The following is an 84,610-nucleotide window of genomic DNA, read 5'->3' on the forward strand; positions in this document are numbered from 1 at the left end:
GTTTTCTCTCTGATTAGAAAGAAAACCGAATTGACGTCAGGCTATTTTGTTTAGTTTTCAAGGTTCAAATATTAATTATATGGTGGGCCTGAGTGGACTTGAACCACCGACCTCACGCTTATCAGGCGTGCGCTCTAACCGACTGAGCTACAGGCCCATATATGGAGCGGGTGATGGGAATCGAACCCACAACATCAGCTTGGAAGGCTGAGGTTTTGCCATTAAACTACACCCGCATATTCATTAACTATTAATTCAAACATAAACTAATAATAAATTAATTGTTTTTATTAGCAATGGCGCGCCCGAGAGGAGTCGAACCCCTAACCTTTTGATCCGTAGTCAAACGCTCTATCCAGTTGAGCTACGGGCGCCAATGCGACAAAATCTATAATAACAAATTTTAAAGGTTAATGCAAGTACTTTTTTAATTTTGGTGCGGCCGAGAGGATTTGAACCTCCACGGGGTAAACCCCACTAGGCCCTCAACCTAGCGCGTCTGCCGTTCCGCCACGACCGCAATTGATGAGCCAAAGAGAATTCATTAGAACCTCCGGCGACGTTTAGCCTTTTAACATCTACTATTTAAAGGCATAAAAAAAGACTATATTAGTATTATTTTATTGTCATAAAATAAATGGCTGGGCCACCAGGATTCGAACCTGGGAATCACGAGACCAAAACCCGTTGCCTTACCGCTTGGCTATGGCCCAATTTGAATTATAATGGCGGTCCGGACGGGACTCGAACCCGCGACCTCCTGCGTGACAGGCAGGCATTCTAACCAACTGAACTACCGGACCTATTTAATTAAGTGACCCGTACGGGATTCGAACCCGTGTTACCGCCGTGAAAGGGCGGTGTCTTAACCACTTGACCAACGGGCCATGTTTAAATGGCGGAGAAGGAGGGATTTGAACCCTCGCGCCGCTTACGCGACCTACACCCTTAGCAGGGGCGCCCCTTCAGCCACTTGGGTACTTCTCCATGGCTCCAGCGGCAGGATTCGAACCTGCGACCAATTGGTTAACAGCCAACTGCTCTACCACTGAGCTACGCTGGAATGTAATAACAAAACTTCAAGTATCAGTACCTTGTTATTGACTAATTGTTTCAATAAAATTAATCAGTAATTTGTTGCGACATAAAGTATAATATAACAACTTTTTTTTAATGTCAATTAGTAATTTTAAAGTTTTTATTTTGTTATTAATGTAAATGATGTGCTGTTTTTGTCAGCTTATATAATTTAACACGGCTCTAAGAATGAGTCAATACCTTGTTTAAACTTTTTCACCATAATTAACTCGTTACTAACCTCAATTTGCCCTGGCACTTTCCACAGCGATATTTCCGTAAGTCCACCTTTCGTTTTCTTCTATATTCACTGCCACATTGTTGGCATTGTATTTTGTATTTTTGCTTTTCCCTCTCTGATGGTAAAGGTGTACAAAACCTGGGTGAGTTTGTTGCTTTTAATAAAGCCCTAAATTCTTTACTGCGATGATCATACGGTTTACCTTCTATATGTAAATGGTAGTGACACAGCTCGTGTTTGATGATCCCAATTAATACATCGATTCCCAATTCTCCATAATATTTAGGATTAATCTCTATTGTTCTCTTAGATGGTATATATCGGCCACCTGTTGTTCTCAACCTTTTATTAAAAATAACTTGGTCATTAAACGGTTTGTTGAAATACTTTTGAGACAATTCTTTAGTGATCCTTTCTAATTCAAACGGTTCCATTACTTTTCCCCTCTTATTTTAAAGGCTCTGTTAAAGTTTAATGTTGCTGGTATAAAAAAAAGAGTACTTAGTTGTTGTATGGTGAAAGGAGAAGGTGGCGACTCCAGGTCGGTGAAAACCCCACGTCCTATGGCCAACATCGACATTTGACCGTCCAGGTCTTAAGAAAGCATCCACCGAAAGCGAAGCACCATAACAACAACGGACTTTAACAGAGCGATTTTCTAAAAAGCCCCTAAACAATTTATCTTTGTTAGATGCTTTTTTATGGTTGTCTATGAAGCAAATTAAGCAACTCTTGCATATTATATAGTAACAAATAACCTAATTCAAAAGGTGATTAATATGCCGAGTTGGTTACAAAATCAACTTTTAAGAGCTTACGCTTCAAAAGATATTCAACAAATTAAAACGTTAAATCAGTGTTGGTTCTTTTACTATAAGAATATTCTTGATGATTAACTGGTCACTGGAATCATAGTCAATGCAATTCTTTGTCTTTTAACATCTACTTCATCAACCCAAACAGTCACGATATCTCCCACAGCAACAACATCTAATGGATTTTTAACAAATCGATTAGATAACTTTGATATGTGGACGAGGCCATCTTGTTTTACGCCAATGTCAACAAAGGCACCAAAGTCAACTACATTACGTATGGTTCCTTGTAACTCCATACCTTGCTCTAGATCTTCCATCGATAACACATTTGTCTTCAACAATGGTTTAGGTAATTCATCTCTTGGGTCTCTGTTCGGTTTCTTTAAATCATTAATAATATCTTGTAAGGTTAATTCCCCGACATTTAGACCTCGTTGAAGCTTCTTAATCGAACTATGATTAATCTGTTCATTAATCCTATCTGATCCAATATCAGATATGGATAAATCTAAACGTTCTAACAACTGCTCGGTCACACCATAACTTTCTGGGTGAATGGAGGTGCGATCGAGTGGGTTATCTCCATCCAATATACGCAAGAAACCGATAGCTTGTTCATATGTTTTTGCTCCCAAGCGTGGAACTTTTTTGATCTGTTTTCGATTAGTGAACTTACCATTTTCTTCACGGTATTTAACGATATTATTGGCTACTGTTTTATTAAGGCCAGAAATATACTGTAATAACGAAGAAGAAGCTGTATTTACATTAACCCCTACTTGGTTAACTGCTGTCTCCACAACAAAGGATAGGGATTCACTCAGTTTCTTCTGACTAACATCATGTTGATATTGTCCTACCCCTATGGATTTCGGATCAATTTTGACTAACTCACTTAATGGGTCTTGCACTCGTCTTGCGATCGACACAGCACTTCTTTCTTCCACTTGTAAATCAGGGAACTCTTCTCGAGCAAGTTTTGAAGCAGAATACACACTTGCTCCCGCTTCATTAACAATTAAATATGCCACATCTAAATGCTGCTTTTGAATAAGGTCTGCGATAAATTGTTCTGTTTCGCGTGATGCCGTCCCATTACCAATAGCAATTAATTCAATTGGGTAGTGCTTCATCAGCTCCATTACTTTCTTCTCAGCACCTGCAATATCCTTTTTCGGCTCAGTCGGATAGATCACCCCTACTGTTTCCATTTGCCCGGTTTCATCTACGACCGCAAGCTTACATCCAGTGCGGTAGGCTGGGTCCACTCCCAGGATTGTTTTCCCCTTTAATGGTGGTTGTAGCAGTAAGCTACGTAGGTTCTTAGCAAAGATTTCAATCGCCTGCTCTTCAGCCGTTTCGGTTAGCGATGTGCGAATGTCACGTTCAATTGAAGGTTCAATTAATCGTTTGTAGCTATCTTCAATGGCAGTCTCTAAAAATGACTTTTCGGCAGTGTACTGATTTTTAATAACTGACTGCTTAATATAATGAAGAATGGTCTCAACGGGTGATTCAATCGAAATCTTAAGTACCTTTTCCTTCTCACCACGGTTCATGGCTAAGACACGGTGTGAAGCAACACTTCTAATTGGCTCTTGATAGTCGTAGTACATTTGAAATATTTCTTTTTCATCTTCGGCATTTTTCTTTATTTCTGTTATAATCGATCCTTTATTGAAGGTTAATGAACGAATTTCTTCTCGATAAGCAGGTTCATCTGAAATCCATTCTGCAATGATGTCATTTGCTCCTTGGAGTACTGAGTCAACATCCGTAAGTTCATGCTCTTCAGATAAATACTTTTCCGCTTCAGCACGCAATTCAATTCCTTGCTGCTTCCAAATAAGCTCTGCTAACGGCTCAAGCCCTTTTTCTTTAGCAATTGTTGCACGTGTCCGGCGTTTTTGCTTATAAGGTCGATACAAATCTTCTACTCTTTGAAGTTTAGTCGCCTCCATAATTTCTTGCATTAATTGATCTGATAATTTTCCTTGTTCATCAATTAAACGAATAACTTCCTCTTTACGCGTATGTAATTGTAACTGATAATCGTAGGTTTCTTTAATCGACTGGATCTGAGTTTCATCTAAGCCTTTCGTTTGTTCTTTTCGATAACGAGCAATAAATGGAACGGTATTTCCGTCTTCAATCATCTCAACAACTTTTGAAACGATGGTTGATTGTATATTGATTTGCTTTGATACAGCTTGAATTAGGTTTGTATTTGATTCTTGCAAATTGTTTCCTCCTCAAAAAAAATCACGCTCTTATTGTAACAGAGTATTTAAAAAAGCTCTAACATCCTTGATGCTAGAGCGAACATATGATGTATAAATTATGCGTGGTATTTCATCGCAATTAAGGTCGTGTCGTCATGACTGTTCTTTTGTTGTTGCAATGTGAACCAATTAATGGTGGATTGCATCGACTTTTGGCTATAAAACTCCTTTGTTAACTGACGTTCATTCACGCCATCTGAAAACATAAAAAAGACTGCCCCATCTTCAAGAGCACCCCGGTGAATGTTAACATCACGTTTTATTCCTGATAGATAACCAGGATTTGGGATGTTACGCTTTTTCGAGCCATCTTCATTGACGACAACAACACCAATATTCCCTATAGAAGCATAGGAGTAGCGGCAATGTTGATAATCAATTCTTAATATGCTTAATACACACCCACGCATATTCTTCCCAGATAAAGCCTCGTTACAAAGGTCGATTAACGAATCTAGTGGTTCATCAATCTTCTTTTGGACCACTTGAATAACCGTTTCTGATGAAGCTTTTGCTAACTCACCACTACCTAACCCATCTGCTAAAGCACATATAAAGCCGTCGTCTGTCTCTATATAGAAGTAGGAATCGCCTGAGCAATCGTTACCATGCTTCGCTGTTTGATAAACGGCTACTTCCATATGGTTTTCACTCAAAATAAAACCTCCATGTCTTCCTCACTCATGGAATCTCTTAACTTTCTTAAGGCTCGACGTTGCAATCTTGAAACATGCATTTGGGAAAGTCCGAGTCGCTCTCCAGCTTCCTTTTGACTCAGGTTTTCAAAATAAGTATATTTTAAAACCTTTTGCTCCCGTTCACTTAAAAGTGGCATCATCGTCTCAATAATTAACTTATAATTAGTTTGTTCATACCCTTGTTCTTGGCTGCCAACTAAGTCTAAAATGGTTACGGTACTGCCATCAGAATCTGCTTCTATTTTACGATCAGTTGAAAGAGCATTATAACTCTTACTCATCTCCATTGTCTCCAAGACTTCTTCTTCGGAAACCTCTAAATAATTCGCTATATCAGCCACTGAGGGAGAACCTTGTAAGTCAGTCGTCAACTCTTCAACAGCTTTTCTAATTTTAGGGCCTAATTCCTTAATCCGCCTTGGAACGTGGATACTCCAAGTTTTATCCCTAATATAACGCTTAATTTCCCCGATAATAGTAGGGATAGCAAACGATTCAAATGATTTACCATGTGAATCGTCATACCTCCTAATTGCTGCCATTAATCCAAGCATCCCCACTTGTACTAAATCCTCATGAACTTCGCTATTATGTGAATATTTCCTCGCCAATGAATGGACCAAGTTTTCGTATTTGTAGATGATTTTTTCCTGAGTGGGTTCATCATCAGGAAATTCATGTAGATACCTGATCAGTTCATAAACATCCTCTTCATTATTGTGGTGTTGAGATTTGGTCGTCACTTTGCCCCACCTCATTTTCGTACAAAAACTTGGTCATAAGTACTATGACACCGTGGTTACTATTAATCTCTACCTTATCCATCAGGGCATCAATTAAGAAAAGACCAAACCCTCCTTCACGCATGTTCTCAACTGGAACACCATCATGGTATGGACCAATTTGTTCTTTAACCTTTTGTAAGTCAAAACTACCACCTCGATCAGCAACCATAACTTCTAAACGATCTTCGTACATTCCAAAACCTACAGTGACTTCACCGGAATCTTCTTCATAGTAGGCGTGATCCACAGCATTGGTAATTGCCTCGGAGATAGCTACTTTTAAATCTTCAATTTCCTCATAAGAAAAACCCATACGATTGGCAATTCCAGATACCGTTAATCTTAACACCCCAACAAATTCTGACTTAGCAGGCAATTTCATCTCTAAGAACTCAAACTCTTCATTCATGACAACTCACCTCTTACCGTATTTTCGATATCAATGACATCGTTGAGTCCTGTGATATTAAAGAGGCGATATACGTTTTCTTGTAAGTTGATTAATTTAAGCGCATGTTCTTTCTCTTTAGAAGTCTTTAATGCGCTTATAAACACACCTAAACCAGTACTGTCCATGTAACTTACTCTAGCTAGGTCAACATGTACTGTAGGATTTTCCTCAACCAACGCCAACAATTTTTCCTTTAACTGTGGCGCCGTATATGCATCAATTTCACCTGACAATTTTAAAACCGTTACATCTCCTTCTTGATGATCATCGATATGTAGATTCATCATCGTTTCCCCCATTCGATACTAATATTTAAGTTCCCTCATTGAACTAAGTATAAACTCATTATTCATTTCTTTTTATAACTATAATAGTAATATCATCTCTTAAATCAAAATCCTGCAAGCGTTCAAAATGTTTAAATACATTCTCTGCAATATCACTTGAAGGTAAATCGGCATACAATTTAATGACATCTAACACTTCTTGCTGTTTGAGAAACCTATCACCCATACGACATTCCGTCACTCCATCGGTAAGGAGAACAATGTAATCACCTTTTGTAATCGTTGTTTGGCGTTGCTCATAAATAACGTCATTTTCAACGCCTAATAGTAACCCCTTTGCATCAATCTTTTCAAATTCATCAGAATCTGAACGATAGACAAAACAAGGCTCATGGCCAGCAGACGAATAGTAAAACTGATGAGTATAAATGTCATATAAACCATAAAACATGGTAACAAACATACCTTCTTCAAGATTCCTAAAAACGACTCGATTTAGTGAATCTAGAACCCACTCAGGATAGATTTGATTATCTGAAAAACTTTCTAAGGCAAATTTAATCATCGACATACAAAACGCTGCAGGTATTCCTTTTCCAATAACATCAGCTACAGCAACTCCCAGATTCCCTTGTGTATCTCTTATAAAATGATGATAATCACCATTCATCTCTTTAGCTGGGACTGATTTCACACCAATATCAATCGTAGTATAATCTGGAATCTGTGTTTTCAGCAATGTTTCCTGCATATTTGCCGCAACCCCTATTTCGGATCTTAGCTCGATTTGCTTCTCACGCAAAACCTGATGCTCTTGATAAGCTAGACCATAAGAGATCATTGTTTCAATTAAAAATTGGAATGAATCTTTAACCGTTTCATCCATATTCGGTATCAGTTCTTGTAAAGCTTGATAATGCTCATTAACGATCTCATCTGGTGAAATATTTTGTTGGATCGTTTGTTTACTAAATTGCTCTGCTTGGTACAAGACTGCTTCATCTCTTGATTCAAGGTATTGAGATAATAACTCTTTATAATTACTAATATCTGATTTTAAAGAGCTCACCTCCACCCCACCTCCTATTGCCGTGCCCATTTAATAACGGTCACTTTTGTACCATGGTCATCGGATTGTATATCAAATTCATCCATTAGCCTTTTTACACCTGGTAAGCCAGCTCCTAAACCACCGGATGTGGAATAACCATCTTTCATTACTGAACTAATTTCCCTAATCCCTGGTCCACGATCTGAAGCAATAATTTTAATGCCCACTTTCCTTACACCATATACCTTTTCGAAAGTGATCTCACCATGTTTTGCGTATAAATATATATTACGGGCTAATTCAGATATTGCGGTCGTTATTCGGGCTTGGTCAACAGAACCAAATCCTAAATCAATAGCAATCTTACGACCAGCCTGTCTTGCTCCAACAATATCCCACTCTTTTTTAATAATTACAGAGGATAGAGTTTTTTCCATCACTTCTCCTCCAATTCTTGTCTTAACTTAACGATTCCTTGTTCTAAATCTAGTGCTGTTGGAACCTCCTTCAAATAAATACCAAGTTCAATTAAAGTCATAGATACTGCCGGTTGGATGCCAGTAAATACAACTTTCGCTCCCATTAAACTAGCCATCGACACGACATCACCAAAAACCTTTGCTATAAATGAGTCAATCACTTCCACAGATGTTAAATCAATAACCACTCCAGTTGCACCTGTTTCATGAATTTTATTTAAAAGATCCTCTTGAAATTGAATGGCAGTTTGGTCGTCCAAGTCAATTTGTATAGAAACTAATAGATAGTTATGTAACTTTAAAATAGGGATACGCAAATCGATCACTCCTTCTCAATTGCTCCTATTATAGCTTCGATATCCTCTTGCTCCTGATTGTCTGAGTGAATACTCTTTCCTGTTATTTGTAGGGCAGTCTGAAATCCTTTCTGTAACGAACTCTTTGTTTGGAACTGGCTTAAATCAATTCCTAAGTTAACAATGGTCTGTGCAATTTCTGGCCTAATGCCTACCAGTATACAAGTAGCTCCCAATAATCGTACTGCTTCTGCTGCTTGAATAATGTGATGAGCAACCATCGTATCAACGACTGGGACACCAGTAATGTCAATTAACACTACATCTGTTCGCTGTTTAACTACACCATTTAATAAATTTTCCATGATCATTTTGGCCCGATCTGTATCAATCATCCCAACCAGTGGCATGATCGTAATCTCATCCATAACTGGAATTAACGGAGCTGATAACTCCTCTAAGGCCATCTTCTGAAGTGAAATAATATTATTCCAATTGCTAGAATACTCGTTTAGTAAGCGAACTTTAAGTGGATCGATCCACTTGTTAACCCCATCCATTACCTCAATAAAAAAAGACTTACTCTCTTTGTTTGTTTTCTCTAAAATAAATCGAATACTAATCGAACGGAATTGCTGGAGACCTTCTGTGATATATCCGAATGGCCATCCTAAGTTAACAATCTTTTCAGCAAACTCATCTAATTCTTTAAGATTCTTAGCATCGGATTTTAAGCTTAATATAATTAAATCAGCAAACTCACGATTAATTTGTTCAATCATTTCATGAGAAATAGTTGAGCTATATTCGTTTAAAGCACCATTATCCAACTGATTTAGCCAACGTTCTACCACTGTATCACTATGTTCTAAAACGATCTCTTTAAATTCCATAACTCAAAAACCTCCTAAGTGAAACTCTTCCATATTATCAATTTATCACTATATCACTTATTTTTCTACATTTTTCAGAAAACGAAAACAGCTCAAACAAAGGAAAGGACAAATTACCTAGACCCACCCTCAACCTTAATAATATATTCATCAGAAATTCTATAAAGTCCTACATCTATAGAAAATTGACTTCACAAATAAAAAACGCCTTTTATAAATATGTCGTACTAACATACTCATAAAAGGCGTTCTGTCCTATTTTTACAAATCTAATAATCCTAAGCTGATTTGTAAGGCATCATCGACTTGACCCATTAAATATTCATCAAGTGTCGTAATTTTGTCTGTTAATCGCTGCTTATCAATCGTACGGATTTGCTCTAAAAGAATAACGGAATCACGTTCAAAGTCATATTTATCTGCATCTATTTCCACGTGTGTTGGTAATTTAGCTTTTTGAATTTGTGCTGTAATAGCTGCAACGATTACAGTTGGACTAAATCGATTACCTATATTATTTTGAATAATAAGCACTGGGCGAACACCGCCTTGCTCAGAGCCTACCACGGGGGTCAGGTCTGCGTAGTAGACGTCGCCTCGTTTAACATACAAATTAATTACACCCCACTCACTAAGCGCTCTAGAGTGGTTTCAGCCTCCTCTTCAGCTTGGAAAGCTTCCGATGCGATATCTAAGTTGATATTTTTCATTTCTACATAACCACGGCGCATCATTTCTTTAATTTTACGTTTCTTTTCTTGTTTCACATAGTTGTTAACAGCTTGCAGAATAAGCTGATGACGATCAACCATGTCCTCTTGATTATCAACTAATTCATCACATTCATCAAGTAAAGATATCGGTAGATGGACAACTACCTCTTTCGAAGATTCAGACATCCTTACACCCCCAACGTTTATACGAACAACAAATCTAAAAACATCATAACATTATTCGCTAACTTTCGTAAAGGAAAATCTAACTCTTTCCTTGTTTAGCATTAATGATTTATAAATACCCTCGGTACCCGTTGATTAATCATACAAGGAATTTCGTAATTGATCGTATCTAAATAGTCTGCCACTTCATCCATCGTAACCATTTCACCCTGGTTGACTCCGATCAATGTAACTTTCGTATCAACGGGATAGGGTTGATTCAATTTAACCATGCATTGATCCATACAAATTCGCCCAACTAGCCGAAACTTCTTTCCATCTACCATAATAGAAAAGTTTTGTAGTTTGCGAGTCCACCCGTCACCATAGCCTATTGGAATGGTACCAATCCATTCGTTCTCTGTAGCTGTATAGGTAGCTCCATAACTAACTGATTCACCTGGTTCAATCTCTTTTACGTGCGTCAGCCGACTATGTAATGAGAATGCAGGCTTAAGAACTATATCAGATTCATTTCTAACTGTGTCTGATGGGTACAGTCCATACATTCCTATGCCAAATCGTACGGCATCATACATAGATTCTGGGTATCTCATTGCAGCAGCAGAATTACCTACATGAACTTCAACCGTTTCCGTAAATTCACCTTTAAGCTCCTGAAGATATTTTTGAAATTGCACCAGCTGACTTTGTAAATAACTTTGATCTTCTTCATCGGCAGTAGCAAAATGTGTATAAATTCCTGTTATTTCTATTTTAGAAGAACAAACCTCATTTAATACATCATACGCTTCTAAAAACGTCCTTATACCTATACGGTTCATTCCTGTGTCAATTTTTAAATGAATACTAAGCACATCATTTAAATGCTTCTTCGCTTCTTGAACCCACTCTTTCTGAAACACAGTAACAGTGATCTTATATTTAGCAGCAATTGGCGCGTCTTCTGGTCGAATTCTTCCAAGCACTAAAATAGGGATGTCTTGATAGTGTTGGCGTAATTTAATGGCCTCATCTAATAATGCAACAGCCAATCGATTAGCTCCTGCTTCAATTGCAGCTTTGGCCACTTCTACATCCCCATGACCATACGCATTTGCCTTCACAACGGCATAGATATTTTTTTGATCTTGATATAGCTTGCTGATTTCCCTGATATTGTGTTTGATCGCGATTAAGTCAACTTCTGCCCATGTGTCACGGTAAAAGTTATTTTCTTTCATAAAGAATGACCTTCTTTTTTAGTCACATTATCCATCTCAAGTCCTTAAATTGTCAACACGTAGCCTAAATTGTTAAACCCATAAGAAAAATGCCCAATGATAATGTTGGGCATTTTCTAGTTTAGCTTTCTGCATATATAAATGAATAGTGAATCATACAAGTTAAATCACATACCTTACTTAACCGCTTGGACCTCAACAGACTGCGCAACTTCAATCATTTCATTTTCAGTTAAAGACTCACTAGCAATAACAAATCTCATACCATCCTTCTCCCACTCTAGTGAGTTGTTAGTCATATGACCAACCGTGAATCCAAGGTCAACCATGTCACCACCAGCATGTACAGGGATCATTAAGCTTGTTGGATAAGTGTCATATTTCTCTTGAATAAGTGTGAAAGGTTTTTCCCCTTCATAAGAAAGAATGACACGTTCGCCATCTTCAAACTCAACAATTTCTTCGCTAGCAGGGGATGTTTCTTCTGGAACAAAGCTTGGGAAATACACTTCCATATCTTGCTCTTCCAACTCTGCCATCGTTGGGACACTAACTGCACCTTCAGAGAGGTTTTGTTCAGTATCAAACTCAGAATCGTCAATGTCTACATTAAATTCAAAAGAAGAGAAGTCTACTTCTACAATCGTATCTCCATTATGGTCTTGCACTCTCACTAAGGCAGGCTCATATGTGTCTTTATGGAAGTAAATTTCTTGGAATGGTAACTGTTGATTACCCTGGTAATTTGTTTTCACTTTAAATACGTAATAATTCTCTGTCATCTGAAATTCTCTTTCACTATCATTAACTATGTCTTTAACTAATGAAGTGTACAGATAGGGTTGGCTGTGATGTTCAGGCCAATCATTTTGGAACTTGTAACTCTTATTGATCGAAGGAGTTAGTACAAATACACCTTCATCATTACGTAAAATGACCTGATTACCTTTTTCATCCGTTTGATTATTCATCACAACCTTGTAGTAATCTTCCTTCTTGTGCCACACGTCGATTTGGTATTGTTGTGCTTCCTCTCCTGTGTTCATTGTCATTTCTGCAGTCGCCGTGAAACTCGACATGTCATCAACTTGGTTTTCAAGTGATTGTAGAACATCCTCCACCGTCTCTTCGCCGCATGCTGTTAAAAAGATAGTTGTTAACATCATGGAAATGAAGAGCATTAGTTTTCTTTTCATTTGGACAACTCCTTCGCCTCATTTTTCATTGCTTGTTTAATTGACAAGCGATCTATTCAGTTGCGGTGACAATGTGCACATTGGATCCCTTTTTGTTACCCGCACTACACTATATGAGACAAGGTATTTGAATATGCAGACTAGCTATTTAAACTTGTTCAATTATCACTTGAGCAACGACATAATGGCGACTATGAGAAATGGAAACAAATACAGATGGGTCCTGTTCACCGTTAACCCAAATACAAGGTTGTCCACTTTGATTAGATATAACTTCTAGTGACTGAAAAGAAATATCTTTACCGATTCCGGTCCCGGTTGCTTTACTATAAGCCTCTTTTGCTGCAAATCTACCAGCTAGAAATTCGATCTTTCTTCTATCATTTCTATAAGATTTGAAAGTTTCTTGTTCTTTTAGTGACAATACTCTTCGGTAAAATCTTGGTTGTCTTTTATGGAGCCGTTTAATACGATCTAATTCGGTCAGATCAATTCCTATTCCTTTAATCATGAAAACCCTTCTTTCTAATTGCATGATTAGATAATCATTAGTATTCTAAATGTATTGATATATGTAAAAAGAGAGGTGTTACTTGTGTTTTTTGTCCGTACCGAAAGCTTCCAGCAATTCCTGCGTTACTATCCTGTCATTTCCGCGATAATCGCCATTCACATCATTTTATTTTTAGGCGTCAATGTATCTGAGGAGCTTAGGTTACTGCTACGTGGAGTAAATGTTTATATTACAGAGGCTGGTGAATATTGGCGTTTAATCACACCCATTTTTGTACATATTGGATTAATGCATTTTATCTTCAATTCGTTTAGTTTAATTTTATTCGGACCAGCTCTTGAAGTTATGTTAGGTAAAACTAAATTCATTTTAGCATATTTAACAACAGGGATACTTGCTAATGTCGCCACTTTATTCTTAGCTGGGCCATGGTATGCTCACGTTGGCGCTTCCGGAGCAATCTTCGGGTTATTTGGTATTTACCTCTATCTATTATTTATGCGCCCAGAATTACTTGATGCTAACAGTAGGCAAATCATTGTTCTAATCGTAATATTTGCTTTACTGATGACTTTTTTACGAACAGGTATTAACATTTATGCCCATATTTTTGGATTACTTGCAGGGTTAGCTATGGGGCCGTTACTGTTTACTCATTTTAAACGTTAATACAATCATTGAAAGCTTAACAGGAGATGAACTTATGGAAAAGAACCAATACACTCCATATATTGCCATTGTAATCGGAGTTATTGCCGTGTCCACCTCGGCAATCTTTGTAAGGTTAGCAGATGCGCCGTCATCGATTATTGCGAATTACCGTTTATTATTAGCTGTATTAATCATGCTTCCTTATATTTTGTGGAAGCACCTTGGTGACTTTAAACATATCTCTAAACGCGATTGGTATTTATCAGTCGCAGCAGGCGTCTTCTTGGCCCTCCATTTTATTTTATGGTTTGAATCACTCAACCATACGTCAGTTGCAAGCTCTGTCGTTTTAGTAACTACACAGCCAATCTTCGCTTTTATTGGTACATATCTATTTTTCAAGGAACGCTTCTCTAGTGGGGCCGTCTTAAGCATGATCATCGCTTTTACAGGTAGTGTGATTATCAGCTGGGGGGATTTCCAAATTAGTGGCATGGCACTATTTGGAAACTTCCTAGCTTTGATGGGAGCTATCGCGGTCACAGGTTACTTCCTATTCGGACAAAATGTACGAAAAAGAGTCTCTTTAATGACCTACACATTTGTCGTATATGGAATTAGTTCTATTACTTTAATTCTATATAACTTAGTTTTAAACCAGCCCTTTACGGGGTATAGTGGCGAAACATGGATGTATTTTTTAGCACTAGCTATCGTCCCTACGTTCTTTGGTCATACATTATTTAATTGGGCTATTAAATGGGTGAGTGCATCAACCATCACCATGGGAATCTTATTCGAACCAGTTGGTGCTTCGATTATGGCTTATTTTATACTAGATGAATTAATTACTTGGTCACAATTTTTAGGTGGATCAATTGTCATCTCAGGGTTAATGTTGTTTATCATCAGTACATCAAAGAAACGAAAGGTCAAAGTGATTAATGATCAACGAACATCAAGTCCAAATTAATTATAAAAATTTTAAATGAAGAGGTGATCTGAATGACCATTCAATTTATGGTTGATGGTGGAGCAGACCTGCCAAAAGGTTTTGCCGAAAAATTTAATATTAAAACCATCCCACTAAACATCCATTTTAAAGACCAAGTTTATAAGGCTGGAGAGGAACTTACGATAGAAGAATATTACCAAAAGCTAAGTACAATTGAAGACCTTCCTAAGACTTCAGCCCCTAGTCCAAATGATTTTTATGAAGCGTTCAAGGCTATTGATCCATCAACTCCTATCTTGACGCTGTCGCTCTCAAAAAAATTAAGTGCTACCTATCAAAATGCGGTAATAGGTAGAGATATGCTATTAGATGAGGAACCTGATAGGAAAATTGAAGTCATCAATACTAAAACAGCTTCTTGTGGAATGACTTTGTTATTGAACGAGGCTATTAAAATGAAAGTAAAAAGTGTTGATTTTCATGAGATTGTGAATCAGACGAAAAAGAATGTAGAGAAAACCATCACCCTTTTCTCACTCATAACAGTCGAGAACCTAATTAAAGGTGGACGACTAGATAAAGTTAGAGGTGCTATTGCCAAAACCCTAAATATAAAGCTGCTAATGAAAGCATCTGATGAAGGCGAGATTGAGGTTACGGAAAAGGTACGAGGTGAGAAAAAGGCACTTAGAAGACTGGTTGAACAAATTAGTGATTATACTAAATCACTAGACGGGAATACAATTGCAATGACCCACAGTAACTGTGAAGATAAGGCTAAGCAAATCTTAAATCAAATTCGTGAAAAATATCATCAACAAGAGGAACATTTAGCTGAAATGGGTCCTCTTATAGCTAACTATGCCGGTGAAGGTGGATTAGTCATTTCATTTTTAGCCGACGAGTCATAAAAACAGGCGTGACCAACGAATCACGCCTGTTTTATTTATGATTCTTTCTTTTCAGGTGCTGGTGAAGTAAATGCGAATATAGCTGCTAGTAATGGTAAAATCAAGGTTAGTAGCAATATTTCTGAATAGCCACCTTGCCAATCATAAAAGATTCCAAATGGCAGTGGACCTAATGCCGAACCGATGACCATCACACTCTGAGCAATACTCTTAATACTACCAAGGTGCTGTCTTCCAAAATAGTTTGGCCAAACAATATTTAAAGTGATCCTCTCAAAACCATGAGCCATTCCCCAAATAACTCCATAGATGATAAATCCTACAGCACTTTGAGTTTGCCATAACCAAAGAATGGCTAAAATATGAATCATAAATGTTGCTGCTAAAACGACATTTACTTTGAAGCGATCTACTAAATAACCAGTAACAAATGTTACAGGAAAGCCGATAATCGCCATCAAGGATAATACAATAGCAGCAACTTCCGGTGTTAACCCTTTTCCTTCAGAAATCGATACTAAGTGGAACGTAATACCTGTATTCGTTAAGGCAGGAACACTAACACAAAATAAGACCATCCAAAAAGCGCGAGTTTTCATCGCTTCTTTTAAAGTCCAACTTACCTCATTATCTTCAGTCTCTTCTTGTTCGTCTTGCTTTTCACCGTGATCACTAGTCGATGTTTTTTTCATATAACGGTTTTTAATTAACATCATGACACCAATGAGTGAAGCAGCAAATAATAATATCCTCCAAAAAGTAGCTGGGAACCAAGGGAATAAACCTTGGAGATAGTCATCAATCGGTGGAATGACTGTCAGTAATATTAAAGCTGAGAGACTAACCATAAAGAACAGTGGAAGGCGCGACGGACCTTTTGACTGAATTGTTTTTCGCCTACCATCAATCACTTCTCCTATGTCTTCAGGCTTATTTCGGACAAAAAATAACGCTAAAGGAACAAAGATTACTGCTAGCGATACACTCCATATTCCCCAAGCCATTCGCCAACCAAATATATCTATTAAAAAGGCATTTAGAGGTGGAATTAACGCAGCTCCTGCAAATCCACCAATAGCCATCACACTAAGAGCTCTTCCTCTTTTTCTCATAAACCATTGAGGGACGAGCGTATTAGGAAGTAATGTCATTGACCCTTGACCAAATAAGCGTAGCATGAAAAAGCCCAAAAACATCATAATGGGTCCAACAATCAACGCGTTCCATAAGGTCGCAAAAGCTAGAGCAAGCCCAATGATTACCATCATCACACGCTGCCCATATAAATCAGCTAGTTTACCGATCGTAAATAGTAGAAAACCGGCACACAATGTAGCTGTTGAGTACAACCCAGAAACTAATGAACGGGAATAATCAAAATCTTCTATGTAATATTCGATAAACATGGAGATAGCAAAAGTCTGTCCTGGCCCAGAGAAAAATACACTCAAAGCTGAAACCAATACAATTACCCAGCCATAATAAAAAGGTGTGTTTGGAACTTGATTATTTGGTAGCATGTCTTAACCTTCTTTCAAATAATTACCTCATTACTCTAACATTTGTACATTCTACCATAACTAGAAGGTTAAAATGAATAGTTTAAGAGTTTGTCCATTTCGAAGCTGGTACATCATCTAAATTAGTTTACGAAAAAAGCCTCTCCCATAGGAAAGGCTAACTCTCACTATCACTTCTCACCATTGAATTCAACCCTTTAATCACTGGAGAAATTTGTTGGGTAATCTGAACGACTTGCCCTAACGTCTTAAATACCTTATCTAAATCGATCTCGCCATCTTCACCTTGAAAATATTGCATAAGCGCTTGTTTTTGCGATGGTGTCATGGGTTGTTGGTCACCAGGTTGAAAAGCACCATATTCAGAGAACGGTTGGTAACCTTCATTCCACCCTGAGCCTAAATCAAACTGTGAGTTGGTTAATGGTTGATATTCAGGGTTGAAAAAAGCCTGTGATTGATATTGTGGTTGATACTGAAAATAATCTAACGGTTGATCAGACGGATTCGTTGAATAACCATACAGTGACGGATCGTACAGATGCTCTAAATGATAGCCAGCTCCTGATTGACCATATGGATTTTGGGAATAGGGATAGTATGGATACTGCATCCATGGGTAACTACCGTAGTGATTTGGATACATCCTCTCTCCTACCTTTCTATTGACATTTAAGGGGCTAACACCTATATAAATTAGTTTATGAGAATGAAGTGAAGTGTGTGTTTATCACGGTATCATAAAACAGTTTGAACTTATTGTAGTTTTTGGCATAATGAAATAAGAATTAGGAGGGAATAACATGATTGAAGATACTGGGGAACGCGTCATTCCAAAAATGATGGACCCAATGAATCCACTACTATTAGAACATATAGCCAGATACCAATTCGCTTTACCGTACCTCCATGGAAGAGTACTCGATCTATCCTGTGGGGCGGGATATGGCAGTCACATGATTGCTAAGCGTCGTAAAAAGGAAGTTGAAGAAGTAATAGGTGTTGACCTTGATCCTGATATTATTAAATATGCCAAAGGTGAATACTATCACCCTAAAACACAGTTTATGGTTGCCAATGCTATTGACGAGTCATTGGTGGACCAAATCGGAACGTTTGATGCGATTGTTAGCTTCGAGACCATTGAACACATTGTAGAAGAGGAAGCGTTATTAAATAACTACCATCGTTTATTAAAACCGGGTGGTACTTTGATTGTCTCTACCCCCTTTGGACAAGGGCGTGGTAAACCATGTGGCTCTCCGTTTCACGTCCACCAACTCACACCAGAAGAGTTTAAAGACTTATTTACCAATTATGCTGAAGCTCAATTTTACTATCAAAACGGGGTGTTAATCGAACCCAAACGTGAAGATGTTCGATACCCATTAGGAATAGCTGTTTGTAAAAAGTAATAAAGGCAGGGACCTTATCTTAAGTCCCTGCCTAATGATTTATGTTTTTGGTAGTTTTCGCTCTAACTTCACCCAACTCATCAAGCGATAAAATGGATAGATTAAACAAAGAATGTAAGCAAGAGCCGGTACTTCTAAGAATACTAAAAAGAAGACAATCATTAATAGAAAGATTGCTGTCATCACATTAGCGTAACGGCCATTAAACGGCATGGCATCGAAAAACATTGACGCACGTTCCTTCTTTTCCTCAAGGTGCTTTTTAAAACATTTTTCATGAAATGGCTTAACCGTCATCTTAATATTGGCTACAACTAAATCTGAACGGTCTGTAATTTCCTTTTCACAGCGATAACATGTCATTTTTTTCTTCCCCATCTTGCTCCTCCATCTCTATATTCATAGGCATATCTATTGAATTTTTAGCGTAAATCTAAAACAATTATAATCATCATAACTTATTTATAGAAAGGTGTCGAATATGACTTTACAACTAAGTGTGTTAGACCAATCCCCGTTACTATATAATCAAACACCTAAAGATGCCTTATCACAAACTATTCAATTAGCCAAACATGTTGACCGATTAGGATATAAACGTTTTTGGATGAGTGAACACCATAGTACTCGAAGCTTAGCAGGTTCTGCTCCTGAGATCTTAGTTTCTTCTGTTGCCGCACAGACCAATCGAATTCGGGTGGGAACAGGTGGGATACTTCTCCCTCATTATAGCCCATTTAAAGTGGCAGAAGCTTTTAGAGTCTTAGAAGGCTTGTACCCAGGTCGAATCGATTTAGGGATTGGCCGCGCACCAGGTGGAATGCCGGGCGTTAATTATGCACTTAACCGTGGCCAATATCCTGATGTCCAAAATTATCCACAACAAGCGGCTAACTTAATTGATTATATTTTAGGTAATGACCCTGAAGGCTATCAAGTTCAAGCGACACCGATGACAGATACAACTCCTCCTGTTTGGATGCTAGGGTCTAGTGGAGCAAGTGCTAATGTGGCCGGCGAACTCGGTACATCTTATACATTCGCACAGTTTATTAATGGAAATGGTGGACCTGCTGCTATTGATCGCTACTATGACAGCTTTATCCCTTCACCATTACAAAGTGAACCAGAAGCAAGTATGGCTGTCTTTGTCGTTGTCGGTAAAACGGAAGAAGAAGCTGAATATTATGCATCTAGCTTAGACCTTGCTTTATTAATGATTGAACAAGGGCAAATTCGCGAATACTTCCCTAGTCCTGAAGAGGCTAGTCAGATGACTTTCAACCATTTTGAGCAAAAACATATCATGGAAAATCGCAAACGAATGATCGTTGGTGATGTGAGTAGTGTTAAGCAACAGCTAGAACATATGGCCCAAGAGTTTAACGTCAATGAAGTGATTATTAACACCATTGTATCACCATTTGAAAAACGTCTTGAATCTTATGATCTATTAGCGAAAGCTTTTAAATTATCTTAAAAGGAGGATTTTGAGATGATTGCATTTGATCATTTAGTCATTTATTCAAGCGACCCAGAGCAACACCAGAGTATATTTTCTTCCTTTCACAATCAAGTTGGTGTAGAAGGTGGACACCATGAAAATTGGGGGACGTTTAACTACCTAGCTTTCATGAAAAACAACAGCTACATCGAGTGGATTGGTGTTGACGACGATCAGAAAGCAAGTGAGTCAGATAACCCACTCATTCAACACACCTACTACGCTAAAGAACGGCAATTAGAAGGGCCAATTCAATTCGCCTTAAGAGTAGAAAACCTTCAAGAGAGAATCGATTACTTTAACCAAGAAGGGATTGAATATGAAGGACCATTTCCAGGCAGCCGTAAAAAACCAGACGGGACGACTTTGGCGTGGAAAATGTTATTTCCGAAATACGACGTCACCGGAACTCCACTGCCATTTTTACTCGAGTGGAGTGGTGACGGGAATGTGCCAACAGATGAGAATCTAATTAACCCAGTTAATTTTTCAATGCTGGAACTAGGTGTACCTAACCCAGAAGAATACATTAAACAAATAGAAAGAATATATCAATTATCACTGGGTGAAAATCTATCATTTCAACTTGAAAATGGTACTATTAAGATTACACATGGAAATCACTTAAAAGCTTCATTTGAACATATTACGTTTAAATCAAAGTAGGGATTGTATGAAATTTAATTTACGCTTTACCGTAATCATCGCACTAATCACGATGGCAGCTTGTACTGAAGTTAATGAGGATAGGACCTTCAGTTCAAAACAGCATGACCACTTCCATTCACCCATAGCTAAACACTCCATCACTTTAGATGAGATTCATCAACAAATTCTCCACGAGATCAATCCTACTCATTACCCTGCAACTAGTCAGGAGTGGGGTGAATTTGTAACAGGTGTTAAAACACAACTAGATACGGACGAACAAGTGATTGCACTTACTTTCGATGCTTGTGGTGGTCCTTATGGTCGAGAGGTTGATGATCAATTAGTCGATTACTTAATTGAACATGACATTGCTGCTACTTTCTTTATTAATAAGGACTGGATCGAACATAACGAGTCATTATTTCTAGAGCTAACAGACAACCCTCTTTTCCAAATTGAAAATCACGGAACTGAACATCTGCCCTTATCGATTGAGGGGCAGTCGGCATGGGGAATTGAAGGAACACAAAGTCGTAATGAAGTCATTAAAGAAGTGGTGACCAATCATCAATATATTGATCAACTCACTGGTCAAGAACCTACCTTATTCCGATCAGGAACAGCTCACTACGATGAAGTAGCTGTTCAGATGGTTCAAGATATGGGTTTAGAAGCGGTAAACTATGATGTTTTAGGGGATGCAGGAGGCACTTTTTCTAAAGACCAAGTCGTTCATTCTCTACTTCAGGCAAAACCGGGTTCGATCGCCTTACTCCATATGAACCAACCAACTAGTGATACAGCAGAAGGGGTGATTGAAGCTATTCCTGAATTACTTGATGATGGCTTTGAGTTTGTGCAGTTACAAGATTATGAATTAAGATGAAAGCTTACACATAGGTACAGTGTAAGCTTTTTTAATTAACCGTATTTTGTAGATTTTAACCGTAAATTTCTTGAATTAACTGTATTTTATCCAAATTAACCGTATTTCTGAAATTTTAACTGAAAACCTCAAAAATTAACCATAAAACTTATTTCACCAATCGAAATATTCTTTATCCGAAGTAATAAATGTGCTATACTATCGTATATATTATTATGAAAATTTTGAAATAATTTTAGGAGGATTTTAAATGACAAAAACAAGCTATCCAATTGTTTGGGATCTCGATGTCTTCTTTAAAGGTGGAAGTGAATCAGAAGAATTGCGTCGTCACCTTGATGAAACGAAAGAACGTCTAGCTACATATGCCGATAAGCTTCAACAGTTTACCACTCCTACTTCTAGTGGACAAGCCGATGAAGTCGCTAACTTAATTGAAGAAGGATCTGACATTTCATTTCACATTCGTCAAGCTGGTGCGTTCGTCAGTTGCCTTGAAGCACAAGACATGAGTGATGCGAAAGCAAGTGCTTTACGTAGTGAAATCACAGAGCTATCTGCTTCTTACGGTTCTGCTTTTAACGCATTCAAGCAAAAGCTTTCAAAAGCAGAAGAAAATGTATGGGAAGCGATCGTAAACCATGAGAAGTTAAGCGAACTTTCATTTGTTTTAAATGAGTGGCGTGACTCTGCAAAAGAACAGCTGTCAGAAGATGAAGAAGCACTCATTTCCGCTTTATCTGTTGATGGTTATCATGCTTGGGGACAAATGTATAACACGATTGTTGGTGGCATGACCGTTAACGTAACAGTTGATGGTGAGGAAAAAGAATTATCTGTCGGACAAGCTAATAACCTCCTATCCCATGAGAACCCTGAAGTGCGTAAAGACGTTTACGAAAAACTAGAAGCCGCTTGGAAAGAAAAAGAGTCTCTTTTCGCTAATACACTAAACCATTTAGCTGGTTTCAGACTTAACACTTATAAAAAACGTGGTTGGGACAATGTGCTAAAAGAGCCACTTGATATTAACCGTATGGAGCAAGATACTCTAGATGCGATGTGGGGTGCGATTACGAAGCATAAACAGCCGTTTGTTGACTTCTTATATCGTAAAGCTGAGTTACTTGGTAAGGACAAATTAGAATGGTATGACTTAGGCGCACCGACACAGAAAAATAACCAGAAACTTTCTTATGACGAAGGAGCTAGCTTTATCCTAAAGCATTTTGAACAGTTTAGTCCAAAAATGGCTGAGTTCTCAAAAACAGCTTTTGAGGATGCTTGGATCGAAGCAGAAGATCGCCCTGGTAAGCGCCCTGGTGGTTTCTGTACAAGCTTTCCATTAAGTGAACAGTCTCGTATTTTTATGACATATAGTGGTTCAATGTCGAACGTGGCAACACTTGCACATGAGTTAGGGCACGCTTTTCACTCCTATGCGTTAAAGCCAGTCCACCCACTTAACCGTCGTTACGCGATGAACGTGGCGGAAACAGCTTCAACCTTTGCTGAGATGATTGTTGCGGATGCATCAGTTAAAGAAGCAGAAACAGAAGAAGATAAGATTGCGCTTTTAGAAGATAAACTACAGCGTAGCGTGGCATTCTTTATGAACATCCACTCACGCTTTTTATTCGAAACTCGCTTCTATGAAGAGCGTAAAAATGGCTTTGTTCCAGCAAGTCGCTTAAATGAGTTAACCGACGAAGCGCAGCGTGAAGCTTACTGTGACGCCGTTAATTCAACGAGCCCAAGCTATTGGTCTAATAAATTACACTTCCATATTACAGGGGTTCCGTTTTACAACTTCCCGTACACATTTGGTTACTTGTTCTCACTAAGCATTTATGCCAAAGCGTTAGAGGAAGGTACTAGCTATGAGGATAAATACATCGCCCTTCTTCAAGATACTGCAAGAATGTCTGTTGAAGACCTGGCGAAGAAACACTTAGATGAAGACATTACCAAAGAGTCCTTCTGGGAAAAAGGAATCGAGCTTTGCAAAAAAGATGTTGAAGAATACCTACAATTAACTAGCAAATAAATTTCTAGGAGGCCAACGCGCAGAAGCCTTCTAAAAGAAAAATAAGACCAGTCAGGATTGATTGCACCTGACTGGTCTTTTGTATTTTGTTGATTTAGATTTAATTGATAGTCGTGTTCTCTTGGTTAACCGGTTTGCAGATGAATGTTGGAAAAGAAATTGACCTCTGTTATCAATCACCCTATTCATGAGTTGGATTCGGGAATAGAGACCCGTTATCTGTTCCAATTAAGTTGGTTGAGACCGAAATCTGGGAAGAGAATGCCCTTCTCTTTTCCCGGTTCACACGATTGGTAGCACCATCTGGGAATAGACTGTCGCTCTCTTTTACCACCTCAACCGATCACCAGCCCCATCCGGGAATAGACTGTCGCTCTCTTTTACCACCTCAACCGATCAGCAGCGTCATCCGGGAAAAGACTCCTCCTCTCTTTTCCCAGTTCAACCGATCATCAACTCCTTCTGGGAAAAGACCTACCTTTTTCTCTTCCCGCCTCAACCAATGACCAACGTCACCCTGGAAGAGAGACCACCCACCTCTTACCTCCCAGTTCAACTGAATCAACCACATTTTCTATGAATGGCTCATAACTTTCTTCTCATAATAATAAAAAGGCTGTTTAAAATCGCCATGTCTCTGTTTGTCGACCAAGGTGTACTCACCTTTTTCAAAAAGTCTAAGTGCAGCGGTATTTTCACCATTGGTATCTGTTCGAATATAGGAAACGCCTCGTTCAGCAGCAAGTTCCTCTGCAAATTGATAAAATGCTAAACCAATCCCCTGCATGCGGACATTTGGATCGACGGCTAAGCGTTTAATACATAAATAATCCGCTTCCTCTGACCAGTTAATTTCATCATATTCATGATGGCCGTGGTCACTAATACAGGCAACGCCGACGACCTCCCCCTCATATTCATATACATATAGTTCATCCTGATTAAGATCCTCTTCATAATGCCTTTTCGTGGGATAGCTTTCTCCCCACTGGGTCATTCCAGCATTAGCCATTATGTCTTTTGCTTGATTGACCAATGCCTCTATCTGGTTCAAATCTGTATATGTAGCTTTTCTTATCAAGTTGATCACCTCTTCTTTAAAGCATTTTAAATAAATACATACCAAGAATCAATCAATTGACATTCAAATATATCTTTGAATAAAATATATTCAAACGAACTTTTGAATGAGAAAGTAGGTGTGAATGGTGAAACTACCAAATTGTACGTCTGAAATCAGTGAAGAACGACTTCAATCTATATATACATCGGTTGAAAGTAAACCCACCCTAGAAATCGCCAAACTTTTTAAAGTTTTGGGCGACCCAACACGGGTGAAAATCGCACAGGCACTCCATCTAGAATCCGAATTATGCGTTTGTGATGTTGCGGCAATTACTGAAACATCCGTCGCGTCTGCATCACATCATTTAAGAACTTTAAAAAAACATGGATTAACCAAAGTTAGAAAAGACGGGAAAAATGTCTATTACTCGTTAGATGACCATCATGTGCATAGCTTAATTACCATCGCCACGCTGCACCAGCAAGAACTGGAGGAGTCCCAATGAGTCAGGAGACGTATTATGTTAAAGGAATGTCATGTACATCATGTGCGCAAACCTTTGAAAAGAACGTCAAAGATCTCCCAACTGTAGAAGATGCTGAAGTTAACTTTGGTGCCTCTAAAATAACGGTTTATGGGGGAGCATCTGTTGAACAAATCGAAAAGGCTGGCGCATTTGAGAACCTAACAGTTACTAAAGAGTATGAAGCTCATGCAACTAAAAGTAAATGGTCGTTGATCCAAGCGAATTGGCACATCCTTTTATCTTTTGTGTTATTAAGTGTTGGCATCTATTTATTACTAACGCTAGGAGATAGTCATCCACTCACGATTAGCATTTTTATCATTTCCATTGCTGTCGGTGGATATCACCTGATTCAGACTGGTTTAAAAAATTTAATTAAGTTCCGGTTTGACATGAAAACGTTAATGACGATTGCCGTCATTGGTGCTGCATTAATTGGCGAATGGGTCGAAGGTGCTGTAGTCGTGATTTTATTCGCCATTAGTGAAGCGCTTGAACGTTTTTCGATTGATCGTGCGCGTGCGTCCATTAAGTCGTTAATGGAGATTGCGCCAAATACTGCTAGAGTCATCAGACAAGGCGAGCACAAAGAAATTGACGTTTCTGATATTCATCTCAATGATACAGTCATCATTAAACCTGGGGAGAAAATCCCTGTTGACGGAACCGTTTTAAAAGGCTCTTCTGCCATTAACCAAGCGGCAATTACTGGCGAATCCGTCCCGGTTTTTAAAACGGATGGTGACGATGTATTTGCTGGAACGTTAAACGAAGAAGGCTACTTGGAGGTCAACGTAACTAAGTTGGCTGAAGAATCCACGCTAGCAAAAATAATTCACCTAGTTGAAGAAGCACAAAATGAAAAAGCACCAGCACAGCAATTCGTTGATCGCTTCGCCGCTTACTACACGCCACTTATTATGTTAATAGCATTAGGAGTAGCGACTGTTCCACCTATCTTTTTTGGATTAAGTTTTGAAACTTGGATTTATCAAGGATTAGCTGTTCTCGTTGTAGGTTGCCCCTGTGCGTTAGTAATCTCAACCCCTGTTGCCATTGTAACAGCCATCGGTAATGCAGCCAGAAATGGTGTATTAATTAAAGGCGGTGCTTATTTAGAAACACTAGGTGATATTAAAGCAATTGCGTTTGATAAGACCGGAACAATTACTCAAGGAACCCCTGTTGTCACAAGCTATCAACTATTCGATACGAATACTGAGCCTGAAGAACTTTTCCAAAAAGCAAAGGCTTTAGAGGAAATGTCACAGCACCCACTAGCTAAAGCGATTATTCAATATGCCGATCAGCATTTTAAGCAACCAGCAGCACTAGACGTTCAACATTTTCGTTCAATTACAGGGAAAGGAATCACCGGAACGATTGATGGGTCTACTTATCAGATTGGTAATCCATCTATGTATGAACAGCTAACTAGCAACATTGAATCTGCAGTTATACAATTACAACAAGCAGGTCAAACCGTGGTATTGGTAAGTCGGGATCATGAAATCATCGGCTTGATCGCTATTGCTGATGTCATCCGTCCAATGGCCAAAGAAATGATCGAGCAACTCAACCAACTCAACATGAAGCAGACGGTATTGCTAACTGGTGACCACGAGCAAACGGCTCAATCAATTAGCGAACAAGTCGGGATTAAACATTACCTAGCTCAATTATTACCAGAAGATAAACAACAACAAGTTAAAGGGTTAAAAAATCAATACGGCCAAATTGCCATGGTTGGTGATGGAGTTAATGACGCACCAGCCTTAGCATCATCTGACGTTGGAATTGCGATGGGAAGTGCAGGAACTGATACAGCCTTAGAAACAGCTGACATTGCACTAATGGGAGACGATTTAGCCAAACTTCCATTTACTGTCCGATTAAGTAGGCGCACATTAAATATTATTAAACAAAACATCGTCTTTGCACTCGGAACAAAGCTATTTGCACTACTACTTGTGATTCCAGGTTGGTTAACTTTATGGATTGCCATCCTAGCCGATATGGGTGCGACCTTATTAGTGACACTCAATGCCTTACGATTGTTAAAAGTTAAAGAATAAATAACAGAAAAGTATCGCCAACATTCAACATGGCGATACTTTTTTATTTAGTTTGGCTCTGTTAAAGTTTAGTGTTGATGATGAAAAGATTACTCTTAGTTGTTGTATGGTGAGAGCGAATCACCATAACAACAACGGACTTTAACAGAGCGTTTAGTTTAACAACTTTTTCACTTGCTCGATTAATTGCTCCATCTCTTCATCCGTACCAATTGAAATTCTGACAAAGCGATCTAACTCTGGACGATTAAAGAACCTAATAAAAATACCAGCTTCCTTCAAGGCTTCATACAACTGTTTAGCTGAAATCCCTTTAGGCTCAACCAAGATAAAATTAGCCTTGGAATTTAACACGTCAAAACCGATATCAGCTAACGCTTCACTTACCCACTTGCGAGTTTTTATGACCTGATTCAAAGTCTGTTCATAATACGCTTCATCTTTAAGAGCCACTTCAGCCCCTACTAATGACACGCGATTAATCGTGTATGAATTAAAGGAATTCTTGATTCGCTCAAGCCCCTCGATCAAATGTGATTGACCAATAGCATAACCAACACGAATTCCAGCTAGCGCATGTGATTTAGATAACGTTTTCGTCACTAACAAGTTAGGGTACTTCTCGACTAATGCGACTGCTGAATCCGCGCCAAACTCAACATAAGCTTCATCAATAATAACGACACAGTTGGGATTTCCTTTTAAGATCTCTTCAACTTGTGATAAGTTCATTGCTAAACCTGTTGGGGCATTAGGATTAGGGAAGATTACGCCTCCGATTGCTTGCTTCATTCCTTCAACATCAATTGAAAAGTCCTCTAACAATGGAACCTGTTGATAAGGAATATCATACAGTTTTGCGTATACAGGATAAAAACTATAGGTGATTTCCGGAAACTTGATCGCTTCATTAGGATCAAAAAATGCCTGAAACGAAAAAGCTAACACTTCATCTGAACCATTACCGACAAACACTTGATTACCATCCACACCTTCACGATTAGCGATCAGCGTTTTTAAGGAATCAACTGTTGGACTTGGATATTTTCTAAGATCGTGGTCCACTGACTCTTTCATGGCTGTTAAGGCTTGTTGAGAAGGTGAGTACGGATTTTCATTCGTATTTAATTTAATCACATCTGGTTGTGCTGGCTGCTCTCCTGGGACATAAGGGCTCGTCTTTTTTACCGTACGGCTCCAGAACTTACTCATCTGAATCACCCTTCATTCGATTAGTCAAAACTTCCTTCACATCCTCAATCGATAAGCCTTGTTCTACCATTAACACAAGCACATGGTAAGTTAAATCAGCTATTTCCATCGCCAAGTTTTCATGATCATTATTTTTAGCACCAATAATCACTTCTCCAGACTCTTCGCTTATTTTCTTGAGAATTTTATCGACACCTTCATCAAATAAATAATTCGTATAGGAGCCTGGTTTTGGGTTTTCCTTTCGATCTGTAATCGACTTAAAGACATCGTGAACGATATCTCGTTTATAGGTCGGCTCGCCCTCTACAGGAATGTCCCGATAAAAACAACTTCTCTCACCTGTATGACAAGCAGGTCCCACTTGTTCAACCTGCACTAATAATGCATCTTGGTCACAATCATAACTAATCCCTTTAACATGTTGGACATGACCTGAAGTCGCTCCTTTGTTCCATAACTCTTGTCGACTTCTACTAAAAAACCATGTCTGCTTAGTCTCGATCGTCTTCTCTAATGAGTCTTTATTCATATAAGCAAGCATCAACACTTCTCCTGACTGTTGATCTTGCACAATAGCTGGTATTAACCCTTGTTCATCAAATTTGATATTAACGTCAACCATTTGTATTCACCCTAACCTTATTGGAAGTTCGTGATCATATAAATATTGTTTTAAATCAGGTAAATTGATCTCTCCAAAGTGGAATACCGATGCCGCTAATGCTGCATCTGCCTTACCTTCTGTCAGTACTTCTAAAAAGTGTTCTGATTGACCTGCACCACCTGAAGCAACGACAGGAATATTTAACATCTCTGATAACTCTGCCATCACTCGGCATTCATACCCTTGTTTAACACCATCTGTATCCATGACATTGAGCACAACTTCACCAGCGCCTCGCTCTTCACCTTCTCGTGCCCATTCAAATAATCGTCTTCCCGTATTTTCACGACCACCTTTAACAAAGACAAACCATTCACCATCTACCTGTTTAGCATCAATCGAAAGCACCACACATTGATTGCCAAATCGTTTAGCAGCTTGATCAATAATCGATGGGTCGGCAACAGCGGCACTATTAACCGAAACTTTATCAGCACCGGCTTTTAACACTTGTCTAAAATCTTCGACTGAACGAATGCCACCACCTACAGTAAACGGTATATGTACCTCTTCAGATACACGCTCAACGACATCTAAGAAGATCCCACGCTTTTCAAAAGAAGCCGTAATATCATAAAACACGAGTTCATCAGCACCTTGTTCACTGTACTTCTTCCCTAACTCAACTGGGTCGGCAACATCACGAATATTGGCAAACTTAGTCCCTTTAACCACTCGACCATCTCTAACATCTAAGCATGGGATAACTCGCTTCGCTAACATGTTGTTGGCTCCTTCATGACATCAACTAGATTAATGGTTTCTTCATAAAGAGCTTTACCAATAATCGCTCCATAAATTTCCGAGTCACTTAGCTTACGAACATCCTCCATGGAAGACATCCCACCTGAAGCAATGACTTGTAAATGGGTTTGGTGATTCATTTCATTTAATGCTTCTATATTTGGCCCTTCAAGCATGCCATCCCTTGAAATATCGGTATAAACAATTGTCTTTACTCCCACAGAATCTAAGCGTTTAGCAAAGTCAATCGCTTGAACTTCTGATGTTTCCAACCATCCATCAGTCGCTACTAAACCATCCCTCGCATCAATTGACACAACAATCGCTTCGCCATACATTTCGACGGCTTGCTTCACTAATTCAGGATTCTTTACAGCTGCTGTCCCTAAAATCACTCGCTCAACGCCTAAATCTAACAATTGAGTAACCCTTTCAAGTGAACGAATACCACCACCAACCTGTACAGGAACCGGAACTTCACGAATAATCGATTGAATGATCGATAAATTATTAGATGGATCACCTTTAGCTGCGTCTAAATCAACTAAGTGTAAATAATTGGCACCTTGTTCAACCCAGCGCTTAGCCATTTCAATTGGGTCCCCATAAGTCGTTTGTTCATTATAATTACCTTGCCTTAATCTGACGCACTGTCTATTACGTATATCAATTGCAGGGAAAATCCTCATGTCACCAACTCCCCAAAGTTTTTTAAAATTTGCATACCTACTCGCGCACTCTTTTCAGGGTGATACTGCATCCCCATTACATTGTCCCTTTGGACGGCTGAGGTAAACGTCATTCCATACTCCGTCTCATGTAAAATATCTTCTCGGTGTTTCGGTCTAGCAAAATAGGAATGAACAAAATAAACATAGTCCTGATCACCAACCTGTGAGTTGATCGCAAAGTCTTTTTTCGCCCCATTAAGCTTTAACTGATTCCAACCCATATGTGGAACTTTCACATCATCTTGAAATCGGACAATATCACCTTTAATTAACCCTAATCCTTGGTGCTCTCCGTATTCAAAGCTTCTATCAAATAGTAACTGCATCCCTAAACAAATCCCAAGAAGTGGCTGGCCTCTTTCTGCCTGGCTTTTAATCTCATTAACAAATCCTGCCTTCTCAAGACGATTCATCGCCTCACCAAAAGCGCCAACCCCAGGAAGAACTATCCCAGATGACTCTTTTAAATCACTTGGATTTGCGGTAATCCTTGCATCAATCTTGAGCGTCGATAAAGCATGTTTAACGTTTTTTAAGTTTCCTGCGCCGTAATCAATAATTGCAATCATAGAAGTAAGCTCCAATCCTTACAAAGTCCCTTTAGTTGAAGGTATGTCGCCATTCGTATCTTGAATGGTCATCGCCTCTTTTAATACTCGACCAAGTCCTTTAAAAATTGACTCAATAATATGGTGGTTATTCTTACCATGAATCAATTTAACGTGTAAAGTAAGTCCTGCTTGATTAATAAAAGCACGAAGAAATTCTTCAACCAATTCCGTATCAAATTGACCGACCTTCTCTCCTAACCCCTCGACATCAAAAACTAAGTATGGACGGTTTGATACATCTACTGATACTAAGCTTAAGGACTCATCCATTGGTGTGAAATCCGAAGCATAACGTTTAATCCCACGCTTATCTCCCAATGCCTCTTTTACAGCTTGCCCTAAGACAATTCCAACATCTTCAACGGTATGGTGATCATCTACATCTAGATCCCCATCAGCTTGAATCGATAGATTAAAAGACCCGTGTGCAGTTAGGAGAGTCAACATATGATCAAAAAAACCAATACCTGTTTGTATGTCGACACTCTTCTCACCATCTAATTGCAATGTTAAATTTATAGCTGTTTCGCTCGTTTCCCGGTTAATCGTTGACTGTCGCATTTTCTCACCTCATTTGAATCGAATTCGAATAGATTCGGCATGGGCATCTAGCCCTTCTTCCTTAGCGAAGTACTCAATTTGCTGACTAGCCTCAGCAAGTGCTGTTTGATCATAATAAATCACACTAGATTTTTTCATAAAATCATAGACTCCAAGTGGTGATGAAAATTTAGCAGTACCGTCTGTTGGTAATGTGTGATTCGGACCTGCAAAATAATCACCTAGAGGCTCTGGTGAATATTCGCCTAAAAAGATAGCCCCTGCATTCTCTACCTTAGACAATTTTTGAAAAGGGTCATTAACGTGTAACTCTAAATGCTCCGGTGCTAATTGATTGACCAAATCAAAAGCAAGATCAAGACTTTTCATCAGATAAATAACCCCTTGATTAGAGATAGATTGTTTCAAAATATCTTGCCTATTTAATGTCTGCAATTGCCGCTCAACTTCATCTTGGATTTGTCTTGCCATTGTTGGACAATCCGTTACAACTATAGATGAAGCTAATTCATCATGTTCTGCTTGTGCTAATAAATCCGCTGCAACAAAACGAGGATTCGCATCAGCATCCACAACTATACAGACTTCACTTGGACCGGCAATCATGTCTATACCAACATCACCAAAAACATATTTTTTCGCTCGAGCAACATAGGCGTTACCTGGTCCGACAATTTTATCAACAGCTTGAACGGTTTCTGTACCATAAGCCAGGGTAGCAATGCCATGCGCTCCACCGATTTTAAGAACTTCATCTGCTCCTGCTATTTTAGCCGCAACTAATGTATTAGGGTTAACCTTCCCATCTGGTTGTACAGGCGTCGTGACAACAACTTGTTTGACCCCTGCTACTTTGGCTGGAAGGACATTCATTAACACAGTTGATGGATATGCTGCTTTTCCACCCGGCACATAAACACCGACCCGTTTCATTGGCCTAATTTGCTGACCTAACCAAATCCCCTCTTGGTCATTGGTGAACCACGACTGTTCCTTCTGAAGAGCATGATATCGACTTATATTGCCTTTGGCTTCTTGTAAAACAGAAATAAACTGTTCACTTACCTTTTCAAAGGCTTGCTCAAACTCAAGTTCAGAGACTCTAAAGTCGGTTAACTCTACTCCATCTAATTGGTTAATATATTGATAAACAGCGTCGTTACCTTCACGCCTAATCGTATGAACAATCTCATGGACACGTTCGTCTACCTGATCATAATTGGTTTGATCACGATTAGAACGCTCATAAGCAACTTGTTCTAATTCATCTTGTTCAACCTTTTCAATTCTCATGATCTAACACTTCCCTTCGTATCCACATATGCTTGCACTTGTTCAACGACTGGACGAATTCGTGAATCTTTCGTTTTAAAACTTGCTTTATTTACAATTAATCTAGCACTAATATCCATCATCTCTTCTAACTCAACGAGATGATTTTCCTTTAAAGTGGTCCCTGTTTCCACAATATCCACAATGACATCACTTAAACCAACTAGTGGTGCAAGTTCCACAGAACCATTTAGTTTAATGGTTTCCACTTGCTTTCCCTGCTGGTTAAAGTAGTCTTTAGTGATCTTAGGATACTTGGTGCCAACAGTGAGTTGATGACTTTGATTTAGATCATAATCAGGTCTACCAGCAACGGCGAACTTACACTGACCAAACCCTAAATCGACTAACTCAAACACATCACTTCCTGCTTCTAATAATGTATCCTTACCAGCAACTCCTATATCAGCAGCACCATTTTCCACATAAGTACCAACATCAGTTGCTTTCACTAAAATTAACTGAAATTGCGAATCATCACTTAAAAACATTAATTTACGAGACTTCTTGTGATAGGACGTAAAAATGATTCCAATCTGTTCCAATAATTCAATCGTTAAATCTGCTAATCTACCTTTAGCTAAAGCAATTTTAATTGGTTGCATAGTCTTCTAACCCTACCTTCTTCTGTAAATCAATTACAGAATTAAACGAACCTTGATTTGTACCACAATTTAAACGATAGCTCTTACTGGTAAAATCAATTAAATCACCACTTATCTCGGCATTTAACGGAGCATATACCATGTTTACAACAACCCCTTTGGCCCTAAGGCTCATGGCCAAATCCATCGCTTCTTTTAGTTCTTTCTCGCTAGTCGATATAGTTATGGACTGGTTCGCTTCAATATCTGCTCGGTTTTGTTGTTTTAAAATTGTCATTAAGTCATCTACATAAAGTCCAAACCCGATCGCACTCGTCTTTAAATCGAAGTACTTAGTCAGTTCATCATAGCGGCCACCCTGAATGATCGGTTTACCATAGCCTTCTACATAAGCTTGAAACATCACACCCGTATAATAATTGAGGTGATTAATTAACCCTAGATCAAGGGAAACGTACTGCTCATACCCGAGCCTATGTAGTTGCTTCACCAGGGAATCTAATTTCTCAACTGCTTGCCTCATCTCGTCGTTTAATACCAGTCTCTTAGCTTCTGTTAAAACCGTTTTAGGTGAACCAAATAAATTAGGAATGGCAAGCAACACTTGATAAATATCCTCATCAATTTCCAGAGTATTCAAATAGGCTTTTAATTCGTAACCATTTTTAGCTTCGACCTTTTTTTGAATTTCCTGCTCTTCAGATGGTGGTAATTGAGCGCTCTTTAATAGTGACTTAAAGAAGCTCGCTTGACCGATCTCTAACTGAATCCGTTCTATTCCTGACTGTTTTAACATCTCAATAGCTAATGAAATCATTTCCACATCATGAAGTGGGTGTGCATGATCAAACCATTCTACCCCAACTTGTGAGAATGATCGTGACGTTCGGTCAGACTCACTACTTTCCATTCGAAAAATATTAGTCACATAGCAAAACTTTTTCACATCTAGTTGTGATTGAGAAACCATGCGTGCAATTGGAACAGTTGCATCTGGTCGTAATACTAATACTTTTCCATCAGGATCAATCAATTTAATCATTTGATCAGCATCCATGGTTCCAGGTACATTCATAAACAAATCGTAAAATTCAAAAGTTGGTGTTTGAATTGGGTTATAACCATAAGTATTAAGTAAACGTTTATAATTGTTAATCAAAGATTCTTTTAAATGATAATCGTCTGTATATAAATCGGATACGCCTCTAGGAAGCTGTTGACCACTCATCTAAAAACACCTTTCTTTATCTCTCTATTTATTTATCACTTTATCAGATTAAAGATATAGTTTATAATTTTAGACAGTGTACAAGAATCTGTCAACCATTTAAAATGAGATTTATAGAATGAAAGGATGAAAAATATGTTTGATAATCATATGCACTCTAACTTTTCCGCAGATTGTGAAGCCCCTATGGAAGAAATGATTAATGCAGCCATTCATAAACGTATTAAAGAAATTTCGTTTACTGAACACATTGATTATGATTATCCTGATCTAACTATCACATTTGATGTTGATCTTAACAGGTATACAAAACAAGTTCATGACATGCAATCAAAATATTCATCAATGATAAACATTCGTAAAGGAATTGAAATTGGTATTCAGCCACATCTACCTGAGCGATATCACACATTACTTACAGAAGAGGAATTTGATTTTATTATTTGTTCCATGCACACTACGGACCGAAAAGATTTGCACTCAGGAAGGTTGTTTGAAGGGCAATCGTTAAATGATGCCTATGAAAAATATTATACAGAGCTTTATGAATGTGTGAAAAACTTCGATCAATTTAGTATTCTTGGCCACCTTGATTTAGTTACTCGTTATAAATATGAAGAAGGTGTGTATCATTTTCTCGATATTATTGAGGAGATTTTTAAGATAATTATTCCACGTGGACAGGGAATCGAAATTAACACTTCTGGCTATAAATATGGGATGAATCGTTTACTTCCAAGTAGGGATATTCTACAACTTTACTATGATATGGGTGGTGAAATTATTACCGTTGGATCAGATGCCCACCGTCCTGATCGCGTTGGTGATCGTATTGGTGAAGCGTATCAATTATTGCAGGAAATTGGATTTAACTATGTATCTACTTTTGAAAACCGCAATCCAACTTTCCATAAGTTACCTCAGTTGATTGGGTAATGGTGAGAATGATATGAAGAAAGAATGGTTCTATTTCAAATAATAACACCATCCACTTAATCACCCTTTATTAATATATAGGGTTAGAACAAAATCAAAAAGGGCTGTCTCTAAGGTCAATATTTAAACCTTAGGGACAGCCCTTTTTTCTCTCTTAATGCTCCAACTTACCTAATAGATAGGCGGCATATAAGCCTGTAAAAATCAATAATACACTTACTACATTAAGTAAAACACTTTGATTGAAACCAGGGTAGATCACAAACAGTGAACCAAACACTAAGCCAATTATTAATGCATAAGTTTGGTGAAAATAACGCTCTAGGAAATACTTAATGATTTTACTCATGATTAACAAACCAAAAACAATTCCTAGCCCAAGTGGAATCAATGCCGCGATAACCAAATTATGAATAACGTAAACAAACGTTGGGTACATACCGACAATTAGCAACAACATAGAGCCACTAATACCCGGTAAAATCATAGCTGAGCTCGCCAGCCAACCTGATAAAAACAATAAAACAAAGGTTGTCCCATTATCAAAAGACGTTATCGTTTCAGCTACTCCCTCTTGAAATAGAGCCATTGACCCAACTAAAAGAGCAGCTAGGATAAACAATACATAATGCTGTACACCAAACCGCGCCCGATAATCCGACTTCTTCAATAACATCGGGATAATACCGACAATGAGTCCCATAAATAAAAATTGGATTTGATTGGGATAATGGTCAAATAACCATTCGATAACTCCACTCAAAGACCATAAGGCTAATAACACACCTAATAATAATGGCACCAGGAATGCTAAATGCCTTTTCCACTCCCTGGTGAAAAGCCCATTGATTCCTTCTATTAAACGTTGATAGATGCCTAATACAACCGCTATAGTCCCTCCGCTTACGCCTGGGATAATATCACTTGTCCCCATTAAGACGCCACGGTAAAGATTTCGCCACTCAATCATATCGGATCCCCATTTCTACTCCATCTTGTACATTCTTATTATACTAGAAGTTCGATATATGACCATAATTTTTTTAGGATCCACTGAATAAGCATACTTACTCACAATAAGATCTGTGGAATGTTTAATTTGGGATGACGAACAATTTCAGGAGATGCATGATAGACTTCTTTTAGCATCTGAGCAGAAATTACCTCTTCGCTCGTTCCTCTTTTTACAATTGAACCTTCATCCATCAAAATCAGCTCATCACAATATTGAGCAGCCAAATTTAAATCATGTAACACCATTAATACCGTTAAACTCTCACGCTCTTGCCAATCTTTAACTAAATTAAGAACATTCATCTGATAACCAATATCTAAATAAGTAGTCGGTTCATCTAACAATAATAATTCTGGCTCTTGAACCATTGCTTTAGCAATCGCTACACGTTGCCTTTCACCACCACTTAAAGTATCTAACATTTGATCACGAAAATCAGCTAAACCGGTAAATTCTAGAACTTCCTCAACTCGTTGAATATCTCTTTTCCCTTCTCTTTGGAAGAAGCTTAAATGAGGGTATCGCCCCATTAATACAGCATCAAATACAGAGATTGGATAAGGAGATAGACCATCTTGCGTCAAAACAGAGACCTTTTGCGCTAGTTTTTTGACTGACCACTGACGAATATCTTTCCCCATGATTTTAATCGTTCCACCTGATGGCTCTTCTAATCCAGAAATCAATTTTACTAAAGTGGACTTACCTGCACCATTAGGACCAATTAAACCGACACATCGACCATTACCTACGTTAAAAGACACTTCATTAAGTAATTGTTTTCTCTCTAAATGCTTATATACATTAGATATCGTCAGCATGGTGTACCCCCTAAAAGTATTCTCGTTTAGCTCTTCTTAATAAATACGCAAAGAATGGAGCTCCTAAAAAGGCTGTAACAACTCCTAAAGGAATCTCTCGTGGCGCTAAAATTGTCCTTGCAAATGTATCAGCTCCAACTAAGAAGATCGCTCCACCAATAATTGACAGAGGCAAAATCAATCGATAATCGGCTCCAACAATTAATCGAACGATATGAGGAACTACTAACCCCACAAAGCCGATTGCACCAGAAACAGATACGGCTGCCCCAGTCATAACAGATGCTAATATTAATAAATAAAAACGCGTACGACTAACAGAAACCCCTGAGTGGTGAGCGATTTCCTCACCTAGACTTAACATATTTAATTCCCTAGCGAAAAATAAAGAGATGATTGCGATGATCGCAATGATTGGGAAAACAACATAATTATAACTCCATTCGGTAAGTGATAGGCTTCCCATCATCCAAAAAACAATCGTCTGAAGTTGTTCATTAGCTAATGCCATCACAAGTGATAAGCAAGCTCCGATAAATGCCTGCACCACTACGCCAGCTAGTATAATTGTTTCCATGCGAACCTTGTTACCGACACGTGCTAAGAAATAAACCAGCATCAGAGATCCAAAACCGAATAAAAACGCCACAACTGGTAGCGTAAATTGACCAAGCCACATGATTTGCCAACCTAAAGCAAAAACTAAAGCTGCACCAAATGAGGCTCCTGATGAGACCCCTAAAATAAAAGGGTCAGCCAAAGGGTTCCTTAAAACCCCCTGATAAATAGCCCCTGCTAAAGCTAAAGCCGACCCAACAATTGCCCCCTGGATGACTCGTGGCATGCGTAGATCCCAAACGATTGTCTCAGTTGTATCAGCCCAATCTGGCTCTACCCACTGATTAATAACCGTAATTTTAGAGAAGATAACTCTCCAAACTGTTTGCCAATCAACAGATGCAGATCCCAAAGTAATGGATAAGCTCATGACGACTAGTAAAGTAGCAATTAGTAATGGTAGTGATATGATTAAAATCGACCGGTTACGCATCTTCTAACATCCCATCATATTTATTCATCTCGAAGTTAACATTTCGAATGGTAACCTATTCAAATCGATCAGGGTAAAGGATAGATGCAACTTCCTTAAGCCCTTCTGTTAGTCTAGGTCCAGGCCGTGAGACAATATCACCATGTAAGTCATATACTTCTTCATTTTCTACCGCTGTGACACTTTGCCAGTTATCTCTTTCTAGGACTTGTTCTGCAGCGTCTTCCATGTAATATCCATAAGTGGTGATAATAACATCGGGGTTACGTTCTAAAATAACTTCCTCGCTAACCTGTGGCCAACCTTCTTGATCACCAATGATGTTTTCTCCACCTGCTAAAGTCATAATCTCATGCATAAAAGAACCTTGCCCACCTGAATAAAGCTCCGTATCTACTTCCATCCAAACACTTCTTCTTTCCTCTTCAGGAATATCACTAACCACCTCTTGAACCTCAGTAACATCTGCCTTCATTTCTTCAATTACATTTTCAGCATTTTGTACTTGACCAGTTGCTTTACCAGCTATTTCAAGATCCTTATAAACTTCTTCTAAACTTTGAGCACCTAAAACAACAACATCTAAATCAACATTTCGTAATGCATCAATACTCTCGCCGTTATTAACATCTGCAATAACGACGTCTGGCTCAAGTTCAACAATCTTCTCAATATTTAAGTTCATATCACCAACTGTCTCTATATCAAATACTTCTTCTGGGTAATTAGCCCACTCTGAAACACCAACGACTTTATCGCCTGCACCTATAGCAAAAACGGTTTCAGTCGCACTTGGAATGACAGAGACAATTCTCTCGGGGCGTTCTTCAATCGTGACCTCCTCGCCACTCTTATCTGTAAGCGTTACAGGGAACGGTGATTCCGACTCCTCTTCCTCTTCTCCCTCTTCTTCCTCTTCTTCATTTTCTTGTTGTTCTTGTTCTACGTCATCATTAGGGTCATTACTGGCTTCCTCTTCATCTTCTATACCTTGACATGCTGTTAACCCGACAGCCAGTGCTAATAATAGGGTTAAAAATAACTTTGACCAAACTTGCTTATTAAACATATTCTCCTCTTCCTTTCTCAAAAAAATGATCCCATTTCCTTCAGAAGTAAGGAAATGGGACCATACTAGTATCCACACTATATATAATCAGTAGCTGACTTTATATAGCCTTTCCTTTAAACCCGAAGGAAACGAGCTAAAACAACTAGGCAGGTCTCCTGGCTGAGGTTCATCGCTCCTTATCCCTTCCCGTCAGTAACTGACAGTGGTTAAATAAGTTGCTCCCCATTACAGTGGCGGGACCGCGTCGGACTTTCACCGAACTTCCCTTTTAAGTAAACAAACAAGAATTTGTTTACACCTAATCGTTCTTATGTATTTTGTTATTAATTTTATCATACTCCTATCCGTTATTTTCGTCAATTTTTATTAATCTTCTACTTTCCAAGATAGTCATTTCAACCTATAATAGATCATGTTGCTTTTCTATTTTTTAGTAGCTTTATTGATACAAAGGAATGATATTACTTCGGAGGTGCATCTATGAAATACGCAAAAAGGATTATGTTTAGCTTATTTTGTCTAACCCTGGTGATGGGTTGTTCTAGTGAAGGGAGTCAGTCAACTAACGATTCCATTAGTGCGGGACTATTAGTAACTGAAAGTGGTCTAGGTGATAATGCCTTTAGTGATCTAGCTTTCCAAGGTCTAGCACAAGCTCGTGATGAACTAGACATTACGTTTGATTATCGCGAGCCCTTTGATGAAGACTATGAAAAACACATTGAGGATTTAATAGAACAAGATCATGATGTGATTTTTGGATTGAGCTTTTCAACTGCTCCATCCATAGAGGCTATGGCAGAAAAATATCCAGATCAACAATTCGTCATTATCGATGAAATCATCGACCTTCCAAATGTCACTTCAATTACTTTTAAGGAGGACGAAGGTAGTTATTTAATCGGTTTAATTGCCGGTATGAAAACGGAAACTGATGTTGTTGGTTTTATCGGTGGAGTAGATAGTGACGTCATCCGTAAGTTTGAAGATGGCTTTTCAAAAGGAGTTAAGGACGCAAATCCAAATGCTGAGATTCTCTCAAAAGACGCAGGGACATTTGATGATGATCAATTAGGAGCTGAGATTGCCCGTGAAATGATTGAAGAAGATGCAGACTTCCTCTTCCCTTCTGCAGGTTTTACAGGAACCGGATCCTTACAGGAGGCTGAGGAGCATGGTATTTTCGCATTTGGGGTGGATTCAGATCAATATTTTGTTGCTGAGGATGCAGTTGTTTCTTCAATGGTCAAAAACGTAAATGTTGCGATTTATGACATCATGGATCAAATTAATAACGAGGAGTCACTCCATGGAGAACACATCGAACTTGGAATAAATGAAAATGGTGTTGGCTTAGCACCTATTAGAGTCTTAGAACTAACAAGCCAAGAACAACAAACGGTTGATGAAGCTAAAATGCCGTAAATAGGAGGCTAACATCTATGAAAATTAAGAACAGACTATATATAATGACCCTAATTCCACTATTATTTAGTTTAGGTCTTGTCGGTTATATTTCAATACAAATGATTGATCTACAAAACTCTTCTCAAAGCAATGTGGAAGTCATCTTAGAATCAAAAGACTTACATAGTCAACTTGTATCTTCAGAACAATCGTTAACGACTTTTTTCTATAATCCGTCTGAAGCCACTAGTCATAGTGCTATAACGGAAATCGAACAGCTTGAAGACACAATTAATAACTTATCAAACTTAATCGAAACTGAAGAACAAGAGTCATGGCTATCCCAAGCACAAGACAAATATAATGATTGGAAGGAACTGGCCATTTCAGCTGTAGAGACTGAAAGTATGAATGAAGTAAACCGTCAAGCTTTAAGAACAGCTGGCCTAGTCAATGATGCCTATATGCTTGAGCAAGTTTCGACTGATTGGTATAACGATAATTTAGCTGCACAAAAAGCAACTATTGATAATTTAATCATTTTTATCATTGTAGCTAGTACCATTTTAGTCATTGTATCCATTTTATCAACTGTTAGAATCTCTAAGAGGATTGCTGATCCACTACAATCTTTAGCGAGACAGGCAAAAGAAGCAGCAGATGGAAAACTATCTGTTTCAATTGAAACCAGCGAACATAAGAAAGATGAAATTAATCTGCTAAAGAAATCTTTCCAACAAATGATGGTGAACTTAAAAGATACAGTAGAATCCATCCATGAAATCGGGGAGAACGTTAGTAATTTCAGTACAAAACTCAACAAGGAAATGATGATTTTAACAGAGGGTAGTCAACAGGTTGCTAGTTCCACAGACGAATTAGCCCAAGGAAGTCAGTCTATTTCCAGCGATGTTCAAGACGCAGTTGATTTAATTGATAATATGCAACATTCTTTTGTACACAACACATCACAGACTCAGGAGGCTTCTTTAGCCGGAGAAAATGCTTTTAAATCAGTAAAAGACGGCCAAGAAGCTATGCAAAATCAACGGCATATAACAGAAGATAGCCGCTTGGCAATTGACAAAGTAAAGTCGGCCGTTGATCAATTCACACAATTTACTAGTCAAATAGAAAATGCTGTGGAGTTAGTGAATGATATTGCGGAGCAAACAAACTTATTAGCACTTAATGCTACTATTGAAGCAGCTCGTGCCGGTGAGCATGGTAAAGGATTTGCAGTTGTAGCTGATGAAGTTAGGAAACTAGCTGAGCAGTCAACATCAGCAACAGATAACATCGGTGAAATGGTCTACCAAATAAAACAAGGTGTTCAAACGATCAATTCGGAAACAGATCAATCCACCAAATTGAGTGAACAACAACTGGCAGCTGTTGATCAATCGGAACAATCTTTCAAAAAAATATATCAAAATGTAGCTAATATTGATGAAAGGCTTGACCAATTAGTTGAAGGCATGAATCAATCTAAGCAGAAAAGTGAGCAAATCTCTGCATCAATGGAAAGTATTAGTTCTGTAATAGAAGAAACGGCAGCAGGAACAGAAGAAATTTCAGCTTCTGCAACAGAACAGCAACATGCTTTCACAGATTTGTTAAATGAATCAAAGAAATTAGAAGATATGATTCATGAGTTAAACCGAAAAATTTCACATTTTAATTAACGACAACTGAAAGTCCTACTTTAACTTATCTCAATACGATAAACCAGTCGAAGAACTTACAATCTTCTCGACTGGTTTTTTATTAGCTAAATTAAAGGGCTCTGTTAAAGTTTAAGGAATTTTGTAGATGGCTCCTTTTACTTTTACCTTCATTTAGTATAAAATGGAAATTAAATCGATAAAAAGTAGGTGTTCGTGTTGAACTTAGGCACTTTAATCCAATATTACCGAACCAAAAAGGGCGTTACTCAAAAGGAATTAGCCAATGGAATCTGTTCGATTTCCTATCTGAGTAAAATAGAAAATGGGTCCATCGAACCACGAGATGATGTCATTAAAGAACTGTGCGAACGTCTTGATGTTCCGTTTGAGCGACTAACCTCGATTAATCATGAAATTGATGATGAAATATTAAACGTCTATAAACTCCTGACGAAAAAAAATTATCAAGCAGCACAACGCCTCTTAAATGAGTTAAAGCAAATCATAACGCCGTTTCACAGTGCCAAGACACAAAATTTCTTTAAATTGATAGAGTTTTATTACCTGATTGAATACCGACAAACTGAAGAATTAGATCAACGAGTGGACGATTTGCTGTCATTGGAGGAACAATTTCATGAAGAACACTTATATTTCTTTTATAAGATTATCGGGATGTACTATAACTTCAAAGCTAGCCCTAATCAAGCAATCAACTATTTAAGAAGTGCCGAGAACTTACTAGAACAATTGAGTGTTAAAGATCCTACAATTTATTACTTATTAGCTGTTACCTACACGAGTATGGATCGACCTGCTTACTCAAACCATTACTGCCAACTTGCAAAAGAATTATTTATTTCTGAGTTTCTATACCCAAAAGTTACTGATTGTTACATACTGTTCGGAATTAATTATACATTGTTAAAAGTCTATGACTTAGCCGAGAGTTTCTTTAGACAAGTATTAAACTCTAAACCGATGATGGATGCTGACCTTGTAAACGGATGGGTCAAACACAATCTCGGTTTTCTTTACAGCGAAAAAGGAGACTGGCACTTAGCTTTACAAACTTTAAAAGAAGCATTAGATGAGGAAAGTCACCTTAATGATCAACTCACTACGACTTATTTAATCGCTAAAGTTTACTATTATATGCAGGAAAACGAGATGGCATCAGAGTATATTAATAAAGGAGAGAGGTTAAGCCTGCAACTTAACAACACTAAATTAACCTATAAATTAGAAATGTTACGCTATCTAGTTAATGATACTTATACAGAAACTGAATTCCGAGAGAAGGCTTTTAATCTATGGATTCCATACTTTAAAAGGACTGGTGATTTTAGAAGTTTAAAAGAAACCTTAAAGTATATTGCCAAGTCATTTGAAAAATCTGGCGATTACAAACAAGCTAACCAATACTTTAAAAAAATCTTACATGAATAAGAGGTGCTATGATGTCAACGACTGTTCAAGTTCATTATGATCAAGAAGTAGCTACAATCACTCTAAATCGTCCTGAGAAAATGAATGCCCTTAATGAGGAATTGTTACAGACACTTAGAGATAAGATGGTTGAAGTTGAGCATAGCTCTGCCAAGATCGTCATTTTAACCGGCGAAGGCCACGCTTTTTCTGCTGGTGGGGATCTAAATATGATTTTACAAGCAAGTGAAGCGAGTGAATTTAAAAACATTATGGCTACCATTAAAGAGATAGTAATGACCTTTTACCAAATGCCCAAATTAACCATTTCAGCTATAAATGGAGCAGCTGCAGGCTTAGGATTAAGTTTGGCTTTAGCTGCTGATTATGTGATTGCCAAAAAAGACGCAAAAATTGCCATGAACTTTATTGGAATCGGGTTAATTCCAGATGGTGGTGGTCACTTCTTTATGGAACAACGGTTGGGCCTTGCTAAGGCAAAGCATGTAATCTGGAAAGGCGAGAAGATGACAGCTGAGAAAGCGCTACAAAGTGGGATCATCGATTCAATTGCAGAACACAATTTACAGCAAACTCTAAACGCTTATATAAACTACCTTCAAAACACTCCTATTCTAGCCATGATTGAGTCCAAAAAAGTATTACACGAACAACAAATACCCAAATTAAAGGCTATTTTAGATGCAGAAACCAAAGGACAATTAGCGATGCGACAAACTCAAGATCACCAAGAAGGTATTCAAGCCTTCCTCGATAAACGCAAACCCAATTTCACAGCACAATAGATAAATTAAAAATATAACCTCCCCTACTTAAGTATCTTCCACACCTAAGTAGGGGAGTTTTTGTGGTTAACCTTTCAAGTGGTCGCCGTCAAGAATATCTTGGCTCATATCGACATAATGGCGAAAGACACGAACTAATTCATATATTCGCTGTTTAGCATCCTCATCAATTAATTCGTTCATGTAAGAAAAGTGCGAATCATGAGTATAGACATAATTGGGCGTAACCAGGCACTTGAAATAATCTAGAATAGGTTTCAACTGATTCTCAATCACTAAATGATGTTGGTGAGTACCTCCATTAGCAACCACTGCGACTGGTTTATACCGCATAGCCTTAGGAGAGAGTAGATCGAAAAGATTTTTTAAAACACCTGGGATCGAACCTTGAAATATCGGGGTTGCAATCACATATGCATCTGCTTTTTCTACTATGTTAATCAACTCTTTTGTATCCTCATTATACTCTTCTTTGGACCGGGCATCTGCAAATTGTATATCATAATCCTCCAGATATAATTGCTCAACCTTTGTATCCACTAGTGAATGATTTAAATGATTAGAGATTTCACTTAACAACGTTTTTGTTTTAGAGCCTATAATCGTTCCATTGATCAATAAAACATTCACAATATTTGCTCCTCTCATTTTTAATGCTAATTCATATTTATGAGTCATACACTAGCGTATTATAAGTAGGATAATCTGTCACTTACAAAGCTCTTAAAGTCTGGTGTTAACCTATTCTTCCCTGTTTAATCATGTCCCTACCCCATATTATTCCCTTGATTAACAATTTAGACATTTTACAAACTCTGTTATAAAAATGTTATTACTCTGTATAGATAATGAGATTGACCTGTGATGTCCACCTGTTATACTACGCCAAGGAATTAGATGAACAAGCTTTTTCCTAAACGGAATATTTACCTATGGAGGTTATCATATGAAAAGAGCAATAGTAGCCATAATCGGGGTTATATTAGTGTCTACCCTTCTGCTATTCGCATTTAATAACGATATAAAAGAAGCAAACACGCATAAGCCGTTAGTAACTGACGAAGCTCATTTAGATGGACAATCTTCTACTCTACCAACTATCTCATCGAATCTAGTTGCAAAAGATGAGATTAAGTTAATCGAGCCTGAACCCGAGGTAACACAAACGGCTGAGCAATCTCCGTCTTCACAAGAAGCTGAAGTCCAACAGGTTAGCAATCAGGAGCCGGTAAAAGAGACGATGTATGTAACAGCCACAGCATATACGGCTAATTGTGACGGTTGCAGCGGGACAACTTATACTGGAATCGACCTTAACAAAAATCCTGATCAAAAAGTGATCGCCGTTGACCCTGATGTCATCCCACTTGGTTCAACTGTATGGGTAGAAGGATATGGAACAGCTGTTGCCGGAGATATCGGAGGAGCCATCCAAGGAGATCGAATTGATGTCTTCATCCCTTCAGAAGAAGAAGCTAAACGCTATGGGGTTAAACAAGTTAAAATTGAAATATTAGATTAGAGTTTTATCGGTATGTAAATAGCAAAAGAGCTGTCTCGTTTGGGACAGCTCTTTTTTACAACTTAATCTTAATTTACTTTGGCCTCTAACTGTACATCAATATTATTTCGTGTTGCTTTTGAATACGGACACACTTGGTGAGCTTCATTCATTAACTCATCAGCCTCTTGTTTAGATACACCACTAATTTCTGAGATCAACTTTACCGCTATTTTAAAGCCACCATCCGAATCATCCTTCATAAAACTGACTTCACCGTGGGTCGTTGAATCAATATCCTTACCATTGTTTTTAGCGACTAAATTTAACGCACCATCGTAGCAAGCGGCATAACCTGCAGCAAATAGTTGCTCTGGGTTTGTACCTGTCTCACCAGTATTCTCCGTAGGCATCACCACATTTAAGTCTATCACACCATCTTCAGATTTGACGTGGCCTCCACGTCCACCTTGTGCCGTCGCTTTTGCTGTAAATAAATGACTCATTAAGGCAACACTCCTTGTTTTTATCAATATTTACCTCTGTATATTACCTACCCTAATACATTTGATTTCATGCATCAATTCATAAGCTTGTTTAATTTCTAGAGCAGAACTCTAAAGTAATATATTATGAAAACTTTAATTCATAAATTTGAGTATCCAAGAATATCCATAATTATGACTTTTATTACAGAAGAGGTGAAGCACCATGAGATCAACGGCTCCTCAAGATTACACCTTATCTACCTTTCGAGCTTTAGCTAATACCCTGATTCCTCCCCCAACCAATCAAGATGAACTTGAATCCACACCAGGCGCTTCTGACATGTGTATATATGAGTATATCGTTTACGCTTTAGACCATTATATCCCTATACAAACTTATGTTTACCAAGGGAATATACCACTAGCACTCCCAACAGCGTTAATGATAAATGAAGCAGCACGGCAATATGCTTATACCAACCGACCACCTTTTTCCTACCAACAAGCGACACAGTCCAACCACCACTTCTTCTCCAGCCTGTCTAGACAAGATCGAATTCAAACATTGGCTCACTTAGAAGACCTTAATCTCGACCTCTATACACTACCCACCCCATTCCAGAACAATGCCGGGTTAATTAAACATGTAACTGACGCACTTAACCGTTTAACTTTATTTGGCTATTACTCAGAATGGTCTTCATATGGGTCAACTAGATTAAATCCACCTGATGAACGTTACCAAGAATTTTTCCCTTTGAGTTGGTACCACGTTGGTTATCCTGGCGTTTCGTTAGGATATCGTGATTTCAGAGGATTTTTATTAAGAATTAGACGAAATGAGGGTGGTCGATGAGTCGGAATCCTGATGTTATTGTGATTGGTTCTGGTGGTGGAGGCGCTGTTATTGCAAAAGAGCTTGGCGAAATAGGACTTAGTGTATGGGTCCTCGATGCTGGTCCGTGGTATGGAAACTGTAAATGGCCAAACCCTAACCAGCACCGAGGTGCAGAATCGAGTGACGATCCTAAAGATCTAGACGGGAACCTTTACAGAGAACAAATTACTAGACGTGAAGGCGATATGAACGATATAGTTACCGGAAAGTTTCGTTGGGGACCAGCCGATAGAAGACGGGGACCATGGTTTCGTAACATTCCTGACCAGGCGATCTTATGGCAAAATGCTGGTATAGGTGGCACGACTCTTCATTACTATAGTAATTCACCACGACCCTACCCGCATTCAATCAACCATCAGTGGCCCATTACATATGAAGAACTTATCCCGTATTTTGAAAAAGTAGAAGAAACACTACCCGTGGAATTCGCACCAACGACATCTAAAGAAGCCGTCTTTTATTATGGTGCAGAGCGATCCGGCTTTTCTCTTAATGACTCTTTAGACGTCTCAACAGTCGGATATCGCCCACAGCCAAACGCCATTCTTCCTCCTAACGAACATCTCATGGATCCGAATTATTCTCTAGAAGAACTAAGTCATATGGAAGGGTGTACACTAGCAGGCCACTGTGGTCAAGGTTGTCCATACGGCCCTTCCTTAGAAAAAATGGCTAAGCGATCAACGAATATCAGTTATGTTCCTTTGGCTTTAAAGACCAAAAAAGTGACCTTTAGGCCCAATGCATTCGTAACAAAAGTATTAACTGAAATGAATCCTTCTGGCGAACATCAAGCTGTTGGTGTACAGTTTAGAGATACTTGGACGGGTGAAACGGAGGAGGTCAATGCCAAAATAGTGGTGATGGCTGCCGGATGTATCGAAACACCACGCCTATGGTTAAACTCGGACTTACCCAATAACCCATGGGTCGGTAGAGGATTAACCAATCATTATATGGATACTGTAACCGGGACATTTGATGAGGATACATTAATGAACATATTAGGCCAACCAGAAATTAACCCATTTGTTGGACACACTTCAGGAGCAAGACTCGATTATCCTGGTGTTGGTATGATTGAGACCTTGGGTGAAAGTCCTGGCCTAACAGCTCAACAGCTATTCGGTTTCAGTCAAGCTGGTTATTATCAATATAACGATGCCTCAAAACCTGGTGGTAGGGTCGTCGGTGAACCATTAAAAGAAGACATGGGGGATTACCGAAGAACCCTCACTTTATTAGCTATTACAGAAGATGATGTACAATACCGCAATCGCGTGCAATTAGACCCCCATATTAAAGATGAACACGGTCACGTACCACTTGTCCACTACAAGCCAAGTCACCAAGATGAAAAGAAACGGGATTATTTAGTCGAGATCGCAACCAACATTTTAAAACATGCAGGAGCAAAAAGTGTGTACAGAAGCAATTTAGCTCCAAACTTATATATTCACCTAGAAAGCACAATGCGAATGGGATTTGTTGTCGACTCTTCATGTGAAGCTTATCAAGTTAATCGCCTATATATTGCCGATAATAGCGTTCATTATAACTCCGCTGGTGGTGTTAACCCTACATTAACAACCCAAGCACTTGCTACCCGTACAGCAGAGAAAATCGTTGAAAAGTATTTTTAGTAACGTGGGGGCGAGTTAACGACCGATTTAAAGCAATGAAGTCGACATATAACACCTCTTGGGAGACAGCTGTGGGCTTTGAGGTGGGCGCTCTTTTCCCGGTGACACCTCTCGGACGACGGTTTCGGGCTTTGAGGTGGGCGCTCTTTTCCCGGTGACACCTCTTAACGACCATTTCGGGCTTTGAGGCGGCCTCTCTTTTCCCGGTGACACCTCTCAAATGACGAACCCGGACTTTGAGACGAGCTCTCTTTTCCCGGTGACACCTCTCAAATGACGAACTCGGACTTTGAGACGAGCTCTCTCTTCCCGGTGACACCTCTCAAACGACCATTCCGGGCTTTGAGGCAAGCTCTCTCTTCCCGGTGACACCTCTCGGACGACCGCTCCGGGCTTTGAGGCGAGCTCTCTCTTCCCGGTGACACCTCTCAAACGACGAACCTGGGCTTTGAGACGGCCTCTCTTTTCCCGGTGACACCTCTCAAACGACGAACCCGGGCTTTGAGACGGCCTCTCTTTTCCCGGTGATACCTCTTAAACGACCATTCCGGGCTTTGAGGTGGCCTCTCTCTTCCCGGTGACACCTCTCAAACGACCGCTCCGGGCTTTGAGGCAAGCTCTCTCTTCCGGTGACACCTCTCAAATGACGAACCCGGGCTTTGAGACGAGCTCTCTCTTCCCGGTGACACCAATCAAGCAATACTTCTACGCCTTGAGAAAGTCAAACAATAAAAAAAGCGTGTGCGGCATGAAGCCGCACACGCTTTTTAATCGTTTATGGTCGTTTATTACTGAGCAACTACGTTAGCTGCTTGTGGTCCACGATCGCCTTCAACGATTTCAAATTCAACAGTTTGACCTTCTTCTAAAGTCTTGAAGCCTTCTGCTTGAATCGCTGAGAAGTGAACGAATACATCGTCGCCATCTTGACGCTCGATGAAACCGAAACCTTTTTCTGAGTTAAACCATTTTACTGTACCTGTCATTGAAATGACCTCCTTAAAATTACATTAAAACAATTGAATCTTGTTACTTGTAGACTTCTTTAAGAGAGGCCATTCAGTAAACATCGATATCAATCATTCGTACATTTATAACTTTACCCTTTTTCACAAAAAAATGCAAGCATAAACATTTATATTACAATTCTTTTTCATTTTGAGCTAGAGCTTGTACTATTGAAAACGACTGTGCTACAATTCATACTCGAAACGATTTATTTCAAACAACAAAGGATGTGTTAAAAAATGAAAAAAGTGCTAATTCTTTTCGTATTAGCTTTATTCTCTATTGTTATGGTAGCTTGTGGTGGTGGTGATGATACTGCTGAAGAAGAGACACCAGAAGTAGACCCAGAAGAAGAATTAACTGAAGAGGATTTAGACGTTGAAACTTCAGATGTTGATGAAGATGAAGTAGTCGCAACAGTGAACGGTGACGATATCTTAGGTGCAGAGCTAATTGAAAACGAAGCAATGGTTGGTCAACAATATGCAATGATGGGTATGGATCCTCAAGAAAATCCCGACATGATTCGTGAAGCAGCTCTTGATCAGCTAATCAACACTAAAATCATTCAACAAAATGCTATTGAAGAAGGCTTCGAGCCGTCTGATGAAGAATTAGAAGAAGAGTTCAATAACTTTGTTGAACAATTAAAAGAACAACATGAAACAGATAATGTAGAAGAAATTTATGAAGAATTTGAAGTAACTGAAGAAGAAGTGCGTGAAGATATTAAGATGGAAGTTGCTATGAACAACTACATGGAAGCTAATACAGAAGAAACAAGTGTAACTGAAGAAGAGATTGAACAAGCATATGATGACTATCTTGCTCAGGCCGAAGAAATGGAGATCGGCGAAGATGAAATTGAAGACCTTGACGAAATGAGAGAATCTCTAGAAGGTCAAGTTCAAGAACAAAAACAATCTGAACAAATGCAACAATTTATTGAAGATCTTCGTGATGAGAGCGACATTGAAATCTTAATATAATAAAAAAATCGAACGCTAAATCAAGCGTTCGATTTTTTTATTTTTTTAGCATCAGTAGCCACATAAATGATAAAGCCTGACGAAGTTCCTCTGATAAACTGTCTAGATGTTGTTGATGAACACCTTGCTTATAAACACCTTCTGAACCGACAACGGATAGCCCCAATTCTCCTGCTAACTTCTGGAATTCCCATGGCATCATGGTATTACAAATCACATCTTCACCATAAATTCTGCGATAGCTATTTGCTCGTGGGCCAGCTGTTGGTCCTAAGATTCCAAAGCACATATACCCACCTGGCTTAACCAATCTCATTAATTCTTTTAAAGCATTCGCTGGTGTCTCAGTCCACTCTATTGAATTAATCGCCATAAGATGGTCAAATTCACCGTCTTTAAAAGCAAGGTTCATCATATCCCCTTGCTGAAAATTTAATTGTTCCATTTCACCAGAGGCCCGTTCTTGGCATAGCGCGATCATTTCTTCTGACAAATCAACACCAGTTACATAATAACCTGCCTGCCATAGCTTATAAGAACCATAACCATCGCCACACCCTAAATCTAAAACACGTTCACCTTTTGGAACATACTTTTCAAAAAAAGGAATAATCGTTTTCCGGCTTCCTTCATCCCACATCTGACGGCTATTAGCATGCCAAAAAGAAGCCTTATCATTCCACTGCTTTTGCGCCTCGACATGCCACTTCGATTGATTAGTCATGATCAACACCCCTTTCATTTTCATTACCAATACGTAATCATTCCTCGCTTTTGACCATATTGTAATAAACCAATATAAGGGTCACCTTTTATTCCTAACACTTCACAAAACGCTGGCTCTGTTTTCATGCCTTGTTTCTTTAACCTTAGTATTTCATTTTGCATCCAAGGAAATTTCTCTAATAATCCTTTTTGAATCTTCATATGAAGATAAGCAAACTGTTTATGTACAGGCTTCTCTTGAGCAAAAAGTTCAAATTCAAACCCTTCATAAAAAAAGTTGGCCTTAAGCACTGGCAGTTCACGAATAACTAATTTTTTTAACTGAAAACCATATAAGTTACCATATAGTTTTTTTATTTGTGTTTCTAGTGGACCAAATTCATCAGCCTCCATAATCACATCTAAATCTGAATCCTCTACATCTATACCAAGGGGGATCGTCCCACATAATGTTGGCTGATAATTTGGTAAATCATCCAATATATTTAACTGTGTAATTACTTGATAAGCTCTTTTTTGCTTCTTTGTACCACTTTTTAAATACTCAATTGTGTTAATCATGATCTCACCTCAGTAATTACCATCTTTTACAGTTGAAAAAATTTCCTCATTACGAGCTTCCAAAATACAATGCTTTAATACAAAATCTCTACCACCATGCTTTTGATACCAATTCTTAACACGTTCTACATGCGCTTGGTCACTACGAACCTTACCTTCAATTTCAATATAATCACCGTAACTGTCATACTGCCAAATCGCAAAAATTTCCACAACACCATTTGTTTCCTTGGTCATCCATCTACCTACGAGTTTAGCCCCATATTTCAACTGGGTAGGTAGTAGTCGTTCATTGAAATGCTCATTAAATATTTGAACAAAATCTTTATGTACATGATAACTTTTTCTCCTGTAGAACATTATGTACCCCTCGCTCCCTAAAAATTAACAGCATTTAACATTATTCTAGAAAGCGAAAAGTAGTTCCTGCCTGATAAATGTTCAATTTGATAAAAATTTCACATTTTATTATTAGAAATGTGATTTATATCACAATTAAATGTTCGTATTCCTCTCATAATAATTAATAGACATAAAATTTGGAGGGTTACATACATGTTAACGAGCAATCAACAAGAGATTATCAAATCAACGGCTCCTGTACTAAGAGAATATGGTACAGACATTACAACTAGATTCTACAATCTACTATTCACCAATAATCCTGAACTATTAAACATCTTTAACCAAGCTAATCAAAAACAAGGAAAGCAACAAAGAGCTTTGGCTAATTCAATTATTGCTGCTGCTGAAAACATTGAGCAATTAGAGCAAATCATGCCTGTGGTTGAACAAATTGCTCATAAACACCGTAGTATCGGGATCTTACCAGAGCACTATCCACTAGTCGGTGAAAACTTATTACAAGCAATTAAGGATGTACTTGGAGACAATGCAACTGATGAGATTTTGAATGCTTGGGAAGCCGCATACAGTATCATTGCCGACATCTTTATCCAAGTTGAACAGAACATGTATCAGCAAGCAGAAGAGCAAGAAAATGGTTGGCAAGGTTACAAACCATTTTATATTGACCAAATTGTTATAGAAAGTGATGTCATTACGTCCTTTTATTTAAAGCCAGTAGACCAAAAGCCACTGCCAACCTTTGAACCTGGACAATACATTAGCGTACAATTATCCATCCCAGGTGAAACTTATCAACATGTGCGTCAATATAGCTTATCAGACCAACCAAACCAGGAGTACTATCGTATAAGCATTAAGCGTGAAGATGAAAATGATCCTAATGGTGTTGTATCTAATTATTTACACCATCAAGCAAAAGAAGGCGATGAGGTTCCGATTACGGTACCAGCAGGTGATTTCACTGTTGATTTATCAGATCAACAACCACTTGTCCTGATTAGTGGTGGCGTTGGGATCACACCCATGTTAAGTATGCTGAAGACTGTAACTGAAAAGCAACCTGAGCGAGAAGTAACTTTTATCCACGCAGCTAGAAATAGTGATGTTCATGCATTTAGTCAAGAGCTCTCAGCAATTGCAAAGGAAAATAATCAAGTACGCCTGTTAACTGTTTACTCCGATCCAACTGCTAATGACCGGGAACAAAAGTTATTTGACTATGAAGGGAAGATATCACTAGATTGGTTAAAACAAGAGCTAACAAGTTCAAACCAAGTATTCTATTTCTGTGGACCAAATACTTTCATGCAAACCATTCATGAATCTTTAACAGAATGGGGTACACCTGAAGACCAGATTCACTTTGAATTTTTCGGGCCAAAACAAGAGTTAAAAAGTAAGACATTAGTATAAAAAATAAGCATCGGACTTTCGAGATAACTTCTCGAGTCTGATGCTTTTTTCAATTAACCGTATTTTTGATATTTTAACTGTATTTCTCAGAATTTAACCGTATTCCTAAGAATTTAACCGTAAATCTAAAAAATTAACCGTATTTCCAATAATTTAACCGTATTTCTCACCCGAGAAAAGTTTACCTCTTCTCTTCACGAAGCTTTTCAATTCGGTGCTTAATGTCATCACGCACTTCACGAAATACTTGATTTACCTCTTCTTCTGTACCTTCTGCTTTGGCAGGGTCAAATAAGCCCCAATGTTCAGTTTTAACACCAGATGGAATCACTGGACAATTCTCTTTTGCATCACCACATAATGTCACAACCATCTTAGCTGAATTTAACAAATCACGGTCAATAACCTCTGATTGCTGATCTGTAATATCAATATCCATCTCGCGCATCATTTCAACAGCTTTTGGATTAACACCATGTGCTTCAATGCCCGCACTATGAACGTCCCACTCATCACCCAAGATTTGCTTTCCTAACCCTTCTGCCATTTGACTACGACAAGAGTTTCCAGTACACAAGAAATACAATATTGGTTTATTAAACATTTAAATCACCTCTTATAGATTAATTAACACTAATGAAACATACAGCCCTAGTAACGTAAAAGCTAATACAGGAATCGTTAGGATTAACCCAACTTTAAAATAGTAACCCCATGAAATGTGGATGCCTTTCTTAGATAAAACGTGTAACCATAATAGTGTGGCTAAAGAACCAATTGGCGTAATCTTTGGACCTAAATCACTACCAATAACATTCGCATAAATTAATGCCTCGCGAATCGTTCCTGTTGTATTGGTTTCAGCAATTGCTAGTGCATCAATCATGACAGTTGGCATATTATTCATCACAGATGATAATATCGCTGCCATAAAACCCATGGAAAAAGTAGCTGCCATTAAACCATGCTCTGCAGCACCATCAAGCACTTGCGCTAGCACATCTGTTAACCCAACATTTCTTAAACCATAAACGACCACATACATACCAATCGAGAAAAAGACAATTGCCCATGGCGCCCCTTTTATCACTTCTGTTGTCGGAACTGCAGGGCTTCTATTGGCTAGTATGAGGAAAATTAACGCAATCAATCCAGCAACAATTGAAACCGGCACATGTATAAATTCACTAACGAAATAACCAGCTAATAATACGGCTAAAACAACCCATGACAAGCGAAATAACCGTTCATCCTTTATGGCTTCCTTAGGTCTTTTTAATTCAGCTAAATCATAACTTTTCGGAATCGATTTTCTAAAGAATAAAAATAACACAATGATACTGGCGATCATAGAGAATAAGTTTGGAATAATCATTCTTAACATGTATTCCGTAAAGCCAATCTCAAAGAAATCTGCTGACACGATATTCACTAGGTTACTGATGATAAGTGGTAATGATGTCGTATCAGCAATAAATCCACTTGCCATTATAAAAGGTAAGATCATCGCTTCCTTAAAGTTAAGTGCTCGGACCATTGATAAGACAATCGGCGTTAAAATCAGAGCAGCACCATCATTCGCAAATAAAGCAGCAACTGCGGCACCCAAAAGGGTAACAAGAACAAACATCTTAATTCCGTTCCCCTTAGCAATACGGGCCATATGCAATGCCGACCACTCGAAGAATCCTATTTCATCAAGAATCAACGAAATAATGATAATGGCAACGAAAGCCAAAGTCGCATTCCAAACCAACCCTGTCACATCAGCAACATCCTGAAAACTAACGACGCCAAATATTAAGGCAACGATTGCCCCTGCACAGGCTGACCACCCGATACCAAGATTTTTAGGTTGCCAGATCACTAAAGTCAATGTTAATAAAAATATAGCTACAGCTATTGCAATATCCAACCTGAAACTCCCCTTCTATAATTCTGAATAATGATTATAACGAACATTCACAGTGGTTACCGTTATGAACACAATAGATACCAGTAATCACTTTTCTATTAATCACAAATAATGCGTAGATTTTTACGGTCAAGTTCTTCAAATTCATCATCAACACTAGGCAGTTCCTCAAGTAATTGATGAATCAATTCATAAGCTACGTGGTGCTCATTAATACGATAAAAAATCCATTTCCTCTTTCGATTTTCAACCACTAGATTTGCATCCCTCAACTTACGTAAATGCTGACTAATCGCTGGCTGCGACATGTCCAATAATTCAACCAACTCACAAACACAGCACTCACCCTTACTGACATACTGCATAATTGATAAACGCGTTGAATCACCTAGCAATTTCAGCACACGAGCCAATTCCTGGACATCGATTTTAGTCTTTTCCACCGTTTAACCACACCCTTGTATAAGTAAATGCTTATATGATTATATAAGTAACTTTAATATCCTGCAACAATCATTAAAATTCTTAATATGATCTTTACAAATCCAACAATTACTTAAAGCATAAAAAAACGTAACAGCAGGTTGTTAGCCTTCTGTTACGTTAGTCCACGTAAATTCAACGGAGCCTTCTATATCTTTTCCGTGGAAAATGATCGGTAAGTCTCCCGATTTTTCCGCTTCGAATTGGTATCGCCACTCATCTTCATCCCCTATGAAATCCATCGTACCAAGTCCACTAGAGTCTGGATGCATCTTTAATCCGTAAGGGCCTCCGTCTGAGATATCCCAATCAACAACAATTTCATAGTTATGATCTGCTTCGACCGGAATATCAACCAATTCCTCCCCATTAAATCGTTCAAATTTAGCTGTATACCGATTATCCTCATACTCATCAGCAAAGCCTTGTTTGATCGAAGGGTTCCATATTAAAATAATTGATAAAATTAATATAGCTGGAAACCCCATATAAAAAGGTCTTTTTCTCGTTTTCCTAGTGAAACGTTCAATAGGATAAAAGATGATAAAGGCAACCACTGTGAAAATACTACTATAAAGAACCATGTAAATATACCACATAATTGAATCAGCTAATACCGGAATATAAGTCACAAACCAGACAATCATTCCTGCCAACATATATAAAGAAACAAACATTCGCTTGGATTCATCTTCTAATTTAACAGCAACCCACTCAACGATATACGAAGAGATGACCAGATAAAAGACAAAAATTCCCCAAATAAGAGGATTAGAAAATAAATTGTAGGCCTCTGACAGATGGAACCCTGTATATACTAAATATACAATATATGATAACAAAAAGGTGATAAATGCTGACGCAATACGACTACTGAAGTGATGGAATTTACTCATTAACGCTCCTCCAATCCTGTTATTATCATACACCATTTTATTTATTTAGAAAATGTTCAAACATATAACTTACTTTATTTAAGATTTCGTACTATAATTTTCATGTAGTATTTTGATATACTAGAATGTACCTCAAACCAATAACAATGAGGTGTTAGATATGAAAAAAAGGGCTGAAAATATTGCCATTGTGGCTTGGGTCATTGCTTTAGTGGCCACATTAGGCTCACTGTATTTCTCGGAAATTCGCTTATATGAACCGTGTAAGCTTTGCTGGTACCAAAGAATTATTATGTACCCCCTCGTATTAATCTACCTAATTGGGGTCATCATTAAAGACAAAAAGGTATTTATCTATGGAATGGTGTTTTCATCTATAGGGTTGTTAGTTTCTTGGTATCATTACGCGATTCAAAAGCTTCCGTTTTTCCAAGATTCCGCACCATCATGTGGACAAGTGTCTTGTATAGGAGCGTATATAAACTGGGGCGGCTTTATAACGATTCCATTCTTAGCAGGAATTGCTTTCACATTAATTTTAATTACGAGTATTGTTGGCTTTAAATATCTGAAGGAGGAATAACATGAAGAAATTAATCATTTTTGGTTCTGTAATCGTCGTGTTTTTCGTCGCCATTGCCCTATTAACAAATGCTTCACAAACAGTAACTGTTGAAGATAATCCTTATGGTAAAGATAGTCTAGAACGGGAAACCGCCGAATTACTAGATGATCCTAATTATCAAAACATTATCCTGCCCGAAGAGTTAGATACACAATTGGAAGAAGAGGATGAAGTTACGGTTTACTTCTATAGTCCAACTTGTGAATATTGTCAAGAAACCACGCCAAGGCTAGCTCCATTAGCAGAGGAAATGGGGGTTGACCTGGTTCAATATAATCTACTTGAGTTCGAGGAAGGCTGGAACGATTATGATGTTGATAGCACACCTACTCTCGTTCACTATGAGGATGGAGAAGAAGTACAGAGAATCGTTGGCGCTGCACCTAACGAAGACTACGAAGCTTTCTTTAACACATATGTACTTGACTAATTAAAAGACTGGTCAGCAGAAGAGAATAACTCTTCACTGACCAGTTTTTTCATTTGGAGAACTCTCATCGTGATCTTGTTGATCTTCACTAGTAGGTAATGGATCTACCTTATGCTCATAAGCGTAACCTTTAGAAATAGCAATAATCGTTAAGATCAAGACAAAGATAACAATAACAATAGATAAAATAATCACGTAAATCATGTTCTGGCTCCTTAAAACAGCTATTTTACTCTATTATAAAACGGTAAACAAAACTATGACAACTAGATATCACATTATTCATTAAGTGCTTTAGCCGCTAATTGGTCAAGGACTTGATCATCCATAGGAGGGTTATGGAGACCAGCACGAATATCACGATAATAACGTTCAAAATCAAATGACTTCGACAAGCCACGTCCACCTGCAATTCGCAAGGCAAGGTCAACTACTCTTTGTGCATCATTGGTTACATTCACTTTGACAACAGCCAATTCACTAGCCAATAACGGACGTTGATCTGGATTCTCATCCCAGCGCCTAGCAATATCATACAAAAAGTGTCGAGATCGCATTAACAACATACTCATCTCTCCAATTTTCTGGCGAATATGACTGACTTTAGAGATCGTATGGTTAAGACTATTAGGTTTAAAGTTATTGGCAAATTCCACAGCATCATCAAACGCTGCTTGCGCGATCCCTAAATAACAAGCTGGGATATGTAGAAGCCATGCTTTTGGTAAAGGCTTCTGATCCCCTAATCGATCAACTAAACAACTTGAGTCAATTGCCACTTGCTCCAGAATCAGATCATCACTTCCAGTTCCTCTCATCCCTAATGTATCCCAAGTATGATCAACCTTGACTCCTTCTTTTAACATATCAACTAAAAACCATGCTGCTTGATCTTCACCATCAATAGTCGCCGAGACCAAAGCATAGTCTAATTTTTCCGCCATTGTGGTAAATGTCTTTTGACCAGTCAGGATATACTCATCGCCATCCAAAATCGCTGTCGTTTCAGGCATTCCACCTCTTGTGGGGCTTCCTGTGTTTTTTTCAGTCGATGCCCGATTAAAAAGCTTCTGCCTACTAGCCTCTTGGGCGATAAATTCATAATTTTCATCTCTCCAAAGTCCTTCTTGTTTTAATTCCATTAATAACCCTAAATGCCAACCGACAGATAGTGCTGTTGCTCCATCACCTTCAGCAATTTTCTCCTGCATTAGTAACCACTCATATAAAGATAAATCCTCACCACCATAACTTTCAGGTAATACAATAGATAAATAACGGTGGCTTTTTAGTGTTTTTAACGTTTGGTCTAAAAAGCGAGCCTCACGATCCGATTGTTTCGCATATGGCTTAATCTTCTCTGAAAGGTCCGTTGCTCTCTCATACAAACTTCTTACCCGTTCATTTCCAAGGAATATTTGGTTATTCACACTCACCTTTAAGACTCCCTTCCGTATATATATAAGTTATCATATGTAATTACTCTGATTTAGGATATGATAAACGCACAGATTTTTAAAGGAAAACACCTTTATACATAACGAGAATATTTTGGTTTAAAATCACCCATGCTATGGCTTGAGGTGATTTTATGAATTTATTCTTAAAAGTTGTTCTGTCAAGTCTGTGTATTTTTCTTTATTCCACAACTAACCTGAGCTTACAGGCGACTAGTGATGAAGGTATGAGCGTTCACGAGCTCTATCAATCAATGGGATATATTGACCATGATCTAGCTGTACAGGAATACCAACAAGAAATCGGAGACAATATAGATTTGCCAAAGACCTTACCCTTCGAACCAGATTTACAACTAGGTAAAACAAACGATGATAAGTTGACACTAGCTTTTACAGATGAAGACCAAAGGCAGTTCTTTCAAATTTATGTAGAACGTAAACCACTTGAGAAAAAACCGATCGAAAGTGAAACTCATGAATTAATTAATGGAACTGAAGTTTATATACAACATGTTGGGCCCAGTCCAGATGAGTCTCAGGTGACGTGGTTATTTTTTGAAAAAGACGAACTCACCTATAGTTTGTCTTTGAATCACGAGGATACAAGTGCCAATAGGAGTAAATTAATGGAGATAGCTGAGTCCATCTAAGCATTAAGACCAAGCAGCTCACTCATGCTGCTTGGTCTTCTTTTTGTTTTAACCTTAACAGTTTTGGTTTATTGGCTAATAAGACTAACCCAATAATTAGACATAAGAGTCCAATGCCTGAGAGAATTGTCAGTGGCTCTCCCAATAAGAAAATGCCTAGGACTGCAGCTGTAACAGGTTCTGCAAGTGCTAGAGTCACCGCCATAGAAGCTTGCACGCCCATAAGTCCGCGAGCGAATGATAAGTACGCAACAGCAGTTGCAAGGAGACCTAAATGCAGCATGGAAATAGTTCCAGATAACTGCATCACCCACCCTAAGTCATAGACAAATAAGATCGGGAGTAAGAACACCGCAGCCGTGCTAAAAACGATAGCAACTACCACATCAGAAGAATAATTGGTGACTAAGTCTTTACTAACAAAGGTATAAATCGCAAAAGCTAATCCAGCCATTAGTGAAAACAGCATACCTAACGGATTGAACACAATTTGCCCATCAGATTGAAATAATAACACACAACCAAAAATCGCTAACATCGTTGAGACTAGCCATACCCAGTCAGGCAAGCGCTTATAGATCAAGCCTTCCATTAAACCAGCAAAAATAGGCGCACTACAAATTGCAACTACCGTGCCAATTGCAACACCCGTTAAGTCCACACCCGAGAAGAAAAATGGTTGATACAATGCCATAGCTAATGCGCTAACAAGTAGTGCCTTTTTAGGAATTCCCTTAATCGACAATCGTTTCTGAAAGAACACTAATAAAAATAAAGAGCCTCCACCGATCAATAAGCGCAATGCGCCTACAACAAGAGGTGTTGACTCTTCTGGTGCTAAAGCTTGTGCAGTCCCTGTTGTCCCCCATAAAATCGCGCCAAATAGCACGAGAAGAACACTATTTCTCAATCAAATCACTACCTTTATATCCGTTTCCTTGGCAAATGTCGTTCAAAGCGAATAAATGAGTAAGCACGCATCAATAAAACTAAACTTAAAACGACAATCAATGGAATTTTAATATAAGCAACCTCGGCAAAATAGACCATAATTAAACCTACTAGAGTCATCAAGGTTAGGAAATTGGCATACCTACCATTAAGTGGGGTATTGCTTACCACTAAAGAAGAAACCGACTTGATCTTTTCAATATAGCAGCTACCACAAAAAGCACCGATACTAAAAAATATTTGCATCGTGTATAATTCTTTCCTCGATTCAATTTGCTTTCTGCATTTTTGGCAATATACTTTTCTCATATTTTCACCTACGATAGTCTATTTATCTATGTATAATTGTATCACTATTAATTAAAAAGAAAAGCCAGGTTTACCTGACTTTACGTAGTTACTCATTATACTTAATAGGTTTTAGCTTTTGTTCAATTTGCTCTCGTTTGGCTTCTAGAAAGGGTGGTAAAGCTAGTGAAGCACCTAACTCACTCTCCTGTTCGTCAGCTGTAAAACCAGGGCCATCAGTGGCTAATTCAAACAGGATACCATTCGGTTCACGAAAATAAACTGATTTGAAATAGAAACGATCGACAAAACCGGAATGCCCTATTTCATTTTCATCTAATAAGTCTATACATTTATATAGCTCATCCTCGTTGCTCACTCGAAAAGCCACATGGTGAACTCCACCACGCCCAAGCCGCTCTGGAGGAAGATCAGTTCGCTCATGGACATGCACTTCTGCTCCGGTTCCACCTTCACCCGTCTCAAAAACAACCACTTGTTGATTAGTTTGATGATGAATATAGTTGCCTGCCCGTCGAAAACCCATCACTGTCGTTAATATAGGCTCTGTGCGACTTAATTCAGGGATTGTTAAATGAACTGGTCCTAACCCAGTAATGCCATGCTGTGGATCTGCTTGTGATTGCACCCACGGCTTACCACCAGATACACCATCATTATTTTCATCTGAAACAAGTGTTAACCGTTGTTTCTCAAAATCCTGAAATGGAAGAACTCGACGACCAAATTGCTGAAGGATTCCTTGATGATGAACACCTGCATCTGAAAGACGTTTCTCCCAGTAATCGAGTGACGCATCACTTGGGACACGAAGTGAAGTCGTAGAAATACTCTTATTTCCAACATGCGTTTGGCCAGCCCGAGGGATCTCAAAAAACGTTAATTCAGTTCCCGGGCTACCTACTTCATCACCATAAAACAAATGATACATCGATGGCTCATCCTGGTTAACAGTCTTTTTCACCATTCTCATTCCTAATATTTTGGTGTAGAAGTCCACATTTCGTTGAGCATTGGCTGTCATCGCGGATAAGTGGTGAATTCCTAACAGGTTCACAAGTAACAAGCTCCCTTCAATAACATCTATGAAATACTTTTGTAACGCATCTGTAATGAGTAGGTTATTTGAAGGATATCAAAGATTGTTACCATTTAAAACCATAACGCCTCTTTTAATAGCCAATATTCTCGTGATACTCTCCTTCGTGTGGGAAGATCTCCCCTTCATGGACAGTCCCATCCCCGTATTCAACTCGTAAGTCAATAGATTCAATCATCTTATCCTCAGGTTCAACTTTAAAATGCCAACCCTGGAAATCACCTGAATGTTCTATTGAGTTCACTTGTACTTCATGACTATTATGACTAATTTCCTCTTCCACTTCATGTGACGTTCGCTCATCCTCTTCTAATGGAATATCTTCTGTTGTTTCATCATCATAATAGACAGTAGCTACGGCTTCTTCAACCCTATGAAACGGAAAAACTACTTCACCACTTTGGCGGAAAAATCCTTCATAAAAATTTGAACCACTTCTTCCACTTCCTGATGCTGTACTCCAGCTCACTAATGGACTAGGACGGAATAAATGTTCAGGAACGTGTTGCACCTCACTGGAACGACTCACTGTACCGTCACTTACAATTTGATACTCGAATCGATCATGAGTAGACACCTCAATCGGCGCACGGTAATTAAGACCTTCTATTTGAGTTGCTTCAACAACTTCCCAGTCACGTTCTTCGTGACTCCTGTATAACAAGTTGACGTCAACGTCCTCTTCTAACTCACGAAAAGACCATTCCAAATCGATAATCTGACGGTCAGGAGTAGAATTTTCATTAGGGTGATATTCCCTTGATGCAATCCACTCGTTTTCTTCTTTTATTTGATTAATTCGATGATCTAAATTACTTACATTTGTGTTAATGTTGTTGAGTTGATGAGAGTAATTCTGTGAGGTCATTTGAACTTCTTCTTCCACTTTTTGATTTAATTGAAAGAATAAAAATAAGTTCAAAATGATACTACCAACAATTAAACTAGTTAATATCTTTTCATTCTTACTCATTTTTCTCCCCCCTATAACTGGTTCGGATTAAGATTAATCCAAAAACGTCTCACTACATTGCCATGCTCTTCAGTGAAAGGTAAGCCCTCCATCCCTCCATTCCTTTTAATCACTTTGGCTGATGCTAGATTATCTTCATTACACGTTACTAGAGCACGTTTCACTCCAAGCTTTGATAATTCTTTGAGAGATAGCTCAAGGATCATCGTGGCGTAGCCTTTTTGACGTTCAGAAGGTCGAATGCCGCCTCCGATGTGTCCTTCCGTTTCTAATAAACGCCCCGTTAAATCATGGCGAATATGACTAGCCCCTAAAATACGATCATCATCATCAACTAACCACCTTGTTGATGACGGGACGTGTCCTTCAGGTAAACCAATTCCAGCTTCAGCGTCATTTAATTGCTTTACCCATTGTTCGAACTCCATGGAACCCTTCCTCATCACAGAAGGAGCAATCCTCTCACCTGCTTCCTCCCAATCTTTACAAAAGTCTCGATACTCCTCTTCTAATAAAGTTGTTGGTTTAACTAATTTTATATGGTTCACTCGACATTCACCTACCATTCTATTCCTTTAGCATACCTTGATTATAAGTGTCATTCAATACGATATAAAAAAAGCCACTACATCTAGTGGCTCATGTTGATATTCGCTCCCAACTTTCAATCGGTCCTTTTTGAACCGTGAAAATAGGGTGCGAATGTGGAGTATTTATTTGATGAATTTGCTCGAGTTTGTCTGGTGCTCGTTGTTCTAGCTTTACCTTTAAATGGTCCCATTCATAAGCTAACTGTCCAGAAGTTACCATGATCGATTCCACTGGTTGTATAGAATTTATTTTTGAGGCATCAAAGTGATACTGACGCTCCCTAGCTTCGTCATGGACTCCCTTTAGATAATAACCAATCGCTTTTAACGGCTCCTCATGCCCACGGAAACGAAGGAGCTGTGGGTGGTTTTGATAGCCTTTTGTCTCACCTTGTAACACCTTTTGTGCTAGCAAGGTTTCTCTCCATAAAGCAACCAATCCTTTAGCATCTAAATATTTGGGATGTAAGGACCATAAGCGCATGTCCATCTCTCCTAAACAAATTCACCTAATCGTTTAAACTCTAATTCCTCAAACTTCGTCATGACTTTTTCACGGTCAATTTTAAACTCTGCATCAGATAAATCACAGTCAACATTTGCTTCACAGTTTATTTCAGCTAGTTTTCTGGACAAGTGAACCATATCTAAATCCGCTTCAAACTTGGCACGTTGGGCTTTCGTTAGTGTATCAAGATTGTCCAAAATTACATCTAATGTCCCATGTTGAATTAGCAATTTGAGGGCTGTCTTTTCACCCACACCTTTAACCCCAGGATAATTATCACTTGAATCCCCCATCATGGCTTTAAGATCAATCATTTGTTGAGGTGTAATTCCTTTTTCCTCAATAAAACGCTCAGCTTCATAGACATCATAATTACCAAAGCCTTTTTTTAGAAGAGCGACACGTATGCCTTCATCGAGCACCTGTAAAATATCTTGATCACCCGTTAAAATCGTGACTTCCGCTTCATGCTGATAGGCACGAGCTAATGTTCCAATACAATCATCTGCTTCAAAGCCCTTTATGCCAATGTTCGGGATGTCCATTACTTCGGTTACTTCTTTCACTAAGTCAAATTGGGGGACCAATTCTTCTGGTGGCGCTCCCCGATTAGCTTTATATTCAGGATATAAATCATTTCTAAACGTATGGCTTCCCATATCCCAACAACAAATAACATGTGACGGTTGAAAATGGTTAGTTGCCGTTAATAAATGCCTGACAAATCCGTGTACTGCATTCGTTGGCATGCCTTTACTATTAATCATAAAATAATTGTTCATAGCTGTTGCGTAAAAAGCACGGAATAATAAGGCCATCCCATCAACTAATAAGACTTGTTTTCTCATGTTTCTCCTCCATCATTTCATCTCTACTGTTCTAAATTTAGCAATCATTTCATTAGGGTCTTCCTTAATCTGAAAAGTAATAACCCCTTTGGTTGTGTGTAAATATAAAAAGCCATATTGTGCCGATAGCATCTTATAAGAAATATCAAAAACCATTTTGATATCTAGGTCATGTTCATCTGTCACGATTCGATCATCATAAAGATAGATCCAAAACTCCTCTTCAATATTCTTTTGCTGTAAATCAAGCCGATCAACCACACGCCTAAACTTCACATAAGGATGTTTGTGTATAAGCATTAAGGACTCCCTTTGCCAAATCATTTATTCATCATTATAGCAGTCGTTTAATCTTGGTTCCATTTCCGTATACTAAGTCACAGGGATAGGGTGTCTATTTACACGGATTGATCACTTTTATTTACGGATTGAAGAGCATTACTCACGGACTGGAACCCTATACTCACGGATTGGAGATCTCCTAAACATCACGAATTGATTCCATACTCGCATAACAACATGGCTAAAAGAGCACTTCGCTTAGGCATTTCACTAATCACTAAATGTTCATGCTGAGCATGAGCTCCGTCACCAACAGCTCCTAAACCATCTAGTGTTGGTGAGAGTGTTGCCGTGAAATTAGCATCACTTCCTCCACCTGTCGATTCTTCCTCTAATCTAAATCCCAGGTAATCTTCAGCAAGCCTACTCGCTCGTTCAAATAGTGCTTCAATTTCATCCGATCTTTCTAACGGTGGGCGATAAATTTCACCCTCTATCTCAATATCAACTTCTTCATCATGTGGTTTTATTTGTTCAATTAATGGAACCACCCGATCCATCTCTTCCTGTGTTTGCACTCGAACGTCTACAACGGCATGGGCTTCTTCAGCAATCACATTTTTAGAAGACCCACCATCAATCATACCGACGTTGACTGTTGTGCCCTTATCTAAATCCGTTAAATTTGAAAGATAAGTAATTTGCTCGGCAAGCTCTTCTATCGCGCTCGCTCCTTTTTCCGGTTCAATTCCAGCATGAGAGGACACACCATGTATCGATATTTCGTAAGTCCCAACACCTTTACGTGCCGTTTTCAAAGCTCCATTCTCTCCTTGAGAAGGTTCCAATACAAACACTGCATCACTCTGAGCCGCTTCAACCATAATATGATCTTTAGAGGTTGGACTTCCAAGCTCTTCATCACTTGTCATCATTAGAACAATTCGCTTATCTAATAACTTGTCTAAATCTTTAAGTGCTTGAATGGCAAATAAAGCTTGAACAATCCCACCTTTCATATCAAACGTCCCCGGACCATATGCTTTACCATCGTTAATTTCAAATGGCATATCTTCTAAAGTCCCTTCCGGCCAAACTGTATCAAAGTGAGTGACAATAAGTAATTGCGCTTCACCCTCACCCCATTCAGCTCGAATATGTGGGGAATATTCGTCACTAGCGACCGTCGTAAACGCACCACCTGTCATCTCTACAAATTTCTCACTTAAAAAGCAACCCATCTTCTCAGTCAATTTAGGGTCACTAGATGGTGATTCCATTAACACAAGCTCCTTTAATAATTCCACCATCTCATCTTCACGTTGTTGCAAATATCGGACTATGTCATCCATCTAATCTTGTTCCTCCGTTGTGTAACATGATAATGTTTCTATTATACACTTTTTGTCAGTCAAACGTTAGAGTGAATCGACTCAAAGGAAAAACCTACATATTTTCTAAATTTTTTTGCAACCACTTCATAAAACCTAACGTCTAATCTGTAAGAGAAAGGAGGTAAAACATGTCGGCCTATGAGTATGGCATTTTAAATAAAGATTTGATCGATGAATCTGATCGACTGGAGTTACTTGATCATTGTATGACACAATATGGTACAGAAATCAAACGACTGGTTTACGCCTATGTCCGAAACCATGCCGACACAGATGATGTGGTCCAGGAGGTTTTCATAACCGTCTATCAAAAAATTGATCAATTTCAACATCAATCCGAGCTGAAAAGCTGGATTTACCGGATTGCGATCAACAAAAGTAAGGATCATTTACGTGGCTTTAAACATCGACAACAGCGCCTCAAGCAGAAATTAGAACAAACTTTTAAAAAGGAAGCAACGAACCAGCAGACTCCTGAGCAAGTATCCCTTCAGACAGAAGAATCTAAAAAACTATTAGTCCAAGTTTATCAATTACCTATTAAATATAAAGAAGTGATCATTTTATATTATTTTGAACAGCTATCCGTTAAAGAAATAGCCGACATTTTAAATATAAATACGAACACGATCAAGGCTAGGTTAAAACGTGGGCGAGAACGCCTTAAGGAGAAGATTGAATCAGATGGAGGTGATCAACATGGATAAACAACTACATCAATTAAGAGAAGCATACCTTAATCATGATGAGACGACATTTACCCAACAAGATCGCCAGCGTATTTTTAGCAAAATTACAGAATCAGAGAATAAGAGTGATCATAAACGACCACTTCTCCCCGTAAAGGTGATTATCCCATTACTCGCCGTATTACTAATAGGTTTTACGATTTTCGCAAGTAGTGGTAGCGGATTGTTCCATTTGGCGGGTGATCCCGAACCTGAAGGAGAACCAGCCATTGAAGGTTACGTCGTCGATCAAGAGGACGACCGGATATTAGTAGTTGGCCATTCCATCAATGAGTACGATCAATATCCTGCCGTGTGGTATTCAAATGTAGAAGTTGAGGTTGACATCGGGCAAAGGATTAGAGCTTGGCACAGCTCACAAAACGATTCTTATCCAGCCCAAGCAGAACCGGATTACATCGAAATATTAGAAGCAGCTGAATTCAACAATTCGCAATTAAGTGTCGATCAAGCGTTAGAGATCGCCTTAACTTCTGATCATTTAGACACGTTTTCCATTCCTATCGTCCAATCAACACAATTTAATGATTACGGTGAAGAAGGAGATAGTTTTTGGGTCATTGAAATCAAAGACGCACATGAATCTCTCACCGCTACTTTCGAAGTTGATGACGCTGAAGGCGTGATCATCAGTAGTGCCATGGATGAACAGGAAAGTGACACTGATACAGATGAGGGACAGGAAGCTAACTTAGAATTGGAAACTTCACTAACAAACTTGTTTGAACATCGTTTTGACGAGTTAAAGTTACAACAAATTCAGGTTGATAATGAGACTGCTTATATCGACTTGTTTCCACCTGAATCACCTTTTGCACTGACAACTAATGAAATTAGGGAAATTCACCTGTTAATATCAAGTGTTATTTTCGAAGATGAGTCCATCAATGAATTCTATATAAGCGTGGATGGTGACCATGAAACATGGCGTGATTATACTCAAGCAGCCGAGGTAGCACCCACCACACGTGAATGGTATGAATCCCAGACGACTGATGAACCCAATCTAACCGATGTTATGATTGAATACAAAGCGACCTTTGAAAGTCTCTACGACCATGATGACCAAATGCGTTTAAATCAGTACGACACCATTGCAGAAATCCGAGATAGCTTTACAAGGGTTATGTCTACTGAACTAGCTAACAGACACATTGACACTTATGTAAGAGAACAAGATGGTGATTTGCATCTAGTTGCCACAGAAGCACCTATATTCTTGGATCAGGATGAGCCTTATGATGTCGTTGAAATCTCTGATGACGAATACCATATAAAACAAGAAATCAATAACGAATTAACAGGCCACGTGGAAATGATTTTCACGATCATTTATGAGAACTTTCAGTGGATTGTCGATGATGTTTCTAGTAAACCATTAGGTGAGGAAGTTGAGTCGAGTTTACAAAGGTTATCAGATGATCTGTTCTGGATGCTTTTAGACCATGATTGGGAAGGCTTATCACAGTATATACACGAAGAAAGAGGGTTGGTTTATTCTCCTTTTTCAAACGTTGGCGCGGATGATGACCTTCACTTTGAGCAAGAAGAAGTCGAAAATTTCGCCAATGATGACACCTTATATTCATGGTCTTGGGATCAAAGTGGTGCCACCTACGATCTAACTGCCAGTGACTTTGTGGAGGAGCTAATTAAAAGAAGAGGCGACTTAAATAGTAATCGCGAGCTGGAGTACGATCAAATAGCCTTTGACTTCTCACTATATACCCATGATACTCAGCCAAATACCATTTACGAAGAATATCCGAACGCTTATTTTGTCGAGTATTTTTATGAACCTGATGATGAAGACCTTAATCACCATCAGCAAGCACTCAGATTGGTTTTTGAACAAATTAGAGGTGAGTGGTATCTCGTCGCATTAGTTAGAGGCGCACACAACCCATAAATAAAAACATCAAAAGCCAAATGCTGTCACGCTCCTGACCATCAGAGCGTGACAGTTCTTTTCAATCATTCCCTTAAAAAGACCTTTCCACTATATCATCTTCTGATAATAAACTACATCTAACCACTGATCGAACTTATAGCCAACCTGCTTAAACGTACCAACATGTTTAAATCCAAACCCTTCATGAAGACGAATACTAGCTTGATTATCTGAGGTAATACTACTAATAATTGTATGAAATCCTCTATCTTCAGCTACCCCCAATGTCTGTTCCATCATTTTCTTACCATAGCTTTTCCCCCGATGATCCGAGCTTATATAAATGGAAAGTTCAGCTGTATAAAGATATCCTTCTTCAGGATGATGTGGTGATAAAGACGTATAACCTACAACCTCCCCACTCTCATCCTCTGCGACTAGAACGACAAATCGCCCTTGATGCTGGTCTAACCAGGCTTGTCTTTGTTCCAAGGATTGTTCCTTATGATTAAAGGTTGCCGTTAACGTACGAATCGTTTCATTATAAATATCTAATAATGAAGGTAAATCATTCTTAGTTGCTACTCTCATATTCATATACTTCCGTCCTTTTTAAGAAAATTTAGTTTTTTCCCTATATTTATTTCGGATTTCGCGATAAAATATAAAACATTGGAAAATAATTTTGATTAAACTTACATACATCATGATATAAGTTTAACGTTGGAGGCTTCAAGATGAAACGGGTATTTTCTAACCTATTACCATACAGATTGCATATGACGCTTGCTTGGGTCTTCATGCTAACGGAATTAGCAGTCGAGCTCATGCTCCCTTTTATTTTAATGAGAATGATTGATGAAGGAATACAAGTTCAAGACTTAAACACCGTACTTTACTGGGGTTCAATCATGATTGGTCTTGCCTTATTATCATTCACAGCAGGTATCGGGAATTCCTTCTTTGCTGCTCACGTCACCTTTCGATTTGGATATGACGTAAGGGAAAAGCTGTTTGAAAAGGTTCAAGCATTTTCGTTTAAAAACTTAAACGAATATCCAACATCATCTTTAATTACTCGGTTTACCAATGACGTAAGACAAGTACAAAACGGGGTGTTTATGGCACTAAGAATCATGTTAAGAGCCCCTCTACTCGTCATCGGTGGAGTCACCATGGCCTTTATCGTCAACTGGCGTATTGCTCTTATCTTCTTGATTTCTGTTCCGATCCTTCTTGTATTTTTATTTTGGTTACTAAGTAAGGGTAGTAAACTGTTTGAGAAAGTTCAAGCCAGATTAGATAACGTTAATCGGGTTATGCAAGAAAATTTAGCTGGTATTCGTTTAATCAAAGCCTTCTTAAGAAGAGATCATGAAAAAGGTCGTTTCGTTGATGCTAATACAGGGCTCATGAACGAAACGAAAAAGTCATTACGCTTAATTGAGACCTCTATGCCTGTCCTACTTTTAGTCATGAATATGAGTTTATTGTTCATCTTATGGTTTGGTTACGGGGCGGTCAATGCCAACAACGCAACTGTCGGTGAGGTTGTTTCAATAATTAACTACGCTCTACGTGTTTCGATGGCGATTACGATGTTTGGCTTCTTAACGATGGCCTTTGCACGTGCAAAAGCTTCAGCCCAACGACTTAAAAATGTTTTAGAAGCCGAAATCGATCTCCTAGAAGCAAAAGACGCTAATCCAAAATTCCAAATTACCGAGGGAAAAGTCGAATTCTCTAATGTCACATTTAGGTATCCGAACCTAAGCGAGGACGTTTTAAAAGACATCACTTTTACAGCGAATGCCAGAGAGAAGATCGCTATTATAGGTGCAACTGGATCAGGTAAGACATCCCTTTTTCAACTGATCCCAAGGTTATATGATGTTAACAAGGGGTCCGTTATGATTGATGGCCATGATGTTAGCTCCTTAAAGCTCGATCACTTAAGAAAAGCAATTGGTTTTGTCCCACAAGCACCACTTTTATTCACAGGCTCTATTTACGAAAATATTGCTTGGGGCAAAAATGAAGCAACTGAAGAAGAAGTGATCCAAGCTGCCAAGGATGCTCAAATCCATGAGGCTATTATGGAATTGCCTAACCAATATCAAACTAAAATAGGTCAAAAAGGCGTCAACTTATCGGGCGGTCAAAAGCAACGGGTTTCCATTGCTCGCGCGTTAGTTCGTGAGCCCAAGATTTTAATGCTGGATGATAGCACCAGTGCACTAGATTTAAAAACAGAAGCAAAATTATTAAAAGCGATTCAACGTTATGAGTGCACGACCTTAATTGTGACTCAAAAAGTGACCACTGCGAAGGATGCTGACCGGATTATCCTATTAGATGACGGTGAGCTACTTGATGAAGGAACACACGAAGAGCTCCTTAAATACTCATAAATGTATCGCAAAATTGTCGAGTCACAGTTTGGAAAGGAAGAGGTTTATGAGCGTTAAACAAAAACTAAAAGAACCTTTTCAATATGAAAAGATTGACCTAAATGAAGCCGAATATATAGAAGATGAACGTGCCAAACCAAGAGTACGCGATTGGAAAGGGACGATTAAAAGAATCTGGCGTTATTTACTGAGTGAGAACAAGATGCTATTATTTGTCATCATTATGGTCATAATCAGTTCAGCTATGGCTTTACTTGGTCCTTATATGATTGGTACAGGAGTCGATGACTTCATTGTGGATCGCCAACCCTCAGGGATAGGGACGTTAATTACTTGGTTAGTGATGATTTATTTTACCTACTCGTTATCCGTTTTCCTGCAAAACTTCTTTATGATTGGAATTGCACAAAATACGGTTTACACACTTCGCTCACAACTGTTTAACCAGTTACATGAGCTTCCAATTAAGTTCTTTGACAAACGTCAATTTGGCGAAATTATGAGTCGTGTCACTAATGATGTCGATAATATCAGTAACACACTGAACCAGTCAGTCATTCAAATCTTTCAAAGTGTTTTAACTCTTGTTGGAACACTAGCTGTCATGCTTTACTTAAGTCCACTTTTAACCCTTGTAACGGTTACCATTATTCCGATGATGGTCTTTGGCATGAAGTGGATTACTAAGCGAACGGGACCACTATTCAAAATTCAACAAAAACGCATTGGTGAAATGAATGGGTACGTTGAAGAGACAATTTCAGGTCAACGGATTGTTAAAACCTTCTCTCAAGAAGAGCGTGTCTCTAATGAGTTTAAACAGAGAAACGATGATGTCATGCGTGCTAGTTACTGGGCAGCTGTCTTTTCTGGGTTCATTCCTAAATTAATGAACATGTTAAATTCATTTAGCTTCGCGATCATTGCTTTTGTCGGAAGTGTCTTAGCTATTAACGGCTTGGTTTCAGTTGGAACAATTGTCATCTTTACCGAATTAGCCAGACAATTCACTCGACCTTTAAATGAGTTATCTAACCAATTTAACCAGTTACTCACAGCTGTAGCCGGTGCAGAGCGTGTCTTTGACATTATCGATGAAGATAGTGAAGAACTCGATGAAAATGAAGCGATTGAAATCGGTGAACCCGATGGAGAAGTAGAATTCCGTAATGTTGTCTTCTCTTATGATGAGGATGAAGTGGTATTAAAAGGCATTTCCTTTAAAGCTAACCCAGGTAGTACGGTAGCCTTTGTGGGGCACACAGGAGCTGGGAAAACAACCATTATTAACTTGATGTCTCGATTTTATAATTACGATTCAGGTAAGATTTTGCTAGACGGTACAGATATTAAGGATATTAAACGTTCTAGCTTAAGAAAACACATGGGCTTTGTCCTACAAGATGCTTTCTTATTCGAAGGGACGATCCGGGAAAATATACGCTACGGTAAATTGAACGCGAGTGATGAGGAAGTCGTTGAAGCAGCCAAGAAAGCCAATGCTCACTCTTTTATCATGAAACTCCCAAATCAATATGACACGGTTTTAGACCCAGATGGAAGCGGAATCAGTCAAGGTCAAAAACAATTACTAACCATTGCCCGTGTGATTCTGTCCGATCCAAAAATCTTAATTCTAGATGAAGCAACAAGTAGTATCGACACCGTAACAGAAATTAAGATCCAAGAGGCATTACAACGTCTCATGCACGGTCGAACTAGCTTCGTCATTGCACACCGATTAAATACAATTCGAAATGCTGATCAGATCGTGATGCTTGAACATGGACACATTATTGAAAAGGGATCCCACGATGAATTGATCAAACAAAAAGGTAAATATGCTGACCTTTACCAAACACAACTAAAGCAAAAAGCTCAGTAGAAAAGGGGGATCTCCCAAAAAGTGGAGCTGTCATACATATGCTGACAGCTCCACTTGCTAATTACATATAAAAATCATTTAGTGATTCATCTTCTACTCTAATTCTCTCTAACCACTCATCTTTAAACAAATCTTCCACATCAGAAATGAGTATTTCAACTTCAGGCGTACCGGCCACACCTGCTAACACTTCATATTTGTTAAATTTAAAGACTAAATGTCCATCCCGAATGAACATATTTTGAAAATAATAATCAGTTTGGGCTAACCATTGATCCAGCTCATCCTCTAAAATATACGGACTATAATATTGAGAGTCTTTTAGCTTCTGCTCAATCATAGGGAATAATACCTCTTGTGCTTCCCGTGGATCTTTAAAAAAGGTTGTTCGATCCACAAGCTCACCTTCAGTTAAATCAACTACCCAAACTTTTGTACGCTGATTCACACTCGCTCCCCCGGTAAATGTCTCTTCATTAAATACAATCGAGTAAAGATCATCCCCAGCAGGATAAACATCAACTTTCAGGCTCAAATTCCCTCTTATTTCTGAATTAACTCGTCCAATGTCCTCCATCTCATGGAAAAATTCATTCATAATTTGTTGTGCATAATCTCCGAAGAATTCATTTAGCTCATCGTATTCAAATACAGGAACTTGAACATAAATTGAATAAGTATCCGTTTCTCGGGATACTGTACGAATATTGATACTAGGGTAACCAGATTCTTCAACTTCACCGTCCTCGGTTAGTTTCGTATCAGATTCCGTTTCTAGCGCTAATAAACTTGAAGCTCCCTCTTCATCAGGAGTGAAAAATATATATCCAACAGCCATACTGACCAACAAAGCAATTAAGAAGTATCTTACAGTTTTAATTCCCATATTAAAAACTCCTAATAAAATTGATTTTGCTTATAGTTAGCCCTAGAGAACCGAAATTTATTCATCAATAGCATAACAAAACACTTGAGTTTCTTTAGGCATCCCAAGTGCTACATTATTCCTTCTATATTTTAAAACAGAACTATAAAACTTTATCCAAAAATGCCTTCGCTCGATCAGTTTTCGGGTTTGAGAAAAATGGTTTTGGATCACTTTCTTCCACTATTTTACCTTGATCCATAAAAATAATACGGTCAGCAACCTCTTTAGCAAATCCCATTTCATGTGTGACAACTGCCATAGTCATTCCTGAATGTGCTAACGATTTAATGACATCTAGAACCTCTTTTACCATTTCTGGGTCTAAGGCAGATGTCGGTTCATCAAACAACATTAATTCCGGCTCCATCGCGAGCGCACGTGCAATAGCTACACGTTGTTTTTGCCCACCGGATAAACTATTAGGATAAGCTTGAACCTTCTCATTTAAACCTACCTTAGCCAGGAGTTCCTCAGCCTTCCCTTCTGCTTGTTGTTTAGTCTCACCTTTCACCGTCATCGGTGCATAAGTTAAGTTATCCAAAACATTCATATGAGGGAAGAGATGAAAGTGTTGAAATACCATTCCAATCTGTTCTCTAACCTTTAAAATGTCAACATTAGGATCCGTGATATCCTCACCATGAACATAGACGTGTCCAGAAGTTGGTTGTTCTAATAAATTAATACATCTTAAGAAAGTTGACTTACCTGAACCAGATGGTCCAATAATTGTCACGACCTCACCACGCGCAATGGAAGTGTTCACATCATGTAACACTTCGTTTTTTCCAAAGCTTTTATACAAACCTTCTACGTTAATCACTAGCTCTCATCCTCTTCTCAATATACTTACCTACTAACGTCAAAATCATAACCATGCAGTAATAAATTAGTCCAACAAACAACAGTGGCTCAAAATTACGATAAATATTGGAACTTACCACCTCTGCACGACGCATTAAATCCAGATAACTAATAACAGATACTAATGCTGATTCTTTAGTCAATGTGATAAACTCATTCATTAATGCTGGTAAAATATTTTTCATCGCCTGTGGCAAAATAATCTTAACCATCATCGGTCGATAAGGAATCCCTAATGCTTCGGCCGCTTCACGCTGACCTTTATCAACAGCTTGAATTCCAGCTCTAATAATTTCTGAAACATACGCTGCTGAGTTCAAACCAAATGTTAAGATGGCAGATAGTAAAGGTGCTATATCATACTCCATTAACTGTGGTATTCCATAATAAACAATCATCAACTGTAAGATCAGTGGTGTTCCCCGGAAAATTGATGTATACACATCAGCAAAAAAACGTAAAACTCTAAAACGCCCTATCTTAACTAAGGCAATTAAAGAACCTAAAACAAATCCAAATATAATTGCAATAATAACTAATTGTAACGTCGCCCATATTCCTTCTAACATGAAAGGAATATAAGGCACGATTTGGCTAAAATCCAAATTCATGCCTTATTTCACCCCAATTCTATTAATCTATCTCTTTTATTGTTCGTCTAATCCCCATTTTTCTTCCAAGTCAGCAATCGTTCCATCTTCTAATAATTGCTCAATAACTTCACTTACTTCCTCATAATATTCGCTGTCCTTAGGAAAAGCGATTGCCATTCCAGGTGAAGCCGTTGTTGGATCATCAAAACCCGCTAAATCCTGTTCTTCGATATAACCCTCTGCAACTGTCTTATCTAAATAACCTACATCAATACGATTGGTTAACAGTTCCTGAACAATACCTGTTGCTTCATCTAGCTGTTTAATCTCAAAATCATATTCTTCTTGTAAAGTTTTTGCACCTTCCTCTTGGATCGTGCCTAACTGAACACCAACTGTTAACCCTTCAATATCTTCAATACTAGTAATATCTGAGTCTGGCTGAGTAATGAACATTTCACCTGAATGATGGTAAGCAGGTGAGAAGTCGACATTCTCAGAACGCTCCTCAGTTGCTGACATACCTGCTAACACAATATCTGCACGTCCTGATTGTAGAGAACCAATTAGACCATCAAAGTTCATATCATCAATTTCTAATTCATAGCCTAACTCATCTGCAACAATATTAGCTAAGTCAATATCAAATCCAATAAACTCACCTGATTCATCAAATGATTCAAACGGCGGGAAATCTGCTGATGTTGCCATCCTTAGTACATTATCTTCTGATTCAGGTTCAGCTTCTTCTTCTGATTCTGAGTTGTCATCCACTTCAGTATTTTCTTCCACGTCTTCTCCATCATTAGCTGACGTAGACTCCTCTGGCAAATCGCTCGTTCCACACGCAGCTAAAGCTGTTAACAATAATCCAATTAATAAAATGAATCCCCATTTCTTCAATTTCATTTTCCTTGCACCCCTTTTTGTATATTTATACGATTAAATGCATAATAACACGTAATTATGCATAATAAAACCCTTTTTCTTTATAAAATATGAAGAAAAACTATTCTGATTATTGTAAGGGTTTACATTTTTGAGCGAAAAAAAGACTGAGAAGAGGGGAGGAACTTCTCAGTCGAACATCTATATTAACCAATAAGGGGAGGTTACATATCCATATCATCTTCAGAATCTTCTACATCTAAGTCATCCTCAGGATCTTCCATTTCAACATCTTCTTCTGGAGCGGGCTCTTCATCAACGCCACCACATGCTGCTAATACTAACATTGAAACTAAGAATAAACTCATGATCCATTTTTTCATTTAAACTCACTCCTTTATTTGATTTATAGCCATTCTACCCTTAAAAAGAATCGTGATAAACATACATTTCAACATTGTAATGGTTAGTAATTCCATTGAAAATTTTGTTACTGGGTAGTAAGAAATTGACCTAGTTTAATTATGGGCTGATATTACATAATTCACTTAAAATATGATAAGTTTAGTTTGTTGAGATTAATTAAAGGAGTATGAAGTTCACAATGACTGTTCAAAATCATCCCGATTTCGATAAAGAACAACAACATTTAGAGTTTGTTAAACGTTATATCCAAGCCGTCATCAAAACAGGACAAACTAATGAGGAAAGATTCAAAGAGAACATTAAAGAGGCGTTTGTTGACCTAGACTGGTTTGATTCAAGCTTAAGTTATATAAACATCTTAACGAATGCCAAGTTTTTAGAAACATCAAGTGAACAACTAGAAAGCCTCAAAAAAATCCAAGAAAAACCTTATTTTGCTAAAGTTCAATTAGAACGTGACGGAAATGAAGAAGAATATTATATTTCCAAAACATCTCTTTATCAAAGAGAGTCGCAAAACCCCATTCTTATCGACTGGCGATCTCCTCTCGCAAACGTTTATTACGATGGAAGAATCGGCGAGGTCAATTATGAGGTGAATGGAAAGGAATATGAAGTTTATCTATCTTTAAAACGACAATTCATGATTGAGAATGGTGAGCTAGAAGCCATTCGCGACGTTGATCTGACTACTACGGATGAATTACTCCAAGAGTCACTTGAAGGTTCAGCTGGCAATCGTCTAACTGAAATTGTCTCCACCATTCAACAGGAACAAAACCGTGTTATTCGTTCAGACTTAAACAAACCTATTATTGTTCAAGGGGCAGCAGGTAGTGGTAAAACAACTATTGCATTACACCGCATCTCATACTTTGTCTACCAGTATGCTGAAAACTTTGACCCAGATAAACTGATGATTCTTGCACCAAACCATGTCTTTCTAGATTATATTTCTGAAGCCTTACCAGAACTTGGTGTTGAGCGAATCAATCAAACTACCTTTACCGAATACGTTCAGCAAGCGATAGGAAAAGATCTAAAGCTAATTTACAACAAGGATATTGAATCACTTATCCATCTAGATCAGCAGAGTAAAGATACGTTAATGTATAGATCTCAATTAAAAGGATCCTTAATTTTTAAAAAAATTATTGAAAACTATATACAAGATTTAATTCCTACATTCATTCCTGATGAAGACTTTCAAGTCGATAAATTTAAATTATATGGACACCGTCGAATTAAGAAATTATTTACACAAGACTATGATTATTTACCACTTTATCGTCGGTTAAATAAAATCAAGAATATTATTAAACATGACTTCAATCAAAAGAAGAACAAGATGCGTGACAAAGTTTCATCCTATTATGAGGATAAACTTGAAAAAGCAATCTATAGTATGAAGGATGAAACGAAACGCAAGGAGTTCGTATCAAAAGCTTTAACTAAAAAAGAACAAAGAACGAAAGAATTAGAGCAAGCTATGAAAGGTGCCACCCAACGTTATTTTAAGCAGTTTCCTAATAAAGGTTTACTTAAACATTACAAGGAGTTGTGGAATGACCCTAAGAAATTAGTCAAGTATAGTGAAGGGGAATTGAGTATAGAAGATGCACAATCCATTGCCTTGCACACGCAAACTCAGCTAAAGAAGAATCAATATGAAATTGAAGACTTAGCATTATTACTTTTACTACACCATCATTTATTTGGGTTAGAACCTGATTATAAAATGGATAAAGTGATCATCGATGAGGCCCAAGATTATAGCCCAATGCAATTTGTCGCAATGAAGGAAACTATGGATACTAACTTGTTCACCATTGCCGGTGATTTGGCTCAAGGGATTTATAGTTTTCAGGGCCTAAGCTCATGGGACATCTTAACGGATCAAATTCTAAACAATGCTACCTATACTGAACTGCAAAAAAGCTATCGTAACACCATCGAGATAATGAATATTGCCAACCATGTTATTGATAAGCTTAATTTTGACATACCTAAAGTACAGCCAGTGGTAAGACATGGAAAAGAACCTGAATTCCAATTAATTGAAGAGGCTTCTGATTTGATTAAACATGTCCAAAATGAACAAAACCTATTACATGATCAAAAACTGCAATCCTTTGCAATTATCACAAAAACCAAACAGGATGGACAACAAATATATCAGGCTCTTAATAATGATATAAATGTTCAACTGATAGTAGATCCAAATGAAAGGATTGAAACTGGAAAAGTAACCATCATCCCATCATACTTATCAAAGGGACTAGAGTTTGATTCAGTCTTTGTTGTTAGTCTCGACGAGCAATATAATGAACATGAAGAAAGTGATATTAAACTTTTATATGTTTCTACCACTCGTCCTCTTCATCGCCTTCATTTGTTTGCTAAAAACAAATCTGATCTATTATTGCAAAACTATAACATTTAAATTTAACAGAGCTAAATTTAAAATACCCCTCTAATCATTTGTTAGATTAGAGGGGACTTTGTTTTATTCTGTTACCATGACGTCATATTCTTCTAGCCACGTGTTAATTTGCCATAAATGAGCTAGTAGTTGGGGACCGGTCATTAACTGCCCATACCATGGCTCAGTAAACTCCTCTCCTTTAGACTCAACTAAATGTTTAATCTGTTCCCTCGAAACAAACTCAAATAACCTGGTATCATGACGGTCCAATAACTCATTCATCATTGATGTGACTAACTTAGTATATTGAGGTTGAAAAGTTTTAGGGTAAGGGCTTTTTTTACGGTATAAGACTTCATTAGGCAATAAACCTTCCAACGCTTTCCTTAATAATCCCTTTTCATATCCTCCAGTTTGTTTTAATTCCCATGGGACATTCCAAACATATTCAACTAAGTGATGATCAGCAAACGGAACACGAACTTCTAATGTCGCTCCCATACTCATGCGATCCTTACGATCCAGGAGCTGTGACATAAACCAGTGCATATTAACATAAAACAGCTCTCGCCTCTTGCGATCGGATTCAGACTCTCCATCTAATAATGGCGTTTCGCTAACTGTTTCGTCATACCGTTGTCTTACATAACTCCGTAAATCCAACTTATCTCGCCACTTAGGCTGAAGGAGTTCTTCTCTTAAATGAAGTGAGCGAATCCACGGAAATCCTTGGTCACTCTGGTTAAACCCATCTTGAAACCATGGATAACCACCAAAAACTTCGTCAGCACATTCTCCTGACAGACTGACTGTTGTCTGGCGTTTAACGTTACGACAGAACCATAGTAATGAGGAATCAACATCAGCCATACCTGGTTGATCGCGTAAAATCACCGCCTCTTTTAATAAATAAGCCAGTTCTTCTTCTGCAATGTAAAAATCTTTGTGGTTCGTATGAAACATATCAACCACTAAAGATTTAAACTCACTATCTGAATTTGGTTGAAATTTACTTTGTTTGAAATATTGATCATTTCCTTCATAATCAATGGAGAATGTCGGTAATGACTCATAACCTTGCCTTTTAAAATAATTAGCCGCAATGGCCGTAATTCCACTCGAATCGACTCCTCCAGATAAGAAAGTTGATAATGGAACATCTGAAACAAGCTGCCTTTCAATAGCATCAATTAATAAGTACCTCACCTTTTCCACCGTTTCTTTAGGTGAATCGTGATGTTCTTCACTTGTTACATTCCAATAACGCCAAATTTTCCTTCCTTGCGTTGAACATCTTACAGCGTGACCAGCACGTAATTCGTTAATATGTTTAAAAATACCATGCCCAGGTGTTCTAGAAGGACCCAAGCCAAAAACTTCTGACAATCCTTCCCGGTCAACAATAGGTTTTACATCCGGATGCTTTAATAAAGCTTTTATTTCTGATCCAAAAATGAACTGACCCTTTACTTCAGCATAAAATAAAGGCTTCACACCTAAACGGTCACGAGCTAAGAATAGTTCCTCCTTTTCATGATCCCAGATCGCAAAAGAAAAAATACCATTTAAACGGTCTAAACAATCATATCCCCATTTCACATAAGAATATAACAACACTTCAGTATCACAATTGGTTTTAAATATGTAGCCTCCTTTTTTGAGCTCCTTTCGAAGTTCTCTTGTATTATAAAGCTCACCATTATAAACTATTGTATACTTTCTTCCACCTTGTGCCACTGTCATCGGCTGCTTTCCATTTTCAACATCGATAACTGCTAAGCGCTGATGGCCAAATGCGACATGCTCATTCATAAAAAATCCTTGGTCATCTGTTCCTCTTTTATACAAAGTATCCGTCATATCCTTAAGTAATGGAAAATGTTCCTCAGACATTTGATTCCAATGAACCCAGCCAGTTAGTCCACACATATTTGCTCTTCCTTTCATAAAAAAATGATATGTAGTCATCATATGTATGGAAGTAACAAAGTTTCGTTTTGGTTAAAAATAATTAGACTGAACCATTTAATTATTGGTATGATAATGAATATAATCAATTGAAAAGTGGGTTTTTCAATGAAGAGTCGTCAACAAAAAGCGCAATTTGCGTCCGTTTTAGGAATCTTCGCCAATTTAATCTTGGCTGTGATTAAAGGTATTGCTGGAGTTGTGGGTAACAGTAAAGCACTCGTGGCTGATGCTTTTCATTCAGCTTCAGATGTCGTTAGCTCGATCGCTGTCTTAGTCGGTATACGAGCTGCACAAAAGCCACCAGACCCAGAGCATCCATATGGTCATGGTAAAGCAGAGAATATTGCAACTTTGATTGTTTCTATTTTATTAGTCGTTGTCGGTGTGGAAATTTTATTAGATGCGGTTTCTAGTCTCTTTTCACCAGAACCATCTGAAACTAGCGCCATCGCCTTATATGTCATCATCTTTTCAATAATCGTTAAAGAAGCGCTGTTTCAATACAAAAAGCGGTTGGGAGATAAAATTAACAGTCCAGCAATTGTAGCTGATGCCTGGCATCATCGCTCAGATGCGATCTCATCAGTTATTGCCTTAGCTGGTATCGGTTTAACAATGTTGGGCAGTCGCTATGACCTTCCCTTCTTACAATATTTTGATCCATTAGCCGGAGCGATTATTGCGGTATTAGTTATGTGGATGGGCTTTAAGATTGGTAAGGATGCAGTAAGCGTGACATTAGAAACCGTTTTAGATGATGGGCGTACAGAAAAGTTTGGTCTCACAACTGAGAAAGTTGAGGGCGTTAAACGAATTGATTTACTCAACGCTAGAACACACGGTTCTTATGTCATTATTGATGTAAAGATCAGTGTAGACCCACACATCACAGTGGACGAAGGACATTCGATAGCTGCACGTGTTAAGGAGAAGCTAATCGAGGAGCACACCGAAGTGCATGACGTCTATGTCCACGTCAACCCATATCACTAGGTATAAAGCTGTGCTCTAAAGTTTGGAGCACAGCTTTATTGTGATTGAAGAGCTAATTTTGTGAGGGCTATTTGACTTCACTCCCCTTTAAACTGTTTCATAGGGTAAAGGAGTGGACTCTAATTAACGAAATTACCACCTCTAACTCTTTAAACGTTAATTTGAAGCTGTCTAATTAACCGAAATGACTCCTCCACCTCTCTTACCGTTAATGAACGACTCTAAGGCTTCGTCAATTAATGCGTTTTTAAATTCGCTTCCACGATCGGTGTGAAACATTTGA

Annotated in this window: 90 protein-coding genes, 9 tRNA genes and 1 riboswitch; of the genes, 30 read left to right on the plus strand and 69 right to left on the minus strand. The window is 38.4% G+C overall.

What is annotated here, in order from left to right:
• Positions 1–80 precede the first annotated feature (80 nt).
• The 10 genes from HWQ49_RS11550 to HWQ49_RS11595 form a co-directional block, all read right to left on the minus strand.
• Positions 81–157, minus strand: a tRNA-Ile gene (locus tag HWQ49_RS11550).
• A gap of 5 nt (positions 158–162) precedes the next feature.
• A tRNA-Gly gene (locus tag HWQ49_RS11555) sits at positions 163–236 on the minus strand.
• A 61-nt stretch (positions 237–297) separates the two neighbouring features.
• Positions 298–374 (minus strand) — tRNA-Arg (locus HWQ49_RS11560).
• A gap of 60 nt (positions 375–434) precedes the next feature.
• Positions 435–520, minus strand: a tRNA-Leu gene (locus tag HWQ49_RS11565).
• Between the two features lie 118 nt (positions 521–638).
• Positions 639–713: transfer RNA gene (locus HWQ49_RS11570), tRNA-Gln, on the minus strand.
• 13 nt (positions 714–726) lie between these two features.
• Positions 727–803 (minus strand) — tRNA-Asp (locus HWQ49_RS11575).
• 12 nt (positions 804–815) lie between these two features.
• Positions 816–887: transfer RNA gene (locus tag HWQ49_RS11580), tRNA-Glu, on the minus strand.
• 9 nt (positions 888–896) lie between these two features.
• Positions 897–987 (minus strand) — tRNA-Ser (locus tag HWQ49_RS11585).
• Between the two features lies 1 nt (position 988).
• Positions 989–1,063 (minus strand) — tRNA-Asn (locus HWQ49_RS11590).
• A 239-nt stretch (positions 1,064–1,302) separates the two neighbouring features.
• Entirely contained in the window at positions 1,303–1,752 is a 450-nt protein-coding gene (locus HWQ49_RS11595) for a SprT family protein (protein WP_188207785.1), read from the minus strand.
• Between the two features lie 345 nt (positions 1,753–2,097).
• On the opposite strand from HWQ49_RS11595, the gene cmpA reads away from it, so the two are divergent.
• Positions 2,098–2,214: a cortex morphogenetic protein CmpA gene (gene cmpA / locus HWQ49_RS11600; protein WP_188207786.1), complete on the plus strand. Its 117-nt coding sequence runs from the start codon at positions 2,098–2,100 to the stop codon at positions 2,212–2,214.
• Here cmpA and HWQ49_RS11605 read toward each other — a convergent pair.
• From HWQ49_RS11605 to acpS, 14 genes are all read right to left on the minus strand, one after another.
• Entirely contained in the window at positions 2,211–4,376 is a 2,166-nt protein-coding gene (locus HWQ49_RS11605) for a Tex family protein (RefSeq protein WP_188207787.1), read from the minus strand. The two genes, cmpA and HWQ49_RS11605, sit on opposite strands and share 4 nt — an antisense overlap.
• Before the next feature lie 98 nt (positions 4,377–4,474).
• A complete protein-coding gene (locus HWQ49_RS11610) occupies positions 4,475–5,074 on the minus strand; it encodes a SpoIIE family protein phosphatase (RefSeq protein WP_188207788.1) in 600 nt (199 codons plus the stop codon).
• Positions 5,071–5,859 (minus strand): RNA polymerase sigma factor SigB, encoded by a 789-nt coding sequence (gene sigB, locus HWQ49_RS11615; RefSeq protein WP_188207789.1) that lies wholly within the window; start codon positions 5,857–5,859, stop codon positions 5,071–5,073. Before sigB ends, HWQ49_RS11610 begins: the two co-directional genes overlap by 4 nt.
• The gene (gene rsbW / locus HWQ49_RS11620) at positions 5,831–6,310 is read right to left on the minus strand and encodes an anti-sigma B factor RsbW (RefSeq protein ID WP_188207790.1); all 480 of its coding nucleotides are present in this window, start codon (positions 6,308–6,310) and stop codon (positions 5,831–5,833) included. Before rsbW ends, sigB begins: the two co-directional genes overlap by 29 nt.
• On the minus strand, positions 6,307–6,636 hold the full coding sequence (locus HWQ49_RS11625; protein WP_188207791.1) for an STAS domain-containing protein: 330 nt from the start codon (positions 6,634–6,636) through the stop codon (positions 6,307–6,309). The genes rsbW and HWQ49_RS11625 overlap by 4 nt, the downstream gene beginning before the upstream one ends.
• Positions 6,637–6,697: 61 nt before the next feature.
• On the minus strand, positions 6,698–7,708 hold the full coding sequence (locus HWQ49_RS11630; protein ID WP_188207792.1) for a PP2C family protein-serine/threonine phosphatase: 1,011 nt from the start codon (positions 7,706–7,708) through the stop codon (positions 6,698–6,700).
• Positions 7,709–7,722: 14 nt separating this feature from the next.
• Positions 7,723–8,127: an anti-sigma regulatory factor gene (locus HWQ49_RS11635; RefSeq protein ID WP_188207793.1), complete on the minus strand. Its 405-nt coding sequence runs from the start codon at positions 8,125–8,127 to the stop codon at positions 7,723–7,725.
• Positions 8,127–8,486, minus strand: coding sequence for an STAS domain-containing protein (locus HWQ49_RS11640; protein ID WP_223155154.1), 360 nt, complete (start codon positions 8,484–8,486; stop codon positions 8,127–8,129). The genes HWQ49_RS11635 and HWQ49_RS11640 overlap by 1 nt, the downstream gene beginning before the upstream one ends.
• Before the next feature lie 5 nt (positions 8,487–8,491).
• Positions 8,492–9,358, minus strand: a complete 867-nt coding sequence (locus tag HWQ49_RS11645) for an STAS domain-containing protein (RefSeq protein ID WP_188207795.1) — start codon at positions 9,356–9,358, stop codon at positions 8,492–8,494.
• Between the two features lie 261 nt (positions 9,359–9,619).
• Positions 9,620–9,970 (minus strand): type II toxin-antitoxin system PemK/MazF family toxin, encoded by a 351-nt coding sequence (locus HWQ49_RS11650; protein WP_188207796.1) that lies wholly within the window; start codon positions 9,968–9,970, stop codon positions 9,620–9,622.
• Positions 9,971–9,975: 5 nt separating this feature from the next.
• On the minus strand, positions 9,976–10,257 hold the full coding sequence (locus tag HWQ49_RS11655; protein WP_188207797.1) for an antitoxin: 282 nt from the start codon (positions 10,255–10,257) through the stop codon (positions 9,976–9,978).
• Positions 10,258–10,358: 101 nt separating this feature from the next.
• Positions 10,359–11,480, minus strand: a complete 1,122-nt coding sequence (gene alr / locus HWQ49_RS11660; RefSeq protein WP_188207798.1) for an alanine racemase — start codon at positions 11,478–11,480, stop codon at positions 10,359–10,361.
• A 176-nt stretch (positions 11,481–11,656) separates the two neighbouring features.
• Positions 11,657–12,676, minus strand: a complete 1,020-nt coding sequence (locus tag HWQ49_RS11665) for a LolA family protein (RefSeq protein ID WP_188207799.1) — start codon at positions 12,674–12,676, stop codon at positions 11,657–11,659.
• 148 nt (positions 12,677–12,824) lie between these two features.
• Positions 12,825–13,187 carry a holo-ACP synthase gene (gene acpS, locus HWQ49_RS11670; RefSeq protein WP_188207800.1) on the minus strand — a complete coding sequence of 121 codons (363 nt, stop codon included), beginning with the start codon at positions 13,185–13,187 and terminating at the stop codon, positions 12,825–12,827.
• An 84-nt stretch (positions 13,188–13,271) separates the two neighbouring features.
• Here acpS and HWQ49_RS11675 point away from each other — a divergent pair, with 84 nt between their 5' ends.
• The 3 genes from HWQ49_RS11675 to HWQ49_RS11685 are packed head-to-tail and all read left to right on the plus strand — an operon-like array spanning position 13,272 to position 15,707.
• A complete protein-coding gene (locus HWQ49_RS11675) occupies positions 13,272–13,859 on the plus strand; it encodes a rhomboid family intramembrane serine protease (protein ID WP_188207801.1) in 588 nt (195 codons plus the stop codon).
• Between the two features lie 34 nt (positions 13,860–13,893).
• Positions 13,894–14,814, plus strand: coding sequence for a DMT family transporter (locus tag HWQ49_RS11680; protein ID WP_188207802.1), 921 nt, complete (start codon positions 13,894–13,896; stop codon positions 14,812–14,814).
• A 32-nt stretch (positions 14,815–14,846) separates the two neighbouring features.
• Positions 14,847–15,707 carry a DegV family protein gene (locus HWQ49_RS11685; RefSeq protein WP_188207803.1) on the plus strand — a complete coding sequence of 287 codons (861 nt, stop codon included), beginning with the start codon at positions 14,847–14,849 and terminating at the stop codon, positions 15,705–15,707.
• Positions 15,708–15,742: 35 nt separating this feature from the next.
• On the opposite strand, the gene HWQ49_RS11690 is transcribed toward HWQ49_RS11685, so the two are convergent.
• Together HWQ49_RS11690 and HWQ49_RS11695 are read right to left on the minus strand one after the other, a co-directional pair.
• Positions 15,743–17,227, minus strand: a complete 1,485-nt coding sequence (locus HWQ49_RS11690; RefSeq protein WP_188207804.1) for an MFS transporter — start codon at positions 17,225–17,227, stop codon at positions 15,743–15,745.
• 157 nt (positions 17,228–17,384) lie between these two features.
• Positions 17,385–17,873 (minus strand): YppG family protein, encoded by a 489-nt coding sequence (locus HWQ49_RS11695; RefSeq protein ID WP_188207805.1) that lies wholly within the window; start codon positions 17,871–17,873, stop codon positions 17,385–17,387.
• Positions 17,874–18,030: 157 nt separating this feature from the next.
• Here HWQ49_RS11695 and HWQ49_RS11700 point away from each other — a divergent pair, with 157 nt between their 5' ends.
• Complete coding sequence (locus tag HWQ49_RS11700; protein ID WP_188207806.1) at positions 18,031–18,642, plus strand: class I SAM-dependent methyltransferase; 612 nt, start codon at positions 18,031–18,033, stop codon at positions 18,640–18,642.
• 39 nt (positions 18,643–18,681) lie between these two features.
• On the opposite strand, the gene HWQ49_RS11705 is transcribed toward HWQ49_RS11700, so the two are convergent.
• The gene (locus HWQ49_RS11705; RefSeq protein ID WP_188207807.1) at positions 18,682–19,020 is read right to left on the minus strand and encodes a hypothetical protein; all 339 of its coding nucleotides are present in this window, start codon (positions 19,018–19,020) and stop codon (positions 18,682–18,684) included.
• A gap of 103 nt (positions 19,021–19,123) precedes the next feature.
• On the opposite strand from HWQ49_RS11705, the gene HWQ49_RS11710 reads away from it, so the two are divergent.
• The 4 genes from HWQ49_RS11710 (at position 19,124) to HWQ49_RS11725 (ending at position 23,730) form a co-directional block, all read left to right on the plus strand.
• On the plus strand, positions 19,124–20,122 hold the full coding sequence (locus HWQ49_RS11710; RefSeq protein WP_188207808.1) for an LLM class flavin-dependent oxidoreductase: 999 nt from the start codon (positions 19,124–19,126) through the stop codon (positions 20,120–20,122).
• A gap of 15 nt (positions 20,123–20,137) precedes the next feature.
• Complete coding sequence (locus HWQ49_RS11715) at positions 20,138–20,812, plus strand: VOC family protein (RefSeq protein ID WP_188207809.1); 675 nt, start codon at positions 20,138–20,140, stop codon at positions 20,810–20,812.
• A gap of 7 nt (positions 20,813–20,819) precedes the next feature.
• On the plus strand, positions 20,820–21,683 hold the full coding sequence (locus tag HWQ49_RS11720; protein WP_188207810.1) for a polysaccharide deacetylase family protein: 864 nt from the start codon (positions 20,820–20,822) through the stop codon (positions 21,681–21,683).
• A gap of 250 nt (positions 21,684–21,933) precedes the next feature.
• Positions 21,934–23,730 (plus strand): M3 family oligoendopeptidase, encoded by a 1,797-nt coding sequence (locus tag HWQ49_RS11725; protein ID WP_188207811.1) that lies wholly within the window; start codon positions 21,934–21,936, stop codon positions 23,728–23,730.
• A 574-nt stretch (positions 23,731–24,304) separates the two neighbouring features.
• Here HWQ49_RS11725 and HWQ49_RS11730 read toward each other — a convergent pair.
• Positions 24,305–24,811, minus strand: a complete 507-nt coding sequence (locus HWQ49_RS11730) for a GNAT family N-acetyltransferase (protein ID WP_188207812.1) — start codon at positions 24,809–24,811, stop codon at positions 24,305–24,307.
• A 124-nt stretch (positions 24,812–24,935) separates the two neighbouring features.
• Between HWQ49_RS11730 and HWQ49_RS11735 the strand changes: the two genes are divergently transcribed.
• Together HWQ49_RS11735 and HWQ49_RS11740 are read left to right on the plus strand one after the other, a co-directional pair.
• Positions 24,936–25,301 carry an ArsR/SmtB family transcription factor gene (locus HWQ49_RS11735; RefSeq protein ID WP_188207813.1) on the plus strand — a complete coding sequence of 122 codons (366 nt, stop codon included), beginning with the start codon at positions 24,936–24,938 and terminating at the stop codon, positions 25,299–25,301.
• Positions 25,298–27,397 carry a heavy metal translocating P-type ATPase gene (locus HWQ49_RS11740; RefSeq protein ID WP_188207814.1) on the plus strand — a complete coding sequence of 700 codons (2,100 nt, stop codon included), beginning with the start codon at positions 25,298–25,300 and terminating at the stop codon, positions 27,395–27,397. The genes HWQ49_RS11735 and HWQ49_RS11740 overlap by 4 nt, the downstream gene beginning before the upstream one ends.
• Before the next feature lie 153 nt (positions 27,398–27,550).
• On the opposite strand, the gene hisC is transcribed toward HWQ49_RS11740, so the two are convergent.
• From hisC to hisZ, 9 genes are read right to left on the minus strand one after another with little or no spacing between them, the layout of a single operon-like run.
• Positions 27,551–28,609 carry a histidinol-phosphate transaminase gene (hisC, locus tag HWQ49_RS11745; protein ID WP_188207815.1) on the minus strand — a complete coding sequence of 353 codons (1,059 nt, stop codon included), beginning with the start codon at positions 28,607–28,609 and terminating at the stop codon, positions 27,551–27,553.
• Positions 28,602–29,234, minus strand: a complete 633-nt coding sequence (gene hisIE, locus HWQ49_RS11750) for a bifunctional phosphoribosyl-AMP cyclohydrolase/phosphoribosyl-ATP diphosphatase HisIE (protein WP_188207816.1) — start codon at positions 29,232–29,234, stop codon at positions 28,602–28,604. The genes hisC and hisIE overlap by 8 nt, the downstream gene beginning before the upstream one ends.
• Before the next feature lie 6 nt (positions 29,235–29,240).
• Positions 29,241–29,999, minus strand: a complete 759-nt coding sequence (hisF, locus tag HWQ49_RS11755) for an imidazole glycerol phosphate synthase subunit HisF (RefSeq protein WP_188207817.1) — start codon at positions 29,997–29,999, stop codon at positions 29,241–29,243.
• The gene (hisA, locus tag HWQ49_RS11760) at positions 29,993–30,709 is read right to left on the minus strand and encodes a 1-(5-phosphoribosyl)-5-[(5-phosphoribosylamino)methylideneamino]imidazole-4-carboxamide isomerase (RefSeq protein WP_188207818.1); all 717 of its coding nucleotides are present in this window, start codon (positions 30,707–30,709) and stop codon (positions 29,993–29,995) included. Before hisA ends, hisF begins: the two co-directional genes overlap by 7 nt.
• On the minus strand, positions 30,706–31,320 hold the full coding sequence (gene hisH / locus HWQ49_RS11765) for an imidazole glycerol phosphate synthase subunit HisH (protein WP_188207819.1): 615 nt from the start codon (positions 31,318–31,320) through the stop codon (positions 30,706–30,708). Before hisH ends, hisA begins: the two co-directional genes overlap by 4 nt.
• An 18-nt stretch (positions 31,321–31,338) precedes the next feature.
• Positions 31,339–31,923, minus strand: coding sequence for an imidazoleglycerol-phosphate dehydratase HisB (gene hisB, locus HWQ49_RS11770; protein ID WP_188207820.1), 585 nt, complete (start codon positions 31,921–31,923; stop codon positions 31,339–31,341).
• Positions 31,924–31,932: 9 nt separating this feature from the next.
• On the minus strand, positions 31,933–33,216 hold the full coding sequence (gene hisD / locus HWQ49_RS11775; RefSeq protein WP_188207821.1) for a histidinol dehydrogenase: 1,284 nt from the start codon (positions 33,214–33,216) through the stop codon (positions 31,933–31,935).
• Entirely contained in the window at positions 33,213–33,860 is a 648-nt protein-coding gene (gene hisG / locus HWQ49_RS11780; RefSeq protein ID WP_188207822.1) for an ATP phosphoribosyltransferase, read from the minus strand. The genes hisD and hisG overlap by 4 nt, the downstream gene beginning before the upstream one ends.
• The gene (gene hisZ / locus HWQ49_RS11785) at positions 33,847–35,088 is read right to left on the minus strand and encodes an ATP phosphoribosyltransferase regulatory subunit (protein WP_188207823.1); all 1,242 of its coding nucleotides are present in this window, start codon (positions 35,086–35,088) and stop codon (positions 33,847–33,849) included. The genes hisG and hisZ overlap by 14 nt, the downstream gene beginning before the upstream one ends.
• A gap of 135 nt (positions 35,089–35,223) precedes the next feature.
• Here hisZ and HWQ49_RS11790 point away from each other — a divergent pair, with 135 nt between their 5' ends.
• A complete protein-coding gene (locus HWQ49_RS11790; RefSeq protein WP_188207824.1) occupies positions 35,224–36,024 on the plus strand; it encodes a histidinol-phosphatase HisJ family protein in 801 nt (266 codons plus the stop codon).
• Between the two features lie 154 nt (positions 36,025–36,178).
• Here the strand turns inward: HWQ49_RS11790 and HWQ49_RS11795 are convergent, their stop codons facing one another.
• The 4 genes from HWQ49_RS11795 to HWQ49_RS11810 form a co-directional block, all read right to left on the minus strand.
• Positions 36,179–36,994, minus strand: a complete 816-nt coding sequence (locus tag HWQ49_RS11795; RefSeq protein WP_188207825.1) for a DUF368 domain-containing protein — start codon at positions 36,992–36,994, stop codon at positions 36,179–36,181.
• Between the two features lie 101 nt (positions 36,995–37,095).
• Complete coding sequence (locus HWQ49_RS11800; protein ID WP_188207826.1) at positions 37,096–37,860, minus strand: ABC transporter ATP-binding protein; 765 nt, start codon at positions 37,858–37,860, stop codon at positions 37,096–37,098.
• Positions 37,861–37,870: 10 nt separating this feature from the next.
• Positions 37,871–38,911, minus strand: coding sequence for a FecCD family ABC transporter permease (locus HWQ49_RS11805; protein ID WP_188207827.1), 1,041 nt, complete (start codon positions 38,909–38,911; stop codon positions 37,871–37,873).
• Between the two features lie 55 nt (positions 38,912–38,966).
• The gene (locus HWQ49_RS11810) at positions 38,967–39,980 is read right to left on the minus strand and encodes an ABC transporter substrate-binding protein (protein ID WP_188207828.1); all 1,014 of its coding nucleotides are present in this window, start codon (positions 39,978–39,980) and stop codon (positions 38,967–38,969) included.
• A 131-nt stretch (positions 39,981–40,111) separates the two neighbouring features.
• Positions 40,112–40,300, minus strand: a riboswitch (cobalamin riboswitch).
• Between the two features lie 163 nt (positions 40,301–40,463).
• Here HWQ49_RS11810 and HWQ49_RS11815 point away from each other — a divergent pair.
• The 4 genes from HWQ49_RS11815 (at position 40,464) to HWQ49_RS11830 (ending at position 45,291) form a co-directional block, all read left to right on the plus strand.
• Positions 40,464–41,408 carry a BMP family lipoprotein gene (locus tag HWQ49_RS11815; protein ID WP_188207829.1) on the plus strand — a complete coding sequence of 315 codons (945 nt, stop codon included), beginning with the start codon at positions 40,464–40,466 and terminating at the stop codon, positions 41,406–41,408.
• A 17-nt stretch (positions 41,409–41,425) separates the two neighbouring features.
• Positions 41,426–43,075: a methyl-accepting chemotaxis protein gene (locus HWQ49_RS11820; protein WP_188207830.1), complete on the plus strand. Its 1,650-nt coding sequence runs from the start codon at positions 41,426–41,428 to the stop codon at positions 43,073–43,075.
• A 195-nt stretch (positions 43,076–43,270) separates the two neighbouring features.
• The gene (locus tag HWQ49_RS11825) at positions 43,271–44,506 is read left to right on the plus strand and encodes a helix-turn-helix domain-containing protein (RefSeq protein WP_188207831.1); all 1,236 of its coding nucleotides are present in this window, start codon (positions 43,271–43,273) and stop codon (positions 44,504–44,506) included.
• 11 nt (positions 44,507–44,517) lie between these two features.
• Complete coding sequence (locus HWQ49_RS11830) at positions 44,518–45,291, plus strand: enoyl-CoA hydratase (protein WP_188207832.1); 774 nt, start codon at positions 44,518–44,520, stop codon at positions 45,289–45,291.
• Between the two features lie 66 nt (positions 45,292–45,357).
• On the opposite strand, the gene HWQ49_RS11835 is transcribed toward HWQ49_RS11830, so the two are convergent.
• Positions 45,358–45,921 carry an NADPH-dependent FMN reductase gene (locus HWQ49_RS11835; RefSeq protein ID WP_188207833.1) on the minus strand — a complete coding sequence of 188 codons (564 nt, stop codon included), beginning with the start codon at positions 45,919–45,921 and terminating at the stop codon, positions 45,358–45,360.
• 316 nt (positions 45,922–46,237) lie between these two features.
• Here HWQ49_RS11835 and HWQ49_RS14905 point away from each other — a divergent pair, with 316 nt between their 5' ends.
• Positions 46,238–46,813, plus strand: coding sequence for a 3D domain-containing protein (locus HWQ49_RS14905; RefSeq protein ID WP_188207834.1), 576 nt, complete (start codon positions 46,238–46,240; stop codon positions 46,811–46,813).
• Positions 46,814–46,881: 68 nt separating this feature from the next.
• Here the strand turns inward: HWQ49_RS14905 and HWQ49_RS11845 are convergent, their stop codons facing one another.
• Positions 46,882–47,298: an organic hydroperoxide resistance protein gene (locus tag HWQ49_RS11845; RefSeq protein WP_188207835.1), complete on the minus strand. Its 417-nt coding sequence runs from the start codon at positions 47,296–47,298 to the stop codon at positions 46,882–46,884.
• A 205-nt stretch (positions 47,299–47,503) separates the two neighbouring features.
• Between HWQ49_RS11845 and HWQ49_RS11850 the strand changes: the two genes are divergently transcribed.
• On the plus strand, positions 47,504–48,136 hold the full coding sequence (locus tag HWQ49_RS11850; RefSeq protein WP_188207836.1) for a hypothetical protein: 633 nt from the start codon (positions 47,504–47,506) through the stop codon (positions 48,134–48,136).
• Positions 48,133–49,824 (plus strand): GMC family oxidoreductase N-terminal domain-containing protein, encoded by a 1,692-nt coding sequence (locus HWQ49_RS11855; protein WP_188207837.1) that lies wholly within the window; start codon positions 48,133–48,135, stop codon positions 49,822–49,824. The genes HWQ49_RS11850 and HWQ49_RS11855 overlap by 4 nt, the downstream gene beginning before the upstream one ends.
• Before the next feature lie 788 nt (positions 49,825–50,612).
• Here the strand turns inward: HWQ49_RS11855 and HWQ49_RS11860 are convergent.
• Positions 50,613–50,810 carry a cold shock domain-containing protein gene (locus tag HWQ49_RS11860; protein WP_188207838.1) on the minus strand — a complete coding sequence of 66 codons (198 nt, stop codon included), beginning with the start codon at positions 50,808–50,810 and terminating at the stop codon, positions 50,613–50,615.
• 261 nt (positions 50,811–51,071) lie between these two features.
• Here HWQ49_RS11860 and HWQ49_RS11865 point away from each other — a divergent pair, with 261 nt between their 5' ends.
• Complete coding sequence (locus tag HWQ49_RS11865) at positions 51,072–51,821, plus strand: SurA N-terminal domain-containing protein (RefSeq protein ID WP_188207839.1); 750 nt, start codon at positions 51,072–51,074, stop codon at positions 51,819–51,821.
• A 37-nt stretch (positions 51,822–51,858) separates the two neighbouring features.
• On the opposite strand, the gene HWQ49_RS11870 is transcribed toward HWQ49_RS11865, so the two are convergent.
• The 3 genes from HWQ49_RS11870 to HWQ49_RS11880 are packed head-to-tail and all read right to left on the minus strand — an operon-like array spanning position 51,859 to position 53,468.
• Positions 51,859–52,545 carry a class I SAM-dependent methyltransferase gene (locus HWQ49_RS11870; RefSeq protein WP_223155155.1) on the minus strand — a complete coding sequence of 229 codons (687 nt, stop codon included), beginning with the start codon at positions 52,543–52,545 and terminating at the stop codon, positions 51,859–51,861.
• Between the two features lie 23 nt (positions 52,546–52,568).
• Positions 52,569–53,108, minus strand: a complete 540-nt coding sequence (locus HWQ49_RS11875; RefSeq protein WP_188207840.1) for a DUF4269 domain-containing protein — start codon at positions 53,106–53,108, stop codon at positions 52,569–52,571.
• A gap of 9 nt (positions 53,109–53,117) precedes the next feature.
• Entirely contained in the window at positions 53,118–53,468 is a 351-nt protein-coding gene (locus tag HWQ49_RS11880; protein ID WP_188207841.1) for an NIPSNAP family protein, read from the minus strand.
• A 195-nt stretch (positions 53,469–53,663) separates the two neighbouring features.
• Between HWQ49_RS11880 and hmpA the strand changes: the two genes are divergently transcribed.
• A complete protein-coding gene (gene hmpA, locus HWQ49_RS11885) occupies positions 53,664–54,890 on the plus strand; it encodes an NO-inducible flavohemoprotein (RefSeq protein WP_188207842.1) in 1,227 nt (408 codons plus the stop codon).
• A 181-nt stretch (positions 54,891–55,071) separates the two neighbouring features.
• Here the strand turns inward: hmpA and arsC are convergent, their stop codons facing one another.
• The 4 genes from arsC to HWQ49_RS11905 form a co-directional block, all read right to left on the minus strand.
• Positions 55,072–55,494 carry an arsenate reductase (thioredoxin) gene (gene arsC / locus HWQ49_RS11890; protein WP_188207843.1) on the minus strand — a complete coding sequence of 141 codons (423 nt, stop codon included), beginning with the start codon at positions 55,492–55,494 and terminating at the stop codon, positions 55,072–55,074.
• Positions 55,495–55,506: 12 nt separating this feature from the next.
• Positions 55,507–56,805 carry an arsenic transporter gene (locus HWQ49_RS11895; RefSeq protein WP_223155156.1) on the minus strand — a complete coding sequence of 433 codons (1,299 nt, stop codon included), beginning with the start codon at positions 56,803–56,805 and terminating at the stop codon, positions 55,507–55,509.
• A 98-nt stretch (positions 56,806–56,903) separates the two neighbouring features.
• Positions 56,904–57,248, minus strand: coding sequence for an ArsR/SmtB family transcription factor (locus HWQ49_RS11900; protein ID WP_188207844.1), 345 nt, complete (start codon positions 57,246–57,248; stop codon positions 56,904–56,906).
• A 144-nt stretch (positions 57,249–57,392) separates the two neighbouring features.
• Entirely contained in the window at positions 57,393–58,184 is a 792-nt protein-coding gene (locus HWQ49_RS11905) for a hypothetical protein (protein WP_188207845.1), read from the minus strand.
• A gap of 160 nt (positions 58,185–58,344) precedes the next feature.
• On the opposite strand from HWQ49_RS11905, the gene HWQ49_RS11910 reads away from it, so the two are divergent.
• On the plus strand, positions 58,345–58,767 hold the full coding sequence (locus HWQ49_RS11910) for a disulfide oxidoreductase (protein WP_188207846.1): 423 nt from the start codon (positions 58,345–58,347) through the stop codon (positions 58,765–58,767).
• Between the two features lies 1 nt (position 58,768).
• Positions 58,769–59,239 (plus strand): thioredoxin family protein, encoded by a 471-nt coding sequence (locus tag HWQ49_RS11915; RefSeq protein ID WP_188207847.1) that lies wholly within the window; start codon positions 58,769–58,771, stop codon positions 59,237–59,239.
• A 33-nt stretch (positions 59,240–59,272) separates the two neighbouring features.
• On the opposite strand, the gene ytzI is transcribed toward HWQ49_RS11915, so the two are convergent.
• Both ytzI and HWQ49_RS11925 read right to left on the minus strand, forming a co-directional pair.
• The gene (gene ytzI, locus HWQ49_RS11920; RefSeq protein ID WP_188207848.1) at positions 59,273–59,443 is read right to left on the minus strand and encodes a YtzI protein; all 171 of its coding nucleotides are present in this window, start codon (positions 59,441–59,443) and stop codon (positions 59,273–59,275) included.
• A 74-nt stretch (positions 59,444–59,517) separates the two neighbouring features.
• Positions 59,518–60,675 carry an acyl-CoA dehydrogenase family protein gene (locus HWQ49_RS11925; protein ID WP_188207849.1) on the minus strand — a complete coding sequence of 386 codons (1,158 nt, stop codon included), beginning with the start codon at positions 60,673–60,675 and terminating at the stop codon, positions 59,518–59,520.
• A gap of 155 nt (positions 60,676–60,830) precedes the next feature.
• On the opposite strand from HWQ49_RS11925, the gene HWQ49_RS11930 reads away from it, so the two are divergent.
• Positions 60,831–61,349, plus strand: a complete 519-nt coding sequence (locus tag HWQ49_RS11930) for a hypothetical protein (RefSeq protein WP_188207850.1) — start codon at positions 60,831–60,833, stop codon at positions 61,347–61,349.
• A 22-nt stretch (positions 61,350–61,371) separates the two neighbouring features.
• Here the strand turns inward: HWQ49_RS11930 and HWQ49_RS11935 are convergent, their stop codons facing one another.
• The 9 genes from HWQ49_RS11935 to HWQ49_RS11975 form a co-directional block, all read right to left on the minus strand.
• Positions 61,372–62,259, minus strand: coding sequence for a DMT family transporter (locus HWQ49_RS11935; protein ID WP_188207851.1), 888 nt, complete (start codon positions 62,257–62,259; stop codon positions 61,372–61,374).
• A 14-nt stretch (positions 62,260–62,273) separates the two neighbouring features.
• Positions 62,274–62,609: a hypothetical protein gene (locus HWQ49_RS11940; protein WP_188207852.1), complete on the minus strand. Its 336-nt coding sequence runs from the start codon at positions 62,607–62,609 to the stop codon at positions 62,274–62,276.
• 88 nt (positions 62,610–62,697) lie between these two features.
• Positions 62,698–63,666, minus strand: a complete 969-nt coding sequence (locus HWQ49_RS11945) for a ring-cleaving dioxygenase (protein ID WP_188207853.1) — start codon at positions 63,664–63,666, stop codon at positions 62,698–62,700.
• Positions 63,667–63,781: 115 nt separating this feature from the next.
• Entirely contained in the window at positions 63,782–64,681 is a 900-nt protein-coding gene (locus HWQ49_RS11950) for a hypothetical protein (RefSeq protein WP_188207854.1), read from the minus strand.
• Between the two features lie 11 nt (positions 64,682–64,692).
• Entirely contained in the window at positions 64,693–65,229 is a 537-nt protein-coding gene (locus tag HWQ49_RS11955; protein WP_317450931.1) for a GNAT family N-acetyltransferase, read from the minus strand.
• 91 nt (positions 65,230–65,320) lie between these two features.
• The gene (locus tag HWQ49_RS11960; RefSeq protein ID WP_188207856.1) at positions 65,321–65,755 is read right to left on the minus strand and encodes a pyrimidine dimer DNA glycosylase/endonuclease V; all 435 of its coding nucleotides are present in this window, start codon (positions 65,753–65,755) and stop codon (positions 65,321–65,323) included.
• An 11-nt stretch (positions 65,756–65,766) separates the two neighbouring features.
• The gene (locus HWQ49_RS11965) at positions 65,767–66,627 is read right to left on the minus strand and encodes a 5'-3' exonuclease (protein ID WP_188207857.1); all 861 of its coding nucleotides are present in this window, start codon (positions 66,625–66,627) and stop codon (positions 65,767–65,769) included.
• A 12-nt stretch (positions 66,628–66,639) separates the two neighbouring features.
• On the minus strand, positions 66,640–66,927 hold the full coding sequence (locus HWQ49_RS11970) for a hypothetical protein (RefSeq protein ID WP_188207858.1): 288 nt from the start codon (positions 66,925–66,927) through the stop codon (positions 66,640–66,642).
• A gap of 188 nt (positions 66,928–67,115) precedes the next feature.
• Complete coding sequence (locus tag HWQ49_RS11975) at positions 67,116–68,261, minus strand: M20 family metallopeptidase (RefSeq protein ID WP_188207859.1); 1,146 nt, start codon at positions 68,259–68,261, stop codon at positions 67,116–67,118.
• 170 nt (positions 68,262–68,431) lie between these two features.
• Between HWQ49_RS11975 and HWQ49_RS11980 the strand changes: the two genes are divergently transcribed.
• Both HWQ49_RS11980 and HWQ49_RS11985 read left to right on the plus strand, forming a co-directional pair.
• Positions 68,432–69,010, plus strand: coding sequence for a sigma-70 family RNA polymerase sigma factor (locus tag HWQ49_RS11980; protein WP_188207860.1), 579 nt, complete (start codon positions 68,432–68,434; stop codon positions 69,008–69,010).
• Positions 69,003–70,961 (plus strand): DUF3221 domain-containing protein, encoded by a 1,959-nt coding sequence (locus tag HWQ49_RS11985; RefSeq protein WP_188207861.1) that lies wholly within the window; start codon positions 69,003–69,005, stop codon positions 70,959–70,961. The genes HWQ49_RS11980 and HWQ49_RS11985 overlap by 8 nt, the downstream gene beginning before the upstream one ends.
• A 90-nt stretch (positions 70,962–71,051) precedes the next feature.
• Here the strand turns inward: HWQ49_RS11985 and HWQ49_RS11990 are convergent, their stop codons facing one another.
• Positions 71,052–71,540 carry a GNAT family N-acetyltransferase gene (locus HWQ49_RS11990; protein WP_188207862.1) on the minus strand — a complete coding sequence of 163 codons (489 nt, stop codon included), beginning with the start codon at positions 71,538–71,540 and terminating at the stop codon, positions 71,052–71,054.
• Positions 71,541–71,680: 140 nt separating this feature from the next.
• Here HWQ49_RS11990 and HWQ49_RS11995 point away from each other — a divergent pair, with 140 nt between their 5' ends.
• Both HWQ49_RS11995 and HWQ49_RS12000 read left to right on the plus strand, forming a co-directional pair.
• On the plus strand, positions 71,681–73,354 hold the full coding sequence (locus tag HWQ49_RS11995) for an ABC transporter ATP-binding protein (protein WP_188207863.1): 1,674 nt from the start codon (positions 71,681–71,683) through the stop codon (positions 73,352–73,354).
• Positions 73,355–73,400: 46 nt separating this feature from the next.
• Positions 73,401–75,239 carry an ABC transporter ATP-binding protein gene (locus HWQ49_RS12000; RefSeq protein WP_188207864.1) on the plus strand — a complete coding sequence of 613 codons (1,839 nt, stop codon included), beginning with the start codon at positions 73,401–73,403 and terminating at the stop codon, positions 75,237–75,239.
• Positions 75,240–75,300: 61 nt separating this feature from the next.
• Here the strand turns inward: HWQ49_RS12000 and HWQ49_RS12005 are convergent, their stop codons facing one another.
• The 5 genes from HWQ49_RS12005 to HWQ49_RS12025 all read right to left on the minus strand — a co-directional run bounded on the left by HWQ49_RS12005 (position 75,301) and on the right by HWQ49_RS12025 (position 78,895).
• Positions 75,301–76,125, minus strand: a complete 825-nt coding sequence (locus HWQ49_RS12005) for a DUF3298 and DUF4163 domain-containing protein (RefSeq protein WP_188207865.1) — start codon at positions 76,123–76,125, stop codon at positions 75,301–75,303.
• 142 nt (positions 76,126–76,267) lie between these two features.
• Positions 76,268–76,990 carry an amino acid ABC transporter ATP-binding protein gene (locus tag HWQ49_RS12010; RefSeq protein ID WP_188207866.1) on the minus strand — a complete coding sequence of 241 codons (723 nt, stop codon included), beginning with the start codon at positions 76,988–76,990 and terminating at the stop codon, positions 76,268–76,270.
• The gene (locus HWQ49_RS12015; RefSeq protein WP_188207867.1) at positions 76,983–77,642 is read right to left on the minus strand and encodes an amino acid ABC transporter permease; all 660 of its coding nucleotides are present in this window, start codon (positions 77,640–77,642) and stop codon (positions 76,983–76,985) included. Before HWQ49_RS12015 ends, HWQ49_RS12010 begins: the two co-directional genes overlap by 8 nt.
• A 36-nt stretch (positions 77,643–77,678) precedes the next feature.
• Positions 77,679–78,533, minus strand: coding sequence for an ABC transporter substrate-binding protein (locus tag HWQ49_RS12020; protein WP_188207868.1), 855 nt, complete (start codon positions 78,531–78,533; stop codon positions 77,679–77,681).
• Positions 78,534–78,736: 203 nt separating this feature from the next.
• A complete protein-coding gene (locus HWQ49_RS12025) occupies positions 78,737–78,895 on the minus strand; it encodes a type 2 periplasmic-binding domain-containing protein (RefSeq protein ID WP_188207869.1) in 159 nt (52 codons plus the stop codon).
• A 209-nt stretch (positions 78,896–79,104) separates the two neighbouring features.
• Here HWQ49_RS12025 and helD point away from each other — a divergent pair, with 209 nt between their 5' ends.
• On the plus strand, positions 79,105–81,381 hold the full coding sequence (gene helD / locus HWQ49_RS12030; RefSeq protein WP_223155158.1) for an RNA polymerase recycling motor HelD: 2,277 nt from the start codon (positions 79,105–79,107) through the stop codon (positions 81,379–81,381).
• Between the two features lie 63 nt (positions 81,382–81,444).
• Here helD and asnB read toward each other — a convergent pair whose 3' ends face one another.
• The gene (asnB, locus tag HWQ49_RS12035) at positions 81,445–83,292 is read right to left on the minus strand and encodes an asparagine synthase (glutamine-hydrolyzing) (RefSeq protein ID WP_188207870.1); all 1,848 of its coding nucleotides are present in this window, start codon (positions 83,290–83,292) and stop codon (positions 81,445–81,447) included.
• Positions 83,293–83,439: 147 nt separating this feature from the next.
• Here asnB and HWQ49_RS12040 point away from each other — a divergent pair, with 147 nt between their 5' ends.
• The gene (locus HWQ49_RS12040) at positions 83,440–84,327 is read left to right on the plus strand and encodes a cation diffusion facilitator family transporter (RefSeq protein ID WP_188207871.1); all 888 of its coding nucleotides are present in this window, start codon (positions 83,440–83,442) and stop codon (positions 84,325–84,327) included.
• Positions 84,328–84,610 lie beyond the last annotated feature (283 nt).

This window comes from Alkalibacillus aidingensis (genome assembly GCF_014595945.1).
Lineage (GTDB): Bacteria > Bacillota > Bacilli > Bacillales > Alkalibacillaceae > Alkalibacillus > Alkalibacillus aidingensis.

Bases quoted from the DNA above. Each gene is read 5' to 3' on its own strand.
- HWQ49_RS11595 (WP_188207785.1), bottom strand. From the start codon at position 1,752: ATGGAACCGTTTGAATTAGAAAGGATCACTAAAGAATTGTCTCAAAAG.
- cmpA (WP_188207786.1), top strand. From the start codon at position 2,098: ATGCCGAGTTGGTTACAAAATCAACTTTTAAGAGCTTACGCTTCAAAA.
- rsbW (WP_188207790.1), bottom strand. From the start codon at position 6,310: ATGAATGAAGAGTTTGAGTTCTTAGAGATGAAATTGCCTGCTAAGTCA.
- HWQ49_RS11625 (WP_188207791.1), bottom strand. From the start codon at position 6,636: ATGAATCTACATATCGATGATCATCAAGAAGGAGATGTAACGGTTTTA.
- HWQ49_RS11635 (WP_188207793.1), bottom strand. From the start codon at position 8,127: ATGGAAAAAACTCTATCCTCTGTAATTATTAAAAAAGAGTGGGATATT.
- HWQ49_RS11645 (WP_188207795.1), bottom strand. From the start codon at position 9,358: ATGGAATTTAAAGAGATCGTTTTAGAACATAGTGATACAGTGGTAGAA.
- HWQ49_RS11655 (WP_188207797.1), bottom strand. From the start codon at position 10,257: ATGTCTGAATCTTCGAAAGAGGTAGTTGTCCATCTACCGATATCTTTA.
- alr (WP_188207798.1), bottom strand. From the start codon at position 11,480: ATGAAAGAAAATAACTTTTACCGTGACACATGGGCAGAAGTTGACTTA.
- HWQ49_RS11665 (WP_188207799.1), bottom strand. From the start codon at position 12,676: ATGAAAAGAAAACTAATGCTCTTCATTTCCATGATGTTAACAACTATC.
- acpS (WP_188207800.1), bottom strand. From the start codon at position 13,187: ATGATTAAAGGAATAGGAATTGATCTGACCGAATTAGATCGTATTAAA.
- HWQ49_RS11680 (WP_188207802.1), top strand. From the start codon at position 13,894: ATGGAAAAGAACCAATACACTCCATATATTGCCATTGTAATCGGAGTT.
- HWQ49_RS11685 (WP_188207803.1), top strand. From the start codon at position 14,847: ATGACCATTCAATTTATGGTTGATGGTGGAGCAGACCTGCCAAAAGGT.
- HWQ49_RS11690 (WP_188207804.1), bottom strand. From the start codon at position 17,227: ATGCTACCAAATAATCAAGTTCCAAACACACCTTTTTATTATGGCTGG.
- HWQ49_RS11695 (WP_188207805.1), bottom strand. From the start codon at position 17,873: ATGTATCCAAATCACTACGGTAGTTACCCATGGATGCAGTATCCATAC.
- HWQ49_RS11700 (WP_188207806.1), top strand. From the start codon at position 18,031: ATGATTGAAGATACTGGGGAACGCGTCATTCCAAAAATGATGGACCCA.
- HWQ49_RS11705 (WP_188207807.1), bottom strand. From the start codon at position 19,020: ATGGGGAAGAAAAAAATGACATGTTATCGCTGTGAAAAGGAAATTACA.
- HWQ49_RS11710 (WP_188207808.1), top strand. From the start codon at position 19,124: ATGACTTTACAACTAAGTGTGTTAGACCAATCCCCGTTACTATATAAT.
- HWQ49_RS11715 (WP_188207809.1), top strand. From the start codon at position 20,138: ATGATTGCATTTGATCATTTAGTCATTTATTCAAGCGACCCAGAGCAA.
- HWQ49_RS11720 (WP_188207810.1), top strand. From the start codon at position 20,820: ATGAAATTTAATTTACGCTTTACCGTAATCATCGCACTAATCACGATG.
- HWQ49_RS11725 (WP_188207811.1), top strand. From the start codon at position 21,934: ATGACAAAAACAAGCTATCCAATTGTTTGGGATCTCGATGTCTTCTTT.
- HWQ49_RS11735 (WP_188207813.1), top strand. From the start codon at position 24,936: ATGGTGAAACTACCAAATTGTACGTCTGAAATCAGTGAAGAACGACTT.
- HWQ49_RS11740 (WP_188207814.1), top strand. From the start codon at position 25,298: ATGAGTCAGGAGACGTATTATGTTAAAGGAATGTCATGTACATCATGT.
- hisC (WP_188207815.1), bottom strand. From the start codon at position 28,609: ATGAGTAAGTTCTGGAGCCGTACGGTAAAAAAGACGAGCCCTTATGTC.
- hisIE (WP_188207816.1), bottom strand. From the start codon at position 29,234: ATGGTTGACGTTAATATCAAATTTGATGAACAAGGGTTAATACCAGCT.
- hisF (WP_188207817.1), bottom strand. From the start codon at position 29,999: ATGTTAGCGAAGCGAGTTATCCCATGCTTAGATGTTAGAGATGGTCGA.
- hisA (WP_188207818.1), bottom strand. From the start codon at position 30,709: ATGAGGATTTTCCCTGCAATTGATATACGTAATAGACAGTGCGTCAGA.
- hisH (WP_188207819.1), bottom strand. From the start codon at position 31,320: ATGATTGCAATTATTGATTACGGCGCAGGAAACTTAAAAAACGTTAAA.
- hisB (WP_188207820.1), bottom strand. From the start codon at position 31,923: ATGCGACAGTCAACGATTAACCGGGAAACGAGCGAAACAGCTATAAAT.
- hisD (WP_188207821.1), bottom strand. From the start codon at position 33,216: ATGAGAATTGAAAAGGTTGAACAAGATGAATTAGAACAAGTTGCTTAT.
- hisG (WP_188207822.1), bottom strand. From the start codon at position 33,860: ATGCAACCAATTAAAATTGCTTTAGCTAAAGGTAGATTAGCAGATTTA.
- hisZ (WP_188207823.1), bottom strand. From the start codon at position 35,088: ATGAGTGGTCAACAGCTTCCTAGAGGCGTATCCGATTTATATACAGAC.
- HWQ49_RS11790 (WP_188207824.1), top strand. From the start codon at position 35,224: ATGTTTGATAATCATATGCACTCTAACTTTTCCGCAGATTGTGAAGCC.
- HWQ49_RS11795 (WP_188207825.1), bottom strand. From the start codon at position 36,994: ATGATTGAGTGGCGAAATCTTTACCGTGGCGTCTTAATGGGGACAAGT.
- HWQ49_RS11800 (WP_188207826.1), bottom strand. From the start codon at position 37,860: ATGCTGACGATATCTAATGTATATAAGCATTTAGAGAGAAAACAATTA.
- HWQ49_RS11805 (WP_188207827.1), bottom strand. From the start codon at position 38,911: ATGCGTAACCGGTCGATTTTAATCATATCACTACCATTACTAATTGCT.
- HWQ49_RS11810 (WP_188207828.1), bottom strand. From the start codon at position 39,980: ATGTTTAATAAGCAAGTTTGGTCAAAGTTATTTTTAACCCTATTATTA.
- HWQ49_RS11815 (WP_188207829.1), top strand. From the start codon at position 40,464: ATGAAATACGCAAAAAGGATTATGTTTAGCTTATTTTGTCTAACCCTG.
- HWQ49_RS11820 (WP_188207830.1), top strand. From the start codon at position 41,426: ATGAAAATTAAGAACAGACTATATATAATGACCCTAATTCCACTATTA.
- HWQ49_RS11830 (WP_188207832.1), top strand. From the start codon at position 44,518: ATGTCAACGACTGTTCAAGTTCATTATGATCAAGAAGTAGCTACAATC.
- HWQ49_RS14905 (WP_188207834.1), top strand. From the start codon at position 46,238: ATGAAAAGAGCAATAGTAGCCATAATCGGGGTTATATTAGTGTCTACC.
- HWQ49_RS11845 (WP_188207835.1), bottom strand. From the start codon at position 47,298: ATGAGTCATTTATTTACAGCAAAAGCGACGGCACAAGGTGGACGTGGA.
- HWQ49_RS11850 (WP_188207836.1), top strand. From the start codon at position 47,504: ATGAGATCAACGGCTCCTCAAGATTACACCTTATCTACCTTTCGAGCT.
- HWQ49_RS11855 (WP_188207837.1), top strand. From the start codon at position 48,133: ATGAGTCGGAATCCTGATGTTATTGTGATTGGTTCTGGTGGTGGAGGC.
- HWQ49_RS11860 (WP_188207838.1), bottom strand. From the start codon at position 50,810: ATGACAGGTACAGTAAAATGGTTTAACTCAGAAAAAGGTTTCGGTTTC.
- HWQ49_RS11865 (WP_188207839.1), top strand. From the start codon at position 51,072: ATGAAAAAAGTGCTAATTCTTTTCGTATTAGCTTTATTCTCTATTGTT.
- HWQ49_RS11870 (WP_223155155.1), bottom strand. From the start codon at position 52,545: ATGACTAATCAATCGAAGTGGCATGTCGAGGCGCAAAAGCAGTGGAAT.
- HWQ49_RS11875 (WP_188207840.1), bottom strand. From the start codon at position 53,108: ATGATTAACACAATTGAGTATTTAAAAAGTGGTACAAAGAAGCAAAAA.
- HWQ49_RS11880 (WP_188207841.1), bottom strand. From the start codon at position 53,468: ATGTTCTACAGGAGAAAAAGTTATCATGTACATAAAGATTTTGTTCAA.
- hmpA (WP_188207842.1), top strand. From the start codon at position 53,664: ATGTTAACGAGCAATCAACAAGAGATTATCAAATCAACGGCTCCTGTA.
- arsC (WP_188207843.1), bottom strand. From the start codon at position 55,494: ATGTTTAATAAACCAATATTGTATTTCTTGTGTACTGGAAACTCTTGT.
- HWQ49_RS11905 (WP_188207845.1), bottom strand. From the start codon at position 58,184: ATGAGTAAATTCCATCACTTCAGTAGTCGTATTGCGTCAGCATTTATC.
- HWQ49_RS11910 (WP_188207846.1), top strand. From the start codon at position 58,345: ATGAAAAAAAGGGCTGAAAATATTGCCATTGTGGCTTGGGTCATTGCT.
- HWQ49_RS11915 (WP_188207847.1), top strand. From the start codon at position 58,769: ATGAAGAAATTAATCATTTTTGGTTCTGTAATCGTCGTGTTTTTCGTC.
- ytzI (WP_188207848.1), bottom strand. From the start codon at position 59,443: ATGATTTACGTGATTATTTTATCTATTGTTATTGTTATCTTTGTCTTG.
- HWQ49_RS11930 (WP_188207850.1), top strand. From the start codon at position 60,831: ATGAATTTATTCTTAAAAGTTGTTCTGTCAAGTCTGTGTATTTTTCTT.
- HWQ49_RS11940 (WP_188207852.1), bottom strand. From the start codon at position 62,609: ATGAGAAAAGTATATTGCCAAAAATGCAGAAAGCAAATTGAATCGAGG.
- HWQ49_RS11950 (WP_188207854.1), bottom strand. From the start codon at position 64,681: ATGAGTAAGAATGAAAAGATATTAACTAGTTTAATTGTTGGTAGTATC.
- HWQ49_RS11960 (WP_188207856.1), bottom strand. From the start codon at position 65,755: ATGCGCTTATGGTCCTTACATCCCAAATATTTAGATGCTAAAGGATTG.
- HWQ49_RS11965 (WP_188207857.1), bottom strand. From the start codon at position 66,627: ATGAGAAAACAAGTCTTATTAGTTGATGGGATGGCCTTATTATTCCGT.
- HWQ49_RS11970 (WP_188207858.1), bottom strand. From the start codon at position 66,927: ATGCTTATACACAAACATCCTTATGTGAAGTTTAGGCGTGTGGTTGAT.
- HWQ49_RS11975 (WP_188207859.1), bottom strand. From the start codon at position 68,261: ATGGATGACATAGTCCGATATTTGCAACAACGTGAAGATGAGATGGTG.
- HWQ49_RS11980 (WP_188207860.1), top strand. From the start codon at position 68,432: ATGTCGGCCTATGAGTATGGCATTTTAAATAAAGATTTGATCGATGAA.
- HWQ49_RS11985 (WP_188207861.1), top strand. From the start codon at position 69,003: ATGGATAAACAACTACATCAATTAAGAGAAGCATACCTTAATCATGAT.
- HWQ49_RS11990 (WP_188207862.1), bottom strand. From the start codon at position 71,540: ATGAATATGAGAGTAGCAACTAAGAATGATTTACCTTCATTATTAGAT.
- HWQ49_RS11995 (WP_188207863.1), top strand. From the start codon at position 71,681: ATGAAACGGGTATTTTCTAACCTATTACCATACAGATTGCATATGACG.
- HWQ49_RS12000 (WP_188207864.1), top strand. From the start codon at position 73,401: ATGAGCGTTAAACAAAAACTAAAAGAACCTTTTCAATATGAAAAGATT.
- HWQ49_RS12005 (WP_188207865.1), bottom strand. From the start codon at position 76,125: ATGGGAATTAAAACTGTAAGATACTTCTTAATTGCTTTGTTGGTCAGT.
- HWQ49_RS12015 (WP_188207867.1), bottom strand. From the start codon at position 77,642: ATGAATTTGGATTTTAGCCAAATCGTGCCTTATATTCCTTTCATGTTA.
- HWQ49_RS12020 (WP_188207868.1), bottom strand. From the start codon at position 78,533: ATGAAATTGAAGAAATGGGGATTCATTTTATTAATTGGATTATTGTTA.
- HWQ49_RS12025 (WP_188207869.1), bottom strand. From the start codon at position 78,895: ATGAAAAAATGGATCATGAGTTTATTCTTAGTTTCAATGTTAGTATTA.
- helD (WP_223155158.1), top strand. From the start codon at position 79,105: ATGAAGTTCACAATGACTGTTCAAAATCATCCCGATTTCGATAAAGAA.
- asnB (WP_188207870.1), bottom strand. From the start codon at position 83,292: ATGTGTGGACTAACTGGCTGGGTTCATTGGAATCAAATGTCTGAGGAA.
- HWQ49_RS12040 (WP_188207871.1), top strand. From the start codon at position 83,440: ATGAAGAGTCGTCAACAAAAAGCGCAATTTGCGTCCGTTTTAGGAATC.